The 105,999-nt window shown below is 66.5% G+C and carries 128 protein-coding genes, 1 tRNA gene and 1 pseudogene (2 of these 130 only partly in view); 61 read left to right on the top strand and 69 right to left on the bottom strand.

The annotated features are described in order from the left end of the window. Nucleotides 1-662 carry the 5' portion of an alpha/beta fold hydrolase gene (locus H8F24_RS12405; protein WP_197169834.1) on the bottom strand. It extends 58 nt beyond the left edge of the window, so 662 of the gene's 720 nt are visible here — the first part of the coding sequence; it begins with the start codon at nucleotides 660-662; its stop codon lies off the left edge, out of view. A gap of 1,126 nt (nucleotides 663-1,788) precedes the next feature. Here H8F24_RS12405 and H8F24_RS12400 point away from each other — a divergent pair. Continuing rightward, entirely contained in the window at nucleotides 1,789-2,868 is a 1,080-nt protein-coding gene (locus H8F24_RS12400) for an alpha/beta hydrolase (protein WP_197169833.1), read from the top strand. Here H8F24_RS12400 and H8F24_RS20210 read toward each other — a convergent pair. Next, nucleotides 2,820-3,128 carry an Arm DNA-binding domain-containing protein gene (locus H8F24_RS20210; RefSeq protein WP_370594827.1) on the bottom strand — a complete coding sequence of 103 codons (309 nt, stop codon included), beginning with the start codon at nucleotides 3,126-3,128 and terminating at the stop codon, nucleotides 2,820-2,822. The two genes, H8F24_RS12400 and H8F24_RS20210, sit on opposite strands and share 49 nt — an antisense overlap. Before the next feature lie 564 nt (nucleotides 3,129-3,692). On the opposite strand from H8F24_RS20210, the gene H8F24_RS12395 reads away from it, so the two are divergent. The 9 genes from H8F24_RS12395 (at nucleotide 3,693) to H8F24_RS12355 (ending at nucleotide 8,124) form a co-directional block, all read left to right on the top strand. Beyond that, nucleotides 3,693-4,079, top strand: coding sequence for a hypothetical protein (locus H8F24_RS12395; protein WP_197169832.1), 387 nt, complete (start codon nucleotides 3,693-3,695; stop codon nucleotides 4,077-4,079). Nucleotides 4,080-4,125: 46 nt separating this feature from the next. Continuing rightward, nucleotides 4,126-4,341, top strand: a complete 216-nt coding sequence (locus H8F24_RS12390; RefSeq protein ID WP_197169831.1) for a hypothetical protein — start codon at nucleotides 4,126-4,128, stop codon at nucleotides 4,339-4,341. 200 nt (nucleotides 4,342-4,541) lie between these two features. Continuing rightward, nucleotides 4,542-5,063: an SLOG family protein gene (locus H8F24_RS12385; RefSeq protein WP_197169830.1), complete on the top strand. Its 522-nt coding sequence runs from the start codon at nucleotides 4,542-4,544 to the stop codon at nucleotides 5,061-5,063. Nucleotides 5,064-5,114: 51 nt separating this feature from the next. Next, complete coding sequence (locus tag H8F24_RS12380; protein ID WP_197169829.1) at nucleotides 5,115-5,735, top strand: siphovirus Gp157 family protein; 621 nt, start codon at nucleotides 5,115-5,117, stop codon at nucleotides 5,733-5,735. Nucleotides 5,736-5,821: 86 nt separating this feature from the next. Beyond that, on the top strand, nucleotides 5,822-6,829 hold the full coding sequence (locus H8F24_RS12375) for an RAD52 family DNA repair protein (protein WP_197169828.1): 1,008 nt from the start codon (nucleotides 5,822-5,824) through the stop codon (nucleotides 6,827-6,829). 58 nt (nucleotides 6,830-6,887) lie between these two features. After that, a complete protein-coding gene (locus H8F24_RS12370; protein WP_197169827.1) occupies nucleotides 6,888-7,115 on the top strand; it encodes a DUF433 domain-containing protein in 228 nt (75 codons plus the stop codon). After that, entirely contained in the window at nucleotides 7,115-7,492 is a 378-nt protein-coding gene (locus H8F24_RS12365) for a DUF5615 family PIN-like protein (RefSeq protein WP_197169826.1), read from the top strand. Before H8F24_RS12370 ends, H8F24_RS12365 begins: the two co-directional genes overlap by 1 nt. 55 nt (nucleotides 7,493-7,547) lie before the next feature. Next, the gene (locus H8F24_RS12360; protein WP_197169825.1) at nucleotides 7,548-7,832 is read left to right on the top strand and encodes a galactose oxidase; all 285 of its coding nucleotides are present in this window, start codon (nucleotides 7,548-7,550) and stop codon (nucleotides 7,830-7,832) included. A gap of 7 nt (nucleotides 7,833-7,839) precedes the next feature. Further along, nucleotides 7,840-8,124: a DUF1651 domain-containing protein gene (locus H8F24_RS12355; RefSeq protein WP_197169824.1), complete on the top strand. Its 285-nt coding sequence runs from the start codon at nucleotides 7,840-7,842 to the stop codon at nucleotides 8,122-8,124. A gap of 6 nt (nucleotides 8,125-8,130) precedes the next feature. Here the strand turns inward: H8F24_RS12355 and H8F24_RS20205 are convergent, their stop codons facing one another. The 4 genes and pseudogenes from H8F24_RS20205 to H8F24_RS12340 form a co-directional block, all read right to left on the bottom strand. Beyond that, nucleotides 8,131-8,292: a DUF924 family protein gene (locus H8F24_RS20205; RefSeq protein ID WP_370594826.1), complete on the bottom strand. Its 162-nt coding sequence runs from the start codon at nucleotides 8,290-8,292 to the stop codon at nucleotides 8,131-8,133. A gap of 67 nt (nucleotides 8,293-8,359) precedes the next feature. Continuing rightward, a pseudogene (locus tag H8F24_RS20200) lies at nucleotides 8,360-8,689 on the bottom strand (DUF924 family protein); the annotation flags it as partial. Between the two features lie 308 nt (nucleotides 8,690-8,997). Further along, nucleotides 8,998-10,287 (bottom strand): Nramp family divalent metal transporter, encoded by a 1,290-nt coding sequence (locus tag H8F24_RS12345; RefSeq protein WP_231596984.1) that lies wholly within the window; start codon nucleotides 10,285-10,287, stop codon nucleotides 8,998-9,000. A gap of 122 nt (nucleotides 10,288-10,409) precedes the next feature. Then, nucleotides 10,410-11,333, bottom strand: coding sequence for a vitamin K epoxide reductase family protein (locus H8F24_RS12340; protein ID WP_231596985.1), 924 nt, complete (start codon nucleotides 11,331-11,333; stop codon nucleotides 10,410-10,412). A 121-nt stretch (nucleotides 11,334-11,454) separates the two neighbouring features. Between H8F24_RS12340 and cadR the strand changes: the two genes are divergently transcribed. Further along, nucleotides 11,455-11,871 (top strand): Cd(II)/Pb(II)-responsive transcriptional regulator, encoded by a 417-nt coding sequence (gene cadR / locus H8F24_RS12335; protein ID WP_197169821.1) that lies wholly within the window; start codon nucleotides 11,455-11,457, stop codon nucleotides 11,869-11,871. A gap of 16 nt (nucleotides 11,872-11,887) precedes the next feature. Here cadR and H8F24_RS12330 read toward each other — a convergent pair whose 3' ends face one another. The 4 genes from H8F24_RS12330 to H8F24_RS12315 all read right to left on the bottom strand — a co-directional run bounded on the left by H8F24_RS12330 (nucleotide 11,888) and on the right by H8F24_RS12315 (nucleotide 16,665). Continuing rightward, on the bottom strand, nucleotides 11,888-14,101 hold the full coding sequence (locus H8F24_RS12330; protein WP_231596986.1) for a cation-translocating P-type ATPase: 2,214 nt from the start codon (nucleotides 14,099-14,101) through the stop codon (nucleotides 11,888-11,890). A gap of 87 nt (nucleotides 14,102-14,188) precedes the next feature. After that, entirely contained in the window at nucleotides 14,189-14,599 is a 411-nt protein-coding gene (locus H8F24_RS12325) for a hypothetical protein (RefSeq protein ID WP_197169820.1), read from the bottom strand. A 73-nt stretch (nucleotides 14,600-14,672) separates the two neighbouring features. Beyond that, entirely contained in the window at nucleotides 14,673-16,157 is a 1,485-nt protein-coding gene (locus tag H8F24_RS12320; RefSeq protein WP_197169819.1) for a multicopper oxidase family protein, read from the bottom strand. 10 nt (nucleotides 16,158-16,167) lie between these two features. Continuing rightward, entirely contained in the window at nucleotides 16,168-16,665 is a 498-nt protein-coding gene (locus tag H8F24_RS12315; RefSeq protein WP_231596987.1) for a DUF411 domain-containing protein, read from the bottom strand. A 170-nt stretch (nucleotides 16,666-16,835) separates the two neighbouring features. Between H8F24_RS12315 and H8F24_RS12310 the strand changes: the two genes are divergently transcribed. The 5 genes from H8F24_RS12310 to H8F24_RS12290 all read left to right on the top strand — a co-directional run bounded on the left by H8F24_RS12310 (nucleotide 16,836) and on the right by H8F24_RS12290 (nucleotide 21,447). Further along, the gene (locus H8F24_RS12310) at nucleotides 16,836-17,573 is read left to right on the top strand and encodes a DUF305 domain-containing protein (protein ID WP_197169818.1); all 738 of its coding nucleotides are present in this window, start codon (nucleotides 16,836-16,838) and stop codon (nucleotides 17,571-17,573) included. 55 nt (nucleotides 17,574-17,628) lie between these two features. After that, the gene (locus H8F24_RS12305; RefSeq protein ID WP_197169817.1) at nucleotides 17,629-19,827 is read left to right on the top strand and encodes a heavy metal translocating P-type ATPase; all 2,199 of its coding nucleotides are present in this window, start codon (nucleotides 17,629-17,631) and stop codon (nucleotides 19,825-19,827) included. A 44-nt stretch (nucleotides 19,828-19,871) separates the two neighbouring features. After that, the gene (locus H8F24_RS12300) at nucleotides 19,872-20,123 is read left to right on the top strand and encodes a DUF2933 domain-containing protein (RefSeq protein ID WP_197169816.1); all 252 of its coding nucleotides are present in this window, start codon (nucleotides 19,872-19,874) and stop codon (nucleotides 20,121-20,123) included. Then, nucleotides 20,123-20,761, top strand: coding sequence for an isoprenylcysteine carboxylmethyltransferase family protein (locus H8F24_RS12295; RefSeq protein WP_197169815.1), 639 nt, complete (start codon nucleotides 20,123-20,125; stop codon nucleotides 20,759-20,761). The genes H8F24_RS12300 and H8F24_RS12295 overlap by 1 nt, the downstream gene beginning before the upstream one ends. Before the next feature lie 191 nt (nucleotides 20,762-20,952). Further along, nucleotides 20,953-21,447, top strand: coding sequence for a hypothetical protein (locus H8F24_RS12290; RefSeq protein WP_231596989.1), 495 nt, complete (start codon nucleotides 20,953-20,955; stop codon nucleotides 21,445-21,447). Between the two features lie 300 nt (nucleotides 21,448-21,747). On the opposite strand, the gene H8F24_RS12285 is transcribed toward H8F24_RS12290, so the two are convergent. The 3 genes from H8F24_RS12285 to H8F24_RS12275 are packed head-to-tail and all read right to left on the bottom strand — an operon-like array spanning nucleotide 21,748 to nucleotide 22,575. Continuing rightward, entirely contained in the window at nucleotides 21,748-22,017 is a 270-nt protein-coding gene (locus H8F24_RS12285) for a hypothetical protein (RefSeq protein ID WP_197172286.1), read from the bottom strand. A gap of 14 nt (nucleotides 22,018-22,031) precedes the next feature. Then, complete coding sequence (locus H8F24_RS12280) at nucleotides 22,032-22,286, bottom strand: DUF3721 domain-containing protein (RefSeq protein WP_197169814.1); 255 nt, start codon at nucleotides 22,284-22,286, stop codon at nucleotides 22,032-22,034. A gap of 46 nt (nucleotides 22,287-22,332) precedes the next feature. Further along, complete coding sequence (locus tag H8F24_RS12275; RefSeq protein WP_231596990.1) at nucleotides 22,333-22,575, bottom strand: DUF3721 domain-containing protein; 243 nt, start codon at nucleotides 22,573-22,575, stop codon at nucleotides 22,333-22,335. Between the two features lie 37 nt (nucleotides 22,576-22,612). On the opposite strand from H8F24_RS12275, the gene H8F24_RS12270 reads away from it, so the two are divergent. The 4 genes from H8F24_RS12270 to H8F24_RS19490 all read left to right on the top strand — a co-directional run bounded on the left by H8F24_RS12270 (nucleotide 22,613) and on the right by H8F24_RS19490 (nucleotide 26,018). Next, nucleotides 22,613-23,029, top strand: a complete 417-nt coding sequence (locus tag H8F24_RS12270) for a heavy metal-responsive transcriptional regulator (protein ID WP_197169812.1) — start codon at nucleotides 22,613-22,615, stop codon at nucleotides 23,027-23,029. Between the two features lie 132 nt (nucleotides 23,030-23,161). Next, entirely contained in the window at nucleotides 23,162-23,896 is a 735-nt protein-coding gene (locus H8F24_RS12265) for a DUF305 domain-containing protein (RefSeq protein ID WP_197169811.1), read from the top strand. A gap of 8 nt (nucleotides 23,897-23,904) precedes the next feature. Beyond that, nucleotides 23,905-24,297, top strand: a complete 393-nt coding sequence (locus H8F24_RS12260; protein ID WP_197169810.1) for a DUF302 domain-containing protein — start codon at nucleotides 23,905-23,907, stop codon at nucleotides 24,295-24,297. Nucleotides 24,298-25,148: 851 nt separating this feature from the next. Further along, a complete protein-coding gene (locus H8F24_RS19490) occupies nucleotides 25,149-26,018 on the top strand; it encodes a GNAT family N-acetyltransferase (protein WP_231596992.1) in 870 nt (289 codons plus the stop codon). Here the strand turns inward: H8F24_RS19490 and H8F24_RS12245 are convergent. The 4 genes from H8F24_RS12245 to H8F24_RS12230 all read right to left on the bottom strand — a co-directional run bounded on the left by H8F24_RS12245 (nucleotide 25,996) and on the right by H8F24_RS12230 (nucleotide 28,404). Next, entirely contained in the window at nucleotides 25,996-26,706 is a 711-nt protein-coding gene (locus H8F24_RS12245; RefSeq protein ID WP_197169808.1) for a hypothetical protein, read from the bottom strand. The genes H8F24_RS19490 and H8F24_RS12245 overlap by 23 nt on opposite strands. Next, on the bottom strand, nucleotides 26,703-27,248 hold the full coding sequence (locus tag H8F24_RS12240; protein ID WP_197169807.1) for a hypothetical protein: 546 nt from the start codon (nucleotides 27,246-27,248) through the stop codon (nucleotides 26,703-26,705). Before H8F24_RS12240 ends, H8F24_RS12245 begins: the two co-directional genes overlap by 4 nt. A 72-nt stretch (nucleotides 27,249-27,320) precedes the next feature. Next, nucleotides 27,321-27,818, bottom strand: a complete 498-nt coding sequence (locus H8F24_RS12235) for a hypothetical protein (RefSeq protein ID WP_197169806.1) — start codon at nucleotides 27,816-27,818, stop codon at nucleotides 27,321-27,323. Further along, a complete protein-coding gene (locus H8F24_RS12230; RefSeq protein ID WP_231597798.1) occupies nucleotides 27,802-28,404 on the bottom strand; it encodes a hypothetical protein in 603 nt (200 codons plus the stop codon). Before H8F24_RS12230 ends, H8F24_RS12235 begins: the two co-directional genes overlap by 17 nt. A gap of 359 nt (nucleotides 28,405-28,763) precedes the next feature. Between H8F24_RS12230 and H8F24_RS12225 the strand changes: the two genes are divergently transcribed. Together H8F24_RS12225 and H8F24_RS12220 are read left to right on the top strand one after the other, a co-directional pair. Next, complete coding sequence (locus H8F24_RS12225; RefSeq protein WP_197169805.1) at nucleotides 28,764-29,084, top strand: hypothetical protein; 321 nt, start codon at nucleotides 28,764-28,766, stop codon at nucleotides 29,082-29,084. 242 nt (nucleotides 29,085-29,326) lie between these two features. Further along, nucleotides 29,327-30,010, top strand: coding sequence for a sigma-70 family RNA polymerase sigma factor (locus tag H8F24_RS12220; RefSeq protein ID WP_231597797.1), 684 nt, complete (start codon nucleotides 29,327-29,329; stop codon nucleotides 30,008-30,010). Nucleotides 30,011-30,021: 11 nt separating this feature from the next. On the opposite strand, the gene H8F24_RS12215 is transcribed toward H8F24_RS12220, so the two are convergent. From H8F24_RS12215 to H8F24_RS12185, 7 genes are all read right to left on the bottom strand, one after another. After that, nucleotides 30,022-30,216: a hypothetical protein gene (locus H8F24_RS12215; RefSeq protein WP_197169804.1), complete on the bottom strand. Its 195-nt coding sequence runs from the start codon at nucleotides 30,214-30,216 to the stop codon at nucleotides 30,022-30,024. Nucleotides 30,217-30,219: 3 nt separating this feature from the next. Further along, nucleotides 30,220-31,269: a hypothetical protein gene (locus H8F24_RS12210; protein ID WP_197169803.1), complete on the bottom strand. Its 1,050-nt coding sequence runs from the start codon at nucleotides 31,267-31,269 to the stop codon at nucleotides 30,220-30,222. A gap of 12 nt (nucleotides 31,270-31,281) precedes the next feature. Then, nucleotides 31,282-31,959, bottom strand: a complete 678-nt coding sequence (locus H8F24_RS12205; RefSeq protein WP_197169802.1) for a hypothetical protein — start codon at nucleotides 31,957-31,959, stop codon at nucleotides 31,282-31,284. Nucleotides 31,960-31,999: 40 nt separating this feature from the next. Then, nucleotides 32,000-32,242 carry a hypothetical protein gene (locus H8F24_RS12200; protein ID WP_197169801.1) on the bottom strand — a complete coding sequence of 81 codons (243 nt, stop codon included), beginning with the start codon at nucleotides 32,240-32,242 and terminating at the stop codon, nucleotides 32,000-32,002. An 80-nt stretch (nucleotides 32,243-32,322) separates the two neighbouring features. Beyond that, nucleotides 32,323-33,027 (bottom strand): hypothetical protein, encoded by a 705-nt coding sequence (locus H8F24_RS12195; protein WP_197169800.1) that lies wholly within the window; start codon nucleotides 33,025-33,027, stop codon nucleotides 32,323-32,325. A gap of 10 nt (nucleotides 33,028-33,037) precedes the next feature. Then, nucleotides 33,038-33,472, bottom strand: a complete 435-nt coding sequence (locus tag H8F24_RS12190) for a hypothetical protein (RefSeq protein WP_197169799.1) — start codon at nucleotides 33,470-33,472, stop codon at nucleotides 33,038-33,040. Between the two features lie 66 nt (nucleotides 33,473-33,538). Continuing rightward, nucleotides 33,539-34,510 (bottom strand): major capsid protein, encoded by a 972-nt coding sequence (locus H8F24_RS12185; RefSeq protein ID WP_231597796.1) that lies wholly within the window; start codon nucleotides 34,508-34,510, stop codon nucleotides 33,539-33,541. 134 nt (nucleotides 34,511-34,644) lie between these two features. Between H8F24_RS12185 and H8F24_RS12180 the strand changes: the two genes are divergently transcribed. The 8 genes from H8F24_RS12180 (at nucleotide 34,645) to H8F24_RS12145 (ending at nucleotide 39,652) form a co-directional block, all read left to right on the top strand. Beyond that, a complete protein-coding gene (locus tag H8F24_RS12180) occupies nucleotides 34,645-35,043 on the top strand; it encodes a hypothetical protein (protein ID WP_197169798.1) in 399 nt (132 codons plus the stop codon). After that, entirely contained in the window at nucleotides 35,040-35,375 is a 336-nt protein-coding gene (locus H8F24_RS12175) for a hypothetical protein (protein ID WP_197169797.1), read from the top strand. Before H8F24_RS12180 ends, H8F24_RS12175 begins: the two co-directional genes overlap by 4 nt. 74 nt (nucleotides 35,376-35,449) lie before the next feature. Continuing rightward, on the top strand, nucleotides 35,450-35,737 hold the full coding sequence (locus tag H8F24_RS12170; protein WP_197169796.1) for a galactose oxidase: 288 nt from the start codon (nucleotides 35,450-35,452) through the stop codon (nucleotides 35,735-35,737). A gap of 10 nt (nucleotides 35,738-35,747) precedes the next feature. Then, the gene (locus H8F24_RS12165; RefSeq protein ID WP_197169795.1) at nucleotides 35,748-36,023 is read left to right on the top strand and encodes a DUF1651 domain-containing protein; all 276 of its coding nucleotides are present in this window, start codon (nucleotides 35,748-35,750) and stop codon (nucleotides 36,021-36,023) included. 247 nt (nucleotides 36,024-36,270) lie between these two features. Further along, nucleotides 36,271-36,918, top strand: coding sequence for a TetR/AcrR family transcriptional regulator (locus H8F24_RS12160; protein WP_197169794.1), 648 nt, complete (start codon nucleotides 36,271-36,273; stop codon nucleotides 36,916-36,918). Beyond that, nucleotides 36,915-38,189 (top strand): reductive dehalogenase domain-containing protein, encoded by a 1,275-nt coding sequence (locus H8F24_RS12155; protein ID WP_197169793.1) that lies wholly within the window; start codon nucleotides 36,915-36,917, stop codon nucleotides 38,187-38,189. Before H8F24_RS12160 ends, H8F24_RS12155 begins: the two co-directional genes overlap by 4 nt. Nucleotides 38,190-39,086: 897 nt before the next feature. Then, complete coding sequence (locus H8F24_RS12150) at nucleotides 39,087-39,305, top strand: hypothetical protein (RefSeq protein WP_197169792.1); 219 nt, start codon at nucleotides 39,087-39,089, stop codon at nucleotides 39,303-39,305. Beyond that, entirely contained in the window at nucleotides 39,305-39,652 is a 348-nt protein-coding gene (locus H8F24_RS12145) for a type II toxin-antitoxin system PemK/MazF family toxin (RefSeq protein ID WP_197169791.1), read from the top strand. Before H8F24_RS12150 ends, H8F24_RS12145 begins: the two co-directional genes overlap by 1 nt. A 182-nt stretch (nucleotides 39,653-39,834) precedes the next feature. Here H8F24_RS12145 and H8F24_RS12140 read toward each other — a convergent pair whose 3' ends face one another. Next, complete coding sequence (locus H8F24_RS12140; protein ID WP_231596995.1) at nucleotides 39,835-40,074, bottom strand: hypothetical protein; 240 nt, start codon at nucleotides 40,072-40,074, stop codon at nucleotides 39,835-39,837. A 59-nt stretch (nucleotides 40,075-40,133) separates the two neighbouring features. Here H8F24_RS12140 and H8F24_RS12135 point away from each other — a divergent pair, with 59 nt between their 5' ends. Both H8F24_RS12135 and H8F24_RS12130 read left to right on the top strand, forming a co-directional pair. Further along, a complete protein-coding gene (locus H8F24_RS12135) occupies nucleotides 40,134-40,415 on the top strand; it encodes a galactose oxidase (protein ID WP_231597795.1) in 282 nt (93 codons plus the stop codon). A gap of 212 nt (nucleotides 40,416-40,627) precedes the next feature. Beyond that, nucleotides 40,628-40,885 carry a hypothetical protein gene (locus tag H8F24_RS12130; protein WP_197169789.1) on the top strand — a complete coding sequence of 86 codons (258 nt, stop codon included), beginning with the start codon at nucleotides 40,628-40,630 and terminating at the stop codon, nucleotides 40,883-40,885. Between the two features lie 16 nt (nucleotides 40,886-40,901). Here H8F24_RS12130 and H8F24_RS12125 read toward each other — a convergent pair whose 3' ends face one another. From H8F24_RS12125 to H8F24_RS12110, 4 genes are read right to left on the bottom strand one after another with little or no spacing between them, the layout of a single operon-like run. Next, the gene (locus tag H8F24_RS12125) at nucleotides 40,902-41,978 is read right to left on the bottom strand and encodes a DMT family transporter (RefSeq protein ID WP_197169788.1); all 1,077 of its coding nucleotides are present in this window, start codon (nucleotides 41,976-41,978) and stop codon (nucleotides 40,902-40,904) included. Beyond that, entirely contained in the window at nucleotides 41,978-43,111 is a 1,134-nt protein-coding gene (locus H8F24_RS12120; protein ID WP_197169787.1) for an efflux RND transporter periplasmic adaptor subunit, read from the bottom strand. Before H8F24_RS12120 ends, H8F24_RS12125 begins: the two co-directional genes overlap by 1 nt. Beyond that, nucleotides 43,108-46,239, bottom strand: a complete 3,132-nt coding sequence (locus H8F24_RS12115) for an efflux RND transporter permease subunit (protein ID WP_197169786.1) — start codon at nucleotides 46,237-46,239, stop codon at nucleotides 43,108-43,110. The genes H8F24_RS12120 and H8F24_RS12115 overlap by 4 nt, the downstream gene beginning before the upstream one ends. Then, nucleotides 46,232-46,825, bottom strand: coding sequence for a hypothetical protein (locus H8F24_RS12110; RefSeq protein ID WP_231596997.1), 594 nt, complete (start codon nucleotides 46,823-46,825; stop codon nucleotides 46,232-46,234). Before H8F24_RS12110 ends, H8F24_RS12115 begins: the two co-directional genes overlap by 8 nt. A gap of 109 nt (nucleotides 46,826-46,934) precedes the next feature. On the opposite strand from H8F24_RS12110, the gene rppA reads away from it, so the two are divergent. Further along, nucleotides 46,935-47,639, top strand: coding sequence for a two-component system response regulator RppA (gene rppA / locus H8F24_RS12105; RefSeq protein ID WP_231597293.1), 705 nt, complete (start codon nucleotides 46,935-46,937; stop codon nucleotides 47,637-47,639). Nucleotides 47,640-47,644: 5 nt separating this feature from the next. Further along, on the top strand, nucleotides 47,645-49,024 hold the full coding sequence (gene rppB / locus H8F24_RS12100; RefSeq protein ID WP_197169784.1) for a two-component system sensor histidine kinase RppB: 1,380 nt from the start codon (nucleotides 47,645-47,647) through the stop codon (nucleotides 49,022-49,024). A 121-nt stretch (nucleotides 49,025-49,145) separates the two neighbouring features. Here rppB and H8F24_RS20195 read toward each other — a convergent pair whose 3' ends face one another. Both H8F24_RS20195 and H8F24_RS19950 read right to left on the bottom strand, forming a co-directional pair. After that, nucleotides 49,146-49,316 carry a hypothetical protein gene (locus tag H8F24_RS20195; RefSeq protein ID WP_370525791.1) on the bottom strand — a complete coding sequence of 57 codons (171 nt, stop codon included), beginning with the start codon at nucleotides 49,314-49,316 and terminating at the stop codon, nucleotides 49,146-49,148. After that, complete coding sequence (locus H8F24_RS19950) at nucleotides 49,265-49,396, bottom strand: hypothetical protein (RefSeq protein WP_255376846.1); 132 nt, start codon at nucleotides 49,394-49,396, stop codon at nucleotides 49,265-49,267. Before H8F24_RS19950 ends, H8F24_RS20195 begins: the two co-directional genes overlap by 52 nt. Before the next feature lie 251 nt (nucleotides 49,397-49,647). Here H8F24_RS19950 and H8F24_RS12090 point away from each other — a divergent pair, with 251 nt between their 5' ends. The 5 genes from H8F24_RS12090 (at nucleotide 49,648) to H8F24_RS12070 (ending at nucleotide 51,937) form a co-directional block, all read left to right on the top strand. Next, a complete protein-coding gene (locus H8F24_RS12090; protein ID WP_197169783.1) occupies nucleotides 49,648-49,845 on the top strand; it encodes a hypothetical protein in 198 nt (65 codons plus the stop codon). Nucleotides 49,846-49,983: 138 nt separating this feature from the next. Next, nucleotides 49,984-50,715 (top strand): L,D-transpeptidase, encoded by a 732-nt coding sequence (locus tag H8F24_RS12085; protein ID WP_231597794.1) that lies wholly within the window; start codon nucleotides 49,984-49,986, stop codon nucleotides 50,713-50,715. Beyond that, nucleotides 50,712-50,993: a hypothetical protein gene (locus H8F24_RS12080; RefSeq protein ID WP_197169781.1), complete on the top strand. Its 282-nt coding sequence runs from the start codon at nucleotides 50,712-50,714 to the stop codon at nucleotides 50,991-50,993. Before H8F24_RS12085 ends, H8F24_RS12080 begins: the two co-directional genes overlap by 4 nt. Before the next feature lie 115 nt (nucleotides 50,994-51,108). Next, nucleotides 51,109-51,444: a hypothetical protein gene (locus H8F24_RS12075; RefSeq protein ID WP_197169780.1), complete on the top strand. Its 336-nt coding sequence runs from the start codon at nucleotides 51,109-51,111 to the stop codon at nucleotides 51,442-51,444. Between the two features lie 127 nt (nucleotides 51,445-51,571). Next, nucleotides 51,572-51,937, top strand: a complete 366-nt coding sequence (locus H8F24_RS12070) for a hypothetical protein (protein ID WP_231597793.1) — start codon at nucleotides 51,572-51,574, stop codon at nucleotides 51,935-51,937. A 41-nt stretch (nucleotides 51,938-51,978) separates the two neighbouring features. On the opposite strand, the gene H8F24_RS12065 is transcribed toward H8F24_RS12070, so the two are convergent. The 5 genes from H8F24_RS12065 to H8F24_RS12045 all read right to left on the bottom strand — a co-directional run bounded on the left by H8F24_RS12065 (nucleotide 51,979) and on the right by H8F24_RS12045 (nucleotide 56,569). Continuing rightward, nucleotides 51,979-52,254, bottom strand: a complete 276-nt coding sequence (locus H8F24_RS12065) for a hypothetical protein (RefSeq protein ID WP_197169779.1) — start codon at nucleotides 52,252-52,254, stop codon at nucleotides 51,979-51,981. A 21-nt stretch (nucleotides 52,255-52,275) separates the two neighbouring features. Next, nucleotides 52,276-53,223, bottom strand: coding sequence for a hypothetical protein (locus tag H8F24_RS12060; protein ID WP_197169778.1), 948 nt, complete (start codon nucleotides 53,221-53,223; stop codon nucleotides 52,276-52,278). 69 nt (nucleotides 53,224-53,292) lie between these two features. After that, nucleotides 53,293-54,462, bottom strand: coding sequence for a LysM peptidoglycan-binding domain-containing protein (locus H8F24_RS12055; RefSeq protein ID WP_197169777.1), 1,170 nt, complete (start codon nucleotides 54,460-54,462; stop codon nucleotides 53,293-53,295). Between the two features lie 3 nt (nucleotides 54,463-54,465). Further along, entirely contained in the window at nucleotides 54,466-54,963 is a 498-nt protein-coding gene (locus H8F24_RS12050; protein ID WP_197169776.1) for a hypothetical protein, read from the bottom strand. Between the two features lie 16 nt (nucleotides 54,964-54,979). Further along, a complete protein-coding gene (locus tag H8F24_RS12045; protein ID WP_197169775.1) occupies nucleotides 54,980-56,569 on the bottom strand; it encodes a DUF4055 domain-containing protein in 1,590 nt (529 codons plus the stop codon). 325 nt (nucleotides 56,570-56,894) lie between these two features. Between H8F24_RS12045 and H8F24_RS12040 the strand changes: the two genes are divergently transcribed. Then, nucleotides 56,895-58,199, top strand: coding sequence for a hypothetical protein (locus H8F24_RS12040; protein ID WP_197169774.1), 1,305 nt, complete (start codon nucleotides 56,895-56,897; stop codon nucleotides 58,197-58,199). A 26-nt stretch (nucleotides 58,200-58,225) separates the two neighbouring features. Here the strand turns inward: H8F24_RS12040 and H8F24_RS12035 are convergent, their stop codons facing one another. From H8F24_RS12035 to H8F24_RS19945, 7 genes are all read right to left on the bottom strand, one after another. After that, nucleotides 58,226-58,927 (bottom strand): sigma-70 family RNA polymerase sigma factor, encoded by a 702-nt coding sequence (locus H8F24_RS12035; protein WP_197169773.1) that lies wholly within the window; start codon nucleotides 58,925-58,927, stop codon nucleotides 58,226-58,228. Then, the gene (locus H8F24_RS12030) at nucleotides 58,924-60,567 is read right to left on the bottom strand and encodes a terminase (RefSeq protein WP_197169772.1); all 1,644 of its coding nucleotides are present in this window, start codon (nucleotides 60,565-60,567) and stop codon (nucleotides 58,924-58,926) included. Before H8F24_RS12030 ends, H8F24_RS12035 begins: the two co-directional genes overlap by 4 nt. Next, nucleotides 60,564-61,112 (bottom strand): hypothetical protein, encoded by a 549-nt coding sequence (locus H8F24_RS12025; protein WP_231597792.1) that lies wholly within the window; start codon nucleotides 61,110-61,112, stop codon nucleotides 60,564-60,566. The genes H8F24_RS12030 and H8F24_RS12025 overlap by 4 nt, the downstream gene beginning before the upstream one ends. Beyond that, nucleotides 61,109-61,468, bottom strand: a complete 360-nt coding sequence (locus H8F24_RS12020; protein WP_190546166.1) for a hypothetical protein — start codon at nucleotides 61,466-61,468, stop codon at nucleotides 61,109-61,111. The genes H8F24_RS12025 and H8F24_RS12020 overlap by 4 nt, the downstream gene beginning before the upstream one ends. 3 nt (nucleotides 61,469-61,471) lie before the next feature. Then, the gene (locus H8F24_RS12015; protein ID WP_231597791.1) at nucleotides 61,472-61,789 is read right to left on the bottom strand and encodes a hypothetical protein; all 318 of its coding nucleotides are present in this window, start codon (nucleotides 61,787-61,789) and stop codon (nucleotides 61,472-61,474) included. Between the two features lie 126 nt (nucleotides 61,790-61,915). Further along, nucleotides 61,916-62,626 carry a hypothetical protein gene (locus H8F24_RS12010; RefSeq protein ID WP_197169770.1) on the bottom strand — a complete coding sequence of 237 codons (711 nt, stop codon included), beginning with the start codon at nucleotides 62,624-62,626 and terminating at the stop codon, nucleotides 61,916-61,918. A 403-nt stretch (nucleotides 62,627-63,029) separates the two neighbouring features. Then, nucleotides 63,030-63,164: a hypothetical protein gene (locus tag H8F24_RS19945; protein WP_255518207.1), complete on the bottom strand. Its 135-nt coding sequence runs from the start codon at nucleotides 63,162-63,164 to the stop codon at nucleotides 63,030-63,032. Nucleotides 63,165-63,383: 219 nt separating this feature from the next. Between H8F24_RS19945 and H8F24_RS12005 the strand changes: the two genes are divergently transcribed. Further along, nucleotides 63,384-64,466 (top strand): IS110 family transposase, encoded by a 1,083-nt coding sequence (locus H8F24_RS12005; RefSeq protein WP_197169769.1) that lies wholly within the window; start codon nucleotides 63,384-63,386, stop codon nucleotides 64,464-64,466. A 102-nt stretch (nucleotides 64,467-64,568) separates the two neighbouring features. On the opposite strand, the gene H8F24_RS12000 is transcribed toward H8F24_RS12005, so the two are convergent. From H8F24_RS12000 to H8F24_RS11990, 3 genes are read right to left on the bottom strand one after another with little or no spacing between them, the layout of a single operon-like run. Next, nucleotides 64,569-65,105 carry a hypothetical protein gene (locus H8F24_RS12000; protein ID WP_197169768.1) on the bottom strand — a complete coding sequence of 179 codons (537 nt, stop codon included), beginning with the start codon at nucleotides 65,103-65,105 and terminating at the stop codon, nucleotides 64,569-64,571. Then, entirely contained in the window at nucleotides 65,105-67,699 is a 2,595-nt protein-coding gene (locus tag H8F24_RS11995; protein WP_231597790.1) for an AAA family ATPase, read from the bottom strand. Before H8F24_RS11995 ends, H8F24_RS12000 begins: the two co-directional genes overlap by 1 nt. Next, nucleotides 67,686-67,862, bottom strand: a complete 177-nt coding sequence (locus H8F24_RS11990; protein WP_231597789.1) for a hypothetical protein — start codon at nucleotides 67,860-67,862, stop codon at nucleotides 67,686-67,688. The genes H8F24_RS11995 and H8F24_RS11990 overlap by 14 nt, the downstream gene beginning before the upstream one ends. Nucleotides 67,863-67,950: 88 nt before the next feature. Here H8F24_RS11990 and H8F24_RS11985 point away from each other — a divergent pair, with 88 nt between their 5' ends. The 9 genes from H8F24_RS11985 (at nucleotide 67,951) to H8F24_RS11945 (ending at nucleotide 72,625) form a co-directional block, all read left to right on the top strand. Then, nucleotides 67,951-68,301, top strand: a complete 351-nt coding sequence (locus H8F24_RS11985; protein WP_197169766.1) for a DUF2786 domain-containing protein — start codon at nucleotides 67,951-67,953, stop codon at nucleotides 68,299-68,301. Continuing rightward, entirely contained in the window at nucleotides 68,247-68,801 is a 555-nt protein-coding gene (locus tag H8F24_RS11980; protein ID WP_231597788.1) for a hypothetical protein, read from the top strand. Before H8F24_RS11985 ends, H8F24_RS11980 begins: the two co-directional genes overlap by 55 nt. Nucleotides 68,802-68,875: 74 nt before the next feature. After that, nucleotides 68,876-69,559: a helix-turn-helix domain-containing protein gene (locus tag H8F24_RS11975; RefSeq protein WP_197169765.1), complete on the top strand. Its 684-nt coding sequence runs from the start codon at nucleotides 68,876-68,878 to the stop codon at nucleotides 69,557-69,559. Nucleotides 69,560-69,685: 126 nt separating this feature from the next. Further along, nucleotides 69,686-70,456: a hypothetical protein gene (locus tag H8F24_RS11970; protein WP_231597787.1), complete on the top strand. Its 771-nt coding sequence runs from the start codon at nucleotides 69,686-69,688 to the stop codon at nucleotides 70,454-70,456. After that, nucleotides 70,453-70,692 carry a hypothetical protein gene (locus tag H8F24_RS11965; protein WP_197169764.1) on the top strand — a complete coding sequence of 80 codons (240 nt, stop codon included), beginning with the start codon at nucleotides 70,453-70,455 and terminating at the stop codon, nucleotides 70,690-70,692. Before H8F24_RS11970 ends, H8F24_RS11965 begins: the two co-directional genes overlap by 4 nt. Next, entirely contained in the window at nucleotides 70,682-71,335 is a 654-nt protein-coding gene (locus tag H8F24_RS11960; RefSeq protein ID WP_197169763.1) for a hypothetical protein, read from the top strand. Before H8F24_RS11965 ends, H8F24_RS11960 begins: the two co-directional genes overlap by 11 nt. Further along, nucleotides 71,335-71,619, top strand: a complete 285-nt coding sequence (locus H8F24_RS11955) for a hypothetical protein (RefSeq protein ID WP_197169762.1) — start codon at nucleotides 71,335-71,337, stop codon at nucleotides 71,617-71,619. Before H8F24_RS11960 ends, H8F24_RS11955 begins: the two co-directional genes overlap by 1 nt. Continuing rightward, entirely contained in the window at nucleotides 71,616-72,368 is a 753-nt protein-coding gene (locus tag H8F24_RS11950; RefSeq protein ID WP_197169761.1) for a BRO family protein, read from the top strand. The genes H8F24_RS11955 and H8F24_RS11950 overlap by 4 nt, the downstream gene beginning before the upstream one ends. 50 nt (nucleotides 72,369-72,418) lie before the next feature. Then, on the top strand, nucleotides 72,419-72,625 hold the full coding sequence (locus tag H8F24_RS11945; RefSeq protein ID WP_197165875.1) for an AlpA family transcriptional regulator: 207 nt from the start codon (nucleotides 72,419-72,421) through the stop codon (nucleotides 72,623-72,625). On the opposite strand, the gene H8F24_RS11940 is transcribed toward H8F24_RS11945, so the two are convergent. The 8 genes from H8F24_RS11940 to hisF all read right to left on the bottom strand — a co-directional run bounded on the left by H8F24_RS11940 (nucleotide 72,598) and on the right by hisF (nucleotide 79,842). Beyond that, nucleotides 72,598-73,878 carry an integrase arm-type DNA-binding domain-containing protein gene (locus tag H8F24_RS11940; protein WP_197169760.1) on the bottom strand — a complete coding sequence of 427 codons (1,281 nt, stop codon included), beginning with the start codon at nucleotides 73,876-73,878 and terminating at the stop codon, nucleotides 72,598-72,600. The two genes, H8F24_RS11945 and H8F24_RS11940, sit on opposite strands and share 28 nt — an antisense overlap. A 223-nt stretch (nucleotides 73,879-74,101) precedes the next feature. Beyond that, nucleotides 74,102-74,186, bottom strand: a tRNA-Ser gene (locus H8F24_RS11935). 93 nt (nucleotides 74,187-74,279) lie between these two features. Further along, on the bottom strand, nucleotides 74,280-76,328 hold the full coding sequence (locus H8F24_RS11930; RefSeq protein ID WP_197169759.1) for a ComEC/Rec2 family competence protein: 2,049 nt from the start codon (nucleotides 76,326-76,328) through the stop codon (nucleotides 74,280-74,282). A 51-nt stretch (nucleotides 76,329-76,379) separates the two neighbouring features. Then, nucleotides 76,380-76,571, bottom strand: a complete 192-nt coding sequence (locus H8F24_RS11925) for a hypothetical protein (RefSeq protein ID WP_231597786.1) — start codon at nucleotides 76,569-76,571, stop codon at nucleotides 76,380-76,382. Between the two features lie 10 nt (nucleotides 76,572-76,581). Then, nucleotides 76,582-77,517: a glycine--tRNA ligase subunit alpha gene (gene glyQ, locus H8F24_RS11920; RefSeq protein ID WP_197169758.1), complete on the bottom strand. Its 936-nt coding sequence runs from the start codon at nucleotides 77,515-77,517 to the stop codon at nucleotides 76,582-76,584. Nucleotides 77,518-77,964: 447 nt separating this feature from the next. Further along, on the bottom strand, nucleotides 77,965-78,663 hold the full coding sequence (ubiE, locus tag H8F24_RS11915) for a bifunctional demethylmenaquinone methyltransferase/2-methoxy-6-polyprenyl-1,4-benzoquinol methylase UbiE (protein ID WP_197169757.1): 699 nt from the start codon (nucleotides 78,661-78,663) through the stop codon (nucleotides 77,965-77,967). A gap of 8 nt (nucleotides 78,664-78,671) precedes the next feature. Beyond that, on the bottom strand, nucleotides 78,672-78,983 hold the full coding sequence (locus tag H8F24_RS11910) for a hypothetical protein (RefSeq protein WP_231597785.1): 312 nt from the start codon (nucleotides 78,981-78,983) through the stop codon (nucleotides 78,672-78,674). A gap of 52 nt (nucleotides 78,984-79,035) precedes the next feature. Next, the gene (gene hisF, locus H8F24_RS11905; RefSeq protein ID WP_197154048.1) at nucleotides 79,036-79,842 is read right to left on the bottom strand and encodes an imidazole glycerol phosphate synthase subunit HisF; all 807 of its coding nucleotides are present in this window, start codon (nucleotides 79,840-79,842) and stop codon (nucleotides 79,036-79,038) included. A 90-nt stretch (nucleotides 79,843-79,932) separates the two neighbouring features. On the opposite strand from hisF, the gene H8F24_RS11900 reads away from it, so the two are divergent. The 3 genes from H8F24_RS11900 to H8F24_RS11890 all read left to right on the top strand — a co-directional run bounded on the left by H8F24_RS11900 (nucleotide 79,933) and on the right by H8F24_RS11890 (nucleotide 83,387). Next, nucleotides 79,933-80,145, top strand: coding sequence for a DUF2862 domain-containing protein (locus H8F24_RS11900; RefSeq protein WP_197154047.1), 213 nt, complete (start codon nucleotides 79,933-79,935; stop codon nucleotides 80,143-80,145). A gap of 136 nt (nucleotides 80,146-80,281) precedes the next feature. Next, nucleotides 80,282-81,214: a chlorophyll synthase ChlG gene (gene chlG, locus H8F24_RS11895; protein ID WP_231598285.1), complete on the top strand. Its 933-nt coding sequence runs from the start codon at nucleotides 80,282-80,284 to the stop codon at nucleotides 81,212-81,214. A gap of 22 nt (nucleotides 81,215-81,236) precedes the next feature. After that, nucleotides 81,237-83,387, top strand: a complete 2,151-nt coding sequence (locus H8F24_RS11890) for a transglycosylase domain-containing protein (RefSeq protein ID WP_231597784.1) — start codon at nucleotides 81,237-81,239, stop codon at nucleotides 83,385-83,387. Between the two features lie 40 nt (nucleotides 83,388-83,427). Here H8F24_RS11890 and H8F24_RS11885 read toward each other — a convergent pair whose 3' ends face one another. Both H8F24_RS11885 and H8F24_RS11880 read right to left on the bottom strand, forming a co-directional pair. Continuing rightward, nucleotides 83,428-84,822: a 16S rRNA (cytosine(967)-C(5))-methyltransferase gene (locus H8F24_RS11885; RefSeq protein WP_231597783.1), complete on the bottom strand. Its 1,395-nt coding sequence runs from the start codon at nucleotides 84,820-84,822 to the stop codon at nucleotides 83,428-83,430. Beyond that, the gene (locus H8F24_RS11880; protein ID WP_197172271.1) at nucleotides 84,815-85,150 is read right to left on the bottom strand and encodes an MGMT family protein; all 336 of its coding nucleotides are present in this window, start codon (nucleotides 85,148-85,150) and stop codon (nucleotides 84,815-84,817) included. The genes H8F24_RS11885 and H8F24_RS11880 overlap by 8 nt, the downstream gene beginning before the upstream one ends. 55 nt (nucleotides 85,151-85,205) lie before the next feature. Between H8F24_RS11880 and trmH the strand changes: the two genes are divergently transcribed. Beyond that, nucleotides 85,206-85,895 carry a tRNA (guanosine(18)-2'-O)-methyltransferase TrmH gene (gene trmH, locus H8F24_RS11875; RefSeq protein ID WP_197169754.1) on the top strand — a complete coding sequence of 230 codons (690 nt, stop codon included), beginning with the start codon at nucleotides 85,206-85,208 and terminating at the stop codon, nucleotides 85,893-85,895. A 37-nt stretch (nucleotides 85,896-85,932) separates the two neighbouring features. Here trmH and H8F24_RS11870 read toward each other — a convergent pair whose 3' ends face one another. Next, nucleotides 85,933-86,160 (bottom strand): hypothetical protein, encoded by a 228-nt coding sequence (locus H8F24_RS11870; RefSeq protein WP_197154042.1) that lies wholly within the window; start codon nucleotides 86,158-86,160, stop codon nucleotides 85,933-85,935. An 87-nt stretch (nucleotides 86,161-86,247) separates the two neighbouring features. Beyond that, complete coding sequence (locus H8F24_RS11865; protein WP_197172269.1) at nucleotides 86,248-87,069, bottom strand: ABC transporter permease; 822 nt, start codon at nucleotides 87,067-87,069, stop codon at nucleotides 86,248-86,250. A gap of 206 nt (nucleotides 87,070-87,275) precedes the next feature. Between H8F24_RS11865 and H8F24_RS11860 the strand changes: the two genes are divergently transcribed. Beyond that, entirely contained in the window at nucleotides 87,276-87,971 is a 696-nt protein-coding gene (locus H8F24_RS11860) for a response regulator transcription factor (RefSeq protein WP_197169753.1), read from the top strand. Here the strand turns inward: H8F24_RS11860 and H8F24_RS11855 are convergent. From H8F24_RS11855 to recR, 3 genes are all read right to left on the bottom strand, one after another. Continuing rightward, complete coding sequence (locus H8F24_RS11855) at nucleotides 87,917-89,347, bottom strand: sensor histidine kinase KdpD (protein ID WP_197169752.1); 1,431 nt, start codon at nucleotides 89,345-89,347, stop codon at nucleotides 87,917-87,919. The two genes, H8F24_RS11860 and H8F24_RS11855, sit on opposite strands and share 55 nt — an antisense overlap. Nucleotides 89,348-89,369: 22 nt before the next feature. Then, nucleotides 89,370-90,281 carry a lipoyl synthase gene (gene lipA, locus H8F24_RS11850; protein ID WP_197169751.1) on the bottom strand — a complete coding sequence of 304 codons (912 nt, stop codon included), beginning with the start codon at nucleotides 90,279-90,281 and terminating at the stop codon, nucleotides 89,370-89,372. A 141-nt stretch (nucleotides 90,282-90,422) separates the two neighbouring features. Beyond that, on the bottom strand, nucleotides 90,423-90,992 hold the full coding sequence (gene recR, locus H8F24_RS11845) for a recombination mediator RecR (RefSeq protein ID WP_231598284.1): 570 nt from the start codon (nucleotides 90,990-90,992) through the stop codon (nucleotides 90,423-90,425). A 141-nt stretch (nucleotides 90,993-91,133) separates the two neighbouring features. Here recR and psbP point away from each other — a divergent pair, with 141 nt between their 5' ends. The 4 genes from psbP to H8F24_RS11825 are packed head-to-tail and all read left to right on the top strand — an operon-like array spanning nucleotide 91,134 to nucleotide 94,355. Next, nucleotides 91,134-91,697, top strand: a complete 564-nt coding sequence (psbP, locus tag H8F24_RS11840) for a photosystem II reaction center PsbP (protein ID WP_197172263.1) — start codon at nucleotides 91,134-91,136, stop codon at nucleotides 91,695-91,697. Between the two features lie 2 nt (nucleotides 91,698-91,699). Further along, nucleotides 91,700-92,767, top strand: a complete 1,068-nt coding sequence (locus tag H8F24_RS11835; protein ID WP_197169750.1) for an FAD-dependent oxidoreductase — start codon at nucleotides 91,700-91,702, stop codon at nucleotides 92,765-92,767. 32 nt (nucleotides 92,768-92,799) lie between these two features. Further along, nucleotides 92,800-94,158 carry an NHLP bacteriocin system secretion protein gene (locus tag H8F24_RS11830; RefSeq protein WP_197169749.1) on the top strand — a complete coding sequence of 453 codons (1,359 nt, stop codon included), beginning with the start codon at nucleotides 92,800-92,802 and terminating at the stop codon, nucleotides 94,156-94,158. Beyond that, nucleotides 94,155-94,355 carry a hypothetical protein gene (locus tag H8F24_RS11825; RefSeq protein WP_197154036.1) on the top strand — a complete coding sequence of 67 codons (201 nt, stop codon included), beginning with the start codon at nucleotides 94,155-94,157 and terminating at the stop codon, nucleotides 94,353-94,355. The genes H8F24_RS11830 and H8F24_RS11825 overlap by 4 nt, the downstream gene beginning before the upstream one ends. A gap of 14 nt (nucleotides 94,356-94,369) precedes the next feature. On the opposite strand, the gene H8F24_RS11820 is transcribed toward H8F24_RS11825, so the two are convergent. From H8F24_RS11820 to H8F24_RS11785, 8 genes are all read right to left on the bottom strand, one after another. After that, the gene (locus H8F24_RS11820) at nucleotides 94,370-95,083 is read right to left on the bottom strand and encodes a hypothetical protein (protein ID WP_197169748.1); all 714 of its coding nucleotides are present in this window, start codon (nucleotides 95,081-95,083) and stop codon (nucleotides 94,370-94,372) included. 11 nt (nucleotides 95,084-95,094) lie between these two features. After that, complete coding sequence (locus tag H8F24_RS11815; RefSeq protein WP_231597782.1) at nucleotides 95,095-96,954, bottom strand: TolC family protein; 1,860 nt, start codon at nucleotides 96,952-96,954, stop codon at nucleotides 95,095-95,097. Nucleotides 96,955-97,062: 108 nt separating this feature from the next. Next, on the bottom strand, nucleotides 97,063-98,322 hold the full coding sequence (locus H8F24_RS11810) for a carbohydrate porin (protein WP_197169747.1): 1,260 nt from the start codon (nucleotides 98,320-98,322) through the stop codon (nucleotides 97,063-97,065). Then, the gene (locus H8F24_RS11805) at nucleotides 98,319-99,413 is read right to left on the bottom strand and encodes an FUSC family protein (RefSeq protein WP_197169746.1); all 1,095 of its coding nucleotides are present in this window, start codon (nucleotides 99,411-99,413) and stop codon (nucleotides 98,319-98,321) included. Before H8F24_RS11805 ends, H8F24_RS11810 begins: the two co-directional genes overlap by 4 nt. Continuing rightward, complete coding sequence (locus H8F24_RS11800; protein ID WP_197169745.1) at nucleotides 99,407-100,408, bottom strand: aromatic acid exporter family protein; 1,002 nt, start codon at nucleotides 100,406-100,408, stop codon at nucleotides 99,407-99,409. Before H8F24_RS11800 ends, H8F24_RS11805 begins: the two co-directional genes overlap by 7 nt. Nucleotides 100,409-100,485: 77 nt before the next feature. Continuing rightward, on the bottom strand, nucleotides 100,486-101,427 hold the full coding sequence (locus H8F24_RS11795) for an LCP family protein (protein WP_197154031.1): 942 nt from the start codon (nucleotides 101,425-101,427) through the stop codon (nucleotides 100,486-100,488). 15 nt (nucleotides 101,428-101,442) lie between these two features. Beyond that, nucleotides 101,443-103,248 (bottom strand): ABC transporter ATP-binding protein, encoded by a 1,806-nt coding sequence (locus H8F24_RS11790; RefSeq protein WP_197169744.1) that lies wholly within the window; start codon nucleotides 103,246-103,248, stop codon nucleotides 101,443-101,445. A 99-nt stretch (nucleotides 103,249-103,347) separates the two neighbouring features. After that, nucleotides 103,348-103,668 carry a hypothetical protein gene (locus H8F24_RS11785; RefSeq protein WP_197169743.1) on the bottom strand — a complete coding sequence of 107 codons (321 nt, stop codon included), beginning with the start codon at nucleotides 103,666-103,668 and terminating at the stop codon, nucleotides 103,348-103,350. Nucleotides 103,669-104,095: 427 nt separating this feature from the next. On the opposite strand from H8F24_RS11785, the gene H8F24_RS11780 reads away from it, so the two are divergent. After that, on the top strand, nucleotides 104,096-105,439 hold the full coding sequence (locus tag H8F24_RS11780; RefSeq protein ID WP_231597702.1) for an IS110 family transposase: 1,344 nt from the start codon (nucleotides 104,096-104,098) through the stop codon (nucleotides 105,437-105,439). A 99-nt stretch (nucleotides 105,440-105,538) separates the two neighbouring features. Next, a protein-coding gene (locus H8F24_RS19485) for a transposase (protein WP_197157219.1) crosses the window boundary here: on the top strand, nucleotides 105,539-105,999 show its 5' portion. 49 nt of this gene lie beyond the right edge of the window; 461 of the gene's 510 nt are visible here — the first part of the coding sequence; the start codon lies at nucleotides 105,539-105,541; the stop codon falls past the right edge of the window.

Raw genomic sequence — 105,999 nt, 5'->3', positions numbered from 1 at the left:
ACACCATGGCCGCTTTCGGGAATCACACTCAGCTCGGCCCCTGGGATTTCCCTGCAGAGGAATTCAGAGCCAGCCATCGGGGTGAGCAGGTCATGCTCCGCAGCGATGATCCGCGTAGGGCAACGGATCTCCTTCAGGAGGGCTCGTGTGTCGAAGACGCGCAGGGCCTCGGTCTGGGCAACATAGCCCTGTTGAGTCATTGGATAAGGATGACTGACAACAGATCGGATGTAGCTTTCGACCCTCTCGCTGTCTTTGAGGAAGGGCATGTAGAACAGCACTGGGAGATAGTTTCTAGCCCTCACCTCGAGCGGTACTCCCCAGTCGTAAAGGGCGATCTGCTGGCTTGTCGCTAACCGTGAGATCACGGAGAATGTTGGCTCGCTACAAGCAATCACAAGTCGGTCAACAAAATCGGGAGCCGTCGCCGCAATGATCTGAGCAATGTGCCCACCCATCGAGTGGCCCACGAGATGGGTCTTGTGGATACCGAGTTTTGCGCACAAGTCGAGCGTGTCCCGGGCCAGCATCTCCAGTCGATAGGGCCCCTCGGGAATGCTGCTTTGCCCACAACCTCGGTTGTCAAAGACGGTGACGCGAAAATCAGTCGCCAATCGCGCTGTCTCCCACATTTGGTGATCGGCGCTGAGCCCAGAGATCATCACCACATCGGGCCCACTGCCGATTTGCCGGTAGTAGAAATCAAGGTCTCCAATCCTCTAGTACGGCATGGTTTGCCTATCGTGCCTGTCTCCAAAGTGTATGCAGTCAGGGTCGTTGCTGAGGCTTCCCTGCACCATCGCTTCGGATCGCGCAGATCAGCAAGCCTGTTGCCACGGCCGGACAGACCAGCATCCAGCGGATTACCTGAGGATTGCGCATCCCGTGTCCGACGAGCTCAGACGCGTGGGTCAGGTGGCAGACGGTGTCATCAATGCTCTGCCATGGCCAGATGCACGCGCGCGAATCCAAGCCAAGCAAGATCCCATTGCAACAGTGTTGTGCTCGTGAATTGCGGGCCACCAGCCCTCCACGATCGGGGCTGGCAGACCAACCCCTCCGTCTATGGGTCTAGGCTGTGATCAGGTGAGCAGCCATCAGTACCAACAGCAGAATGAGCGGCGGGCACGACTCGGCTAATGAAATAGAAACGGTATAAGTCTAAATGGATGACAACAGGAGCTAAGCATGACTGAGTCGCGAGACCTTCCGCGACTTGAGCTCCTGTCACTTCTTAGAGATCGTCTGCAGATCCAAATCGTGCTGCCTGTGAATGTTGTTCTTCTCTCTTGAATGGACAAAGCTTACCGAGGGGCTTTGATTTCGCCTTCTTTGTGGGCGAACGATGCTCATGCTCTCAGGCACAAGGCGACGATTCAGGGGCTAGATCAGGGCGCATCGCGGGATGGTCGTCATCAGATGCTACCGAGTCGAGCTGCTGCGGAAGAATGATTGCGTGCCTTGCATCTCCCATCGTGCCTACGATGACCGACTCAATACGAGTGCGTTCATCTTGCCTCGGTCGTGAGGAGAGAGCTGCCGGTCATCTGCCGAGCTCGTCCTGCTCCCCCTCCAACCGACTGGCCGGTTGAGTGGACCATCCTCAGTGGTGATTCTCTGGCTCAACATGGAGACTGCGGCCAGTTGGATCTCCACGCAGTCACAGCCAGCGAACCCTGGTCGTCGGTAATCCCCGAACGCAACCGAAAACCACAACTTTCTCCTGCTCGTACTCCTGCAATGACTACGTTCGCTCGTAGCCCTGATTCATGATGAGTCGGTTTAAACTTGGCACCATTCAGCCTCTGGTATCAATTGGCAGCAGACGATCCCCTCATGCACCAGTGCAACATCACTGTCGACAAACGCACCGATGGCCCCGGCATGTCAGTGATCGATTCCGATGACCCGGCGGCACCCTTGTATCACCTGCTCGCCGCGATGCGCACCCCAGTCGCGTTGCGCGATCTCATGATCCAGCCGGTGCGTACCGGTTATGTCGGCCAAGATCATTCAATCGATCCCACACTGTTACCACCAGCAGCCGGAGAGCTCTATCCAAAAATTGAGGTCGGGGAGATCTTCCTCCCGTCACCCGACGGTTCGATCCGCTGTCAGACTTACAAGAGTGCCGCCACGCATGGTCGCCAAGCGATGTTGCTCTACATCCACGGTGGCGGCTTCACGGTCGGCCAGTCAGAGGATACCGCCTACATCACAAGTCGAATTGCCTCGGAAAACGGGCTTGTGGTCTTGAGCGTCAACTACCGCCTTGCCCCTGAATGGCCGTTCCCTTCTGGCCTCAACGACTGCCTCGAAGTCCTGAAGTGGATGCGCACCCACGGCGAGGAGATTGGCGGTGATCCGAATCGCATCGCCGTTGTTGGGGATTCAGCTGGCGGCAATTTCGCCGCTGCTCTTCCGCTTGCTGCACGGAACAGAGGCGTCGAGCCACCCGAGGCAGCGCTATTACTGTGCCCCATCACCGACTTCTTCTTCGAGCAATACCCATCATTCCAGAAGCTTGCCCCTCGAGGCATTGTCTACGATACGGCGTTTATGGGATATATTCGTGGCGCTTATGCGGTGAGCTACGAAAACTGGTCCCACCCCGAAGTCAGTCCAATCAGGGGCGATCTCTCCGCGTTCCCGCCTACCCTGGTGCTCTCGGGCACTGCTGATCCTCTCGTGGACGACAATTGTGCGTTCGTCGCAAAGCTCAGGGAAGCCGGCAATCCAAATGTCGAACATCTCGTCTGCGAAGACATGCCACATGGCTTCTATTTCTTCCACGGCATGTTCGTGGACAGCGAGGTGGCTTATGCAGCGATATCCCGATTCTTCAAGCAATATCTTCTTGAAGCGTAGTTGCGTGACGAGTGGTCGGACCGACATCTGTCCCATTGCTGCAGCCTACGGCCACTCCTTGAGTGAATGAACGAGGAGTGTGGCCCTGGCTCGATGAGATGGAGACGATATGTCTGCTCATTGCGGATGTCGCGGGCGGCCTTGAGCGAAATCCTGGGATAGGGCCCAATGCGCAGATCCTGCCGTCGGCCGTCCTTGGTGGGCGGGAAGCGGTGCCACCAGAACAAGTACTTCCCCCCCCCGGCGGGGTCGACCTCCAGGAGCAGCCCAGCGCCGTTCGAGACTCGGCAGCGCCGAGATCGCTGTGGTATTCAGCGAAGCTCCTTGTCGGTTAGAGGCAAGACTCCACTTACACCACCACACCGGTTTTACACCACCAATTACACCACCACAATTTTTTGCTTGCCTGGGTTTTGCCGGGATGCCATGGGACGCCCAGATAGCGGAAAACCCACGGCGGCGCAGTGGGTCTCGGGAATCAGTGGGACATCACGGGAACCCTGGGGAATCCCTGTTTTGGACCCTGAAACGGAGAGGGTGTCCGTGTGCAACGGACCGGATCGACTGCTATAGGACGACTTGGGACGATGGGTGCCCCCGTCTGTACCGTCTTTTATACCGTCATTCACGGTCTGTGATGGATGGACGGAATTCGAGGGCCGTGGGACCTGCTTGAGACCCGGATCAGAGGGTTCAGGGGAGATGGCTGAGCCGGCGCTGGTTGGGGCTGAGAGCTGATCCGCAGCCAGACTGACGAGCACCATCGCTGGATTGACCCATGCGGCGTGATCACGCGACAGGAAGGGGCTGAGGAGAACCCTTTCATGGGCGACCGATTGATCATCTCTGACAACCGTGAGGACCCGGGCAACCCGCTGGTGCTTGACGGTGAGGCCATTGACGCAGCGGCACGGGACCCACTGGCGATCGGGAAGCTGATGGTGGATCAGGTCTGGGCAGAGGGAACCGACCCCACCGGTGGAGGCCTGTACTACGAGCGCAACAGCAACCAGCACCGCCGGCTGCAGGTCTTTGAAACAGGCAGCGAGGACTTCATGACCGGCGGCTGGGTGCGGGTGCTGGCTACCGCCGAACAGGTCCGCAAGGAGCGTCCTGGCATGGAGCTTGCTGCCAAGGCGGGACTGGTCACGATCCATGGCACCCACCGAGGCGTGCTGCTGGTGGAGTTCCTGGACGTTCCCTGGGGCTGAGCAACCGCCACTGGGCTCCGGTCGGATTCGTTGAGCGCACCTCCCGGTGCGACAGCGGCCGTCCTTCAGCGTGCCACGGCTGCGCCGTGGCGTGCATCGGCCAGCCGCCGCCGCCCTCCGCTCCGGGGCCGGTGTGGGGGTGGGCAGGCATGGCTACTCTCCCGCGGCTGCGGTGCCCGGGAAGTTGCCCCGTGCACGGGGCTGGGGTGATGCCTCTGATTTCCTCGCGCGGCTGCGCGGCCAGCTGGGCATTCAGGGCTGAATCTGGTGGCCTTGCTTATCAGCTCGCCGATCCATCAGCGGCTAGCTCTGCTTTGCGTAGATCCATTGCCCCGCAGCCACTCTGCCCGCTGCTCAGTGCGTTTGTACTGGTAGAATAAGAGCTGCGCCAAAGGCCACGAGCCCATCGCCTGCGGCAACGAAATCCTCGGACAACTTGTCCCGTTCGTTTGCTCTGTAGCCATGAGCTTGTCCTCTGCTGCAGTGGCCCAGGCCGCTGCATTGCCTTCCCTTGGCCTCCTGTCGCCGCCGGCGTTGGCCCATCGCTCGGTCGTCATCGTTGCCGCTGGTGGCCGTGATCTCGTCTGGCCCCAGGAGCGCATCGCCTCTGCTCTCCTCCAGCGCTCTGGCGGCCGGCCTGTCCATCTGTTGCTGCATGGCGGTGCCCGTGGTGCTGATCGCGCCATCGGCCGTGCCGCCCAGCAGCTCGGCTGGCGGGTCCAGGCCCTCGCCGCTGATTGGCGCCGTCATGGCCGCGCTGCCGGGCCCATCCGCAATCGCCTTCTGCTGGAGCAGGCCCTGGTCGAGGCCCAGGCCCACACCTCCCCTGCCTTCAGCGCCTCGGTGCTGGTGATCGCCTTCCCCGGTGGGCCGGGCACGGCTTCGCTCGTCCAGCAGGCCCGCCGCTGCTCCTCCCGCTCGCCGGTGCCGGTGGTGGTGATGGAAGTGCCGCCGCCCTTCTCGCCGGAGCCGCTCGCCGCCTGAGCGGCAGTCGCCGCGCCGTTCTTCCCGTTCCCTCCTCACATCCCCATCCCCATGGCCGTTCTCACCGCCCCCGCCGTACCTCTCGCCCCAGCTCTCCCGCAGACCGCCGGGCCTTCCTGCTCCCTGCAGCGGTCCGGCTCGCTCTGGCAGCTGGGCATCGAGGCCCAGGAGCTCACCACCGCCATCGGTCAGCTCGCCGAGCAGCTGGAAGCCGATGACGACGACAGCCGCGCCCAGGCCCTCGCCGAGCTGGAGGCTGCCCTGCTGGCGGAAGAAGGCAACAAGCAGGCCCTCGCCGCCAAAGCCGATGCCACCTGCTGGGTGATCGAGCACCTGCGCGGCCAGGCCGCCTACCGCCAGCAGCAGGCCAAGCGGCTCACCGAGCTTTCCCGGTCTGATGCCTCTCGGGCGGATGCCCTCGAGGACTCGCTGGTTCTGGTGCTCACCAGGCTGCAGCCCACGGCCACCCGCTTCTCGTTTCCCAACCACGAGCTCAGCAGCCGCAAGTCACAGGCGGTCGAGATCGAGAACGAGGCCCTGCTCGATCCCGAGTGGCTCAGCGTCAAAACCACCTTCTCGGCCGACAAGACCGCCATCAAGGCGGCTCTCAAGGCAGGCCAGCAGATCACCGGCGCCCAGCTGATCTCCCGCCGCTCCTGGCGCATCCACTGAGGAGCCACAGGCCTCATGCAACTGGGGTTCCGGCCAGGCAGCCGGGGCTCCTTCTCCTTCCTCCTCACACCATTGCTTCCATCGCCATGACCGTCGCCGCTCCTTCCACCAACGGGGCCAGCCGGCCCGCTGCTCCACGTCCCGTCCAGAGGCCCCCCTCAGCCCTGGAGCTGATCCGCTCCGCTGATCGACGCGAGGCGCTCCCTCCATCCGTGCCGGAATCCGCGTCGGCCGCCGTCTCGGTCCAGCCCCCTGGCTTCTCCCCCGAGCAGCTCGCCGCTCTTTCCGCCCCCCTCGATCGGGCCAACGTCCGCCAGCGGGAGCAAGGCCGCAGCCGCGTGAGCTATCTGGAGGGGTGGCAGGTGATCGCGGAAGCCAACCGCATCTTTGGCTTCGATGGCTGGCAGCGCCAGACCGTGGCCGTCCGCTGCGTCGCCCAGGCCGAACGCTTGATCGGTGCCAGAGGCACGAGCCGAGACCAGAAGCCCGGTTGGGGCGTCACCTACACCGCCCGCGTCCGCGTCACCGTCACCGCCGGTGGCCTGACACCCCTGATCCGTGAGGGCAGCGGTGCCGGCCACGGCATCGACGTGGACCTGGGCCAGGCCCATGAATCCGCCCTCAAGGAAGCCGAGACCGATGCCATGAAGCGGGCCCTGATGACCTTCGGGAACCCGTTTGGCCTTGCCCTCTATGACAAGCGCCAGCGGGAGGTCAGCAGTGCAGCGGGCCAGGGTGATGGGGCCCAGCGGCCTGGTGGGCAGCGGTCTTGTCTGAGCCGGCCGGAGGCTGGTTCTCCCGCCGCCGCCGCTGCCTCCGCTGCTCAGCGCCGCACCCAAGCCACGGACCCGACGCCACCGCCATCAGCCCACGCCGACTGCGGCCAGATCCCCCTCGATGCCGAGACGATCCAGCACCTCCACAGCACGCTGCGGGCTCTCCCCCGCCCCCAGCTGGAGAGCCTCACCCGGGCCTTCCGCAAGCGGTTCCAGGTGCCCGAGGAGGCGGTGACGATCGCCGATCGGATCAACCAGAAGTGCCACCACGACTGGATTGAGACGTTCCTGGTGCAACACCAGCTTCAGTCCGGCTGAGCTGCCCAGCCCCTCTCCTGAAGGGGGCAAGTTGGCGGCTTCTGCCTACGCTTGGCCCATGGCGTTTCCCCGCATCAGCCACGATCCCGCCGTGATGGGTGGCAAGCCCTGCATCCGCGGGCTGCGCATCACGGTGGGCACGGTCGTGGGGTTGATCGCCAGCGGCAGCAGCCGCGAGCGGATCCTGCAGGCCTACCCGCAGCTGGAAGCGGCAGACATCGATGAGGCTTTGGCGTACGCCGCCTGGCGCATGGAAGAGCGAGAAGAGGCGCTGGTCCTGAGCTGATGGCCAGGCTCCTGGTCGACATGAACCTCTCGACCGAATGGATCCCCCTGTTGCGGGCCGCAGGTCATGAAGCCGTGCACTGGTCGGAGGTGGGCGATCCAAGGGCACCGGATACGGTCCTGATGCAGTGGGCGATCGCCAACAGCTACGCCGTCTTCACGCACGACCTGGACTTCGGCACGATGCTGGCCCTCAGCGGTGCCGATGGGCCGAGCGTGCTTCAGGTGCGCTGCTTGAATGTCCTGCCCGAGGCGATCGGCACGCTGGTGCTGTCACTGCTCAAGACCTATGGCGCCGAGATCGAGCAAGGGGCGCTGGTGGTCGCCGATGAACGCCGGCGGCGGGTGCGCATCCTGCCCCTGAAGCGGACGAGCTGAGCAAGCCAGACCAAGACAACCGCGCTAGTACAGGTGTACGCATCTTGAGTGGTTCATGGGCGTCTCCTTGTCCCGGCCGGCAGCCCTGGCAGCCAGGCTTGAAGCCCCGATCGAGGAGTGGCCCTACCTCGACAGCGAGGTGCTGCTCAAAACCCGCAGCCGCAAGGTCTGCATGACCTGCCACTGGTTTCGCCACCACGCGGGAGTGAACTGCATCCCGGTGCTCACTTGCCAGCTGCATCAGGGTCTGATCGCCCATGGTGAGCACCTCACCAGCCGCTGTCAGGGCTGGACCGACGACATGACCCGGAGCCAGGGCTGGGCGCCGGAGGTGGCCTGAGCGGCCCATGCACGTCGGTGACCGGAAGCGACCGCCGCTCTCGCCCCAGGAAGGCTGGCTGAGCGACGGTCGCCAGGTGCTGCACTTCAGGCCAATGCGTTACGACCGCTGGAGTCAGAGCCTGGAGGTGACCTTCGGGGAGGTGATGACCGGCGGTGAGCCGCCGCTGCTCAAAAAGCGCAGGGAGCTGACGCGAGAGCAGGCGATCAAGCTCTGGGCCCAGAAGCGCCAGCAGGGCTGGCAGCCTTGCGCGCCCCAGTGGCTGCCACCGCCTTCCCCGGCTGAACGCTGAGCCGGTTCAGAAGCGGGAGCCCGGCGTCTGCAGGAAGGCCAGCTCCTCCGCGCTCGACACCCGCCCCAGAGCAGCATTGCGGTGGGGGAAGCGGCCAAAGCGGGCGATCACATCCCGGTGCTGGCGGGCGAAGTCGGCGGTGCGGGGATCGCTGAACCGCTCGAACAGCGGCAGGTGCCGCCTCCTGCTCTGCCAGGTCTTCCGAATGCATCAGCGGCATCAGCCAGAACTGCCGCCTTGCCTGCTCGTCTTCGGCCTCCAGCCGGCCGCGCTCCACAGCCATCAGGCTCAGCGCCAGGGCCTGGAGATCGCCCGCGAAGGCCATGGCGGTGTCGCGCCAGAACTGGCGCGGGAACTGATCCAGCAGCAGCACCAGCGCCAGGCCTCGGGACGGCTCTTCATTCCAGGCATCGAGCTCACCGGCGATCGCCCGCCGTGTCAGGCCCAGGAATCGTTCCCGCAGGAGGGCATCAAAGGCCGGGTCCTTGGCGAACCACTGGCGCAGCCGGCTTTGCACGAACCAGAAGTCCAGCACCTCGCTGACCTGGTGTCGCTGACCAGCCATCAGAGCAGGCCCAAATGGGGAAAACACTGGCCAGCTCGATGCCCTTGCAGTCTTCCTGATCTTCATGTCGCTGACCCTGCTGCTGCGCTTCCCCTGGGGCGTGTTGCCCCTGATCGGTGTCTCCGCACTCGTGGGATTGGAGCGCGGTTTGCTGCAGCTTGTGGTGGGAAATGCTCCAGGCATCCAGTCGCTTGGTCACCGTGGTGCCTCTGGCATCAGCTCAACGACTCAGTGGCCTTGGATGCTCAGATCGTGTCCCAGTGTTTTTTGCTCGTCATGGGACTAAAGAGGCTGCCGTTGTCAACGGTTCAGACGCCCCGCAGCACCGCGCTCAGCATCGAGAGGTTGATCAGCACAATCACGCTGGCGCAGATCCAGCCCGCGGCCTGCAGCCAGAGCGGTGCTTTCAGATCGCCCATCAGGCCCTGGCGGCCGCAGAACCACACCAGCGGGATCACCGCGAAGGGCAACTGCAGCGAAAGCACCACCTGGCTCAGCACCAGCAGATTCGTGGTGGCTCGCTCGCCGAACAGGATCACCGTGGCCATCGCCGGGATCAGGGCGAGGCCGCGGGTGAGCAGCCGCCGCTTCCAGTCCGGCAGCCGGATCTGCAGGAACCCCTCCATCACGATCTGGCCGGCCATGGTGGCGGTGAGCGTCGAGCTCTGTCCCGCCGCCAGCAGGGCCACCCCGAACAGCACGCTGGCGAGAGAGGTGCCCAGCATCGGCGTCAGCAGCCGGTAGGCCTCGCTCAGGTCCGTCACCGGCTGCGGTAGCCGTCCGTAGAAGCTGCCGGCGGCGAGCACCAGGATCGAGACATTGATCAGAAAGGCAAGGCTGAGGGCGATCAGGGTGTCCCAGGTGCTGAAAGCCAGGGCCCTGCGCCTCGTCCCCTGGCCCTCCGCCCAGAGGCGGGTCTGCACCAGCGAGGAATGGAGGTAGAGGTTGTGGGGCATCACCGTGGCACCGAGAATGCCGGCCGCCAGAAACAGCTGCTGCCCGTCCCTAAGGCTGGCGGCCTGGGGAAGGAAGCCCTGGCCCACCTGGCCCCAGTTGGGCTGCAGCAAGAACATTTCCACCGCGAAGCAACCCCCGACCAGGGCGACCAGGGCGATCACCAGGGCCTCCAGCCGCCGGATCCCGAAGCGCTGCAGTGCCAGCAGCAACAGGGTGTCGGCGGCCGTGAGGCCCACCCCCCAGGGCAATGGAAGACCGAAGAGCAGCTGCAGGGCAATGGCGCTGCCTACCAGCTCGGCCAGGTCGCAGGCAATGATCGCCACTTCGGCCAGCAGCCAGAGGGGGATCCGCCAGAACCGCGGCAGCAGACGGCTGCAGGCCTGGGCCAAGTCCAGCCTTGTGGCGATACCCAACCGGCAGCAGAGCGACTGGAGCACCATCGCCATCAGGCTGGAGAGCCCGATCACCCAGAGCAGGCGGTACCCGAACTGGGAGCCGGCCGCCAGATCCGTGGCCCAATTGCCCGGATCCATGTAGCCCACGGCCACCAGATAGCCGGGGCCCAGCACCCGCATGAAGGTGCGCAGCATGCCCAGGCCGGCAGGCACCTCCACCGTCTGGGCATTGGTGCGCGCGGCCATGTCCAGCGGTGCATCAGGCATGAAGCGACGCCAGCGGAGTTGGAGGGTAAGGCGAGGGTGGCTGCGATCCTGCTGGGGCATCGCCGGCATGAGCCCACCCTGGGGAAGGGATCACCGCTAGCTCAGAAGTCGCGAGGACCTGTGTAGCCACTGAGATCAGCGAGAGTTTTCAGCGGCTTGACGCCCGAATCCACGACGCCCTTGATCTGCCAGCTGGGATAGCCCTGAACCCCCTGCTGCTTGCACAGCTGCGCCTGGCTGTTGGCGCCGTCTTCGGCGCATTCGATCACCTGGAGCTTGGCGGCGGCCTCCTTGCCGAAGGCCTCCTTCTGGTCATGGCAGTGGGGGCACCAGTACGCCGTGAACACCCGGGCGCCGACGCTGCTCAGATGCTCCGCCAGGGCAATCTTGGCCGGCGAACTGGCGCTGATGACAGCTGGAGCCGCCCGTCCGCTTTGGGCGACAGGCTGGTCCGCCGATGCTGCCCAGCCCAGCCCCAGCAGACCAACAAGAAGGACTGTCATCACTCCGCGAAAGATCAGTTGGCTGCGGTCGATCCAGCCACCTCCAACAAGACTCAACAGGAACAGCGCGAGGCTGAGGGCGGCTGAGACCACACAGAAGGTGCAGAAGGCCTTGATCTCGAAGACCAGGAGCCCCATCAGCACCAAACTGAAGACGGCCATGCCGCAGCTGACGAGGAACAGAGCCCAGCGATTGCCCTCCGAGGCTGGGGCGCGCAGACCTCCTCGCAGCAACGGCATCAGGGCCAGCAGGAGCACCGTGGCGTAGGCCAGGAACCCAAAGAGAGAAAGTGGCTGGCCCAGCAGCGTGCCCCAGGCGCTGCCGAGCACCTTGTCGCAGCCATCGCTACCGCCCGGACAGGACAGGCTGCCGATCCAACCCCAGCGCTTGGCGGTGATCGAGCCGGTATCGATCATGCCGATCGTGGCGAGCACGGCCATGGTGAGGCGCACCCAGGGCCGGCCTGGCTCCTGGCCGACCCGACGGCTGGAGAGAGGCTTGGTTCGCGTAGCGCTGCTCACAGGGGGAGAGAACGGCTGAGATACGGCCATTGAAAAGCCTGAAGTGGCTTCAGGGTCAAGAGCCTAGCGTTGCGCCAGGGAGGCTTGTCCGCCCGACTTACCTACCCAAGGGGATGAATCCATGCAGATTGGCGAGTTGGCACGGTCTACCGGAGTGACGATCGAAACCATCCGCTATTACGAACGCGAGCACTTGTTGCCGGTGCCGCAGCGCACGGATGGCAACTATCGCCTCTATTCTCCGCAGCATGTGGAGCAGTTGCGCTTCATCCGCTACTGCCGCAGCCTGGACATGAGCCTGGAGGAGGTCCGCATCCTGATCGGGGTGCTCGACACACCGTCCGGAAGCTGTCTGACGGTGAATGCCCTGCTGGACGAGAAGATCGCCGAGGTCGATGCCCGCGTGAATGAGTTGCACAAACTCCAGGATCAGCTACGGCAGCTCAGAGGGCTTTGTCAGCAACCGGATGAGGTGAAGACCTGCGGCATCCTCATGGAATTGAACCGTTCGGCACGAATCGACAAGGCTCAGATCTGATCATTTCCGACCAGGCTCAGCCCCTGATATTGCCAAGCGTGGGAGTGCGGAGCAGCCGCAGGCCATTGGCGATCACGATCAAGCTGGTGCCCATGTCCGCGAAGACCGCCATCCACATCGTGGCGTTCCCGGCCACGGTTAGCACCAGAAACAGGGCCTTGATTCCCAGCGCCAGGCCAATGTTCTGGCGCAGGATGGAGAAGGTGCGGCGCGAGAGGGCGATCGTTTCCGGTACACGCATCAGATCGTCGTTCATGATCACCACATCGGCCGCTTCGATGGCGATTTGGGTGCCCGCGGCCCCCATCGCAAAACCGATGTCAGCCTGGGCCAGGGCCGGCGCATCGTTGATGCCATCGCCGACCATGGCCGTGAATCCGTAGCGGGCCTGCAGAGCGGCCACCGCATCGAGCTTGTCCTGGGGCAACAGGTTGCTTTTCACCTGCTCGATGCCGGCCAGGGCCGCAATCGCGCCGGCGGTGGCTGCGTTGTCACCCGTGAGCATCACCGGTTTGACGCCCAGGGCTCTCAGGGCCGCCATGGCGGCCGCGGAGCTGGGCCGAACGGTGTCGGCAACAGCGATCAAGGCGAGTACGCCGCTGTCATCCGCGAGCAGGCTGAGCGAGCGACCTTGGCGCTCGTGGACCTGCATCGATGCTTCCAGTGAGCTGGAGCAGAGCCCCAGCTCCTCGATCCAGCGGTGGTTGGCCAGCATCAGCGGCCGCCCCGCAATCACGCCGCGCACCCCCCTTCCGGGGAGGGCCTCGAAGGCCTCCACGGCCAGCCGCTCGCCATCAAGGCCTGCGGCCATGGCCCGCGACACGGGATGGTCGGAGCGCTCCGCCAGGCTGCTAGCCCACTGTTTGAGAACGCCAGCGTCTGCCGTTTCTTGCTGAGGGGAAAAGGCCACCAGCTGGGGCTGGCCCAGGGTGATCGTGCCGGTCTTGTCGAGCGCCAGCACCTTGATCTTGCGGGCCTCCTCGATGTAGAGGCCGCCTTTGATGATGATGCCGCGACGGGCGGCGGTGGCCAGGCCGCTCACCACCGTGACCGGTGTGGCGATCACCAGCGCGCAGGGGCAGGCGATCACCAGCAGCACCAGTGCCTTGTAGATGGCCTGCAGGGGGGTGAACCCCAGCAAGGGCGGCGCCAGCAGGGCAACAGCCAGTGCCACCACGAACACCGCCGGGGTGTAGCGGGCCGCGAAGCGATCGACGAAGCGCTGGATCGGAGCACGGGAGGCCTGGGCTTCCTCCACGGCCTGGATGATGCGCGCCAGGGTGCTCAGCGAGGCAGGTGCCGTCACCTGGATCTCCAGGGCGCCGCCCTGGTTGATCGTGCCCGCAAACACTTCATCACCAGGGCCTTTGTCGACCGGCAGGCTTTCGCCGGTGATCGGGGCCTGGTTGATCGCACTCTCGCCGGAAAGCACCGTGCCATCAAGCGGCAGGCGCTCGCCCGGGCGGACACGCACCACATCTCCGATGGCCACAGCACTGGCGGAGACGCGTTGCCAGCGGCCATCGCTCTGGCGGATCTCCGCCTCGTCGGGAGCCAGGGCCATCAGGCTGGTGATCGCCTGGCGGGCCCGCTGCACCGCCCGCGCTTCGATCGCCTCGGCCACGGCATAGAGCGCCATCACCATGGCGGCTTCCGGGAAGCGGCCGATCAGGAAGGCGCCCGTGACCGCCACGCTCATCAGCGCATTGATGTTGAGCCGGCCCTGGCGCAGGGCCGCGAGGCCCTTGCGAAACACGGAGAAGCCCGCCAGGGCGATGGCGGCGATGGCGATCCCGATCTCAAGCAGCTCATGACCCGGGAAGGCGGGAACGACCAGATGCAGCAGCTCCGCTGTGATCGCCAGCGCCAGGGAGCCCGCCAGGCGGAGCCGTTCAAGGCGCCGTTCGGCGCGGGTCTGGGCGGCGGACGGCCGCTGATCGGGGCTGATCGGCTCCGGGGTGAATCCCAGCCGGCGGATTGCGGCAAGGGCGGAGTTGAGCGCTGCTGCTTCGGCATCGATCGCCAGAACGCGCTCGGCCAGCAGGAACCGCAGGCTGCGGATGCCGTCAACACCTGAGAGGGCATGCCGGATCTCGCCTTCCTCCGTGGCGCAATCCATCGCGCTGATCCGAAACAGCGCTTCTCTGCCGCTTGCCGGCTCCGGCTGCGGCGCCGTGGTGGCTCCGGCCTTCTGCCCGCTGGTTCTACTGCTGCAGCAATGTTCCGCCATGGTCCTGTCATCCAGACCCCAGCAAACAGCCTGTAGTCACTTCAGGGTCAAGGGTCTTGGCGGCACCTAGTGCCCGCAGGCTGTTGATCAACGCAGCTGGGGACACTCCTGATCCTGCATCTGCTGCATCAGCCCATCGGCTTGCCGGGCCAGCTTGGCTCCAGCCGCCGTGTAGAACCTGAACTGCTGGATGTTGACGTAGAAAACCCGCCGGCTGCGCAGCAGCTGTTCTTCCGCCTTGCGGCGGCACTCGATCAGGGCCTGGTAGTCGATGGTCGTCTCGTTGTGGTCGTTGGCATTGGCCCCATCGGCCTGCTGGCTGAGGACAGGGCAGATCCGTTCGCGGGTGGTGCGAACCAGGGCGATTTCGGCCTTCATGGCCTGCTCGGCCAGGGCATTGCGTTGCTCCAGCAGGTTCCGGCACGCCTCCACTTCAGCCGCCATCACCGGAGCTGTCAGCCAGCAGCAGGCCAGCGAGAGGGTCAGGACGTGGCGCATTCACGGATCAATTCGAGTCCTGTGTCTTTGGCGGCTATGGGCGTGATCATCATGGGCAGCGTCAGACCATCCACTACTCGATCTGCAGCACCCCCATCAGCCCCAGATCCTCGTGGTCGAGGTTGTGACAGTGATAGACGGTGCGCCCCGGGAAATCCCTGAATGTGACGCGGATCCGCACCTCTTCGCCCGCTTTCACCAGCACGGTGTCTTTCCAGCGTCGCTGAGATTCAGGACGACCCGCGCGGCTGATCACCTGGAAGGGATTGACGTGCAAGTGGAAGGGGTGATCCATCACGTCGTCGTTGACGATCAGCCAGTCTTCCGTGCTCCCGAGGGCAACCCGAGTGTCGATGCGATCGGGTTCGAAGGCCTGGCCATTGATCTGAAATCCCATGCCCATGCCGCCCATGGCCATGCCGCCTCCGCCCATGGCGCCCATGTCGTGCTTCATCCCACCCATGCCCGTTCCCATGGCATGGGCCATGACGAAACGGCGGGTGCGCTCCGGCTTCGGCAGGGCCGGCACAGGGATCAGGGCCTTCGGCAGAGGTAGTGGTGGCACCGTTCCGGCGTAGCTGAGGGTGGCCAGGGTCCGGGGAGCGTCCTCAGCGGCGGCCATCCCCATGTGGCCACTGCGCTGGTAGGGCAGGTTGAGCAGCCTGTAGCTGCCTGGGGTCTGGTTGCCTTGCACCAGCACATCGGCCCGCTCGCCGGGGGCCAGAAGCAGCTCATCGAGAGGCTCTGGGGTGGCGATCGCGCCGCCATCGGTGGCGATCAGAACCAGTGAGTGGCCCTCGAGGGCCAGGCGGTACATCCGTGCATTGGAGGCATTGAGCAGGCGCAGCCGCAGCAGGCCGCCGCTGGGAATTGCCAGGCCTGGGTTGATCGCCCCGTTGACCGTCAGCAGGGGGCCTTCCCGGCCGAGCATGCGCCCCACGCCCATGGCGGCTTCCTGACCGGAGGCGCTGGCGAAATCCTTGAGCACCAGCACGGTTTCTTTGGCGGCCGCCACTTCCGGAATCCTGTCCAGATCGCCGCGTACCACCAGGGCGCTGCTGAGGCCGCCAAACACCTGATCGGCCGAGAGTCCGTGCTGGTGGGGGTGGACGTAGAACAGGCCGGCCGGGTGGTCTTTGGCGAGCGTGAACTCATAGTCGAAGGAGCCACCGGGCGGCACGCTCAAGAAGACGTTGTCGGCCGTGCCGGTGGGGGGGATGTGGAGCCCGTGGAAGTGGAGATTGGTGGGTTGCTTGAGTTCATTGCGCAGTCGCAGCCGCACCCGATCGCCGGCGTTCACCTCCAGCAGCGGACCGGGTGAGCGGCCGTTGTAGGTGAGCAGCTCGGCGGGGCCACCCGGAAGGCTTCCCCGCGTGGCCTGGGCCACCAGCTCCAGATCGGCCACGCCGCCACGGGAGGCCAGCCGCGCCGCACCGGCCGGCTGGGCCCGGGCGGCGGAGCGCTGCAGCCGGTCCCAGAGAAGTGGGCCGACCACGGCCGTGCCGAGGCCGGCGAGCCCAAGTCCGAGTACCTGCCGTCGCCGAAGTGGAGTGGTCATGGTTGGGTTCTCATTTGGCGTGCTGGGAGAAGCTGCTGATGGCTCCGGTCCGCGTGAAGGCCATCACCGTGAACGCCTCTTTGCCGTAGGCCGATTCCATGCCTGGGGAGCCCAGGGGCATCCCCGGAAGGGCGAGGCCCGCCAGGGGCGGCCGTTTCTGCAGCAGCCGTTTCACATCAGCAGCAGGGACGTGACCCTCAAGGGCAAAACCGGCCACTTCGGCGGTGTGGCACGAGGCCAGGCGGGCGGGGACCCCCAGGCGTCGCTTGATCACGGCGACATCGGCCACCACGACATCGCGCACGGCGAAGCCATTGGCGCGCATGTGCTGCACCCAGCCCTTGCAGCACCCGCAGCTGGCGGATCGATAGGAGGTGACCGGCATCAGGGCTGGAGCACTGGCGCGTGCCGCGAGCGACCCGCCCCCTGAGACAACGGCAGCAACAGCGCCGACCCCCAGCAGCAGGTCCAGGAACCGCGAATGACCGCGGCTTGATGTCGAGTTCATGGCCTCTGATGCGGGGATGTCTCAACCGTAGAGCCTCCACTCAGGTGGAGAGTCAAGCCCGTGATGACCGGCATCAACCGGCATCGACCGGCTCAGATTTGCTGCGCCCTTGGCCCTTGACTCTCCTGTCAAGGGGAGACCATACCGTTAGGAGGTCTCACCTTGCCGCCATGTACCCATTCCGCTTCACCGCCACCCTGATCGGTCTGGCCTCTGCCCTCACCGTTGCGGCTCCTGCCCTGGCCCAGATGCCCGGTGGCATGAATCACGAAGGGCACCAGGGCATGCCAGGGATGATGAACATGCCTGGGATGTCTGCTCCGGCCGGATCCGCCCCGGCCCATGCCGCCCACGCCCACGACGTGGGCCCGGCCGGTGCCACCTACGACCTGCGCTTCATCGACGGCATGGTGCAGCACCACACCGGCGCCCTTCGGATGAGCGAATTCGTCTTCAACATCGGCCAGCCCGGCGTGGGAGCGCTCGGCAAAACGATCTGGCGCGACCAGGCCAACGAGATCCGGGCCATGGGCCTCTGGCGCAAGGCCTGGTACCCCCAGGCACCCGTTTACCCCGTGTCCCTGGCCTCCGGAGGCGATCCCAACAGCCTCAGCGGCCTCACCCGCATGAGCCAGGCCCAGATCGATGGCATGCGGATGATGGGCGAACTCCCCACCAAGGACAACCGGGTGGTGTGGTTCTTGGAGGGCATGCTCGAGCACCACGGCGGGGCGCTGATGATGGCCCACGACGCCCTGGCCAAGAGCACCAACCCCACGATCCGACGCTTCGCGCGAGGGGTGATCGTGGCCCAGCGCGCCGAGATCATCGAACTGCGCAGGATGCTGGCGGTGGAGGGCTTGCGCAAGCCGGAGTACAGCAAATACGACGCTCTTTTTCGTCTTTGAGCGAAAACCTGGGTAGATCTTTCCTAACTAGCCCCACCGATCAGGAGCAGCCATGATGAACGCGGCGACAATCACCCAGACCCCTGGCCATTCCCACGGGAAGCCCGGAAGCCACGGCCCGCCGCCCACCGGCGGCGGCAAGGGAATGGCCAAGGATCCGATCTGCGGCATGGTGGTTCCCAAGGCCACAGCCCTCAGCGCCCAGCGCGGCGGCCGCGACTACTACTTCTGCAGCCAGACCTGCCTGCAGACCTTCCAGAATCCCGACCGCGAATTGCGCGTCATGCGCCGCCGGGTGGGCTTCGTGATCGGCGGGGTGCTGGCGCTGGCGCTGTTCCGGGCCGGAGCCTTCATCGCCCTGGCGGCCGGCATCAGCCTGGTGTCCTGGGTGCCGCTGCCGGCACTGCCCTGGATGAGCTGGGGGAAGTGGCTGTTCGTGCTTGCCACTCCGGTGCAGTTCATCGGTGGCTGGTCGTTCTACACCGGCGCCTGGGCGGCCCTCAAGCGCCGCGCCCTCAACATGGATGTGCTGATCGCCCTGGGCACCTCCGTCGCCTACTTCTACAGCGTGGTGGTGGTCTTCGCGCCCACCTGGCTTCCGGTTGGCGTCAATGAACGGGACGTCTATTTCGAAGTCTCGGCGGTGGTGATCGCCTTCGTGCTGATGGGCAAATACATGGAGGAGATCATCAAGAAACGCTCCTCTGCCGCCGTGCGCAAGTTGCTCGATCTTCAGCCCGCCACGGCCACGGTGATCCGCGACGGCATGGAGATGACCGTGCCCGCCGATGCCATCGACACCGGCGAGACGGTGCTGGTGCGCCCGGGCGAGAAGATCCCCGCCGATGGGGTGGTGCTGGAGGGCAGCTCCTCGGTGGACGAATCCTTGCTCACCGGTGAATCCCTGCCAGTGGCCAAACAGGCCGGTGCCGAACTCATCGGCGGCACCGTGAATGGCAATGGCCTGCTCCGTTTTCAGGCCAGCCGGGTGGGATCCGACACCGCCCTGGCCCAGATCGTTCGCATCGTGGAGGAGGCCCAGGCCAGCACGGCCAGCGTGCAGCGCCTGGCCGATCAGGTCACGGGCTGGTTTGTTCCAGCCGCGGTGCTGATCGCCTTCGCGGCGTTTGCCCTCTGGACCCTGGCGGGCCAGTTCAGCAGTGGTCTGCTGGCCTTCATCGCCGTGCTGGTGATTTCCTGCCCCTGTGCCCTGGGCATCGCCACCCCAGCGGCCCTGATGGTGGGGGTGGGCAAGGGCGCGGAGCAGGGCATCCTGATCCGCAGCGGCGAGGTGCTGGAGCGGGCTGAGAAGCTCACCACCGTGGTCTTCGACAAGACAGGCACGCTCACCTTGGGCAAGCCGGTGCTCACCGATCTGGAGCCCCTGGCAAGCCAGTCGGAGCAGGAGGTGCTTCAGCTCGCAGGGTCCCTGGAGCACGGCTCCGAACATCCCCTGGCAGCGGCAATTGCCGAGGCCGTTGCAGCGCGCCATCTGGAGCTGCTGCCGCTGAAGCAGTTTGAGGCCCAGGTGGGCGAGGGCATCACCGCCAAAGAGGGCGGGGACGTCGTCTGGTTCGGCAACCGTTCCCTGGCAAGCCGCTTCCTGCCTCGGCTTCCCGAGCCTGTGGAAGGCCAGCTCGCTGGGCTCGAGGCCCAGGGGAAAACGGCCATGTTGCTGGGGCGCGCCGATCAGATCCTGGGGGTGATCGCCGTCGCTGACACGGTCAGGCCCGAGGCCGAGCAGGCCGTGGCCCTGCTGCGGCGCCGTGGGGTGCGGGTGATCATGCTCAGCGGCGACAACCGCACCACCGCAGAGGCGATTGCCGCCCAGGTGGGGATCACCGAGGTGATCGCCGAGGTCCGGCCTGCCGACAAGGCCGGAACGATCAAGTCCCTGCAGTTGGATGGGCAGAACGTGGCCATGGTGGGTGATGGCGTCAATGACGCCCCGGCCCTGGCCACGGCCAACATCGGCATCGCCATCGGCTCGGGATCGGATGTGGCCAAGGAAGCCGGTGACATCATCTTGATGGGCAACGACGTGCGGCTGGTCGTGACCGCCATCGGCCTGTCGCGGGCCACCATGCGCAAGATCCGCCAGAACCTCTTCTGGGCCTTCATCTACAACGGGATCGGCATCCCGATTGCTGCCCTCGGCTGGCTGAACCCGATGATCGCCGGGGCGGCCATGGCCCTGAGTTCGCTCTCGGTGATCGTCAACTCGTCGCTGTTGCGTCGCTACCGGGCCGCTTGATCACCAGTGCTTTCGTCCGAGTCCGTCCCCTTTAGCGAGATTCGATGGCTGATCCCAACTTCCTGTCCAGCTGGTCACCACGCCGCCGATCCCGGTGGGTGCTCTATGGCTTTCTCCTGGTGGCGGCCTTCTACCTGCTGCTGGAGCACACAGCGCACACCATTCCCTTCCTTCCCTTCCTGGTGTTCCTGGCCTGCCCGCTGATGCACCTCTTCATGCATGGCGGCCATGGTCATGGCCATCACAGCGCCCCGGAGGGAACGGACTCGCGATCGACCCCTACCCCCAAGTCGTGATGAACCAAAGTGACGCCCCGGCCTATGGCCTCTGGGGACTGGCGGTGGTGAATGCCGCTGTTTTCATCTTCTTTGCCTTCAGTTTCTTCAAGCCAAAGACGCCGCGTGACTGGCGCAGCTTTGGGGCATTCAGCGCCTTCCTGGTGGCCTTGTTTGCCGAGATGTATGGATTTCCACTGACGATTTACCTCCTCTCCGGCTGGCTTGGGAGTCGCTATCCATCCGTGAACTGGCTCTCCCATGATGCGGGACACCTATTGGAAACGCTGTTTGGCTGGCGGGTGAATCCGCATTTCGGCCCCTTCCATATCGCCAGTTTCGTGCTGATCGCTGGCGGCTTCATGCTCATCGCCAGGGGCTGGGACATGCTTTATGCCGCCCAGCAAAAGCATGAACTGGCGACCACCGGCATCTACGCGCGTCTGCGTCACCCCCAGTACCTGGGCCTCATTCTGGTGATGACAGGATTCCTTCTGCAATGGCCCACGTTGCTCACCCTGGCGATGTATCCAGTGCTTGTGGTGATGTACCTGCGCCTTGCAAAGCAAGAGGAGCGGGAGGCTGTGCGCGAGTTTGGAGATCGCTATCGGGACTATCTTTCGGCTGTGCCGGGCTTTCTTCCCTGGCGGCATCGGTAAAGGAACTTCACAGAGAAGGATTCATTTCGGCCTGCCCCCGGCTGCCACGGAGATCCAGATGACCAGCCGCAAAGACACAAGCATTCGGTGGCCAAGTGACACCTGCCATAGAAGAAGCATTGATGCGTGCCTCGACGATCAATGCTGCATGGAATGGCATATCGTTGTCTCGTATACATTTTAATGGTTAAATGAATAGCCTGGTGAAGCAAAGGCTTGTGGTCAAGAAAAGTGCACGAATTCTCGCTGCACCAGAAACAAATCTGTTTCTCTTTGCCTTTCTGCTCAACTTCGTTTACGAGGTTTGGCAGTCTCCATTTTACGAGTTCTACGCAAGTCCATCCCTGGGCGACAAAGTTATTGACTTGACCCACTGCGCCTTTGGCGATGGGGTCATCATTCTCTTCAGCAGTTGGACTGTGAGCGCGTTGATGCGTTCGCGGTACTGGGTGCTGACCCCAACCTGGAAGCTGACGCTCCTGTTTACCGGTATCGGCCTTCTGATCACGCTTGCGATCGAAACCTATCGAGTTAATGTTTCCAAGGCCTACGGAGTGCCGATGCTGGCAGTGCCCCTACTAGGCATGAGTGCACTTGCCGTCATTCAATGGATCGTCTTGCCTGTCATCATCCTCTACATGGCTCGCCGGCACATGTTGGGATATTCGGGGCAAAACTTTCACTAACCCGTGGCATCATTCGCGGCTCCTGCTTCTTCTTTTGATACTCAATGTGGCATTGCCTTTGATGGCATAGATGATGCGTGCTCCCCATCAGTCGTTCAGTGTCTACGAAAGCTGTTGGCATCACTTCATTTCCATCGACCCTGTGGCCTGATTACCAGAAGATCATCCGCCGCATTCCTGGCGGAGATGAGTTCAAACCGAGTCCATGCATTTCGAAGTGGTTGTGGAGGTTGAGCTTTTTGTTGTCGTTGCGTGTCAGGCTCAGAATCCTCATTAATACCCTCCTCCTGAGCGGCCTGATCAGGCCGCTGGCGGCGGTTGCTTCATCCCCCTGCGGCGGCCCAGCAGCAGTCCCATGCCGGAGCCGATCACGAACAGGGTGAGCAGCGCCAGGACCGAGGAGTACCAGGGCTGCAGATTGAGGAGGCCGAAGTTGCCCGTGTGCAGCTTCATCAGCCAGAAGGCCTCGATTCCCTGGGCCGATAGGGCGCCGTACAGGGAGCCGGAGAGCGCCGTGAGCAGCAGTGGCAGGGCTGCCAGGGGCACGAGGCTGCGGTGCACCCGGCGCATCAGGTGATGGTGCCTCACTCCTTATCCATTGCCTTGTGCAGATCCTGCATGTTGGCGCAGGGCATCCAGAGGGAGCCCATCGCAAAAGCCCCCTTGCACTTGAGTTCGGCGGCGCGTTTCTCCGCCTCCTGCTTGGTCTTGAACATGCCCTTCATGTGCGCCGCAGCGGGTGCGCTGACGAGCAGCGGAGCGAAGGTCGCCGCTACGAGGGCCGCCAGCAGAGCCCAACGGTTGGTCTGCTGGAAGGGGCCGGTGGAGTGCTGGGTCATTGAGATTGCGAGGGGATGGTCAGTGACAGAAAAGGGACTGCTGGTGTCACTTCTCCTTGGAGACGGCTTTCTCATAGACATCGAAGTTCTGGCAGGGCATCCAGTCCTTGCCCATTGCAAAGGCGCCGCTGCACTTGAGTTCCTTGGCTCGCTTTTCCGCAGCGGCCTTGCTCGGGAACATGTCGTTGGCCTGAGCGCGGGCGGCGCCGGGTGCCAGGGCAACGCCTGCCGAGAAGAGGAGAGCCAGAGCGAAGGGGTTCACGGAATACCAGGAGGAAGAGGTGGACACCAGCTTAGAGTCTCCCCATAGCAGGAGAGTCAAGCCCATGGCAGCTGTTGGCATCAAGACCGGCATGAAGATCGGGGCGCTGGCCGGCCGCAGCGGCTTGCCGGTCAAGACCCTGCGCTACTACGAAGACTTGGGTCTGCTGCCGGCGATCGGCCGCAGCGAAGGCGGGTACCGCCTCTTCGCCGAGGAGAGCCTGCAACGCCTGGAGTTCATCCGCCGGCTCAAGACCCTCGGGCTCAGCCTGGAGGAGATCCAGGACTGCCTGGCGGTGCACGATGCCGGTGAGCTGCCCTGCGGCGACATCCAGGTCCAGCTGGGGCGCCAGATCGAGCGGATCGATGGCCAGATCAAGGAGCTGCGGCAGCTCCGCAAGGAACTGCAGGGCCTGCTGGCGGGCTGGCAGAGCGATCCAGCCAAGGATGACGCGGTGATCTGCCCCAATCTTCACGTCTGAAGGCTGATCGTGACGTTCGGCCCATACGCAGCGAATGGGCACACCGATTCGATGAAGCCATGACCCGAATCCGTGTCCGACTCCCTGCTAAGTGCCCATGCTGAAGAAAGGCACAAGCAAGGGAGAGAACTGATGGGCCATCACCATGCCGCGTTGGACCAGAAACGTTCGGCGGCGCTCAGGCTCGCGGCCGCTGCAGGGCTGGGAGCGCTCGTTCTGTCGCTGGAGGCTCCAGCGCGCTCGGTGCCGCCCCAGGTGGTGGCCCAAGCCGGAAGCGGGATGGGAAGGGGACTAAGCGGTCCGGGGCGGATGGCGGCCCAGTCGATGGATCAGCACTTCATCGTGATGATGATTCCTCACCATGACGGGGCGATCGCCATGGCAGATCTTGCCCTCTCCCGCGCGCGCAGGCCCGAGATCAAGGAGCTGGCCCGCAGCATCAAGGCCAGCCAGAGCCAGGAGAACGCCCAGATGCGGACCTGGTACCGGCAGTGGTTTGGCGGCGATGTTCCCAGCTGGACGACCGGAGGAGCCATGGGTATGGGCGGCATGGGGATGGGCATGGGTGGTGGCATGAAGATGGGCGGCATGGGCATGGGGATGGGCGGCATGGGCATGGGGATGGGCGGCATGGGCATGGGGATGGGCACAAGCCTGGCCGCCCTGAAGAATGCCGCCGACTTCGATCGTGCCTTCATCGAGCAGATGATTCCGCACCACCGCATGGGCGTGATGATGGCCTCGATGGCCCAATCCAACAGCCAGCATCCGCAGCTGCGGGAGCTGCAGCAGACCATGGTTCGGGTGCAGAGCCAGGAGATCGAACAGATGGCGCAGTGGTATCGCAGCTGGTACGGAACGTCCTGATGCCAGCCATGGATCCGTTCTTCATCCTCGACACTCCGAAATCCTTCGAGGAGGCCAGTGCCGCCCTCCAGGAGGCGGTGGTGAACCAGGGCTTCGGCGTGCTGGCCGTCCATGATCTGGGCAACACTCTGCGCAGCAAGGGCCTGCCGTTCCCGGAGCAGTGCCGCATCTTCGAGGTGTGCAACCCCCAGCAGGCCGCCGCGGTGCTCAGCACCACGATGGCGCTCAACATGGCTCTGCCCTGCCGGATCTCCGTCTACACCGAAGCCGGCCAGACCCGCCTCGGGATGATCCGCCCCGAGGCGATGCTTGCTGGCCTCTCGGCCGATCCCTCCCTGAAGGAGCTGGCACGAGCGGTGGAGGCCTCCACAACGGCGATCATCGAGGCCGCTGCGGCTTAGCTAGCGGCAGTATCTGAGCGGCTGCGAGACCAAGGAGTCTCTGGACGCTGAATTTCGGGCCAGCCGGCTGCGCTACAGGGTCTGGCAGGTGCCGGGTGGGATCACCCGCCCCTGGGACTACCGCCGGGGCCGCAGAGGCGCCGTGATCCCCGATGGCACCACAGGGGTGGTCACCGCTACCGCTGTAGGGAGATCGGCTCCTATGCCCGCGCCCAGGAACTGCTGCGCCAGGGGCACACCGATCTCGATGGCAACGGCAATGAGGAAGCCTGTGAATCATTGCGCTCACTGGGTTTCTGCAGGTACGGGAACAGGCACTCCAGCAGGCCACCGCCAGCTGAAAAGGGGCGTACTTTGAACTTGAGGGGAGGCCCGGAAGCCAACCAAGGTCCCACCCTCCAACAGAGTCCGGCCAGGGAGCACCCGAGCCGGTGCGCACAGCGGAGGTGCGCCAACGATGCGACACACAACAGGTGAACTCGATGACGCAGCGCGAGCGTCATCCCGTAGCCGCAGAGAGCGATACGCCAATTCTGATTCCCGCGTGTTGACACCCCGGGCAGCAGTACCCGGGTCGAGATCACAACCGAGAAGGTCAAGCCTTGAGCATCTCTTCTCCCAGACGTGATCTCCTTCCCTTCCCTGCCAGGCCCAAGACAGGTCATGCGTGAACCACAGACACCCGACCGGCAGTCCTTGGTGTGAGGAGGTGACCGCCGCAACCGGTGCTAAGGCGCCCCCCACGGGGCGCCTTCCTGTTGGCGAGACAATCACCAGACCACACCAGCGCTCCTCTAACCTCCCCCCGATCGCACCTGCAGATCCGCCCCTTTGAGGCAACAGACTGGCCGTTGCTGTGGGCGCTGCTGGAGCCGGTGTTCCGAGCTGGTGAAACCTTCCCCCACGACCCGGCCATCAGCGAGGCCGAGGCCCAGCTGGCCTGGGTGGAGCAGAGCCAGGCGGTGATGGTGGGTGTGGATGCGGCCGGGGCCGTGGTGGGCACCTACTACCTGAGGCCCAACTCCCTCGCGCTCGGCGCCCATGTGGTCAATGCCGGCTATGTGGTTGCCGAGCAGACGCGGCGGCTGGGGATCGGCAGCCGCCTCTGCCAGCACTCCCTGCAGGCGGCCAGGCGGCTGGGGTTCCGGGCGATGCAGTTCAACCTGGTCGTGAGCACCAACACCGCCGGCATCCGCTGCTGGCAGCGCAACGGCTTTCAGGTGGTCGGCACCCTGCCGGGGGGCATTCCGCCACAGGCGGCTGGGTTACGTCGATGCCCTAGTGATGGTCCAGGGCCTGGTGGAGGGGCCGAAGCCATGAAGGTGGTGCCGCTGCGGCTGCCCCCTGGCGCCGACCTGCGTCGGGCGCTGGAGGCCTGGATGGCCGAGCAGCAGGAGCAGGCCGGCTGTGTGATCAGCGCCGTCGGCAGCCTGTCGGTGGCCCAGCTGCGCTTCGCGGGGGCGACTGAGGAAATGACAATCCACGGCGATCTGGAGATCCTCAGCCTCTCCGGCACCCTGTCGCCCGATGGCGTCCACCTGCACATCGCCATCTCAGGCAGCAGCGGCGCTGTGATCGGCGGCCACCTCTGTGTGGGCTCGCTGGTGCGCACCACCGCGGAGCTGGTGATCGGTCTTCTGCCGGAGTGGCAGTTCAGCCGGAAGCTGGATCTGGACACCGGCTACGCCGAGCTGCAGATCAAGGCTCAGCCAGAGCGGTGATCGCCCGCAGGGTCCCCAGCAAATCCGGTAGTCGCTGCTGGCTGGCTTGATCCGGCGGCAGGAACGCAGGCAGTGCCTCCAGGAAGGCAGAGGTTTTCAACAGCTCAAGGAACTGAGCCGCCAGATCATTCCTCAACTCAAGCGGGCTGAGCCTGCATTCCTCCAGCAGCGAGGCACGTCCGTCGACGACGGCCATGAGGTCCTCCAGGTCGTGACTGAAGAGAAAATTGCCCTGACCGCGACCGCGAAAGGCCTCCAGCTTGGTGGCCAGGAACACAGGTGCGGTCACGATCCGAATCGCGCAGCCACTTGGCAGCTCTTGAAGCTGGGCGGTCTCCAGGGCGAGGGGATACCAACGGTTGGAGAAGCCCAGGATCTCGCCCTGGGTAGGCATCAGATCGAGAATGAGATCGTCTGTGCACCAGCGGCACAGGGGTGCCCCTTGTCGGCTGTCTTCCTGGAAGCCCCGCTGCCGCAACTGCCTCCCCAGCTGGTGGTAGTCAGACCTGGCGATCACGCTGCAGATCACATCCACATCCTGGGTGGGCCGGATCTCTGGCATCGCCGGATCCGTGATCAACACTCCGGCCACGGCGCCGCCGACAAACACCAGTTGCTCAAGCAGCGCCTCGCCCAACTGCTCAGCCGCCCGCTCCAGCAGGGAGACGTTGGGGTCGTTGGGGTTCATGGCTGCAGCCGCTCCTCCAGCAGGGCCAGCGCCAGGGCCTGTTCCCGGGCGCTGCCGCCGCGCACCGCATCGAACAGGGCCAGCAGTTCCCCCAGGGCCGGGTTGCGCTCTGCCGCCTCAGGGACGCTGGGATACAGCGGATGGAAGGAAATGCCGCGGGCCGTTCCCTTCTTCCACGGCCATACCGGCGGTGGGTCATGGCCCGGGCGGACCTGCTCGCTAAGGGGGGAGGCGGCGTAGCCGGTGGGAACACCGCGGCTGAGCCCGCCCTGGGTGGCCGGGAAGCAGTAGCGGGCCCCGTGCTGCACGAAGGATTTCAGGGCAGCGCGAACCACGGAGGGCTTGCCAGCCTCATCCTTGATCGCCAGCCTGGCGGCCACGGCACGCTCCACCGCCGCATGGGCCTCTGAGGCCGTCAGGCCCAGCTCGGCGCCGAGGGCCGCATAGGTGGGCGCCGGGCCTGACTCCAGGGCCAGACGCAAGAGCACCACCAGATCCTGCGGGCGCAGGACGAGCTGGGGATTGGAGGGTGAGCGGGCCACGGTCGCACCAGGTCATTCGGCATTCGCGAATAGCGAATATAGAGCGTCCAGCCTGTCTGTCTCTGCGCGGCTTCAGCTTGGCGGAGCAGCCGGCGGCAGCAACCGCTCGATTGCTACCGCAGGTACACCCACCTGCTGAGCGATCAGCAGCACCAGCTGCTCCAGCCGCTCGAGACGCTGTTCAAGGGCCTGGAGCTCAGCAGTGCCTGCCTTGGACGCGGTCTTGCCAGCACCGATAGGGCTCTTGCTGCCCTTGGTGGCCTTGCTGGGCAGGGCGCTGCGCAGCGGTGGGCCATCCGGGTGGCTGAGCAGGGCATCCACCTGTTTCGCCGCCGGGCCCTTGCTGAGGCCCTTGATGCCGCGTGCCTTGCAGAGGCTCCAGAGGACAGCGACGGACAAGCGCTCCAGCTCCTCGCGGCTGGCCGGGGCGTCACCAGCCAGCAGCACGGCGGGCTGGTCGCTGGCTGGCCTGGGGTCACCAAGCTCCTCCTGCAGTCCGCGGTAGAGGCGGGCATCGGACTGGGCCAGGTCCCGCAACGTGGCCCGCAGGGTGTCAGTGAGTTGTCCCATCGGCCTTAACCTCCTGGGCCTGCTGGGCCGCTGGGCTGTCCACGATCTCCACCTTGGCGGGCACAGACAGTTCTGGCTGGTTCACGGGGCCGCCATGGCCATTGCCTCCCAGGTTGAGCGGCGGCAGATCCTTCGTCTTTTCGATGAACTCCTGACGCTTCTGATCCAGCTGCACCACACGCTCTTTGGTGTGGGTCCAGCGGTTGATGAAACGGATCACCGCCTGCACCAATCCACCAAGAAAGGAGCCACCCTGATAGGTCTTGCGGCCGAGTTTGTAGCGCCCAAACTCGTTGACAATGTCATCGCCAGCATCTTCCAGATCACCTGCAATCGCGGTGACGATTTCCAGCATCTGATAAATGTCAGTGCGCACAGAAGCCTCCCGTGCCGCAAGATCGAGCAGTCGCTGCTTGAGCTGTGCCGTTTCTTCCCGGGCCTTGGTGGCCAGGCTGCGATGCTGGCCGCGACTGCGCATGGAGCTCTTGTAGCAGTTGCGCAGCTCGAGGTAGACGCTGTTGAGATCTTCCCGACTCAGGGGCTCGGGATCAGGCGGAAAATCGGTTGTGGGGGGTAGAAAAACCATGCGGCTGGCCATTCAGAGACAATCCTGCCTCGTGCCGCACCCTGCCCCAGACCACATCGGCTCAGAGAACAATGCAGAAATTGCATACGCCTGCGGCGATGCCTTGCAGCACTGGGGGTTTTGGCGCTGACGCAAGGAGCTACGACGGCCAACGGAGGTTCACAGACCCTCACAGCAACAACGCCAGCCCATACCGAATCCGCCTTGGTGCAGCCTGGGCGAGGCCCGGTGCACCTGGCGGCCGCTGCCGATAGGTACAACCTCCACCAGCCAGTCCCTTTTGTAGAGCTGATCCCCCGGGAAGCGAACGGGGAGGCGCCCCTGAGGTCTGGCGATCACGCCACCCGGCCTGCCCCGGCTTGCGCGCCGCGCAAGGGCTGACGCGAGTCGCTGCGCTGCGCTCCGCGCCCCTTGCGCGGCGCTGGCGGCGCTGGGGCTTGACGGCGGTGTCGTTCGCCAGCACAGCCATGGCCGCCACCCCTCTCAGCCGCACCTGCCCGATCCGCATCGTCTCGGTGCATCTGCTTGATGCCGCTGGCCGGCTTCTCAGAGTTCTGTTCCTCGATCGCGAGGGGCACATCTCGGCTGAGCCGCACTACGTGCCCCGCGATGAGGCGCTGATCCTGGCCTCCAATGAACAGCGGGTGCTCGGCCCTCAGGCCAGGGTCCAGGTGCTCTGAGCGCCCGCGGCCGGAGGCCCTCCGCCTCCGGCTTTCGGCTGTCGCCGCATCGCCCGTGGGCTTGGGCTTCCTGGAGCCATGGCCTGACGGTTCGACTGGGCGGTCCCTGGGCTGGGCACCCTGCAGGACCGGCAGTGGGGGGGAGGGGTTGGCCCCAGGTCGGCGCACACCCACCGCATCCCTCGGGCAGTCCTCACGCCGCGTCAAGGATCGGGCCAGGCGCCCTCCAGTGTCGGGCGTCCTTGCCGCGGCGCTGCGGCCGGCCGGTGGGGGTGGGGTTCTCCGCCGTCCCTCAGGTGGCTTCCCCCGCTTCCTCCTCCCGTCGCCAGCAGCAGTCCACGCCTCTCAGCCGTTCTGCCCTGCGTGCCCGCAATGCCCTGGTGCTGGAGCACCTGCCCCTGGCTGATGCCCTCGCTTCCGCCGCCGCCCGCCGCCTCTTCCCGCTGGTGGAGCGGGAGGATCTGATCCAGGTGGCCCGTGAGGCCCTGGTTCGCTCCGCTCCCCGCTGCAGAGCGGGCGAGCCGCCAGCGCCCTATCTGCGCCGCTGCATCCAAGGGGCGCTGCAGCACCACCTGTGCGATCGGGTGCGGCTGGTGCGCGTGCCACGCCGGCTGCATGAGCAGGGCCAGTGCCCACTGGGGCACCTCAGCCTCGATGCCACAGCCGATAGCGAGCACTGCCTGCTCGATCAGCTGGCCTCCCCTGAGCCCGAGCCGGCATCCAGCGAGGCCATGAATGGCCTGGGGCTGGAGCAGCTGGTCGAGCAGCTGCCCGCAGCCCAGGCCACAGCCCTGCGGCTCACCGTCCTCGAGGGGCTGTCCTTGCGGGCCGCCGCGGCGCAGCTGCAGATCAGCCCGATGGCCGTTCAGCGGGCCCAGAAAAAGGCCCTCGCCGCCCTGCGCCAGCAGCTGGCAGGTGGGGGCTGAGGCCCCTTCACTCAGCTCTGTTCAAACACCAGCGTGGAGAGTGGCCACCAGCCGCTGCCGCCCTCGTCGTAGGTCAGCTCCACCATCGGATCGGCGTCACTGCTGTCTGCCGCCAGGTTGAGCACTGTGGCGCCGGTCTCTGGGCTGATCAGGTCGCGCCAGCAGCGCGAGCCAGTCGCTGGCAGGGGTGTCGTGGTGTCAGGCATGGGTCAGGGGCTCACCATCACCCGGTTGCCAGCACCGCTGTTGCTCACAGCCACGAACTGGCGCCGCTGGGGCGACCAACAAAGCGAGCGCCAGCCCAGATCTGCCGGGGAGCTCCGCACCGTCCAACTGAGGCCATCGCCGCTGGTCATGATCCTGTTGCCGGTGCCGCTGCTGGCCGCCGCCACCAGCAGCTCCCGCTCCGGAGCCCAGCAGAGGGAGGACCAGGCGTTGTCGGCCACCGAGCTGCGGCTGCTCCAGCTGATCCCATCCGGGGAAGTCATCACTCGGTTGCCCCGGCCGCTGCTGCTCAGCGCCACCAGTAAACCGAGCTCCGCCGCCCAACAGAGTCCTATCCAGTTGTTGGTTGCAGCGGCCGTCCGCAGCGTCCAGTTGCGGCCATCGCTTGAGGTCATCACCCGCTGGTTGCTGCCGGTGCTGCTCACCGCCACCAACAACCCCAGTTGAGGCGCCCAGCAGATGGAGCGCCATTCCTGATCCGCGGCAGCAGGGCCGGCCGTCCAGGTGAGGCCATTGGAGCTGATCATCACGCGGTTGCCCGTGCCGCTGCTGGCCACGGCCACCAGCAGGCCTAGCTCGGGCGCCCAGCAGATCGAGGTCCAGTTGTTGTCGGCCGGCGTCTGGCGCAGGTTCCAGCTGCGGCCATCCTGAGAGGTCATCACCCGCTGGCCCGTGCCGCTGTCGCTGACGGCGACAAACAGCCCCAGCGCAGCGGCCCAGCAGAGCGCCACCCAGTTCTGATCAGCGGCCGCCGGTTGGGGGCTCCAGCGAATGCCATCGCTGGAGGTCATCACCCGATTGCCGCTACCGCTGTTGGCCACGCAGACGTAGAGCTGCAACTCCGGCGACCAGCAGATCGCCTGCCAGCTGTTGTCCGCCGCCGAGCGCACGGTCGACCAGAGCACGCCGCTGATGCCCAGCACCGGTATCGGGCCAGCCAGCTCTGCCAGCGCCGCTGCCGGCAGCTGGTAGGTGCCGGCCTGGGGCCCAGCGGGACGGGTGATCGCCAGCAGGTCGCCTGGTTGGAGGGTCATCTGCTGCGGCGCTCAGGGCAGAGCCGGCAGGGTGCTCAGGTCCAGCGGCATGTAGTCGCCGGCCGGCTGGGCAGTGGCCATCGCCGCCTGCAGCTGGGCCGCATCCACCACCCGCCCGGGCGTGCCGTCTGCCAGCGCCAATGGGTCGGCCAGCTGCACTACCCCCGACGCCTCGGCCGTGGCCAGGACCACGCTGAGCAGCGGTTGGGCGGGATCGCTCTCATCGACGGCCAGCGGAACGGCCACCTGGATGCGGATCACCCCGGCGCCATCGGGCCCCAGGGCGGCGTTGGCGCTCCAGCTCGTGCCGTCAAACAGCAACAGATCCCCCTGGGCGATCTCCGCTCCGGCGATGCCGCTCCAGCTCGCCAGGGCAGGGCCGGCGCTGCTGGCCAGGTACACATCTCCGGCCACAGCCCCAGCCGGGGCCTCGGTGGTGGTGGGGTCGATCGCGCCCCTGTAGGTGAGCGCGCCGGGGATGGCGGCATGGAGGGTGCCGTCGGCATCCACCGAGAGGTTGGTACCGGGCCTGATCGCCCCGATCGCCGCCGCGGTGGCCGGGCTGAGCATGAACGCCTTGACCTCATCAGCAGTGGCCCGGTAGGGCGTGCTGCCGCGCTGCACCAGCAGCAGATCGGTCGGCTGGGGCAGGGAACGGCCGGCGGTGCGGCTCTCGGTGGTGGTGGCCATGGTGATCCGTGCAGAAGGGGAGAGAGGTGGAGGGGAGAAATCAGTGCGGCAAGGGGCTGAGCAGGCGCAGGTCCAGCGCGATCACCACCACCCCATCGCCGGCAGTGGCACTGATGAGCGGCGCCAGTGCCTGCATTGCCGTGATGCCGCCGGTGGGCGGCGGTTCAGGGGTGCCGCCGTCCTGCAGCTGGGCCTGGCCCAGGAAGATCACCCCCTGGGGCCGGCTGCTGCTGCGGCACTGGGCCGTCAGCTCGGCCAGCACAGCCGGATCGGGAGTGGCCATCGACGCCAGGGCAGTGCTGCTGAGCTGTTGCCAGCCCCCAGCCAGGAATGCGCTGGCCGGGGCAGCGCAGGCTGCAGGGATCAGAGCAGGGCATCCCCCAGCTCCAGGGCCGCGAGATCGGCGGCATCGTTGCTGCTCTCATTCGTGGCATCGCTGCTGCCGCTGGCAGTGCCCGATGCACTGGCCTTGGCCTCCAGCGCCATGGCCTGCTCCACCAGCTCGGCCTTGGTCTGGCTGCTATCGAGCTCCACGCCGTAGACGGTGGAGCAGAACTCGACGATCTGGGCCTTGGTCATGGCCTGGAAGTCAGTGGGCTGTGAGGCAAGCAGGGCCTCGCCACCATCGGTGGTGGTCTCTAACCGGTCGTCGGTAGGAGTGGGCTCATCGGGTGTCGGGGCGGGATCCGGCGCTTCCGGTTGCTCGGGCTCGAGGTCCAGCGCATCCGCCAGCTCCGGTTCCGGCGCGTTGTCCCCGGAGTCCACCGGGACCGGCTCATCGCCGCCACCGGCGGGGCTGAGCAGCTGCCAGCCCAGGGCCTGCCAGCCGGCCAGGTGCACCGGCCAGATCGAGCGGGTCACACCGTCCTTGCTGATCAGCACCTGGCTGGGCGGCAACAACGCCGCATCGCCCACACCTGGATCCGGGGTGATGGTGAGGCGCTGCTCCGGACCTGAGAGACGGACCGGCGTGGCGGAGGGGTTGTTGCTGTCGAGGGGCTGCAGCAGCTCCAGGGGCAGGGCCTCGGCTCCGGCCGCGAGGTTGAGGGTCTCGAGGGGGGTGCTCATGGCGCTCACCTCACAGCCCCTGGTTGGCGGTGAGCGCCACAGTCATCCCCACCGGCGTGGCGGGAGACACCGTCGCCCGCGCCAGCCGCAGGCAGGGCGGCGTGATCAGCGCGCTGTCGGCTGGATTGATCAGCAGGGCAGCGCCGCTGATGATTGCCTCCACCTTGCCGCCAGCGGCGGGGATGGCGACGGCCGCCGCGGTGATCCAGCTGCCGGCGGTGCCATCGGCCAGCAGAGGAGCGAGCTCGAGGGTCACCGTCACCGCCTCGCTGTGGCCGGAGTGGGAGGCCACGAGCACAAAGGAGCTGGCGGCATCGAGGTCGGTGCCGAGGTTCACCACATCACCGCTGCTGCGGGTGTGCTCGTAGCAGTCGGTGGCGGAGTGGTTGATCCAGCCGACGAGCACCGTCTGGGCGTCGAGAAGCCGGGTGGCGTGAGAAGTCATGGAAGGGTCTCCTGTGGGGCAATTGATGGGTGGTTCAGCGCAGTCCTCCGGGGCGGGTGCTGGCGTTCAGGGCAGCACCAGCGGCATGGGCGCCACGTTGAACAGGCGCGCTGCCGCCTTGCGGTTGCAGACGGCAAAGCCGACGTACCAATCGACCCGCGTGCGGAACACCGGTGCGTCGTGCACCTCGCCGAAGTCCCGCACCGAGATGCCGTAGCGACCCTCGAACGGCCCCTGCAGGCCGCAGACCGCCGCATCACCCAGCACGCAGCAGTAGATCGAGGTGGTGTCCCCCGGTTCGTCGTAGCCGAGTACCGCGTTGCCCTCGGCGTCCTCTTCCACCAGCAGGATCTCCACCCCCTCGAAGTAGTGCCGGCTGTCGATCACCTCATAGAGGTCGCCGCCGGCCTGGCGGGAGGCGGTGCTGATCTGGCGGCGGGCCGCCTTGCTGGCGATCAGCACCTTGTCGCCGCCGTAGCCGATCACGCTGTCGGTGAGCGCCTCCAGCGCCAGCAGGTTCAGCGTGCTGCCGCCGTTGTCGATCGTCTGGTCGTCTCCAGGTGTCAGCCGCTTGCTCAGCCCGTTGAACGCCCGCGGATCGAAGGTGTCATCGCCGTTGATGATCGCCGCCTCAAGCGTCAGCCGCATCGAGCGCACCTTCATCTCGGTCTGGGCAGCGCGGGCCTCAGGACCCTGCAGGTCCACGATCGAGCGGTCCACATCCAGGTCTCCCCCGAACAGGTGCACGAACTCCGAATCGGAGTTGATGACGCCGTAGCTCTGGCGGTAGCCCTCGTTGACGGCCCGGAAACCGACGCGGGGCAGCTTGGTCTCTGCCGGGAAGCTCAGGGAGCCGCCCACGAGGTTGCGGAAGGGCAGGCGGCGCAGCAGCTCCCCTTCCGCGAAGGTCTTGAGCACCGCCAACTGTTCAGCGCGGCGGGCGTATTTCTGCGCCTCGATCAAGGTCAGGCCCAAGGGCACGCTCCAGGGGCCTGGCCCCAGTGACAACACCACCTGTTGCCAGGTCCTGCAGGCCATCCGGTTCTGCGCCACTCTGCGGAGGGGTGTCTGCTGATCACGCCACATCGGCCCGTCCCCTCGGCGAGCACCGCATCGAAACCAGTGCCCGTCACGGTCCACCGCCTCCATCCTGTGGGTAGTGCAAGCGGTGGATGGTGGTGCTGATGCGTGAGCGGCTGCGGTGCCTGCCTTCCGCGCTTGGCCGGTGCCACGGTGCCCGGTCGGTCTGGGGGATCGCCGCGATGGCGGCCCTGCTGATCGGCAGCGCCCCCAGCCGCGCCGAACCCTGGAAGGACTGCGCCTACAACGACCGGCCGATCCCCTGCCGCGACAGCCACAGCAGCGACGGCACCGTGCGGATCGTCTGGAAGGACGGCAAGGCGATGACCTACCGGCTGATCCAGGAAGGCTTCCCCCTCTCCACCCTGCGAGACAGTCTGGGCGGCCTCTGGGAGAGGGAGATCTACGTGCAGGGCAATGCCGTCTTCACCAACAAGGCCAACGGCAATCGGATCTTTGTGCCGTTGCGCCCAGAGATCAGCCGGCCATGAGCGACCTCGACGCGTTCCTCCGTTGGAACTCCGGCCATCTGCTGGAGAACCGCACCCGAGGTGCCTATGCCGAGTGGCTGGTCCACCGGGCGTTGGGCCTCGATTCCGGAGAGCACCGGGTTGCCAGCGCCTACGTCTTCTGCCTGCTGGCAGAGCCGGACCCCGAGCTGGCGGATCCCCAGGACCTCAGCCAGTGGCGGTTTTGGGTGGTCCCCACGGGAAAGCTGCATGGAGGACGGAAATCGATCGGACTGCAACCGCTGATCCGGGCCTTTGGCCCAGGCATCAGCTACGAGGAGCTGCCGGACTCCATTGAGGCCCTGCGCGCTTGAAGCCTGCGGCCGTCCAGAGCCGCCGCCAACCCAGACCTTTCGTGCTAGTACAGGCGTACGCATCGAGTGGTTGCATGGGAGTGGCTGCGAGTCGGGGGGCTTCTCCGCTGGAACAACGGCTTGATGCACCGATCGAGGAGTGGCCCTACCTGGGACAGGAGGTGCTGGTGCCAGCCCGCAGCCGCAAGGTCTGCATGACCTGCCACTGGTTCAGGCATCACGCCGGAGCGAACTGCATCCCACTGCTCACCTGCCAGCTGCACCAGGGCCTGATCGCCCAGGGCGAGCACCTCACCAACCGCTGCCAGGGCTGGACCGACGACATGGTGCGCCAGACGGGCTGGGCACCGGAGGTGGCCTGAGCAGAGCTCAATGAACGTCGTCGACCGGCCCGGTCGCCCGCCACTTTCGCCCCGGGAGGGCTGGATCAGCGACGGTCGCAACGTGCTCCACTTCAAGCCGCTCCGCTACGACCGCTGGAGCCAGTCGCTGGAGGTGACGCTGGGAGAGGTGATGCCTGCCGGGGAGCCGGCGCTGCTCAAGCGCCGCAAGGAGCTCACCCGCGGGGAAGCGATCAAGCTTTGGACCCAAAAGCTGCAGGCCGGCTGGAAGGTTTGTGCGCCGCAGTGGGAGCCACCGAGGAACTGAGCGCCGACGGGCAGAGGCGTACCGGGTCTTCGAGTCGCGCTCGACAGCGAGCCCTGGCTGAGGAGCTGCTGCAAGAAGCACAGCCCTCCCTCGATTCCCCCCTGCAGCAAGCGACCACCAACACCAGCCGTAGCAGCCAAGCCAGCCGGAGCGTCGGAAGCGAGCCACAGTGTGAACATGAGTACGGTACGGTACTGTTTGGCCTGATTGATGCTGGTGCCAAGTCGTCCTTCGATTGCTTTGTCCGATGGTCCGCGCCGCAAGCCCTCCCCGGTCTCGAATCCTCCTGGCGGCCAAAGAGCTGTTTTTCAGCCAAGGTTTCGCCAGGGTCTCGACTGATGACCTTGCCCAGGCTGCGTCGGTTTCCAAGGCGACGCTGTACCGGCACTTCGAGGGACTCAATGGGGTCCTTCGAGCAGTCGTGGAAGCTGAGGTTGAAAGCTTTGAGCAGGGTGTTCCTACTGATGTTGAGACAGAGGAAGAATTCGTTGAAGCCCTGATCAGTTTTGGTTCGAAGCTTCTGAGATTTCTCAATCAACCTGAGATCATCAGATTCTCACAGCTGATGTTTGAAGAGGCGCGTTCACACCGCGATCTCGCCGGAGACTTTTACTCCTGCGCCTATGGTCGAACACAAGATGATCTATCACGCTTGATCCAGCAAGGCGTTGATCTTGGCTATCTGAAGTCTAAACACAGTGCCAATGATCTTGCTGAACAGCTTCTCGGGCTTTTGGAGGGTTTTGGATTTGTGCGCGCACTTCTTGGCTTGACCAGCCAACCATTTGAAAATCCCGAAGAAAGAAGCCGATCCTGTGTGCGCATCTTGTTGCACGGGCATACAGGAAGCCCGAACCTTCTCGATCACACTTTCATTCATGAACGAAAGCCATGAGCATTCACAAATTCGCGCCTCCGGCGTCGCTTGGCGACCGGTTGAACGACTACAGCAAGCTTCTGATGGTACATTTCAAAAGCAAGTCTTTCACCATTGCTGTCGGGATCGCCACCCACTCAATATTCCCGCTCCTTCGCTGGCTGCAGCAGCGGAAGATCGACAAAGGCGAGACAATCTGGCTGGAAGACATGCCTGGGCCGCCACAAAGTCAGGCTTTCCCTCACCTGTCATTTCAACCGGCTGATCTGACTCCTAATGCCGGGCTACTTCGAAGGCGTGCTCGCCACATGAAAGTCGATTACCCAGCAACGGATTATCCATTTGCTTACCGTAAGACGCCACTTTCAGGCAATGTGATCAATGGCTTGGGCGAGGAGGCTGCCCGCCAGCCTGACCATGTATTTTTCGGTGACTCCTACAAGCGCGCCTGGGGAAAGCTGGACTGGTATTTCCAGGTTATGGAGCCCACCTCAATTCACCGACAGATTGCACAAATCTTTTGGCAGGACGGTGGTCGCGTTGGAATTGTGGCACGCAGAAATACCGCCCCTCCAGACCCTTCAGATGCCGCCCTCCTGATCAAAGAGGCGGCGAGGCGCTTCGGCGCGAGCCTGGCGGGCATCACCAAGATGGATGCAAGTTTTTGCTACCGGGACTCATCGCCCGATTTTCAGTATGCGATCTCAGTGGCATGGCCTATGGATCGAGAAGAGATGCTGCATACGCCGAGCCAGCGCTCCAATCGGGAGATCATGGATGCCTACCGGCAGGTCAATCGAGTAGCCATCAAGCTTGCGAACTTCATTCGATCCCTGGGCCACCCAGCTCAGGCGTCCACCAATCTAGCCCCAGGCTCCAGCACTGAAGTGCTTCATGTTCCCATTGCCATTGAGGCTGGTCTTGGCCAGCTCGGCAAACATGGATCCTTGATCACTGCTGAATTCGGCTCCAACGTGCGCTTGGCCACGGTGCTGACCGATTTGCCCCTTGCGATCGATCAGCCGCGCGACCTGGGTGTTGACGACCTTTGCCGTAACTGCCGGATTTGCGAAACCAATTGCCCGCCTCACGCGATTTTTTCCGAAAAGCAGACTGTGAGAGGCCAGAAGAGATGGTATGTCAACTTTGACAAGTGCGCGCCCTATTTTGCTGAAACACGTGGCTGCGGAATCTGTATTGAAGTGTGCCCCTGGAGTGAGCCCGGAAAAGGTATGGAGCTCACAAAGACCCTGCTTGGTCGCCGCCACCCTGTTACGGGCAGCGAGTGAGCAGCTTTGTCGGAATGAGGCCCCACCTGGGTGCAGAGAACAACAAAGCCCGGAGTGCTGGCCCCGGGCGTTTGTCTGCTCAGCCGTGGTGCCGTCCCAAGGGGGACGGGCGCAGCTGCGCGGTCGGTTGATCGTTTGCAGATCAGGGTGTCTTCGGTTGTGGTCGGAGTTGCCGGCGCTGGCACCTGGGGCCAGGTGTCAATCGGGACGTTCCGTTGGGTCCGGGGCACCTCAGGCGGTGCAATGGACGGCGACTTGGCTACACGCCAGGAACGTCAGAAATCCGTCGAGAGTGTTGGAGCAGGGGCCGGATCGTCAGCGCACTCCTGGCTGCTGCTCAGGGGGGGTGTCTTCCATCGATGGAGCCTCCGAATCCCGTTGCAGCCAGAATGGATCCGGCGGCTGGAGACAGCAAGAGCAGCGGCGGGATCCACATCCCTCGTTACCAGCTGCAACGCATCGTCATGCGGGCCTTCTCGCCGCAGGTGCTAAGTGCCGGACAGGGCTGATCCAGTCCCTGCCCCACCGGCGCTCTGTGGATCGGCTACGCGCAGCCCTCCTCATGGTCCGGGCGGCCTCAAGGGCTGACGCGAGTCAGCCGACTTGTTCGATGGCTGCGCTGCGCTCCGCATCTCAGCGGGGGCTGCCCCTTGACCCCGCCCGGCCTGCTTCGGGGTCTCCGCTACGCCTGCCATGGCTTCCGCATCCCGCATCCGCGCCTTCCAGCTCCTCAGCTCCCGCACCCTGGAGCTGCTCTGCGGGCGTATTTCTGCGCCTCGATCAAGGTCAGGCCCAAGGGCACGCTCCAGGGGCCTGGCCCCAGTGACAACAGCAGCTGTTGCCAGGTCGCTTGTGGGCAGGGTGAACCCTGAGGTTCAGGCTGTTTAGCCTGGGGCGATGACCAATCCCCAGCTCACCGAGAACCTGCTTGCGGTGATCCGCAGCCTGCCGGCTGACGATCGCCGCTGGCTGCTCAGGCAGCTGGAGCAGGACAGCAGCGACCTGAGTCACGGGGCCCTGGCTGAGATGGCGATGGCCGGGGGTGCCTTTGACGACCTGGCGGCTGAGCCTGACCTCTACAGCTTCTCGGACGGAGAAGCGATCGGCGCCGGCTGATGCTGAGCCGCTACGACATCGTGCTGGTCGCCTTCCCATTCACGGATGGGCCTGCGGCCAAGCCTCGGCCGGCCTTGGTGATCACCACCAGTGAGCGCCATGGGGATGTGTTGCTGGCCTTCATCAGCTCCAACGTCAGCGGGCCGCCGGGCCGCGATGAGCTCGACATCCCTGCCGATCATCCAGGCTTCTCAGATACCGGCCTGAAGGTGAGCTCGATGATCCGGCTCAGCCGCATGACAACCTTGGCGATGCCACTGGTGAAACGGCGCATCGGGGTGCTGCCGCTGGCCTTGCAGACGGAATTCCAGCAGGTGCTGCAGCAGGTGATCTGCGGCCAAGGCTGAGCGTTCCCCTGTTGGCCAGTTCGCCGTCGTGATGGCAGTGGCCAGGACCGGTTGCCATGGCCGGGTCCTGCGGCGACCGGGGCCCCACCGGCACTCTGTGGATCGGATTCGCGCAGCCCTCCTCATGGTCCGGGGTCTCCGCTACGCCTGCCATGGCTTCTGCGCCGCTGCGCCGAGGGGTGTCAGCGCTGCAGCAGCCAGCGCAGCAGCGACAGGCCGATGATCAGCCCGACCCCTGCGTTCCACAGCCAGGATGGCCGCTCAGCGAATCGCTGCAGCCAGGGCGGCAGCCGATCACGCCACTGCCGGAGCGCCAGCACAGCCAGGAGCAGTAGTGCCAACGGAATGCCGACGGCCAGCACCAACTCCCGCAGCATCGACCCTTCCCCCGTGCCTGCACCGTATCCAGCGATCAGGGGCATGGCAGCCGCCCCTAGAGCCGCTAGTACAGACGTACGAATCATGGAGTGGTGGCATGGGCATGGCTGCGAGTCGAGGGTCTTCTCCGTTGGGGCAACGGCTCGATGCCCCGATCGAGGAATGGCCCTATCTGGACGGTGAGGTGCTGGTCCCGGCCCGCAGCCGCAAGGTCTGCATGACCTGCCATTGGTTTCGCCACCACGCCGGGGTGAACTGCATCCCGCTGCTCACCTGCCAGCTGCACCAGGGCCTGATCGCCCAGGGTGAGCACCTCACCAGCCGCTGCCAGGGCTGGACCGATGACATGGTGCGCCAGCAGGGCTGGGCACCCGAGGTGACCTGAGCCGGGCATGGCGACCAGCGAGCGCCCACTCCTCTCCCCCAAGGAAGGCTGGCTGAGCGATTGGCGCAGCGGCTGGAGCTGATCACGCTCAGGCGCCAGCAGTAACAGAAGGGGTTGCGAACCTGCCCGCACCAATGGTCGCCACCTGCTCCGCTGCGGTGCTGAAGGGCCAGGCCCCATCCAGGCATCCTGGAAGAAGGTGATGGATCCCCATGAGCGATCACGACGCACAACAGCTCACGGCTCGAGAGATGGTGCGGGCCCATGCCTACCCCGTGCTGGCAGCGATCAGCACGCTGAGCCTGCTGGCCATTGCCCTGCTCCAGATCCCTGGTGCCGTCAAAGCCCACCGCTACAACCAGTGCATTGATACGCAGGTGCGGTTGCGGCAAGCCAGCAACCTGGCGGGGCAGGAGGGCCCTGGGAAGTTGATCTACCTCAAAGCCGTGCAGCACTGCGAAGGCCTCTGAGGCCGGGCCGCCACGCTTAGTGCCGATGGCGGTGATGGGCGTCGCTCACATGGGGGTGAGCATGGGCTGTGTGCGTGTGCTGATGGCCGTGGGCATGCCAGAAAGGTTGATCGTCGGGCATCCCCCTGAGGTCGTCTTCTGTATGGGGATGGTCGTGATGGGGATCTCTGTTGCTGGGGTCGTGGCGATGGCGGTGGGAGTGCTCCAGAGGCTCGTGCCGATGCCAGTGGCTGTGCCGCTCGTTCAACAGCAGGGCTACCCCGCCTGCCATCAGGCCTGCCGCCACTGCGAGCTGGGCGGTGAGTGCCTCTCTCAGCACCACTAGCGCAAACAAGGCCCCCACGAACGGGGCCGTGGCAAAGATCAGGGCTTCCCGAGCGGCACCCAGACCCCGCAGCGCCAGCAGATCCAGCCAGATCGAGATGCCATAGCCAAGGGCGCCGATGACAAGCAACCCCAGGGTCGTTGGCAGCGATGGAAAGCGTTCCCCCAGCAGCAGGGCCAGGCCCAGCATGGGCAGGGAAGCTCCAGCGGCCTTGAGGGTGGCGATCTGAATCGGGTTGCGCAGGCTGAGGCGCTGGCTGAGGTTGTTGTCGATCCCCCAGGCCAGGGTTGCCGCCGCGATCAGCAGAGCCCCTGGGCCGTTGACACCATGGAGTGAGCCGCCGGAGAGCACCACGGCTCCGGCTGTGGTGAGAGCCGCTGCTGTCATGCCGCGACGCCCCAGGTGCTCACGGCCCACCAGCACCGCGATCGCGAGGGTGAACGGTGTTTCCAGATTGAGCAACAGCGAACCGGAGGCTGCCGGCAGACGAGCCAGACCCAGCACCAGCGCCACAGGGCCCACCATGCCCCCGAGCACGGTGAGCCCGGCCAGAGCCGGCCAATCACTGGCTTGCACCGGCGCTTCCGACTGGGAGCCGCCCAGCACCAGCCGCAGCAGCAGCAAGGCCATGGCCGCCCCGGCATAGAGCAGGGCCGCGATGCTGACTGCCGAGCCCTGGCCTGTGAGGGTGCTGATCAGGGGGGCGCTGCAACCGAACAGCACCGCTGCGGCGAGTCCGGCGAGCTGACCGCGGCGCTGTAGGGACATCAACGGAGCATCTGCGTGGGTCCAGCCAACAAGCTCTCTCCAGCGCGCACGCCCTGGAGGATCACCACCCGATCGGCCGACTGTTGCCCCACCACAACGGGCACAGGTTCCACTGCACCACGTTGGTAGCGGAACACCGTCGGTGAGCCGTTCACCACCTGGACGGCATCGGCGGGCACCGTGAATCGCTGCTCGGAGGCGGGCACCATCACAAAGGCCGTCACCGCCGTACCGGCAGGCGGCATCGGTGCGTCGACGGTCTGAGCGCGCACGACGCTCACCCGATTGCCGCTGCCGCTGTCTGGTGCCACCGCCAGCACCCGGGCTCGCAGATCCCTGGCACCGGCCTTCACCCGCAGCAGCTGGCCGGGTTCCAGATTGGCGGCCAGCAAAGGAGAAACCAGGAAGCGCAATTCACTACCCCGCGCATCGCTGATCTGGGCAACCTCATCTCCCGCCTGCAGCACAGCACCAGGGGATGCCTTGACGGCGGCGATCTGTCCGCTGATCGGACTTCTGATGGGCAGACGCCCCATGGCGTCGGGCTCTCCCATCACCAGGGCCTTGGCCGTTGCTGCCCGCGCGGTGCTGGCCGCGGTCACGCTGGCAATCCGCCGGCTTTCCAGCTCCTGCGCCGAGAGGGCGCCTTGCTTGGCCATCGGGGCAGCGAGCCGGTACTGGTAGGCCAGCGATTGCGCCGTGGCCTGGGCGGCGTCGGCGTCGGCACGCACCACGGCGGCTTCCGGGCTCTGCACCTTGGCGATCACCTCGCCGCTGCGCACGGCGGTGCCCGGGGCCACCAGCAGGTGCACGATGCGGCCAGCCACGGGCATGCCCACGCTGGAGCGTGCGCCCACGGCCGCTTCCACAAAGCCTGAGATCGGCCGTTCCGTGCCGGTGCTGGCTTCCGGGCGAATGATGTGGAGACCCGAGCGCCGCAGTTGCTCCGCGCTCAGGCTGATCGTGTTGCGGGCGGCGGTTGCTTCTGTGCTCGCCTTGGGCGTGGATGTGGCAGGCCCACCGCTGTGGCGGCCCACGGCGATCCCCAGCAGCAGCGACCCGGCGATCGCGATGGGCAGGAGGGTGCGGGGCTCGCGCAACCGAGCGGTGATGGCCTGGAGGCTTGAGCTCATGGCTGAGACAGCGCGAGAGAAGGCATGGAGGTGTGGATCGGCGGCAACAGCCAACGGCCAAAGCGCACATACAGCGCGGGTAGCACCAGCAATGTCAGCGCCGTGGAGGTGATCAGGCCGCCCAGCACCACAACGGCCAGGGGCTGCAGGATTTCGTTGCCGGCCCCGAACGCCAGCGCCAACGGCAAGGCACCCAGCGCGGACGAGAGCGCAGTCATCAAGATGGCGTTGAGGCGCTCCAGGCTTCCCTCACGGATCACCTCGCTCAGGGGTTGCCCATCGGCATGGCGGCGGTTGTAGTTGTCCACCAGCAACAACCCATTGCGCACGGCGATGCCAAACAGCGTGATGAAGCCGATCAGCGAGGCGATTGATAGCACTCCTCCCGTGAGCAACACGGCCACCACACCGCCAATCAGGGCCAGGGGCAGATTGAGCATGATCGCCACCGTGGCCGGCAGAGATTTCACCGAGATCACCATCAGCACACTGATCACCACTGCGGCAACAGCGCTGTAGAAGATCAGAGACGCGGTTGCCCGTTCTTCTGATTCGAACTGGCCGCCGTAGCGGATCGTGTAGCCCTGAGGCAGTGGCACCTCGCGGGCAATGGTGCGCTGGATGTCTTTGACGACAGTGCCGAGCGGCCGGCCGCTGACGTTGGCGGAGACCACGATCATCCGGGACACGTCCTCCCGGTTGACGACGTTGGAGCCCAGGCCTTCGTCGATCCAGGCGACGCTGCCCAGCGGCACCGTCATGCCATTGGAGAAAGCCACCGGCACCGAGCGGATCGCCTCCAGGCTTGCGCGCGCGTCTGGCTGGAGCTGCACCAGCACATCGCTGCGCAGACCGCTTTCCACTACGTGGCCCACCACCTTGCCGTTAAGGGCAATCTCCACGGCCTGCGACAGCTCTTCAATGCTGAGGCCCAGGGCCGAGGCCAGGGGGCGGTCGTAGTGGATCTGGACCTGGGGGATGGGCAGTTGGGGCTCCAGCTGCAGATCCACCACTCCGGTGATCGGCTTGATCGCTGTCTCCACGGCCTCGCCGATGCGGCGCAGCTCGCCCAGATCGGTGCCGTAGATCTTGATCGCGATGGCACTGCGGACCCCGGAGAGCACCTCATCCATTCGGTGGGAGATGAAGCCGCCGATGTTGGAAGCCACGCCCGGCAGCTTCTGAAACGCCTGCCGCAGTTCGGCAATGGCGGCTGGGCGGTTGGCCATCGCCCGATCACTGAGTTCCACATCCACATGGGCCAGGTTCACACCCGCACCATCGGCATCACCAGGCGCGCGGCCGGTGCGCACCTGCACCCACTCGAACAGAGGGTTGTTCTGCAGCGAACGGGTCAGGGCCAGGCCGGCCCGATTGGTCATCTCCAGTGACACCCCCGGGTAGAGCACCATCGAATTCACCAGCGACTTTTCACGGAACTCAGGCAGAAACACCCGCCCCAGTGCCGGCAGGATGAGGGTGGTGGCGATCACAAGAGCCAGGGCCATGGCCAGCACCCGCTGCGGTGAGGTCAGGGCCAGATCCAGCACAGGGCGATAGAGGCGCTGGGCCTGGTTGGCGATCCAGGTGTTCTCCTCGTGCAGCTGAACCGGCGCCAGCAGGATGGCGCAGAGGGCCGGTGACAGGGTCACCGCCACCAGGGTGGAGGCGCCGATGCAGAGCAGGTAGGCCAGGCCCATGGGCGCAAAGATCCGTCCTTCCACGCCGGTGAGCGAGAAGATCGGCGCGAACACCACCGCAATGATCACGGTGGAGAACAGCACGGGCTGGCGCACCTCCAGCGAGGTGTCAAACACCACTTGCAACGGTGATTTGGGCGTGCTGCTCGCCTGGTTGCGGCGCAGGCCCCGGTAGCAGTTCTCCATGTCGACGATCGAGTCGTCGACCACCGAACCGATCGCCACCACCAGCCCGCCCAGGGTCATGGTGTTGATGCCGAGGCCGAGGGCCTTCATCAGCATCAGGCCGATCAGCAGCGAAAGCGGAATGGCGCTGAGGCTGATCACGGCAGCGCGCCAGTTCATCAGGAACAGCACGATCACCACCGAAACGATCACCACCCCCTGCAGCAGCGACTCGCTCACATTGCGGATAGCGCTGTCGATGAAGTTGCTCTGACGAAATGTGACGTGGGTCTGCACATCCGCCGGCAGGGTTCGGTTCAGTTCGGCCAGGCGTCGCTCCACCGCGCCGGTCACGGTGGGTGTGTCCACGTCGGGCTGCTTGGTCACCATCAGCACGACGGCGGGCTTGCCGTTGAAGCTGGCGTCACCCCGTTTGAGCGCTGCGTCGCGTTTGACCTCCGCCAAGGTGGAAAGCAGCACCGGTTGCCCCTGCTCGTTGCGCACCGCCGCCTCCGCCAGGTCGCTGACTTGCTCGATCTGCCCCATCGGGCGGATCAGCCGCTCCTGGCCGCCGGCAATCAGGAAGCCTCCGGGGCTGGTGGCCATGGCCTTGGAGACCCCCTCCATCACCGCTTGGAGCGAGACGTTCTGCACCTGCAGTTCGTGGGGGTCGATCAGCACCTGAAACTGCTGCTCATCACCGCCGTAGATCGTCACCTGGGCCACACCAGGGACCGCCAGGATGGCCTGGCGATAGGAGCGCAGCACCAGCTGCTGCAGATCCATCAAGGATGTGGCGCCATCGCCTGCCGCCGTGAAGGCCACCTGCAGGATCGTGCCGAGCGGGGACACAAGCGGCGACAGCTCCGGTGCGGTGGCATTGGCGGGAAGCTGGGTGCTCACCTGCTGCAACCGCTCCGCCACCGACTGGCGAGCGCGGAAGATATCGGCGTTCTGGTGGAACACCACCTGCACCATCGACAGGCCCGCCTTGGAGGAGGAGCGCACCGTCTCCACCCCGGGGATGCCGTTCACGGCCGACTCGATCGGCAGGGTGATCCGGGTTTCCACCTCCTCGGGCGAGAGGCCATCGGCGCTGGTCTGCACATCCACCTGCGGCGGCGCAAAGGGCGGAAACACATCCAGCGGCATCTGGCTCACGGCCAGCAGGCCCCAGAGACTGATAACCACCGCAGCGGCCACGATCAGCCAGCGGCGAGCGATCGAAAACCGCAGCGTGGCGTTGAGCAGCCGCTCAAGCATCCGTCTTCTTGCGACGGCTCAGCCAGATCCCACCGCCGATGACCAGCACAGCGGCGCCGGCGCCCACGGCCAGCCCAGGAATCGGCAACCCAGAGCTGGCTGAAACCGATTCAGGGGCAGAAGCCGTTGTTTCATCCGGCTTGTCGTTCGCCGACGCAGGTTCTGCCTGCTGGGTCTTCCTCGATTCGGCATAGAGCGAAAGCGCCCCCGTGGTCACCACGTCGTCGGTGGGATCGATGCCTTCCGTCACCACCACCCGATCGCCCTGGTTGGCACCGGTCACCACGTAGACCGGGTCGTAGGTCTTCTCCGTCTGCACGAACAGCAGGGGTTTGCCATTGGCATCCACCAGCGCCGTGGTTGGCACGCTGAGGCCATCCGGCCCTGACTCTGGCTTCTTGGTGGCAATGCCCAGGAGGGCGTCACCATCGGCATTGCGCTGCACCTGGCGGGCATCGCCCGTCTGCTGGAACTCGTCTCCATGGCCCACATGCGCCACCGCGACAGGAGTGGCGACAGGAACGGTGAGCAGGGCAGCGGCCGCGAGACTGGCACCGGCGGTCAGCGGCAGGAGTCGGTTGAGCAAGGCCCACGAAAGCAACAGGTGGACGGAGCTTGGCGCAACCGCGATGAAAATCAGGTGAAATCGCTTGTGCTCACTAGCATCTGCCAGCTCAAGCCCCCTGCCGATGCCGCTGCGGATCCTGCTGGTGGAAGACGAGGCGGATCTGGCCGGCGCGATTCAGGCGGTGTTGCAGCAGCAAGGCCATGTGGTGGATCACTGCGGCGATGGCCTTGAGGGCTGGACCCTGTTGGGCGCCCAGCTGGCTCGCTACGACCTGGCCATCCTGGATTGGATGCTGCCGGCCTTGAGCGGTGTGGAGCTCTGCCGCCGGGCCCGCTCGGCCGGCTACGAGTTGCCGGTTCTGTTGCTGACCGCTCGCAGCGACACGGCCGATCGAGTGGAGGGACTCGATGCCGGCGCCGACGACTACCTCAGCAAACCCTTTGCGATGGAGGAATTGCTGGCCCGGATCCGGGCCTTGCAGCGCCGTCAGCCTGCCTACCGGGAACCGCTGTTGGAGGTGGGCTGCTTTCGCCTCGATCCGGCCAAGGCTGAGTTGCTGGTGAGCACGCCAGGCGGGGAGGTGGCCGTCGAGCTGTCGGCCAAGGAGCAGCAGTTGATGGCCTATTTCATGGAACATCCCGGCCAGATCATTCCCGGCTCGCGGCTGCGCCATCAGCTCTGGGATCTGCACCAGGACCCGGTGAGCAATGTGGTGGCGGCCCAGGTGCGGCTGCTGCGGCGCAAGCTGGCGACCCATGGCCTGCCGTCACCGATCGAAACGGTGCCCAGCAAGGGCTACCGCTTCCAGCCTCAGCTCGATCGGCCGGCATGAGCCCGATGCGTTCCCCGGCGCCTGGGCTGCTCTGGCGTGCGCGTCTGCGTCTGGCAGGCCTGTCCCTGGTGGTGATGGGAGCGCTCCTCTATGCCGCGGGTTTGACCATGGGCCGGCTGCTGCTGCAGACCCAGGAAACGGCGATCCGACGGGAGCTGCAGACCCTGGCCGGCACCATGCACGACAGCCTCAAGCCCGTGCTGCCGCGGGATGCCGTGCCCTCCACCAGCCTCGCAGCGGTGCTGCCGGGGCTTTGCCTGGCTGGTGAGGTCTGCCGCCCAGCGCCGGATCTGCTCCATCGCCATGCGATCAGCGCCACGGATCCCAGTCGCTACAAGCTGCGGGTGCTGGACCACCAGGGGGCCCTGATCGCCCGATCCCCTGGCGACGTACCGGTGGAATCAACACCAGAAACCCTGGGCTGGTCACTCAGCAACCCCCACGGAAGGGAGCGGTGGGGCACCTATGCGATCCACCTTCATCACTCCAATGGTTCTGGCGAACCGATCTGGGGCTACCTCCAGATTTCACGCAGCCTGGCGGATCTCGATGCGGAGGCCGAGCGGTTGTGGTGGCTGGGCCATGGGGTGTTCCTACTGGCCATGGTGGCGATGGCACTGGCCAGCTGGTGGCTGGCGGGTTTGGCGATGGCTCCCTTGCTGGAGGCCTATCGCCGACAGGAGCAATTCAGCGCCGATGTGGCCCATGAGCTGCGCACGCCCCTGGCCAACCTGCTGGCGCTGGTGGAGGCAGAACAGGGCGCCAGTGCTGCAACGCCAAACGGCAAGGCCGCCCCCAGCCTGGATCGGGTCCTTGCCCAGGGCCGGCGCCTGCAGCAGCTGATCGCCGATCTGCTGTTGCTGGCCAGCCTGGAGCGACCCTGCCTCCAGAGCCAGAAACAGAGCTGTGATCTCGCGGAGATCACAGCCGATGTGCTGGAGGACTTCGGCGAGACGGCCGCTGCAGCCCAGGTGAGCCTGGAGCAGGCTCCCTGGATCGCCTCCGCCTGGGTGTTGGGGGTCGAGTCGGAGCTCAGCCGGCTGGTGATCAACCTGCTGAGCAACGCGATTCAGCACAGCCCTGCGGACACGTCCGTCGTGGTGGGCCTGGAGCAGCGCGGCCGCGAGATCCGGCTGACGGTCCGTGACCGCGGGCCCGGCATCCCTGCTGCCGAGCAGGAGTGCATCTTTGACCGCTTCACGCGCCTGGATCCTGCCCGCACCCGCCAGCAGGGAGGCACGGGATTGGGCCTGGCGATCGCCCAGGCCATCGCCCGCCGCCATGGGGGTGTGATCAGCCTCCAATCCACCCCTGGAGCTGGCAGTTGCTTCTGCCTGGCCGTCCCTCTGGCGGATTCAACCCATCACGGAGAGCAAAGAGCCTGATCCCTGACTGGATTGCGGCAGAGGGGCGCCCCTCTCAGCCCATCAGGATCGTCATTCCGGTGAGGATCACAGCCACCCCGGTGAGATCAAGGGCCGTGAGCGGCACCCCATCCACCAGCCGTCACCACGCCAGGGCAATCGCCACAACCATCGCGCCAAAGGAGGCGTACACCCGGCGAGCTGCGGTGGGGTGGAAGGTGGGCAGCCATACGTAGATCGCCAGGGAGATGGCGGCGGAGATCAGGAGCAGATCGGCCGCTGCTGACGCAGCACCAGGTCGGCTTGGTAACACCCCAGGCTCTCGGCGGCCGCCGTCAGCAGAAACAGGCTGGTGGTGCGGAACACGGCATGAGCCTCGGGCGAGGACAGCATCACTGAGTAGGCGGGCGCCTCTGGGAGTTGGAGCGCTGCACCAAGCGACCACAGCCGGACAGGGCTGATCCAGTCCCTGCCCCACCGGCGCTCTGTGGATCGGCTACGCGCAGCCCTCCTCATGGTCCGGGCGGCCTCAAGGGCTGCGCAAGTCAGCCGACTTGTTCGATGGCTGCGCTGCGCTCCGCATTGCAGAGGGGGCTGCCCCTTGACCCCGCCCGGCCTGCTTCGGGGTCTCCGCTACGCCTGCCATGGCTACCGCATCCCGCATCCGCGCCTTCCAGCTCCTCAGCTCCCGCACCCTGGAGCTGCTCTGCGAGGAGGCCTCCGCCCATCTCCCCACCCCCCTGGAGCGGCTGGAGCGCCTCTGCGCCGATGTCCTCTTTGATCGCCAGCGGCTCAATCTGCCGCTGGTGAGCTCCTTCCCCGAAAGCGAGCTGCCCTTCTGAGGGGGCGAATCCCTCGGGCCCTTGGTCTTCGGGCCCTTGGCCCCGGCTGCGGCCGGGGCTCTCTTTTTGCCCGCAGCCGGCGGCCCCAAGCCAGCACTGGCAACAGGGCTCAGCAGCACCACGCCTATGGCTAGCCCCATGACCGCCGAGCGGTTCCAGGACCGCTTTGAAGCCTTTCGCGGTGAACCCCAGCAGGTCTCCGGCGTCTGGACCCTTCATGCCGCGATCGCTGCCCTGCCCGGCAGCGAGGCCGTCCTCGAGGAGCAGGCCCCCTGGGCGCTCACCTTCAGCCAGAAACCCGCTGCGCCCCCGGCACCAGCAGTCCCCAGCGGCGGCCTCGATCCGCGCGGCTCAGAGGAAGCCGGGATGGCGGGCCCGCAGCTGGCAGCACCCGTCCAGCCCGGCGACACCTACCTGCTGGTGAATGACCGGGACCAGGACATGGAGGCCTACGACCACACCGGGGCCTTCCTCTGGAAGATCCCCTGCCTGGCCCGCGGCCAGGGGAGCGACACCGACTGGACCCAGAACAGCACCGACACCCCGCCAGGGCTCTACAGGCTTGGCCAGCTCTACGCCGATTACGAGCAGAACCCCAACCCGCCCTGCTCCGATACCGCCATGGCCTACGGCTGGTACAGCTTCGACATGGAAGAGCTGGAGGGCCAGGAGGCCGCTCACGGCCGGGCCGGGATCATGCTCCACGGCGGCGGCTCAGCCTGCGGCTGGCCCGGCGCCTGGGCAGCGCAGCAACCCCTGCACCCCACCCTCGGTTGCGTTCGCCTGCACAACGCCGATCTGCGCGACAAGGTGCTGCCCCTCTACCGCCAGGGCACCGTCTATGTGGGGGTGTTCCAGGAAAAACAGTGACCCCGGGGCTGGTGCTGCCACCGGCTGGGGGCCGACCGCCCAAGCCGCCGTTCGACCGCGAGCGGTTTGTGTTCAAGATCCTGGCGGTGGTGATCGGCACCCAGCTGCTGATCTATTCCCTCGCCGCTGGGGTCTGCGGCCAGCGGGCGATGGAGGGCAGGCCGATAGGGCAGATCTGCCCCGGCACGCTGGAGCGGCTGCAGGGCGGCTTTGATTCCACCCTCAAGCTGTTGCTGGCGCTGCTGGGTGGAGCAGCGCTGACGCGCATGGACCGGTAACGCCTGGGAGCGGGAGAAGGGCTTGCTCCGGGCCTCTCCAGTCTGAGGCCCGTCCTGCCGGCCGCGCCTCCGCTGGGATCGGTCCCGTCGCTGCGCCGTTTCGGCGCCGATCGTCATGGCCACGCTCTCTGCAGGCAATTCCGCTGCCACCTCCCCGTTCTGCAGGCCTGAGGAGGATCCGTTCCTGCTGCTCGAGTCCACCCTCCGTGGGGTGCAGGAGATCCTGCTGCGTCGTCGTGGGCTGCCGCTGCGCCGCACCTGGATCGAGCAGCCCTATGGAGAAGAGGAAATCACCCTGCTGGAGGAGGAGGTGATCCCCGCGATCCAGCAGTGTCTGGCACGGGTCGATGAGCTGGATGAGCGGCTGTTGGCCCAGCAGGAGCTGATTCAGCGCTGTGAGCTCGAGTCCCAGCGCCAGCCACTGTCGGTGCAGAAGCTGCAGATGGCCTGAGCGCCATGGTTTGGGGGCTGCAGCTGCGGCCCCCTTGCCTGTGCCTCGATCCCAGAGTTGGCGGAGCAGCTCCACTGCTGGGGCGCGGTGGGCGTTCAGCACGGAGTGGCATCCATGCCCGTGGGACGTGGCTGGCTGGGCGGAGCGAAACCCCTCCGCAGCATGCCCCTCCGGCTTGCGCTGGCCAGGGCTGACGCGAGGCTCGCGCTGCTCGCCCCTGGCCAGCACTGCGCCTGCGGGGCGTCTGGTCGGGGTTCTCCGCTCCACCCCAGCCACGGCCACCCCCCAAGGCCCCGTCTGCGAAGTCCGCCTGCTTCTGGTTCACCGCTATCAGCCAGGAGTCCAGAAGCTCGGCACTGCCCCCTGTGAGGTCGAGTTCCTGGGCCGCCGCGGTAAGCCCGTCAAGAAGATGCGGCTGATCCCTGCCGAGAAGGCGTTCGCCTTTGCTCGCAAGCTGCAGGGCACCCCCGGCTGCACCGTCTCGGTCTGCTGAGCCAGGGGGCTCAGGCCCGGCTGCCGGTTGGTGGCCGGGCCTCACAGCCAATGGCGGTAGGCACTCCGCTGCCGCCGGGCCCTGGCTTTGGCGCGAGCATTGCCGAACTGGGGGCTGCTGCCGTCACGGCGACGGCGCACCCAGACACCACGGCGAATGAGCTGGCTGTCCTGGGGATTGGCCCGACGGGCGGCCACGATCACCCCATAGCCCTCCTTGTGTCGGCGCTGGGCGCGGGAGCGGGCCTGGTTGGCGCTGGCGGCCGGCACCACCGTGGCGGTGGATCGGTTGCGCCAGAACACCAGGTACCAGGCCATTGCTCCCTCCCGGCGGGTTGATCAGCGCCGCGGTGCAGCCGCCCTGGGGGTGGTGCCCTTGACGGCCTCCAGGTAGAGCTCGGCGGTGCTCAGGGTCTGCAGGTTCACGGCTCCGCCGTGCTCGTGACCGCTCTCCGGCACAGCCGCCGAGTACAGCCCGCTGCGCTGCTGGAACAGGAAGCTGTACACCGGGTGGCGGCGCAGCTCCTCCATGTAGTCGCCATCGCTGAGGGCGACACCGTCGGCTGTGAGGGGCTGGCCCTTGCCGTCCACCGGCAGCAGCCGCTCGCGGCCGTCCACCTCGCCCAGCTGGAAGTGGCCGCCGCACAGCGTCACGAAGGTGTCAAAGAACGTCCCCCGTTCATCACCGCCCACCCGGCCTTCCGCTTCTGAAAACAGCCGTTCCATCAAGCGCTCCTTGCGCAGGTTCTGCACCTGTGAGCGGGCCTCGTCCCGTTCCTTTTCCACGCTGCGCACGCGGCGCAGGTTGGCCTCATTGAGCTGGCGTTCGCGCTCGCCCACCTGGCGTTCGAACTCCTCGCGCTTGCGCTCGGCGTCCTGCAGGCGGGCGTACTCGTCCGGGTTGATCTCGGAGAAGCGGGACAGCTGGGCTCGGGCCTTGCGCAGCTCTTTCTCGAGTTGGTTACTGCGGCGCCGCTCGGCCCGCAGGGGATCAGCACTGCTGGGAGCAGCGGCAGGGGGGTCGTCGTTGTCGCTGGGGCTGGAGTCCTGTGGCAGGGAGAGATCGAGGGTGTCGTCGCCGTCGGCAGCATCCAGACCCGCGTCAGCAGCGCCGTCGCTGTTGAGCAGGTCGGGGTCGGCGGCAGGTTGGACAGAGCCAGCAGAGCCCTGGTTGGGTTGTTGCTGCTGTTGGCGGTAGGTCTGCCATCGGCCAGGAGGGACCATGGGACCTGGAGCAGCGCCGCTGTTGGCGACGCTGGAGTCAGAGGAGAAGAAGGAGGAGGGCATCACCCATCACGGCTGTGGTGCTGCGGGCGCCCCGTCCGGGCTGCGCTCGCTCTCCCTGTTGCCAGCTCCTCAAAAGCCCTGCTCAGGCAGCTCATCCAGCACGGGAGCAGAGCGCCGGGCCGGCAGGTAGATCCACTCCCCCGCCGGCAGCGGGGTTGAGGGCATGTAGCCAGGCACCAGCAACTGCATCCCCGCCGGGATGGAAGTGGTGGAGCGGTAGACGGGCAGGAGCAGGGTGGTGCCAGCCGGCAGCGGTTCCTCGCTGGGCCAGCTGCTCAGCTCCGGGTTGAACTGGCGCAGCAGAGTGAGGCTGAGGTTCTGCTCGGCCGCCACGCTGCTGAGCGTTTCGCCTTCGGCGCTGATGTAGGTCTCGCTCTGCTGCAGCACCGGGTTGAGGCTGCGCAGCTTGCTTTCGGTGGTGCCATAGCGACCGGCCAGCACCGCCAGGGAGTCGCCCTCGACGGCGATGATCGTCTGGGTGCTCTCCAGCTGGGGGTTGATCCGCCGCAGGGTGGCCACGGTGGTGCCGTAGCGCTCAGCGATCAGGTTCAAGGTGTCGCCATCGCGCAGCACCAGCACGCTGTGGGGTCTGAGCACCAGCTGGATCGCTTCCCCCAGCAACGGCTGCAGCAGCAGGCCGATGCCGCCCGGGCCGTAGTCCGCCCCGAAGTGCATCACCTGGCAACCGGCGAACTGGGCCCGTCCCCCCGAGGGAAGTCCGCCCTGGGGCTGGAGCAGGGCCAGGTCCCCCAGCCACATCACACCCTGACAAGGAGCCTGCACAGTTCCCAGCAACGACGGGTCCCAGGGCAGCGGCGCCTCGTCGCGGAAGCCTGGGGTGGCCCAGTCCTGCTCAGCCGCCAGCCAATCGAAGGTGTTGCTGGTGCTCACCGGCAGGATCGCCGCCCGGCAGAGGTAGCCGCGCAGCAACACGTCCCCAGGGTCGGTGAGGGCGGTGTCGTTGTAGCCGCTGACGATGCCGCTCTGCTCGAGGAAGCAATCGATCACATGCCGGCGGATTGGAACCGGATTGCGGCTGTCAGGCCGGTCCACCTCGAACAGGCAGAGGCGGGCATTGGCGTAGGGCTGCAGCGCCAGCCACAGGGGCAGAGCCGCGGGCTGAGCTATCCGGCTGTCAATCGCTGAAGCGGCTGCAGGCAGGGAGACCAACTGGCCCCACAGCGGCGCACCCCGCAGGGGGTTGAGGCCCTGGTTGAGTGGCGAGAGGGGTAGCTCCATCGCTCAGCCCCGTACCAGCGATCCCCGGAAGGGGTCGGGGTTGCACTGGCGCCAGTTCTGCAGCCGCGGCAGCAGCAGCGCCAGCTGGCCGATGTGCTGGCTGCGCTGCCGGTTCAGCACCACCGCCGGTGAGGGGCCCGCAGGGTTCCACTCGCTCTCGGTTTCCTCCAGCAGCAGCTCGGTGGCGTACTCCACCACCGCCAACTTTCTCAGCGGCAGTGGGTTGGGCACCACGCCACCGGCCACGCCCTTGCGCCGGCTGCGCACCGGGCTGTTCACCTCTGCCGGTGTCAGTGCGGCCAGCTGCTCATTCAGCGCCGCAATGGCATCGAGGTGGCCCTGGGCGGTGCAGACCCCTGTGGGGTAGTGGGTCTGCAGCTGGGCCATCTCCCGGTTCAGGGCCGCAAGGGCGGCACTGGTCACCGGGATGGACAGGGCGATGCGCAAGGCCTCGGCATCACCGGGACGCCAGGTGCAGGTGGGTGGGGAGGACTGGGTCATGCCCTCCCTTGCCAGATCAGCTGCCTCTGCCCCCGTTGGGCTCGCCCAGCCCCAGCTGCTGGCGCAGCTCGGCCCCATCGATCACACCCCGTTCATGCAGCACCAGCCACTCCTGCACCGAGGGCTGGGGCTTGCGCGGTGGCTGGGGCGGCGCCAGTGGGCAGATCTCCACGCTGCAGGCCGGTGTGTCGGAGAGCTTCTCGCCGGTGAGGCGGGTCCACTGGCGCAGCAGGGTGCTGAGCATCGAGCGCTTCTGACCCGCCAGCGACTGCAGCACCGCAAAGCTCTGGCCAGCAGTCAGGGAAATCTCCAGCTCGGTGCGGGCCGGGCCCTGGCCGCCGGCCGGGATCAGGGCATCGCGACGCATGGCGTCTTCCAGCTGCTGCAGGTAGGCCCGATGCTCCGCCAGCGACCGGGCCTCGATTTCGACCCACTGGAACGTGGCCCCCTCGGGCAGGTCCATGAAGGAGGAGGTGGAGAGCACCAGCCGCTGGGGGCGTTGAGCATCAGTTCCGCCGGCAGCCGCACCAGAGCCGAGTGCCCCATCACTGCGGCGGAAGCCGTAGGCATCCACCAGGCCCGTGCGCACACCCACCGGCAGGGCAGTGCGCGAGAGAAGGTCCTCGTATTCGCTGCGGCAGCGGTAGTGGTTGAGGTACTGGTGCGCCAGCCCCAGGTGGGGCAGATCGCCCTCACCAAAGGCGGTGCCATCCACCGAGTACCAGAGGGCGGGCAGGTCAAAGCGCTGGGGCAGCAGCGAAGGCTCCCCCACCGGCACCACGTCGTAGCCATCGGCGGCGCCGGGGTTGGGGTTGGCCTGCCAGCTGCGCAGCAGCAGGCCGTCATCGCCCACCGCCAGGCTGCGGTAGAGCCAGGCCTGTGGATCGGGCACCAGCCCGCCGTGGGCGTCGAGCACCACCGTGGGCACGGCGGCATGGTCGCTGGAGTAGCGGGGCGGCAGGGCCTGGCGGCGCGGTTCCCGCCAGACGATCTCCACCGGCCCCGACGCCGGAGCACCGGTGGAGCCGTCGGTGGGCAGGCGCCAGTTGAGCAGGTCGCCCCGGGGCACCAGCTGCAGCCGCGGCAGGGAGAGCCGATCGCCTTTGGCCAGGGCCTCCAGCCGGTCCCCTTCTGAGGGCCAGCGGTGCTGGGGCGGCAGCTGCAGGATCAGGCAGCCGCCATCGCGCAGGGTGAGCAGGTCGGCCAGGAACAGGAACACCCCCAGGTCCGTGCCCTGGCCGTCCACATCGGTGGCCACCCTGGTCAGCGAGTCGGGCAGCTCCTGCCAGACAAGTCGCGACAGCATCCCCGCGTAGGTGCGCAGGGCATCGCGGTAGAAGCCGGTGGGGCGGGCAGCTTCCAGCCGCTTGAGGTAGCAGGTCTCGGGCTCCTCGATGCCGCGGGGCAAATACACCGGCCGGCGGCTGGTGCCGTCGGGGAGCTCCAGCAGGGTCCAGCAGTCGTAGACCAGCTGCAGGCGGTCTCTCAGGCCCGAGAGGATGGGGTGTTCCAGCCAGGGGGGCTGGGCAGGTGGCTGAGCCTGCGGCGCTGGTGGCGAGGAGGAGCTGCAGGGGGTAGTTGTCCTGCGGCGCCGGGTAGTGGGCACGGGCTGCTTGCTGGGTAAACGCCTTTGCCAGCAACAGCAATTGGCCGCGGGGGCATTCCATACAGAATCTGCATTCTTTTGGCCATAGCGTCAGGGCAGACGGGTCGACCAGCCCGAAACCCTAGGTTGATGCGTGGGTTCGCCGAGGTGTCAGACGCGATGAATTTCCTGCCAAGGATTCGCAGTCAAGCGACAGACAGACATCTGCATTAAGCGACCTAGAATTATCACGCGAGTCACGAAGGGGCTGGTCACTCAATGCTGAGGGTTCGTCCACCTTTAACCATGCCTCGTAAACCTCTCTCATGTTCAAGTGGATTGCACAATGACTACCCTCAACCAGGTATTCGGCGTCAGCGCAGACCCAGTGCTGTCATACATCGTTCGCGACAACATTGACGGACTCTTCACTGCCGTATTAAACGAGGATAAGCATGTGGTTGTGTACGGAGCGTCGAAGCAGGGCAAAACAGCGCTGGTTTCACGGTATCTGCCATACGACCAGAATGTTGTTGTACGCCTCTCGCCGAATAGCAACGTGGAGGACATTTACTCGAGCATCCTCCGCCAATGCGGAGTAGATATTGAGATAGGCAAGGTGGAGGAGAAGGATTCAGAGGCTTCGGCAACTCTGGGGATCAGGGCAAAGGCGACAATTTGGTTCTTTGGCGAGGGCGAGGCGAATGCGTCAAGCGGACTCAAGACTGTGGATAAGAGCCAAAAAAACCTCAAAACGATTCCTTTTAACCTGGCCGTTGCTCAAGATATCGCCGAGCTCTTAAAAAGCGTGAACTTTAAGAAGAAGATCGTCCTAGAGAACTTCCATTACCTTACAGAGGAGAAGCAGCGCCAGCTATCCTTCGATCTGCGCTCTTTTCAGGAAATGGGCGTCATCTTTGTAGTGCTGGGAGTGTGGCGCCAAAAAGACAAGCTCCGAATCTATTGCCCCGACCTCACTGACCGAGTCGTTGATGTTGCCGTAGAGCCTTGGACTGAAGATGAGTTTCACAGAGTTGCCACGGACGGGGCAAAGCACCTGAATGTCGATTTCGCGCCTGATGTGATTCAGCATTGCATTGAAAATTCTTTCGGAAGTATTGGCGTTTTCCAGGAGTTGTTGAAGCACACATGCATCGCTGCAGGAGTATCAGAGTGGAGGCAGTTGTCGCAACAGATCTCTAGCATTGACTTCTCCAACACGGCGATTCAAGAGAAAGCGGAGCAATACGGAGCCACGCATCTTCAAGCGCTTGAGCTTATCTCCTCTGGCAATGTTACTCACTCAAAAGATAAAGAAAAGACCCCACTTCACTTGCCGTACTATCTCGTCTGCGCAATCCTGGAAATGGGATTCGCCGGCCTCGAGCATGGAATCAGTCGCTCCGACATTGCGGATAGGATCAAGCAGCATCATCATCGCAAGGATGATGTGCGCCCATCTGACATGAGCAATCTGCTTCACAATCTCTCGACTCTTCAGCACAAGAAGGGCATCAATCCGCCCTTGATTGACTACGATATTGGCAAGCGTCGGCTATACGCGATTGATTCTACCTTCTTTTTCTTCCTCCGAAACTGTGATCTGGGCTTAGTCAAGGATGAGCTTCCCTGTCCGGTAAGCGCCGGGTAGGAATGAGATGTCAGCCACACGCACGCTTAATCAACAGGGAATGCAACCACCCGCACTGAGCAGGCCTCAGCAATCTGAACCCACTGCTCGCGACTGATCTCCAATCGCTGCAGCATCTCCATCACTCCCACCCCTGAGGTCAGCAACCGCTGCCCCCGCGCATGCAGCTCCCGCCATGTCGGCGGCACCTTCAGCAGGAAGCCGTTGTCCCGCAAAAAGTGCGTGATCTCCCCATTGGCATAGGTGCGCCCGTAAGGCCGGAATAGGCCACGTGACGGGTCGTAGCGCCGCGCCGCCTTGATCAGCCCGATCATCGCCAGCTGCAGCAGATCCTCCTTGGGATGGATGGTGCGCCGCGCGAAGTTGCCAGCGATCTTCTCCGCCAGATCCATGTGCTCCAGAGCCAGGGCATCGGCCGCGGCATGGGGCCGCATCGGGCGCTGGCGACGGGGTCTGCAGCGCCGTGGCCGCTGACCCTGGGCTCTGGGGTGGTGACGCTCCGGTTCCTGGAGGTTGATCTCCAGCTGCTGCGCTCGGGCGTGGCAGGCCGGCCTGCGGTAGCGCCGTTGCCGCAGCATTCGCTCCACCTCGGTGGCATCGCCGATGAGCACCACCGTGATCGGCAGCACCAGCTGCACCACGGCCGGCGCCAGCACAGCAGCCCCTGGGCTCGCCACAAGCGATGGCCTGGGATTTTCCCGCACCGCGGACACCATTGGCTCGCTCACCGACTTACCAGCAGCGGCGTCACCACCGGCTGGATGCCCTGGGCCTTCCAGTAGCGACCCTCCAGCCACAGGGCACCGTGGCAGAAGGCATCCACCAGGTCTTTGCTGCCCTTGGGGAAGCGTATGGCTTCCTCCACCAGCGGCTGAGCACGGTGGTGAAAGCGGATCTGCCCGGCCTCCACCAGGGGGGCGACGGCATGGGCGCGGGTTTCCTTACTGCCTCTCGCAGTGATCGGCAGCATCCCCGGCACCCGCCGCCGCAGGGACTGCAGCACCGCCGGCCCGTTGGCGGCGTCCTCGATCAGCACGGCATTGGGGCGCAGCCCCTGCTGCTCCAGCGCCTCCAGACAGCCCAGCAGGAAACGGATCACCTCCGGCAGGCCAAAGCGGTGCCGAGCGGCCCAGAGCACCTCGATCTCCAGTGCCGCCGTGGTCATTTGCCCCTGCGGTTCACCCGTTCGGGGGATGGCATTCCGGACCGGTGGTGCCAGCAAGCCGGCCAGGCAGAAGCCGCAGTAGTCGCTCTCCGCCTCCCCCTTGAAGCTGAGGTCACAGGAGAGCGCCAGCAGCGCGTACTGGCGCTGGCTGCCCTCCTCACGGGGGAGGGGCGGCCGAATCCACTGCCGCAGGAAGATCGATCCGCTCGCCGGGCTCGGCCGCTGCTGGTACAGCGCCGCCCACCAGTAGGCCCCCAGGCGAGCGCGGATCTTGAGCAGTTCCGGCAGGGGGAACCGCTCAGGACACAGCGCCTCTCCCGCCGGCCGCCAGTCGGGGATCAGGGTGCAGGTGGGCGGCAGCTTGGCCCGCTCGGTTGGCTCCTCAGCGATGGCCGGCAGGTCCAGCACGGTCCAGTGCTGCGGCGCCTCCCCCAGCTCCTGCTCCAGCAGCCAGCCGATCACATCCTGGTGGTCCCAGCGCGTGAGCACCACCACCTGGGCCGAGAGGTTTGGCTGCTCCCTGCCGTCCGGGCCCAGCACCGACGCAGGTTCGGCGCGGGTGAGCCACACCGAGCGCAGCCAGTCGATCAGCTTCTGCCGCAGCGCCGGGCTGGCGGCATCGCCAGGGCCCTTGTAGGGGTCGTCGATGACCCCCAGGCTGTAGCCCTTGCCGGTGAACGGGCCATCGACGCCGGCAGCAATGCAGCCGCCCCGCTGCCGCGTCAGCCAGTTGCCCACCGCCGCCGAGTCGCGGGCCAGCAGGTGGCCGGTCACCCGGTAAAAGTGGCGGGCTTCTCGGGAGTGGGCGTAGGCCAGCTCGGCCGAGTACGAGGCAATCGCCGCGAAGAGATGCGGGTAGCGCTGCAGGAAGTAAGCCGGGAACAGCTTGGAGACCAGGAGGCTCTTCCCCAGCCGCGGCGGACAGGTGACGATCAGCCGGCTCAGCTGGCCATCGGCCACCTGCTGGAGCAGTTCGATCAACACCTCGGCCCAGCGGTGGAAGCCGTAGCGGGGGTAGGCCTCAGCGATGAAACTGCGCAGGGTTTGGGGTTCCGAAGGCTCGACCTTGGCGGACGTGGGGAGGAGCAGCAGGCCGCCATCGCCCCAGGGGTCAAGCTCCGGCAGCAGCAACCCACCTTCGGTGGGGGTGGCAGCCTGAAGCCCCACGGCTGGCGTCGCGGTGGCGGGGGTGCTTGCACTCACGCCCTGGGCTCCGGCGGCTTGATCGGTGCCCGCAGAAGCCCGCCGATCTCAGCAATCACCCGGAAGGCGCCCACAGCCGCGTTGAACTGCTCGGCGTCCATCGCACGCCTGGCGCAGTCATTGAGGGCAAAGATCTGCTCGGCCTGATGCCTGCGGCGGTCGGTGATCAGCTCCTCCACCATCCGCTGCCGCGCCAGAGCCAGGTAGCGGCTGATCGTTTTGATGTTGGTGATTCCCCAGTTCTGGGCTGCTTTTTCCCTGATCTTTGCCAGTGGCAGCCGCTGGGCGATCCACAGCTGCGCCTCGGCAATGCGCGTCTCCACCTCCATGTGGGTGGCGCGCGGTTTGTGGTTCTGGCTGCGGCGGCCCCGTGGCGGGTTGCCCTTGCCCACCGGTCGGCTGGGATCCGCCGCCGGCCAGACGGGCTGGCCATCGGCATCCTGTTGGGCCGGCGCCTGGCGCAGCTCGTTCAGCAACGCCTGATCGGCATCCGGGGTCTGGGGTTCTCCGCTGCCGGCTGGCTTGGCTGAGGCACGGCGGCTCACAGCAGGCCCTCCCGCAGGATCAGCCGCACATAGGCGGCCCACTGCTCGGGGGTGAGCACCACCCGCCAGGTGCCGCCGCGAAAGCGCACCAATGTCGCCGCGAACGGCACGGCGGCGTGCTCGGCCTGCAGGGCGGCCTCATCAGGCTTGAGACGGGCCGCGGCGGCGGTGTTGGCCCAACTGGCCACCTGGATCACATGGGCCGGCACGCCATCGAGGTCGCCGGTGTCACCACCGGCCGTGGTGGTGCGGCCGGCGCCGAGCTTGCGGCGCACCACCAGGCCCAGCAGATCGCTCAGCAGCTGGGCCGCTTCCCGCTCGGCCGCATCCCCCTTGCGCTTCTGGGGATTGGCCATCGTTCAGCTCCGGCCCGGCTTGATCGTCCAGAACGCCTTGCCGTGCTTCTCCCTGGCGGCGCCGGTGGCGACCGCCAGCCGCTGGGCCTCCTTGAGGGCCTGCTCCTGCTGTTGCAGCGGCTCGGGGTAGGCGTAGCTGGTGCGCCCGGCCGACCAGCAGAAGCTGCAGCCGTTGTGGGAGAAGGAGGCATCCAGCTCGCCGGCCTCCAGGGCCCCGCTGAGTTGCTCCAGCAGCGGGGAGAGCTCGGCGTCGATGCTTTTTTGCTGCAGCTTGAGGACCGTGATGCGATCGAGCAGCGCGTCGAGGGCGGCGCCAGCCATTCGAGCAGAGCTGGCGGTGGTGGCAGCCATCAGCAGAGCCAGCGAAGGAGCAAAGAGGCGCGAGCAAGCGACCTGCAACAAACCATAGCGGCTCGATAGTCCGAATACATCGGTTCGGAGAGTCCATCACCAGGGCCGGAACCTGCTCACGTAGCCCGCCCACGCCGCTGCCCAGGCGGCCAGGCATTCCTCGCGGGAATACAGCGGCGAGAAGCGGGTCTCCCCCGGCCGGGCCCAGATCGTCTGGCCTGCGTCGTAGTGCACGCCCCAGGTGGCTTCCAGTGCCATGTAGCCACCCAGCTGGGCGCGGGTGCAGTAGCTGCCCGATCCGGGCCTGGAGAGGGTCTTGAGGTCAGCGAGCACCCGCAGGCCATCGGCCTGCTGGATGTAGCCGGTGTCGTAGGTGCCGGCCAGGTTCCGGATCAGGCAGCAGGTGGGGCGCTCGGAAGCGATCACCGTCACCTGCTGCCAGTGGGGGTGGGCCAGCAACGGCTCGATCCAGTCCCGGTAGTCGCCAGAGCGCAGGTGCTGCAGCAGTCGGCTGGCCTGCTGGCGTTGCTGGGGCAGGGGATGGAAGCGGCTGTGCAGCAGGGCCTCCAGCGCCAGGTGCACGGTGTGGCCCCGCGGCTCCCAGACGTGGCGGGTGGCCTCGATGCGGGCCATCGCCCATTCGCTCTTGGTTGAGCCGATCACGCCGGTGACGGACACCGCGAACAGGTGCTCCCCCAGCCAGTAGCGGTGCTCCGGGTCGGTGCGCCGCAGGCCTGGGATCGGCCTGAGCCAGGGACCGGCAGCGATCTGGCGATCGAAGACATGCGCGGAGGTTGTCGTCGGCATCACCAGAACCTCACGAGATACACCAAATTGGTTGGATTCTTTGGACCCCGTTGCAGCGCAGGGGATCTGGGCAGAAGATCGAACGTGAGATTCTTTGGATACTTTGGATTCTTTGATCCCCAGGGACTGTCTGCTGCAGGGAGTGAGGTCCCCCAAAGAATCCCAAGAATCCAGAACGGATCCAGCCCGCTTGGCGCTCCAAAGTGGCTGCGCTGGTGAGGGGGCCAAAGAATCCAACGAATCCAGCTCCTTCTCCAGCGGTTGTGGTTCAGTCGCCCGTGAGCAGCGTCGGACTGGCGGTGGCCAGCAAAGAATCCAGAGAATCCTGAGAGAGTCCGCTCTGCCAGAAGCGTCAGATCAATTGCGCTGCAGGAAGATCCAAAGAATCGCAAGAATCCACCCCCTATAGATCAAACTCACGCGCCAGCCACTCCGCGCCGGCGTCACTGAGCCCATAGCGGAGGTAGTAACTGGCGCCGCTGGTGCCCACCCTGGTGGCTGTAACCAAGCCGTCCAGGCTGCCGAGGAAGCGGCCCATGGCCATTGATGATTTCGGGACCCCACCAGCGCGGGCCTGACCCTGCTCATGGCGGACCTTCTCCAGTTTGGGGTGGTGTCTTTCACAAGACCTGTCGGTCCGTGCGGTGGGGCAACCAGCCGGGAAGTCCCGTGACCTCATAGGAGTCCGACGTTCCCGTCCCGTCAATGGCCTGTCCGTCTGCCCGGTTGGTTGCACCCCCTCCCGTCCCCAGCAGTCATGAGCGCAGCGACAGCACATGCCCCCGAGATCAGCACTGGCCACGATGTGGTGGTCGGCATTGACACCCACAAACTCACGCACATGGCGGTGGCCCTGGGCGCCAATGGCGGCTGGCTGGGCAGCCTCAAGCTGGATGCCAAACGCAGTGGCTACCAGGAGCTGATCCGCTGGGCCGCAGCATTCGGCTCCAACCCGGTATTCGCCGTGGAGGGAACCGGTTGCTACGGCGCCGGGCTCTGCCGCGCCCTGCAGGCCGCAGGGATGGCAGTGGTAGAAGTGAACCGGCCGGATCGCTCCACGCGGCGGCGCATCGGTAAGGACGACACCATCGATGCGGAGGCCGCAGCACGGGCCTGTATCGCCGGAACGGCCAGCGTCATCCCCAAGGCGGGCGACGCTTTGGTGGAGATGATCCGCATGCTCAAGGTGGCCAAGGATTCGGCCACCGCGAACCGCACCGCAGCCCTCAATCAGCTGCACGCCATCGTGGTGACGGCGCCGGCAGCGTTGCGGGAACGGCTGCAGCGGCTCAAGAGAAAGGAGCTGCTCGAAAGCTGCACAGGCCTGCGTTCTGGCGAGATCACCACCCCTCAGGCGGCCGCCAAGATGACCCTGCGCATCCTGGCGCGCCGCATCCAGCAGCTGGATGAGGAGCTCAAGGAAACCGTCACGCAGCTGGATCGACTGACCATGCAGCTGTGCCCCGAGCTGCGGAACACCTACGGCGTGGGTGTGGACATCAGTGCCACCCTCGTTGTGGCAGTTGGCGACAACCAGGAACGGATGAAATCCGAGGCGTCATTCGCTGCCCTCTGTGGCGTCAATCCACTGCCCGCCAGTTCGGGCAAGGTGGTGCGGCACCGGCTGAACCGCAGCGGCAACCGCCAGGCCAACTGCGCCCTGCACCGCATCGTGATCTGCCGGCTGCAGCGGCATCAGCAGACCCGGGAGTACGTCGAACGACGCACGGCAGAAGGACGCTCGATGAAGGAGATCATCCGCTGCCTCAAGCGGTTCGTCGCCCGCGAGGTGTTCGGCATCCTGCGCGGCGGTCCCGCCGTTCGCACCGCAACGGCCTGATCGCCAGCAGGATTGCTCCAGTAGCCCAGGCTCCTGGCAGATCCGTTGCCTGCCGTGGGGCGGCAGGCAACGGATCTGCCAGAACGAGAGCCGGCCGGTGGTTCACTCCTCCACGGGGATCAGCACGTCGAGCACCTCGGACAGCAACGCCTGGCCAGGCTTCTCCGGCACGACCAGCACGACGGCTTTGGCCTCGCTCACGTCGCTGTCGTCGGCCATGGCCTCGCCATCGGCCTCCCAGGTCTCCAGTGCCGCATCCAGCCAGCGGGCCTTTGTCTCCAGGAAGGCGATGGCATCGTCGGGGCTCCAGCGGGCATCGTTGCCGCGACAGGGATAGCGCTGCAGGAGCTCGAGGATGCCGATCTCCTGCAGCTCCGGAGTGGCGGAGGGATCGCGCACGAGCACGGTGTCGGGATCGGTGGCGTTGTCGATCAGCTTCTGGTTGTCGCTGCGATCGTCGCCATCCTCCAGCTCCTGCCAATCCAAGAGATTCAGCGCCCTCTCCTGCACGGCCTGCACATCGACCACAGGAACCTGCCGTGCGGCGCTCCCTTGGCTGGGATCGTCGGCCAGGTGCAGCAAGCCATCAGCCGCTCTGCAGATCTGCTGCAGCGACAGCGATGAACCCAGGGCGGCCATCACACACTCAGCCAGCTCATCGAGGGAGAGATCAGGACCGTCCTCTGCCCTACGGACCTGGTCGATGGCCTCCCACAGCAGCAGCTCGCTGGAGGTGGTGACGGGTTCCACGGCGTGGCCAGCGCTGGTTCACGGCCATCGTGGCTGAGCTGGTCAGCACTGCCACCTCGATGGCGCTCAGCCGGAGCGTCCGGGGGCTTGACAGTCCATAGGAGTGTCTTGTAGGTGGTCAGCGCTTCCCCCTCCAGGTCCCGCTTGAGCCGCGCCTCCGCCGGCGCCATGCCGATCGCCTGCTGCAGCTCCAGCAGGCCCACCCCGGCCAGACCGTTGGTGTGCAGCGCCTGGAGATAACGCAGGGCCTCCTTCTGCTTTTCGCTGGCCTTGCGCACCCGCTGAGCGGCGCGATCGAGATCGCTCTCCTGCTCCTGCTGCTCCTGCAGGTCGTCGTAGGTGCCCAGCCGGGCAAAGGCCCCGGTGTTGCCGTCGATCGCCACCACCAGATCGGCGGGTGGGCCGGAGCGGGCCTCGCGCACCAGGCGGCGCTGGGGTGAATCCTTGATCAACCGATTGCCCTTGGCCAGGTAGTGGAGGGTGAGGATCGTGTTGGCCGCCCCGGCAATGGCGTTGTGGCCCGAGAGGGCCTCGGTGCCGGTGGTGTCGTTGGCCTTATTGCAGTGGTGGATCAGCAGCAACGTGCCGCCGGCATCGGTGATCTGGTGCTTGAGGTCATAGATCAGCGACCCCATCTCCGGATCGTTCTCGCCAAAGCAGCAGCTGCGGGTGATCGAGCGCAGCGAATCGAGGATCACCACCGCCCCAGGGTGGGCGGCCAGACAGGCCAGCAGGGCATCGAGGTTGGCCTCCGTGGCCCGGAACCGGCGCGACCAGAGCAGCAACGGGTGATCCCAGATCCCGAGCTGCTGCAGCATCTGGGCGGTGTCGCCGTCGCCCTGGTCATCGGTCACCAGGATCACCGGCCGCGGTTCCTCCGGCGCCCCGAACCCGAGAAAGTCCTCGGCGCAGAGCAGGCAGCGGGCCAGGGCATGCACCAGCCGCGTCTTGCCCACCTTGGCCCGGCCGCCCACGATCGAGAGGTCGCGGCGTGGGATGCAGCCGGGGATCTCCCACGCCACAACCGGTTGCGGCATTGCCAGCCGCTCGGCCTGATCGAGGCCGCGGAAGCGGTTGCCATTGCGTAGGTCGTGGGCCTCGAGGATCAGCTGACCGATCTCCTGCAGCCGCAGGGCGGTTTTGAGTTGCAGGGCGGCATGGGACTCGCGCACGCGGGCCGAGCGGCGCAGGCTGTTGCGCTCACGGCCCACTAGGGATCGGATGCAGTGCTCCAAGGCGTTCAGGCGGCGGTTGATCGGCAGGTGCACCTTTCCCCAGCGCACCCGGGTGTCGGGCCGAGGCGAGAAGCGCTGCGGGCCTGCGCCAGAGCCAGCTCCTTTGGTGCCCCTGGCATTGCTGGTGTGGTCGGTGCCCTTGCCACCGGGATGGCGCCCACCGGTGTCGCCCTGGTGTCGGCGGCTGCCTGTGGCGTGCGCACCAGGAGGCCTCGGGGTGTGGGCAGGCTCCGGCGGCAGCCAGCCGTGCTGACGCGCGTGGAACCAGAAAGTCGCCGCGCTGATCTGCTCGCCTCCAGAGCTGGCCACCTGGCGGATGTCCCAGCCGCAGCTGGCCGAGGGGCTGTGGGCTTCCATCAGGGCGATCGCCAGCTCCCGGTCGTGGCCGGCCTGCTCGCAGGCCTGAATCAAACCCCAGAGGAGATTGCGGTAGTCGGAGTAGGTGTTGCTGCCGGCCACCCGGCGGGGGATGGCGGCCAGGGCGGTGCGGATCTGCTCCAGCGGCCGCGGCGGCCCGAAGTCCTCATCGCCCAGCTCAGGCAGCGGAATTCCAGTGCCGGAGGCTTCACAGGGGGCCTCCAGGGGGATTGCTTGCTGGGCTGAAGGGTCTGCAGCGGGTTCGGCGAACTCATCGGGCAGCAGCGCCAGGGAGATGTCATCAGGGGCGTAGCGCTGGCCGCTCACATGCACCAGCTCCACCAGGGCGGTGGGCTCGCCGGCCGCATCCACGTACCAGCAGCCCGGCAGCCGCATCACCCGTGAGGCGTCCTTGCAGTGGGGATCACCGCTGGCATAGGCGATCAGCTCGGCCTGCAGCGGCGCCCACTCCTTTGGCGGGATGGGCTGCTCCAGCAGCCAGTAGCAATGGGCAGATTTGCCTCCGCTGAGCACGATCAGCGAGGGCTCGGGCAGCCCCAGCTCCTTCCAGGCGTTCAGCTGCCAGGCGATAGGCCGGTCGTCCCATTCCACAAAGAACGCCCGGCAGGCCGTGATCTCGCTCTTGCGGTCGCCGCCGTCGTTGATCACCAGGTAAATGCCGCGGCCTTCCCGCTGCCACTGCTCCGCCACCGCCAGCTCGAAAGGACCCTTGCGGGCGCCGATTGCTCCCTTGGCGGGGTTGCCGCGATGGGGGAAGGCACGCAGCCGGGCGCTGGCAGGGTCCTTGCCCAGCAGGGAGAGGAACTGCTCGGCTGCGCCGCGGTCGATGCAGGCCTTTGCGGGACTGGTGGCCGCTTCAGGGCTGGCCATCGAGCACCTGGCGCTGGCGGGGCTTGCTGGCGAGCTGCTCGCGTTCCATGGCCTCGGCCACGATGAGCCGAATCACCGAGGAACGCGAGAGCACGCCGCCGCGGGTGCGCGCATCCAGCCAGTCCCGCTGCTCAAGCGTGAACTGCACGGAGAGCGGAGTCATCATCGAGGACATGGAAACCTCGGCATGCCGAATCAGTTTATCCATGCTGGCACAGGCTCGCTAAGCTGATCCAATTGGCGAATAGGGCATGGTCGACAGCGCAGCGGCGGATCGGGCAGCGGAGAAGGTCCGCAAGCTGGTGGCGATGACCGCCTCACCCCACCTGGAGGAGGCGCGCACCAGCGCCTATCTGGCATGCCGCCTGATCCGTGAGCACGGCCTGCAGGTCAGCGGGCAGCCTCCCTCTGCAGCGTCCGCGCCCGGGTTTCCCACGGCAGGAGTGCCCCACAGGCAGCCCACAGCCGACCCCCATGGCTTTCGCCGCATCCGCGTCCGCCATCCCGGCCATTGCCGCTGTTGCGGCAAGCCGATCGCCCTCGGGGAGTGGGCGCTCTGGTGCCGTGGCAATGGCTTGCGTCACCCGCTCTGCACCCCCTGAGCCGTTGCAGCGCCGCCGAGATCCAACAGGCCTTGCGGGCGCTGCTGGCGGGTGAGGCCTTCCTGGCAGACAGGCCCTGGAGTGAGATCTGGTGGGGCCGGATGCGGCTGGATCTGGCCAGCGGCTGGCAGCTGGAGATCGCGATCGAGCGCGACCAACTTGGGGCGCTGCTCTGGGCGCAGGCGCCAGGCGGCCGTGATTGGGTCTACGGCTGCCAACGCGACGACTGGACCCTTGGCCCGGACAGCCGCATCGTCGAGCCCGTGGCGTTGCTGGAGCCGGAGCAGCGCCAGCAGCTGGAGCAGCTGCTCCGCGAGGCCATCTGCTGGCCTGTGCCCGTGGTCACCGGCGGTTGGGTGGTGCCGATGGGCAAGGTGAAACCGTCGCCATACGCCCGGCGTGGAGGGCGGCGCCAAGCCCATCGCCCCGTCACCAGCGCTGGTCGAGGCAAGTCAGGCCGACCGTCCAGGACAGGATCGTCAGCGCCCACACCGCCCTGAAACAGACAGGTCACCTGTTCATGGTCATGATTGGGATGCCTTAGCCTTTCGCTAATGGCCAGATCCAAGCCCTGATGAGCTCTGAGTACCGGTACATCGAGGCCAAGCAGCTCGAGGCCGGCCAGCAGTTCGGGCGCATGCTCAGGCGCTGGCGGGAGCTCAACAACTGGACGCAGTACACGGCCTACAAGTGGGCCCGCGAGGCGGGCTTTGAGGTGATGGCACCGAGCACGCTGAGCGTGTTCGAGAACGGCAAGGCGCCCAAGCCCAGGCCGGAGAGCTTCTTTGCCCTTGCCGAGGTCAACCGCCGGCTGGCCGCCAAAGAATTCAGCGGCGTGCGCACCCGGGCCCTCAAGGATCTGATCAGCCAGGCCAAACCCCTGGTGGATGACGAGGAGCGGGTGTGGGGGCCAGCAGAGTTCTGGAGCTGCCACCTGGGTCTGTTGCCGGTGCCGAGCGCCTACCAGGCGCCTGTCGTGCCGGCCCAGCCTGAGGTCGATGCCGCAGAAGCGGCGAGGCTGAGCGAACAGTGGCGCGGCCAGCTGGTGCAGACCGCCAAGCTGCACGGCATCGGCGTGATGGAGGCCCTGAGTTCTGCCGCCAAGGTGGCCCCAGCCAAGCAGCGGCAGGCCTTTCAGGCGATGCTTGCCGGCTTTGAGCCCTACTCCGCCGAGCAGCTGCAGGGCATGTGGGACGGAGAGGCGTGGCTGCCCCAGCGCTGGCTGGAGGAGTGGTCCACCAAGACGGGCCCCAGCTGAGGCATGCACGAACACCTCCCGGACAGGTTCGGAGTAGGCCATGCCTTGCGTCGCGCAAGCTACAGATTCGGATTAGCGAGCCGCTAATATCCGAGGCAAGCGGGCGCCGGTCCCGCAGTGCCTTCGATGACCACCACCCCCTGCGGGCGGATGGAGCCGACGCCAGGTCCCACCGCCGCCTTTGATCTCAGCCAGGCTCTGCTGCAGAGCCGCGAGCGGGCCCGCGCCCAGTGGGCCGAGGGCCTGGCCCAGTTCCAGTCCCAGATGGCTGCCATCGCCGACACCTCCATGCAGGAGGTCGTGCAGGCGGCTGCGCCGGCCTTTGCCCTGGGCTTCTCGTTCAGCGCCCAGAAGCTGATCAACGAGGAGCACGAGGTGCTGCGGGTGACCCTGCGGCACCGCGGCGGCGCCGAGGAGTTCAGCGAAGCTCAGGCGCCCCAGGAGGGCAGTGCGGCCTGGCATGCGCTCACCGCTTCCCTGTTGGCGGGCCTGCTGGGCATTCCTGTGGGCAAACCTCCTCGGACTATCGAGCCGAATCAGGTGCGACCGCAGTCTTCGGTTTCCGCTTCCGGTACTGAGGCCGCGGCAACTTCTGCAGCCCCTGCCCCCGCTGCGGACGACCCTGAGGCCGCAGACGACGAGTGGGACACCGGCGCTCCGGATGGGCCGGAAGTCGGCGACTCCGGCCTGGAGCCGTTGTCGGCCGAGGAGATCACCACCCTGCACAAGTTCCTCGGGGCGATGCCTCAGGAGGCGCGCAAGCGCTTCACGATCGAGTTCCGCCACCACTTCCAGGTGCCCCGGGAGGTGCGGACGATCAAGGACCGCATCACCCAGCGACGCCACAAGGACTTCATCGACGTGTTCGAGCGCGAGCTGGCGGGGGGAACGCCATGAGTGTCTGCCGCCGCGCCTACGCCAGGCCCCAGCCGCGGTCGCAGCACGGCCGTCACTACCTGTGCGTCTGCGTGCACAGCGATGTCTACCGGCAGGTCAGGCAGCTGTCGGCCGAGCACCAGCTGAGTCTCTCCGGCGCCGCCCATCACCTGCTGCGGCTGGGTGCCGGACTGGAGCCCCTGCTTCCCCTGTCTTCTCCCTCTTCCACTCTGAACAGCAAGTCCCATGGCGATTGAACTCAACGACGGCAGCCGCATCGCGGCGCCGGTGATCCGTCAACAGCGCCTCGGTGAGGTGGCCTATCTGGCGATCGTGCGTCCGGAGCAACGCGACCGCTTGCGCAAGAACCTCAGCAGCGGCGCGATGGAGCCGATCCCCAACGGCACCGACCGCCAGGGCCGGCCCAAGGTCAAGCAGGAAATGGTGGTCCATGCCATCGCCATGCCCGGCACGACGATGGAGGCCCGCATCGGTGATGAGGGCGGGGTGCCGGCCCCGGGGGATCGGGTGCGGCTGATCCTCAAGGCGAAGGGCTTTGGCGAGTGGATCGAGGCTCGCCGTCAGCACCGCCGCGGCCGGCTGAACGTGGGGGACGTGCTGGTGCTGGAGACCCGCTGGGCGCAGCAGTACGACCAGGACGGCAACCCCAAGGGCCCCAAGATCGAAGACCAGGCGGCGGCCGATGCGGTGCCGCGCAACGTCACGATCGGCTTCTACGGCCCGCTGAGCATCCGCGAGGGCACGGACCCCGCCTGGATCGAGGCGGCGGAGCAGGCCTACCGCTCCGATGAAGCCGCTGCCCGCCAGCAGCAGGCGATCCCGCTGGCGGATGGGGAGGACTACGGCGACGAGTTCGCCGATGAGGAGGTGCCGTTCTGATGGCCTACCCCCAACACCCCGGCCGCACGCCGCGGCCGATGGCGCAGCCGCAGCTGCCGGCCTTCTGCCGCACACGCCGGCCCATCACCACCACCGTCCGGCTGGGCGACCTGCGGCAGCTGCAGTGGTTGCTGTGGCTGGTGCTGGCCCTGCAGCTGAGCACGGTGCTGCTGGTCCTGGCGGGTCCGGTGCCAGCTCCACTGGCCGCGACCCCTGGGGGATTCACCCCCGCAGTGTTCGCGTCGCGGCATGACTCACCTGTCCTCTCAACTTCCCAGCCATGAGCAACACGTCCGCTCTGGTGCCCTACCTGTTCGAGGGGCACCGCATCCGAGTGAGCACCGATCAGCAGGGCGAGGCCTGGATCGTCGTCGCCGATGCCTGCAATGCGCTGGCGGAGAGCCCGATGGCCTGGGCCATGGCGAACCGACGCGATGAGGAGCATTGCCTCCATTCAGAGGAGGGTCCCGGCGCCGGTGGTTTCACCCTGGCGCTGATCAATGAGGCCACGCTGCTGCGCAGGCTGCTCAACAGCGACAACCCCAGCGCACCGCGGATGCGGCGCTGGCTCACCCACGAACTGCTGCCCGCCCTGCAGCGCCGACAAGAGGGCAAAGGAGAGCTGCCGCGACGCAGCATCGAGGCGATCCGCAGGCAGACCGCAGCGGAGGTGCTGCGCGGGGCCGACGAGATCATCCACCTCACCGGGGTGTCCCATGCCGAGGCCCTGCTCAGCGTCTTGGAGGAGATCCAGGCCCACAGCAGTCCTGCCGGCGTTGACGTGAAGCAGCGCGCCGGAGTGGCCTGGCTGACCGCTGATCAGCTGGCGGACCGACTGGATGGCACGCTCCGCCACACCAACCAGCGGCTCGCTGCCGCCGGATTGCAGCAGCGCAACGAGGACGACGACTGGCAGCTCACAGAAGCCGGCCTGGACTGGGGCGTCGCCCTGCCGCTCTGCAGTCGGGGAGAGCGCCGCCAGCAGATCCTCTGGGATCCGGCCGTGGTGGCGTTGCTGCACCAGACCAACTGAAAGGCACCAAACCAATCCAAGACACACACCTGAGATTCAGACCATCAGCCATGACATCCGCAACCGATCGACTGCTGCGGCTCCCAGAGGTGATCCACCGGGTCGGCCTCTCACGCACCACGATCTACAGCCTGATCGCCACAGGCGAGTTCCCCAGGCAGATCGTGATTGGCCCACGGGCGGTGGCCTGGTCCCAGCAGGAGCTGGAGGACTGGATCACCTCCAAGCGTCAGGCCGCATGCAGCGCTGATGGTTGACCAGCCAGTTGTGCGCTCAGCTCTGAGACCGGCGCCAGACCGGCAGCGACGGCCACCTGATCGAGCAGATCGGCCCAGCGCTGCAGCATGTCGGAGCGCTCCTCGAGATATTCGGCCCAGTCGTAGGCGCGGCTGACGCTGTTGCCATCGGCATGGGCCAGCTGCTTTTCGGTCACCACCCTGGGGATCTTGAGCTGCTCGATGCAGTTGGTCTGCCCGAAGCCCCTGAAGCCATGGGGTGTCTGCCGCCCCTGGAAGCCCATGCGCCGCAGCAGCATCGAGAGGCAGCCATTGCTCATGACCCGCAGCTCGCCGCTGCCGCGGTGGTTGGGGGTGTGAAAGACCAGATCGGTGTGGCCGGTGATCGGCCGCTGCAGATCGAATAGGTGCCGCGCCTGCGAGGAAAGCGGCACGATGTGGCGAACGCGAGTCTTCATGCGTTCAGCGGGAATGATCCACTGACGACCCTCGGTATCCACTTCGCTCCAACGGGCTTCCCGGAGTTCACTGGGCCGCACCAGGGTGAGCATCATCAGGCGCAGAGCGATGAGGCTGCTGCGCTCGGCGAGGCGTTGCCGCTCAAAGCGATCGATCACCTCCAAGAGATCGGGAAGCTCCACCCAGCTGATGCGGTGGTAGTGGGTTACGCGGGTGGCGGCGATGACCTTGCGGGCTTTGACGGCGGGGTTGTCCTGCCGAAGTTCGAGATCAACGGCGTGCTCAATCACGCGACGGGTGACGTCATTGCAGCGGCGGGCTTGTTCATTGGCACCTCTGGCGAGGATGGGCGCGAGCAGCTGGGTTTCAATGTCGCTGCGAGTGATCGCCTCGATATCAAGTTGCCCCAGTGCCGGTATCACGAAGTGATCAAGTTTCTCCCGCATATCTCTGCAATAGCGGGGGCTCCAGCTGGCGCTGTGGTGCTCGAACCAGGCCTGGGCGATCTGGACGAAAGGTCGGCTGCTGCTTTCGACCTGCTTGCGCTGCTGAGTTGGGGCCTGGGTGCGCGGATCGATGCCAGCTTTGATCCAGGTGTTCAGCTCCAGGGCCTGCTTGCGGGCATCGGCGAGCCGCACGGCCGGGTAAGGGCCGATGGTGAAGGTGCGGCGTAATCCCTGCCAGCGGTAGTCCTTGCGCCAGGTCTTGGAGCCGGAGCGCGCCACCCAGAGGTAGAGGCCGTCCCGGTCGTGGTGCTTGCTGCCCGGGCGTTCCGGGTCGGGCCGCAGGGCCTGGATCGCCTTGTCACTGAGCATGGCGGACAGCGCCGGAACGCTGGCGCGGGAGGGGATGTCGGCAGTTCAGCAAGGCAGGTGACGGTATAGACCCGGACCCGGCTGGCTATACCGTCAAAAATACCGTCATCCGCAGCGGCAGTAGCCGGTTTTCCCCGGATCTACCCGGACGAGCCAAAAGGGCAGATCGACTGCGCTGGAACAGTTTTGGGATATCCGCGGATCCTTTCGGATTTTGTGGAAACGGAGAGGGTGGGATTCGAACCCACGGAAGGTTTCCCTTCAAACGATTTCGAGTCGTTCGCTTTCGACCACTCAGCCACCTCTCCACGCACACCCCATCCCGAAAGCCTGAGGCCAGAGGATGCAAGGGCGACACGGCCAGCAGGCCATGACTGCTGCACTCTAAGGATCAGCCCGCCTCAACCCGTCTGCAGGGAGCCGCTGAGGCCGCTGGCCCTCCAGCCTGGGGGCAGGGTTTGCCTGCGGGAGGCGAAGTTGCCACTCCACCAGACCCGCTCAATGTTGCCGTCCGCCAGGCTGTGCTGATCGCCCTGGCTGGGCCTGAAGCCGAGCCAGATATTGGCGGGCCAGCTTGCCGGGGTGCTTCGCTCCCAGCTCCACAGGGCCTGGCGATCCGGCAGCAGCAACCAGCGCTGCCGGCCCACCCGGAGCTGAAGGGCGCGGCTGTCCACCGCGACGGCGGAGGCCTCCAGCCCCTCACTGCTGAGGGTCTGGCCCGGCAGCAGCGGCGGGCCGGCCTCGCCGGTGCTCTGGACCAGCTGGGCCAGGTCCTGCCAGCAGGTCGGCCCGTCGCTGGCCACGGGATCGAGCAGCAGCAGCCAGTCGTAGCGCCGGATTCCCAGGCCGGTGGCGAGGCTGCGGGCCTGATGACAGCTCAACCCATCGCTGCGGCTGCTCACCAGGGCCGCCCTGCCTCCATGGCGGGCCACCAGCAGGTCGCGCGGCCCCTGGTGCACCAGCAGCATCCGATCGGCCGCCAACCAGGCCAGATGCAGAGTCACGGCGATGGTGATCAGCGCAGCTCCCAGCTGGCGCCAGCGCCGCGCCAGTTGCGGCAACAGCAGGGCCAGGCTGCCGAGGGCGAGCAACAGCACCAGAACCGGCTGCGGACGGCCGGTCTGCCACTGCGCCATCGGCAGCCGGGAGATCTGCTGACAGATCAGCAGCAGCAGCTGAGCCAGCAGCAGCAACGGTTGGACCAGCACCGGCAGCACCGCAGGCAGCAGCACCGCCACCAGGGCGAGGGCCATCGCGCCGAGGGTGAGCGGCGAGAGCAGGGGTGCCGCCAGCAGATTCGCCGGCACGGCGTAGAGCGGCACCACACCGAAGTGGAGCACCTGCAGGGGCAGGGTCCAGGCGGTGGCGGCCAGGGGGATCGCCAGGGCTCCGGCCAGCCAGGTGGCGGCCCGTCCCGTTCCCCAGCCTTCCGGCAGAGCAGCGCCAAGGCAGCCCTTCAGCCAGCTTTCCAGTGGACCTGCGGTGAGGATCAGACCGGCGGTGGCGCCCACGCTCAGCTGAAACCCCACATCCGCGAGCCAGCCAGGTCGCAGCAGCAGCATCGCCACCACCGTGCACAGCAGGATCGCCACCGGCCGGCCGCGGCGGCCGCTCTCCAGCAGCAGCAGGGCGCCGCCTCCCATCAGAACGGCCCGCACCACCGAAGGCTGCGGGCCCGCCAGCAGCAGGAACAGGGCCAGGGCGCCAGCGGCCAGGGTCAACCTGGGCAGCCTTGGCAGGCGGCGTGCCAGGGGCAGGACAGCTCCCAGCAGCACACTGAGGTGAAAGCCCGAGGCAGCCAGGGCGTGGGAGAGCCCGGCCACCCGAAAGGCTTCGCGCAGATCAGCGGGCAGCGGCACCACGGCGCTGCCCAGCACCAGGGCCGCCAGCAGGCCGCCCCGCTCCGGGCCGCCGACCGCAGTGAGTTGCCGCGCGATCCGGCGGCGCAGGTCAGCGATCGGCGTGGCCGGCCGGCTGAGCACTTGCCAGCGCTCCACCTGCAACTGAGACCAGATGCCCTGGCGGGCCAGGCGTTCGGCGGCGCTGCTGAGCAGGGGGTGGGGCGCGCTGGAGGGGCGCCGCAGCCGGCCGGACACGGTCAGGCGCCAGCCCTGTTGCAGGGCTGGGCAGGCGTTGAACAGCAGTTCGCTGCGGCCTGCGGCCGTCTGGAGAGGAACGCGGCAGGGTCTGCTGGCGTCACTGTTGCCTGCGCCGCCGTTGCTCCCTGTGCCGCTGGTTTCAGTGGCGCTGGCGGTGCTGAAACGGGGATCACTCAGCAGCCAACCGCTGAGCTCCACCTCCAGGCTTGGCTGCGTGGCCGAGAGCCGCAGGGAGGGATCCCCTGCGGCAGGCCCGGTCGGTTCCAGGGCAGATCGACCGGCGAGCAGCAGGACCAGGGCGAGGCAGGCCAGCGGCAACCCCAGGCCGGGCCGGTTGTGGGTGGCTTGCATCGATCGCGCTGCACTGGGATGCAGCGTTCCCCAGGGCCGCCACAGCGCGATTCAGAACTGGGGAATCTGCAGCAGCAGCTCGCATAGCTGCGGACTGGGAACGGACTGACCGACCAACGGGGCCACAATCGCAGCCACCGGCCGCAGCCGACAGGGCCAGACCGCCCGTTCACTGAGGCGTCCCACCTGGAAGCTGCCGAGGATCAGCACGGCCATCAACAACGAACGGCGCAGGGGCGGCATGGCGCGCTGCTCAGGCGGGCACCATGGCGTCCTCCCGCTGCTCCTGCGGGTGCAGCGCCAGCCACTCCTGCCGCTTGTCGGGGCTGAGCAGCGGGAAGCCGAGGCTGCGGCGCTCCTCCAGCCAGGCCTCCGCCACCTGCCGGGCCAGGGTGCGGATCCGGCCGATGGTGGCGGTGCGCTCGGTCACCGAGATCACGCCGCGGGCCTCCAGCAGGTTGAAGGTGTGGCTGCACTTGAGCACGTAGTCGAGCGCCGGGGCCGGCAGCTTCTGAGCCACCAGATCGGTGGCTTCGGCTTCGTAGAGGGCGAAGAGCTGCTTGAGCCGCTCGGGATTGGAGGCCTCGAAGTTGTAGGTGCACTGGCCCTTCTCGAAGGGCAGCCAGATGTCGCCGTAGCTGCGGTTCCCATCCCAGCTCAGCTCCCAGATGCTCTCCACATCCTGCAGATACATGGCGAGGCGTTCGAGGCCGTAGGTGATCTCGATCGACACGGGCCGGCAGTCAATGCCGCCGCACTGCTGGAAATAGGTGAACTGGGTCACCTCCATGCCGTCGAGCCACACCTCCCAGCCCACGCCCCAGGCGCCGAGGGTTGGCGATTCCCAGTTGTCTTCCACGAAGCGGATGTCGTGATCAGCGGGGCGGATGCCGAGGGCCTCGAGGGAGGCGAGGTAGGTCTCCTGGATCGCATCCGGTGAGGGCTTGATCAGCACCTGGTACTGGAAATAGTGCTGCGCCCGGTTGGGGTTGTCGCCATAGCGGCCATCGGTGGGGCGCCGGCAGGGCTCCGGATAGGCCACAGCCCAGGGCTCGGGGCCGATCGCCCGCAGCACCGTGTGGGGACTCATCGTGCCGGCTCCCTTTTCGGTGTCGTAGGGCTGAAGGATCAGGCAGCCCCGTTCGGCCCAGAAGCGGTTGAGGGTCTGGATGATGTCCTGGAAGTGCATGGGGGGAGATCTGCCCAAGGGCGGTGAGGGCATTGTCTCCCTTGGATCGGGCCAGGAGCCCCTGCAGGGAGCTGGGACCACGGAGATTGCCTCAGCGCGAGGCTCTGCCTCAGCCAGGGGCGGCTGCGTCAGGGTGGAGAGGTCTCGAGCAGGCGGCTCAGCGACTGGTTCACCGACTCGCGTGGGTGGCTGAGGTCTTCGAACTGTTCCGGTGGCAGGGCCTTGCTCCACAACCAGCCCTGGCCATGCTGCACTCCGAGGTAGCGCAGACATCGCCCTCGGCGCAGACATCGATGCTCATGCCCCGGCAGCCTCCCAGCAGCCAGTGCAGGAAACCCTGGCGGTAGAGATCGGAACGACGTGAGACACGATGCCGCGATCCACCTTCACCTTGCTGTCGTTGACGATCGAGATTCAATCGGGGAGCCGTCAAGGGCTGGTCTTCGGTCACGCCACCAGTTGCAGCAGGCCCATCTGCCCGCCTGCAAGTGTCCGATGCCGCGCCAGGGAAAACCCGGCGCTCTGCGCCAGATATTCCTGATCCGGGCCGCTGGGGAAGCGGGCCAGACTCGTTTCGAGGTAGGCGTATTGCTCCTCCAGTCCGACCTGGCGGGCGAGGGGCACCACCAGGCGGCGCAGATACAACCTCTGAAAACCCTTCTGGAACCTGTCTTCAGGCCGGTTGAAATCCAGTACGGCAGCACGACATCCCGATCGCATGACTCTTCGCAGTTCCTTGAGGCCGGCGGCGGGGTCGGCCAGGTTGCGCAGGCCATAGGCCATCACGGCGCCGTCGGCCCAGCCATCCTCCAGGCCCGTTGCCAGGGCGTCGCCCTGGCTCCAGCGCAGCCGCAGCCAGGGCGAGGCCTGGCTGCGCTGCTCCGCCAGCCGTAACGGGGCCGCGGCTGCATCAAGACCAAGCACAAGTCCTCCTGGCCTCACCTTCTCGGCCAGAACCAGCGCCAGATCACCGGTGCCGCAGCACAGGTCAAGCAGGCGCTGGCCGGGCTGTGGCTGCAGCCAGGCCACGGCCTGTCGCTTCCAGATCCTGTGCAGACCGAGGCTCAAGGCGTCGTTGAGCCGGTCGTAGGCGGGGGCAATGCTCTCGAACAGATCACGCACTGCGGTGGGATCGCCCGGCATCACGGAGGTTTTCAGGAGGTCGTCTCGTCCCAGGGGAGCACAATCGCATCGAGGCTGATTCCGCTCTCGATCCCAGGGGTCTGAGGGGCTGGTCCCTGGGCCTGCAGGCCACTCGGTCCCGTGAGGGTGAGCAGCATCACGGTGGCCAGGCCCACGGCGGCCGAGCAGACCATGCAGCCGGCCAGCATCAGCGAGAATTCCTGACGGTCGTTGGCCGCCTGCATCAGCTGCAGGGCCCAGGCCACCAGCGCCACCACCGCGGCCACCATCACCAGGGCCAGCAAAGTGGTAACGGCAGGTGAGAGGGCGAGCAGGGAGGTCAAGGGAGTGGGAGGCGCACTGTGCGGTTCGGCACCGACTCAATGTAACGAGGGTTTACAGAGCTTCGCGGCTGTTGATCTCGTTCGGAGGCTCCTGAACAGGGCGGATCGGCAAGTGCCGGTCCAGCAGGTCCCGCTTGATCTCCTCCACCGTCAGCACGCCGTCGTGCAGCAGGGAGGCCAGCAGGGCCGCCGAGGCCTCGCCCTGCTCCAGCGCCGCGGCGATGTGGTCGATGCAGCCGGCACCGCCGGAGGCGATCACCGGGACTTCCACAGCGGAGGCCACGGCGTGGGTGAGCTCCAGGTCATAGCCGCTCTGGGTGCCGTCCCCATCCATGGAGGTCAGCAGGATCTCGCCGGCGCCGAGTTCCACCACCCGTCGCGCCCAGCTCACGGCATCGAGTCCGGTGTTCTCCCGCCCCCCCTTGACGTACACGTCCCAACCGCCGTCGGTTCCGGCGCGCCGGCGAGCATCAATCGCCACCACAATGCACTGCGCCCCGAAGCGTTCAGCACCGGCGGCCACCAGATCCGGCTGGCGCACCGCCGCCGAGTTGAGGCTGATCTTGTCGGCACCGGCCCGCAGCAGTTCGGTGATGCCGTCCACGCTGCTGATCCCGCCCCCCACCGTGAACGGAATGGTCACGGCTTCGGCGGTGCGGCGCACCAGGTCCACCAGGGTGGCCCGCCCCTGGTGGCTGGCGGCGATGTCGAGAAAAACCAGTTCATCGGCGCCGGAGGCGCTGTAGCGGCAGGCCAGCTCGACCGGATCGCCGGCATCGCGGAGCCCCACGAAATTGACCCCCTTGACGACACGGCCCTCGGCCACGTCCAGGCAGGGAATGATGCGCTTGGCAACCACGGGTGGCAGGCAGGGGAGGAGGGGGAGGTCGGGCCTGAGGTGAATGGAGCGGCGCTGTTAAGGTTGCGCCACTTTTCCACCGCGCCGGACATGTCCCAGGCTGCCATCACCATCGGGTCGAAGGTGCGGGTCACCCGGGTTCGCGACCGTATTCCGGCCGATCTGGTGGCCATGCTCAAGGCGGATGCCACCGGTACCGTCCGCGATTTCAAGGTGACAGACGGCAAGGGCATCGGCGTGGTGGTCGAGCTTGCCGGTGGTGCCACCTCCTGGTTCTTCGACGACGAGATCGTGCCGCTCTGAGCAGCGGCATCTCTGTTCGGTCTTCATCGACGTCCTCCCTGCATCCACCGTGAGCGAGAGTCCACAACCCAGCGGGTCTCCGGACATCGCGTCTCCGGCACCGGCCGCTGGAGGGGCTGCTCGCCAGTTGCTGGGCATGAAGGGCGCCAGCAGCACCAGCAGCATCTGGAAGATCCGGTTGCAGCTGATGAAGCCTGTCACCTGGATTCCCCTGATCTGGGGAGTGCTCTGCGGCGCAGCTGCGTCCGGCAACTTTCACTGGACCCTGCCGCAGGTGGGTGCCTCGTTCGCCTGCATGCTGATGAGCGGGCCCCTGCTGGCCGGCTACACCCAGACGATCAACGACTACTACGACCGCGAGATCGACGCAATCAACGAGCCCTATCGGCCGATTCCCTCCGGCGCCATTCCCCTGGGCCAGGTGAAGGCCCAGATCTGGATCCTCTTGTTGGCTGGACTCGCCGTGGCCTGGGGGCTCGATCTCTGGGCCGGCCACACCACGCCGGTGCTGCTGCTCCTGGCCCTGGGGGGCTCGTTCGTGAGCTTCATCTACTCGGCACCGCCCCTGAAGCTGAAGCAGAACGGCTGGCTGGGCAACTACGCCCTCGGAGCCAGCTATATCGCCCTGCCCTGGTGGGCTGGCCAGGCTCTTTTCGGGCAGCTCACCTGGACCACGGCCCTGCTCACCCTCGCCTATTCCCTTGCCGGTCTCGGTATTGCCGTGGTCAACGACTTCAAAAGCGTTGAAGGCGACCGTGCCCTCGGTCTGCAGAGCCTGCCGGTGGTTTTCGGCGTTGAGAAGGCCAGCTGGATCAGTGCCGGCATGATCGACATCTTCCAGCTGGCGATGGTGGCTGTTCTGATCGCCATCGGCCAGCATTTCGCCGCCGTGTTGCTGGTGCTGCTGGTGATCCCCCAGATCACCTTCCAGGACATCTGGCTGTTGCGGGATCCCATCGCTTTCGATGTCAAGTATCAGGCCAGCGCCCAACCCTTCCTGGTCCTCGGCATGTTGGTCACGGCTCTCGCCATCGGTCACAGCGATCTGGTCGGCGCCGCCCTCGGCTGATGTGAACCCACGCACTTTCCAGTTGCTTCGCGCCGGCCTTGTGGCCGCTGTTCTCGGCTCCGGGCTGGCACTTGGCCAGTCCGCCCTGGTCGCCGCGGTGGATCGGCAGCTTCCCGATGCGCGCCGCATCAGCAGCTTCAATCGTCCAGGGACGTTCACCATCTTTTCGGCCGATGGACAGGTGATCCAGAAGCTGGGTCCGGCCACCCGGGAGAAGTTGGTGGGGGGCCGCATGCCCGAGCTGGTGCGGCAGGCCTTCATCGCGGCCGAAGACCGTCGCTTTTATCAGCACAACGGCATCGATCCACTTGGGATCGGCCGGGCTGCGCTGCGTAACCTGAGCCGGGGATCGGTGGAGGAAGGCGCCAGCACCATCACCCAGCAGCTGGCCCGCACCGTCTTTCTCAGTCAGGACCGCACCCTGCTGCGCAAGCTCAAGGAAGCTGCTCTGGCCGGCAAGCTCGAGCGCCAACTGACCAAGCAGCAGATCCTTGAGCAATACCTCAACTTCGTCTATCTCGGTTCCAGCGCCTATGGCGTCGCCGATGCGGCCTGGATTTACTTCTCCAAGACTCCCGATCAGCTCACCCTGCCGGAGGCGGCCCTGATCGCTGGGTTGCCGCCGGCACCCTCGGTCTATTCACCGCTGGTGAATCCCGACCTGGCCCTGCAGCGGCGCGCCATTGTGCTGCGCCGGATGCGGGAAGCTGGTTTCCTGGATGCGGCTCAGGAGGCGGAGGCTCAGGGTGCACCGCTGGCCCTCAAGCCCGCCGAGCCCAAGTACTGGGTCAGCAAGGCGCCGTATTTCACCAGCTGGGTGTCTCAGGAGCTCACCAAGGTGCTCACCCCCGAGCAACTTGAGGTGGGTGGGCTGACGATTCGGACCGGCCTCAACCTGGCCTGGAATGACCAGGCCCAGAAGACGATCGACACCTACGCCACCGGCGCCATGGAAGGGGCTCTGGTGGCGATGGAGCCGGGCACCGGCCTGGTGCGAGCCATGGTGGGGGGGAACGATTTCGAATCCAGCCAGTTCAACCGCGCTGTTCAGGCGCTGCGCTCACCCGGTTCCACCTTCAAGCTGTTCGTTTATCTCAGCGCTCTTCAGGAGGGCATGCGGCCGGAGACTCTGGTGCTCGACAAAGCCCGTTGCTTTGCCGGTTACTGCCCAAAGAACTTCGGCAATCGCTACATGGGCCGGGTGCCGATGGTGGTGGCCCTCCAGAACTCGCTCAATATCGTGGCGGTGGGACTGCTGCAGCAGCTGGGTTTCGACAAAGTGATCGCCACGGCCAAGAGCCTCGGCATCACCCGCGAGTTGGGACGCTTCTACCCGATGGCGATCGGGGCCTACGAACAGACGGTGCTCGACATGACTGCCGCCTACGCCGCAATCAATAACCGTGGGGTGTATGTGAGTCCCACCCCCTTCGAGGAGATCTATGGCCCCGATGGGGAATTGCTCTGGAGCCGCCGCCACGATGGTGATCGGGGTCATCGCGCCGTCGACAGCGACATCGCCGACGCGATGACCTGGATGCTGCAGCAGGCGGTCCGCTCCGGTACCGGTGGGGGCGCCGCCCTGGCGGATCGACCGGTTGCCGGCAAGACCGGCACCTCGGAGGGAGGACGGGATCTCTGGTTCATCGGCTCGATCCCCCAGCTCACCACCGGTGTGTGGCTGGGGTATGACAACAGCCGCGAGACCCGCAACACCAGTGTGGTGGCCACCTACGCCTGGAACCACTTCATGAAGCCGGTGGTGAAGGGGCTGCCGGTGCGGCAGTTCCCGCCCAAGCCGGTGCTCACCGGTCGTTACAAGCCCACCAAGCCGGCTCCCGCCAAGGGGCCGGCAAAGGGGCGGCCAGGATCTGCCGCGCAGGAGGCCCCCGATCCGGCATTGCCGCGCGCCGATTCGGCCGACTCCCGCCAAGATCCTGCCCCGCGTCCTGCAGCGCCGTCACGCCAGGCCTCTCCTGATCCCCCCCCCTCGCGTCCAGCTCCCGATCGTCCGCCAGGCTCTGTTCGCCAACCGTCGGAGCCTGATGGTGGATCCCAGCCCTCTCTGAATCGGATTCTCGACGACGTGCGTCAACAGCCAATCGCCCCGCCACCGGTTGCTCCGCCACCGCCACCACCACCGCCACCAGTGGAGCCGCCGCCCCAACCCTGACTTTCACCATGGGCAGGACATCGCAACGCAACAGCTTCAATCAGGCTGCAGTGGTCAATGCTGCGGCGTAGAAGCCATCGCCTCCCATGGCCGAAGGCCAGCGTTGCCACTGCTCGATCAGCACCAGCTCGGGGTGCCGTTGGCTCAGGGAGGCGATCTGCTCGCTGTTTTCGCTTGGATGAACCGTGCAGGTGGCGTAGACCAGCCGTCCGCCGGGCTTGAGCAGCGGCAGCAGCGCCTCAAGCAACTGCCGCTGCAACTCCACCAGCTCGTCGATGGCGGCTGGAGACATCCGCCAGCGCGCATCGGCATGGCGCGCCAGGGTGCCCAGGCCCGAACAGGGGGCGTCGACCAGGAGCCGGTCAAAGCTGCCGATCCAGTCGGGTCGGGCCGCTGCCAGGCTGAGTGCATCGGCGGCCAGGGTGTGGATCGAGCCGAGACCCAGCCGCTGGGCGCTGTGCACCAGTCGCTGCAGCCGGCCTTCGGAGCGGTCCACGGCCCAGATCTCGCCCGTGTCGTTCTGGCGCTCGGCAATCTGGATGCTCTTGCCCCCGGGGGCGGCACAGGCATCAAGGATGCGCTCGCCCGGCAGGGGGGCGAGCAGCGGCACCACCTGCTGGGCCTGGCGGTCCTGCACGCACCACCACCCCTCAGTGTAGCCGGGCAGCTGGCGCAGGTCGCCGGGATGTCCCCCCAAGCAGAGGGCTTCGGGGAATCCCGCAAGGGGCTGGGCCGTGACGGCCGCTGCAGCCAGACGCTCGCGCAGAGCCTCGGGGCTGGAGCGCAGGGGATTGACCCGGATGTCGAGATGGGGAGGGGTGTTGCAGGCCTGGCCGAACGCTTCGGCGGCCTCCGGCGTCAGCCATGAGGGGATCAGCTCAGCCAGCCAGTCCGGCAGGGAATGGCGCACGCCCCAGGCCTGAGCTGGATCGGCCGGCAGGCTGAGGCCGCTCCAGGGCACAGGGGGCTGCGGCTCCTGGGCTTCCCTGGAACGGCTGCGCAGCAGGGCGCGCAACATCCCGTTCACAACGGGGGCCAGGCGACCCAGCTGGGCCCGCTTGGCCAGTTCCACCGTGGTGCTCACCGTCGCCGAAGCTGGAATTCTCTGGCTGAACAGCAGCTGGTAGAGGCCCAGGTGCAGCAGCCAGCGCAATTTCGGCGGCTGCCGGAGGGCCGGAACGCGGCCGAGCCGGTCGATCCAGGCATCCAGCAGCCGCCGCTGCCGGATCGCTCCATAGGAGAGCTCGGTTGCCAGGCCCCGGTCGGAGCCTTGCAGGGGGCGGCGTGCCAGTTCCCGTTCCAGCGCCACATCGGCGTAGGCCCCGGCCGCCACGGCCTGCAGCACCTGCCAGGCCACCTGGCGCGGTGCCAGGCCAATGCCGGGATCCGCTGCTGGGCGGCCGGCGGCGGCGACGTCGGTGCGGGGATCAGCCAAGCGGCGGTTGCGGAGCCTTCCAGAGATAGCGCCGCAGCGGCAGCCGCCCCTCGGCATCCACGGCGATCCCCTCGGCCAGCAGCAGTTGCCGTTGCATCCAGTCCGAACCTTCGCGGCTGGGGCTCATGCTGATGCGCCCCTGGGCGTTCACCACCCGATGCCAGGGGACGGGGGTGGGCAGCGGCAGGCGACGCAGTGCCCAGCCCACCTGACGAGCACAGCCGTAGGCGCCGATCAGCTCGGCGATCTGGCCGTAGGTGGCCAGCCGCCCAGCCGGAATCTGGGCCACGGCGTACCAGACCCGTTGATCGAAGGTCGCTTCCGCCATCGGCGGCCCGCGGTAGAGGATGCTCCCAGCCTGCCGTGCTGTGGCACCCGCCTTCATGCCCCTGCTACCCCGCCGTTTCGAGCGCCTCAAGGCCGTGCTCGATTGCCGCATGGGTGATCTCACGGTGCTGCTCGAGCAGGTGGAGAAGCCCCACAACCTCTCGGCGATCCTGCGCAGCTGTGATGCGGTGGGCGTGTTGGAGGCCCACGCCGTCTGCCTGCAGGGTCGCCTGCCCACCTTCAACAGCACCGCCCAGGGCAGCCAGAAATGGGTGCCGCTGCAGCTGGAGACAGACGTGAACGTGGCGATCCACCGCCTCAAGCAGCGGGGCTTCCGTCTCTATGGCACCCACCTTGGTGTGGAGGCCGTCGACTACCGCCGCTGTGATTTCACCGGCCCCACGGCGTTCGTGCTGGGCGCCGAGAAGTGGGGCCTCAGTACCGCCGCCGCCGCCCAGATCGATCAGGCCGTGATCATTCCGATGCGTGGCATGGTCCAGTCGCTCAACGTGTCGGTGGCCACGGCCACCCTGCTGTTCGAGGCCCTGCGCCAGCGCCAGGCCGCTGGAACGGTTCCCACGGCAGGCGAAGGAGTGGCGCCGGAGCGCTACCAGCGGCTGCTGTTCGAGTGGGCCTATCCCCAGGTGGCCGCCTGGTGCCGCAGCCAGAGGCGGGCGTATCCGGCATTGTCGGAGGCCGGCGAGATTGCAGAGGAGCTGCCGCGGACAGTGCGGTTGCGGTGCTGATGCTTCTCAGCAGCGCTGCCATGGGTTGCCGCAGAGCTCAGCCCCGTCCCTCTTCCTCGAAGCGGTTGGCGCTGGGCAGCCAGACGGCCACGGCCAGGGCGGCGAGCTCCAGGGGGATCTGCCGGCCGCCCAGCAGCACCACCATCACGCAGGTCACCGCGAAGATCTTTTCGAGCATGCCGATCACGTCATCGGTGTGACGACTGCCTTCGCTCCAGAGCACCACGCCGGACAACAGCAGCACCACATCCAGCCACCAGGGCATGGCCGCACCATCTTCTTGAGGATTCCACTATGGCGAGGTCGTCGCGCGGCTGCACAAGGGATGAACAGGCCCTGCAGTGGGGCTGTTTCAGAGGGCGTTGCGCCCGGTGTCGTTGCCGCTCAACCAGCTCTCCAGGCCCTCCCCCAGGAACGAGAGGCCCAGCACCAGCACGAACATGGCCAGGCCGGGATAGAGGGCCGTCCACCAGATCCCGGTGGGTAAGGCCGTGAGGGCCTGCTGCAGATCACTGCCCCACTCCGGAATGGTTTCCGGCAGGCCCAGGCCGAGGAAGCCCAGGCCGCCCAGCACCAGCACCGCATCAGCGGCATTGAGGGTGAGCAGCACCGGCACCGAGGTGATCACATTGCGCAGCAGGTAGCGCCGCAGGATCCAGATCGGTCCGGCGCCGAGGGATCGGGCCGCCTCCACGAACAGCTCCGCCTTCACCTGGGCGCTCTGATTGCGCACCACGCGGAAGTACTGGGGCACGTACACCACACAGAGCGCCGCGGCGGCATTGGGCAGGCCGCGGCCGAGCAGAAAGGCCAGCACCACTGAGAGCAGCAGCACCGGCAGGGTGTACATCGTGTCCATCAGCAGCACCAGCAGCCGGTCCACCCATCCCCCCAGGTAGCCGCTGATCATCCCAAGAGGCACCCCCACCACCAGAGCCAGCAGCAGGGCGATCAGCACCACCTGCAGGGCCACACCGCTGCCGGCCAGGGTGCGCACACAGACATCCCGGCCGAGGCGGTCGGTGCCGCACCAGTGCCCCCAGGAGGGGGCGGCATAGATGGGGTTGTCGAGGCCGGCGTTGGGATCGGCCAGAACGCCCAGATGGATGGCCAGCGGGGTGAGCAGGGCCACCAAGGCGTAGGCGAGCACGATCCCCACACCCCAGCGGGCCATCCGGCCGGAGAGGGTTCGGGGCTGCCAGCGATGGATCACGGCCGCGGCGGACGCGCGGGCGCATCCGGGAAACTCGCTCCATTCAACCGGTCATCGCCTGGAACCGGTCGCTGCAGGCAACGGGGCCGGCAGAGATGACTGAACAGAAGGCACTTAGGCTGGCTTCGATTGCCGTGCAGGCCTGGTTCTGCCGCTCCGGTTGCCCCATGCCCCCGCGCCTGCTGATTGTCGACGACGACCCGGAACTGCGTCATTTCCTGGTGGCCGAACTGCTGGCGGATGGCTACATCTGCGATGAGGCGGCCACCGGCCAGCAGGCCCTGGGACAGATCCGCAGAGAGCCTTTCGATCTGGTGCTTCTCGACTGGAGCCTGCCCGATTTCAGCGGCGTTGAAGTGTGCCGGCGGATGCGCCGCAGCGCCATCACCACGCCGGTGTTGATGCTCACGGCCCGCGACGATGTACGCGAACGGGTCGAGGCCCTCGATTCCGGAGCCGACGACTATCTCACCAAGCCCTTCTCGATCGAGGAGTTGCTGGCCCGCATCCGTGCCAGGCTGCGTCGCACCGGCCTGGATGAACCGGACGATGGCTGGTTACGGCTGGCCGATCTGGCGGTGCATCCCGCCAGCCGGGAGGTGAGACGAGGGGAGAAACAGGTTCAGCTCACGGCCCGCGAGTTTGATCTGCTCCATCACCTGATCCGTCACCCCAACGAGGTGCAGGAGCGGCGCCTCATCCTCGACACCCTGTGGGGCGCGAACTGGGTGGGTGACGACAACCTGCTGGATGTGTATGTGCGCTATCTGCGCAAGAAGCTCGAGCCGGTGGGCCGCCCCACCCTGATTCAGACCGTGCGCGGCGTCGGCTTCATGCTCAAGGAGGGTCCGGTCCGCACCTGAGGGTCCGGTCCTGGGCGGCTGGCGGCAGACCGTGCGGATGGCAGCTCCAGGCGGAAGTCAGCGCCGCCGCATGGAGCTGACCGCACGGTGACGGCTCCGCCCATCGCCTCCATCAGCAGCCGCACCACCGAGAGACCCAGGCCGCTGCCGCGGGTATCCACAGAGGCTGAGCCCCTGAAGAACCGCTCGAAGATCGTGTCCTGCTCCTGCGGCGTCACTCCCGGTCCCTGATCCAGCACGTGCAGCACCAGCAGGCCTCTGGGCGGGCCAGCTTCATAGTCGGCCCGCAGGGTGATCAATCCGCTGCTGTATCGCAGTGCGTTGTCGATCAGGGCTGCCAGGCACTGCTGCAATCGCTCCGGATCGCCGTTTGCCTCAGGAAGGGTCATGGCTTCGGGGGAAGCGAGCTGCAGGCGACCGCCGGCCTGCTGCTCCAGCCGTCCAAACGCTTCCAGCAACATGTCTTCCACGGAAAGGGGCTGGAGCTGCAGTTGCAGCCGGCCAGCGTCCAGGCGAGCCAGATCGAGCAGGTCGCTCACCAGCAGGCCCATGCGGCGGGCCTCCGTGCAGATCACCTCCAGGGAGGTGCTGAAGGATTCCGGGGCATTCAACGCGGTGGGTTGGGCGGCGGCGGGGTCGGCACCGGCCAGCTGGCGCCGCAGGCTCTGGGCGTGGCCCGAGATCAGGGTGATCGGGGTGCGCAGCTCATGGGCGACACCATCCACGAAGGAGCGCTGCTGCAGCCATGTTGCGGCCAGACGCTCCTGCAGGGCATTGAAGGAGCTGGCAATCGGGCGGAGTTCCTGCGGCTCCGCCTCCACATCGAGCAGTTCGGCCTGCTGGGGCGGGGTGGGAATTGCCGCCACCTCCCGGCTGAGCTGGGCCAGGGGTTCGACAAGGCCGCGGCGCAGCACCGGTCGCAGCAGGGCGCCGGTGAACAGGGACGACAGTCCGGCGGCCGCAATCAGCAACAGCTGCGAAAGCCGTTCCCGTTCCACCGAGTCCGTCACGTCCTGTCGCAGCTCCAGCAGGGGGCGATCTCCGGCGATCGGGCCGATTCGGGTGCGGCTCACCAGCAGCACCTGGCGCTCGCCATGCAGCAGCAATGGCGCGCTGGAGGTGCCGCCGGCCGGCAGCAGGCGCACCGTCAGACCCGGTAGCTCCAGCATGGAGTGGATCAGCTGCTCCAGCTGGGCCGTGCTGGAGACGCGCTCCAGCAACTTGCTGCTCAGGTGCTCAATCAGCTGAGCATGGCTCTGGCGGCGCTGCAGGGAGGTGAGGGTGTGGTTCAGCGCCAGCAGCAGGCAATAACCGGCCAGCACCGCCAGCAGGGTGGTGGATTGCAGCCACAGCCGCAGGGATGGCTGCGCACGCATCACGTCGTGGCGGAGGTCGGGGTCATTGTGCGGCGTGATAACTGCTGCGCACCAGTGGCCCGCTGCGCACCTGCGCGAAGCCGAGGCTGCGGGCGATGGCGCCGAGCTCCTCGAAGGCGGCCGGGCTCCAGTAGCGGGCCACGGGGATGTGGGCCAGGGAGGGGCGCAGGTACTGGCCCAGGGTGAGTCGCTGGCAGTCGGCCCGGCGTAGATCGTGCAGCGCTGCGATCACTTCGTCCATGCTCTCGCCCAGTCCGAGCATCAGCCCGGATTTGGTGGGAATGGCGGGAGCCAGTTGCCGCGCCGCCGCCAGCAGAGCCAGGGAGCGGCTGTAGGTGGCGCCACGCCGCACCTCGCCCTGCAGCCGCTCGACGGTCTCGAGGTTGTGGTTGAAACAGGCGGGTCGGGCGGCCAGCACGGTGGCCAGGCGCTGCCTCTGGGCGGCTTCACCGGCTGCCGGATCAGGGTGGCCGCCCCAGAAGTCAGGGGTGAGCACCTCGATGCCAACTGTGGTGTCACGGCGCCGGATCGCCGCCATGGTGGCGGTGAACAGGCTGGCGCCGTGGTCGGGCCTGTCGTCGCGGGCGACGGCGGTGAGCACCACGTAGCGCAGGCCCAGGCTGTGCACGGCCTCCGCCACCCGCTCGGCTTCCCCGGGGTCGAAGGGGGCCGGCGCCTGGCCCTTGTCCACCTGGCAGAAGGCACAGCTGCGGGTGCAGATGGGTCCGCCCAGCAGGAAGGTGGCGGTGCCGGCGGCGTAGCACTCGCCCCGGTTGGGGCATCGCCCCTCCTCGCAGATGGTGTGCAGACGCTGCTGCTTCACCACCGCCTGCACCGCCTCCAGGTTGCTGGCTGAACCCACGGGGCGCCGCAGCCAGCTCGGCAGCCGTTCCCGGGGGGGGATCGCGGCATAGCGGCTGGTGGGTGAGCTCATGGCGGCGGCAGATGGTTAGGGCAGTGGCCTGGATGGCAGGGAGAGGGCGGGGAGTGGGCTCTCAGGCAGTGGGCTGTCAGGCAATGAGCCGATTGGAGGGGGGATGGCCCTGGGCGGCGGGCTGAGCGGCGGTGGATGCACTCAGCCCATCGGCCTGCGCCCCTCCAGGGCCCGGGCCAGGGTCACCTCATCGGCGTACTCCAGCTCGCTGCCCACGGGCAGTCCATAGGCGATACGGGTCACGCTGGTGAACGGCCGCAGCAGGCGCGCCAGATAGAGGCTGGTGGTATCGCCCTCGACGCTGGGGGTGAGCGCCAGGATCACCTCGCTGATGCTTTCGCGATCGACCCGTTCCACCAACGGCTGGATGCGCAGGGCCTCCGGGCCGATGCCATCCATCGGGGAGATCAGGCCGCCGAGCACGTGATAAGTGCCGCGGTATTCGCGGGTGCGTTCCATGGCCAGCAGATCGCGCGAATCCGCCACCACGCAGATCAGGCCGTTGTGGCGTTCCTCCTGCAGGCAGATCTCGCATTCGGGATCGGCGGAGAGGTGGAAGCAGCGCCGGCAACTGCCCACCTGGCTGCGGGCGGCCAGCAGGGCATCGGCGAAGGCGCGGATCTGCTCCTCAGGCTGGCGCAGCAGGTGCAGGGCCAGGCGCTGGGCGGTGCGGGGGCCGATCCCGGGCAGGCGTTCGAACTGATCAATCAGCCGGGCCAGGGGGCGGGTGAAGCCGCTCAGGGATCCGCTGCAGGTGGCCGGAATCTAGGCCCGTCGCCCCGGGCTGTGGCCCGGCGGCTCTGGGTGCCTGGGGCGGTTGGAGAATGGAGCGCGATCCGCCGCGCCCGTGTCATGCCCTTCCTCGCCTTCAGCTGGTCCCGCCTGCGGCCGGCCCTGACCGCCCTGCTGCTGGGGGTGGTGCTGGTGGGCTGCAGCGCCGCGGCAGCGGGGCTCAACTCCTTCCAGAGCCCGGATGGTCGCTATGCCTTCCTCTATCCCACCGGCTGGACCCGGGTGCAGGTCAGTGGCGGCCCGCAGGTGGTGTTCCATGACCTGATCAACAGCGACGAGACCCTCAGCCTGGTGATCGGTGAGGTGAACCCCACCAACGACCTCGAAGCGCTCGGCAGTGCCGTGGCGGTGGGCGAGACCCTGCGCCGCACCGTGATTGCTCCAGCGGGCAGTGGCCGCGAGGCGGATCTGGTGCAGGCCGATGAGCGACAGGTGGGCGGCCGCACCTTCTACGACCTGGAGTACGCCGTGCACCTGCAGGACCGGGACCGCCACGAACTGGCGACGGTGGTGATCGACCGCGGCCGCCTCTACACCTTTGCGGCCAGCACCAACGAGGTGCGCTGGCCGCGGGTGAAGGGCCTGTTCCAGCAGGTGATCACCTCCTTCACCCTTCAGATCTGACCATGTCGGCGGTGCCACAACCAGAGGATCCGGGTCAGCGTCCGGTGCTGGTGGTGGGCGGCGGCATTGCCGGCGGCTTGCTCGCCCTAGCCCTGGCCGATGCGGGCCTGGCGGTGACCCTCGTGGATGAGGGCTTTTCCCGTGCCACTGCCCTCAGCTACGGCGGCGTCGCCTGGTGGGCCGGGGCTCCGGGTGCGCTGGGGGCCCTGATCCGCCAGGCGCCGCAGGCCTGGCGTGCCCTGGAGCATCGTCATGGTCCGATCGGCTGGCATCCCTGCGGCCTGCGCCTGCATGGCGGCAGCGTGCTGGAAGGGTTGTGGCGCCCACCCTTCGCCCGGGTGGATGCGGTGGCGTTCCGCCAGGCCCTGGCCCGGATGCTGCCGCGAGCCGGCATCACCGTGCTGGCGGATCGGGTGCTCGGTCCTCTGGAGCGGGTGTCTGGAGGGTGGCGGTTGCGGTTGCAAGCCCAGGCGGATCTGGAGGCTGATCAGGTGGTGCTGGCCGCCGGTGCGGGCTGCCTGGCGCTCTGGCCGGCGCTGGGCCAGCGGCTCCGGCTCAGCTGGGCCGGGGTGCTGGCCCTCGAGGCGATGCCCGCTGGCCGCCCCCCTGCCGGCAGTCGTTGGTTGGAGCAAGGACGGCGCGGGCGGCTGGTGCAGCCGCGGCACTGGCGCCGCCGGAGCCTGGAGCAGCAGGCGGCGACGTTGCAGCAGGAGGCCTGGATCGTCGATGCCGGGCTGGCGCCCTGGGGGAAGGGGGTGCTGGTGGGGCAGATCAGCCTGGTTCGCCCGCCGGCACGCCAGGCGGAGCCGCCCGATCCGGCCTGGATGGAGGAGCGCCTGCGCCAGGGCCTCAGCCAGCTGGAGAAGAGTCTGGGGAGCCTCGCCGGGCCGTACCGGCAGGTGCCGGTGACCTTCTGCGCCGGCGGAATCCCCCTGGCGGGCCCGATCGATGCGGCACCGGGACTCTGGGCCTTCACCGGGTTCAGCGGTGCCTTCGCCCAGGTGCCGGTGCTGGCGCCGCGGCTGGCCCAGGCCATGGCCCTGGCAGCCTCCAGGCCGAAGCCCGGCTGACAGAGCTGCCCGGATCCAGCAAGCTGGCCGCCATGACGATCACCAGCCCCGACTCCGGTGCGCCCCCGCCGGGCCCCGAGCCGTCCGCCGGCCGGGGGGCGCGCTCGCTGCCCCACCGCTGGGCGGGCCTGAGCGATCACGACCAGGTGGGGGTGTGCCTGGCGGCCGTGGCTGGCGCGCTGGGGTGCTGGGCCCTGTTCTGGCCGGTGCCCACCGAGGTGACGGGGCAGGGGGTGCTCGTCTATCCGAACAACGCCGGCCTGCTCAATGCCCGCTCTGGCGGCCAGGTGCGGCAGGTCTTCGTGCAGGTGGGGGATCGGGTGAGCCGGGGCCAGGTGCTGATGGAGCTCTACCTGCCGGTGCTGGAGAAGGAACTGCAGCAGCAGAAGGGCAACCTGGCCCAGCTCGAGCTGCAGAACCGTGAACTCGATCAACGGGACCGGCTGCGGCTGGCCACCGAGCGGCTCAGTGTCGACACGGCCCTGGCCAAGCTCGCCGACGACCGCGATCGCTTCGAGGCCCTGCAGGCCACCTATGCCGACAAGCTGCGCAACCTGCGCTGGCTCAGCCAGCGGCAGGTGGTGGCGCCGCTCTCGAGTGAGGTGGTGGGTGCCGAACAGGGCTTCACCACCACCAGCGTCAATCTCGATGCCACCCGCACCCAGGAGAAGGAGGTGCTCACCAGCTATGAGCAGGTGAAGCTCACGATCGACACCCAGGCACTGCAGCGTCGCTACCAGATCGACGATCTGAAGCGCCAGGTGCGGGTCACCGAGGCCCGCATCGCCTTCGACGGCAAGGTGGTGGCCCAGCGCGACGGCAGGCTGCTGGATCTGCAGGTGATCGAGGGCCAGACCGTGAGCACCGGCCAGCGGCTGGGCACCCTGGGGCGAGCCGCCGCCCCCACCGCCCACGAGGCCCCCCTGCGGGCCGTGGCCTTCTTCGCACCGGCCGATGCCCGGCGGCTCCCTCCAGGACTGCCGGTGGAGGTGGTGCCCCTCTGGAACCAGCGCGGTCGCTTCGGCGGGATCGTGGGCAAAGTCAGCCAGGTGCTCACCCTGCCCGCCACCGAGGAGGACATCTCCACCACGATCGGCAACCCCCAGCTGGCCCAGGAGCTGGTCAGCAAAGGACCCGTGATGCGGGCCGAGATCACCCTGGAGCGCGATGCCACCAGCCTCGACGGCTACCGCTGGACCCTCTCGCGCGGCAGTGGCGTGTTTCCGGTGCGAGACGGACTCACCATTGCCAGCCACGCCTACGTGGAGTGGCGATCACCGATCAGCTACCTGATCCCCGGCCTGCGCTCGATCACCGGTGGCTACCGCAGCCAGGGGATGGACCGGCGCTGGAACCTGCCCTTCCTGCGCCAGCCCGACACCCTGCCATGACTCCCTCCCCCCGCCGCCCTCTTCTGCGCAACGGGCTGCTCCAGCAGGAACTGCCCTGGCTGACCAGCGAGGTGGTGCTGCTGGTGGTGCTCTTCAACGCCAACCCGCCGGAACTCTGGTTCTGGCTGGTGGTGCTGCTGGTGATCCTGGGGTACCGGATCGAGCGCTGGTGGTCATCCCGATCGGGTCGGGACTGAGCCAGGTCCGTGACTCAGCCTGGCCGTCTGTGGAAGCGGCCCAGGATCAGGGCGATCAGGATGGCGATGTAGAGCTGGCCCGCGATGGTGATCACCACGGTGATCACCTGCCCGGTCACGCTGGCGCTGCGGAGCACACCCGATCCCACAGTGGTGAGGATCTCGAAGGCGGCCGCCATCAGGGCCGGTGCCATCGCCACAGCGTCGGCGTTGTGCTGGTTCAGCACCGGCAGGGCGGAGATGGCGAAGGCGCCCGGATGCAGCACCCTCAGGGCGACCAGCATCACGCCGCCGGCGATGCCGACCAGCAGATAGCCGGAGGTGGCTCCCATCACCACGGCCAGGGTCACGAAGGGCTCGCGCACCAGGGTCTTCACCTTGCGCATCAGCGCCAGCAGAAAGAACAGCAGCCAGGCGATCACATGCGGCACTGTGACGATGCGCCCCAGCGGTGGATCGAAGGCCAGGGCCAGATGCCACACCCCCTCCAGAGCGATCGCCAGGCCGCCGAGCCCATAGACCAGCGGCCGCGTGCTGACCAGGGGCGAATACCGCGTCACCGTCGTGATCAGCACCACCGCCAGGCTGATCAGCAGCAGCGAGAGCAGCCAGACCTGCGACTGACAGAGCGGCAGCAGCAGAATCAGCAGCACTTCGGTGGCAAGGGTGAGGATGTAGCCCCGATGGCGGTGCCGCAGCCTCTGGATCTGCTCGTGGGTGAAGGGCATGGCGGCTCCGGTCAGGGCCCGGGGGGCGAGGGTCGCTGCTCGCTCAGGTGCAGCTCAGTGAGCTGCAGCTCAGGGGCATAGGGCGCCTCGGGATCACGGGAGACCGGCAGCAGTTCCCGCAGCAGCCTGGCGTAGGTGAGGTTCACGTTCACGGTGGCATTGAGCCGCTGCACCAGGCTGTTGATCAGTCGCTCCTGGGTGATCGACAGATCCACCTCGTTGGAGAGGCCGGTGCGGTAGCGCAACCGCACATCGCGGAAGGCCTCCATGGCGGCCGCCACGCCGCGGCGGGCGGAGCTCAGCTTGGCGAGGCTGGCCTCGTGGTTGAAGAAGGCCTGCTCCAGCCGCAGGCGGATGTCATTGCGGCGGGCGGCGAACTGCTGGGCCGCGGCGGCTTCCCGGCGGGCCAGGCTCCGCACCCGCGCGGCGGTGGTGCCGCCATCAAAGAGCAGCCAGCGCAGGGTGAGTCCGATCGACCAGTCGTAGCCGTTGGTGTTCAGCACGGGGATGACCGTGCCACCGCAGCAGCCGCCGCCACTGACGCTGATGTCGAACTGATTGGTGTTGGCGCCGTAGCCGCCGGCGGCGGCGAACAGCGAGAGGGTCGGCAGCAGGGCGGCGGCGGCCGCGTCCTTCTCCCGGGCCAGGGCCTCGCGGGTGGCCAGCACCGCCTCCAGTTCCGGGTTGTCGCGGTACGCGGCCAGCAGGCTGGCCTCCAGGTCGAGGGGCCAGCGGGGTTGCACCTGGATCGGATCGGAAGCGCTGGGGGTCACCTCCGGCGGCAGGTTGAGCACCACGCCGAGCTGGCGCCGGGCCACGGCCCGGTCGGCCAACGCCTGGATCAGCAGCTCCTGGTCGCTGGCCTCGATGGCGCGGCGGCGCAACACATCCAGCCGCGGCACCAGGCCCGCCTGCTTGAGATCAAGGGCGTCCTGAAGGATCACCAGGTCGTTGCGCACCGTGGCGTCGCGGATGCGCACCAGCTGGTCGGCCTGCTGCAGCTGGTAGTAGGCCTCACTCACCTGCAGCTGCAACCGGCGCAGGTCGTTCGCGTAAGCCTGGCGGCTCTGCTGCAGGCGGGCCCGGGCGGCTCTCACCTGCGGCGTGCGGGCGAAATCGAGCAGCGCGTACTGCAGTTCCAGGCCTGCCTGAACGCTGTTCACAGATTCATTCAGGTAGGCGCCGCCGCCGGTGGGCACCGTCAGGGCACCGCCGGTCGGCTGGCCCGTCGCCGTGGCCAGACCATTGGTCGAGAACTGCGGCCCGAAACCCAGCCTGGTGTTGCCCACGGGGGAATAGAAGCTGGTCCCGCTCTGGCTGCTGCCGCCGCTGGCCACCGCACTGATCCGGGGCCAGTAGGTGCCCAGGGCCGCCTGCAGCTCCGCCAGGGCCGCTGCCACCTGCTCGCGCTGGCCCTGCAGTTCGGCGCTGCCCCGAAAGGCCATCGCCAGGGCCTGCTCCAGGCTCAGGCCCTGGATCGAACCCCGCCCCAGCTGCTCAGCCGTGGGCAGGCTCAGGGGCGCGGGCACGTCCAGTTCCGCCGGCAGGGGCCCGGAGGCCTCGCGGTTGGGTGCCAGCAGGGTCTGCGGCAGGGGCGGGGTGGCGTTATCTGCGGCGGATGGTGCCTCTTGCTCTTGCGGCAGCAAGGTATCGAGGGTGCGGAGCTGCTGGTCGAGTTCCCGCCAGCTGCGCTCCAGCGGCTCGGTGGACCCCTCGGGCAGCGACGTCGACCGGTTGGCCTGGGCCTGGCTGGGGGCGAGCAGCCCCGGCTGGCCCGGCCCCACGGCCATCGCCGGCAGCAGCAGCAGGCCGAGCAGCGGCACGTGGTTCAGGTTGCGGTTGCCCTGCCGGCCACCTCGGCTCCTGCCCATCCGCTCCGATTCGTCCCGTCTGATCGGCGCCAGTCTCATCGGCGTCAGTCTGAACGCTGCAAGCCTGATGGATGCAAGTCTGATGGCAGCCAATCTGGTGGACCCGGCTCAGAAGGTCAGGGTGACCTGCAGGCCGCTGGAGAGGATGCCTGGCCAGGCCCCGCGAGCGCCCGGATTGACGATCCACTGCAGGGTGGGCTGGAGATTGAGGTTGTCATTCAGGCGAAGCTGATAGCCCAGCTCCACCACCCCCTCCTGGCCCAGCGGCGGCTGGAGTCCGGGGCTGAAGCCGGTGCGGGCCATCCCCAGGGCCAGCAGATCCCGGGGGCGCCCCGGGGAGGGGCCCAGCACCACCACGCCGGTGCTGAGGTTGGTGCGGATGGAATTGAAGGCCGGATCCAGACCGAGGGTGGCCGCGAACCAGAGCCGTCGATCGCTGCCGGGCCCGCTGCCCACCGGCAGGCTGAGGCTGCTGTAGAGGCCGCGGTTGGGGCCGCTGCCGAGGTAGCCGCCCAGTTGCAGTGACCCCGGCGGCAGCTGCAGCGGCGCGGATGGGGGCACCGATGGGGGCTGGCTGCTTGGCTGCAGCCAGTCGGGCGTGAGTTCCAGCTGCACCATCTGCAGCCAGCCCCCCGGCCCTGCCATGGATCCTTCGATCCCGAACCGACGCACCTGGGCGGCCATGGCTGTCAGATCGAAGCCGGCCACGTCCAGTCGCAGCTCCTCGGAGGGGCGGAGGCTCAGCACGGCGCCCGGGGCATGCAGGGGGGCCACGGGGAAGTCGGCGGTGCCGAGACCGGGGGCCGTGTTCAGGGCCCCATGGACGTAGTAGCTGGCCAGCGGTGCGGTGAAGAACTCTGGATCGAGCGAGAGCAGGCCGGCCCGCAGGCCCCAGGAGCCTGGGAGGGTCTCGCGCCGGATCTCGGCGGCGCTGAGCCAGAACCCCGGCGGATCGGCGAGCTGCTGCAGGGGAATCACCGCGCCGATGGATTCGGCGTAGTTGGGGTTACAGTTGATGAAGGTCAGATCTGTCCGCATCGACCAGCGGCTCGCCTCGGAGCCGGACTGCCGCCAGGGAAGGATGACGATCTGCAGGGTGGATTGCTGGATCCAGCTGGCCCGGGAGGCCTTGCCCCCGACGGGATTAGCCATGGGTTCGGCCTGGATCTCCAGCTGCAGCTGCAGCCATTCCGGCAGCCCCAGCCACTCCTGCAGGCTGCCCCAGCCCGTTGGTTCAGGCGTGGCTTCCGTGGATCCAGGACTGGGGGCCGCAGGATCATGAGCTTCGGGCAACGGTTCCGCCAGGGTCGGCGCCATCAGCAGCGCCATCGCCGCGCCCAGGGCTCCCCAGGGGCGGACTCGCTTCATGGCACCAGCTGCCGCCAGCGGGATTCGCAGTGCAGCAGGCAGGAGAGCACCTGCTGGCAGGCCATCAGCCGCCGGGCGATCCGCTGCAGCCGGCCCAGATCCATGGCGGCGAAGCTGGGATCGCGCAGCCAGTGATCGGCCACGCTCCAGCTGGCCGGAGCCTGGAAGGGAGGCGGGGGCTTGAGCGATTCCCCCGGCTGGAGCACGATCCGGCACCATTGCCCCAGCTGGGCGGCGGCGGCCTCGAGCAGTTCCGCCTCCGCCAGGCGCAGGGCCGCCAGGGAGGCCACCTGGCCAAGGGGAGGGGGCTGGCGCTCAAGGGTGTCGAGGGCGCCGATCAGGCTGGAGCAGGCGTCCTCCAGCAGGGAGAACCCCCGCAGCAGGGGATGGCGGCTGGGATGGTCGCCCAGCTCGGCCTCCACCATGGGGCGGCCGCGGCGCAGCAGCCCCAGCTGGCGGCGCAGCTCCACCGTGCGTCGATGCTGTGGATCGGCTTGGGTGGTGGGTGTGGCTGCGCTGGTTGGCTTCGCGGCGTGGCCTTGCTTCGCCGTGGCCCCGCTCAGATACAGCTGTGCAGCCGCCGCCTCCAGACCCTCCGCCAGAGATCCCAGCAGGACGTTCCACTGACTGCGGGTCTGCGTCACCGCCTGGCTGGGCCAGAACAACCGCAGGCTCAGCAGGGCCATGAGGATGCCGACACAGGTCCAGAACAGCCGCAGCGGGATCCACCAGTCGAGATCATCGCCGTGGACCAGCCAGCCCATCACCAGCACCAGGCCGCCTACCTTGTAGCCCACCCGCAGCCCCAGCCACTCCCCCAGGGCGCGCAACAGGCCCAGGGCCAGGCCGAGGGCGAGAGCGAGGGGCAGCTCCCGGAGGCACTCCTTGGTCACCACCAGCAAGGCCGCTCCCAGCAGGGTGCCGAGCAGCCGCTGGCGGCCGAGCCGCAGGGAGTTGCCATAGGTGCCGGTGCCCACCGCCAGCACCGCCAGGGTGGCGTAGAACCCGAAGCCCAGGGGTGCCAGAAGTCCGAGGGCGTTGGTCAGCCCGGTGGTCACCACCAGACGCAGCTCGTCGCGGCGGATCAGCATGGAACGGTGGGGGGGTCGAGCCGGCGCAGCCGCGCCAGGGTCTCAACGGTGGAGAGCAGTCGTTGCTGTTCTTCCGCCAGGGCCAGCAACTGCAGCAGGGGCCGCCCGTCGCGCAGGGCCGCCTCCTGCCAGAGCTCGGGGCGGGGGGGCACAGGGTGCGCCCTGCTCCCCTCCAGGGCGGCGGCCAGGTCGGCCAGCACCTGGCGCAGGGGATAGGGGCCTGTGATGGCCGGGTCCGTCTCGGGAGGCGGCGTTGCTGGCGGCAGGTTGGAGAGCAGACGCTCCCACTGAACCCAGTGGTGGCCGAGGGTCTGCCAGAGGTTGAGCCGTTGGCGCCAGCGCCGGCGCAGCAGCCAGCGACGCCGGGGACCGCGCATCTGCTCCTGGGTGAGCTGACTCATGCGCAGCCAGGTCTCGGTGAAGTCGGCCGGCGGCAGGGGCGGTGGCGCTGGGGCGAGCTCGATCAGCCAGCGGCGATGCTCCTCCAGCTGGCACCTCAACTGCTCCCAGAGCCTGTCTTCGATCTCCTGCAGTTCCCTGAGGCCCTGGCGGGGCCAGAACAGCAATCCCACCAGAATGGCAATCACGCAGCCCAGGGCCGTGTCAAGGGCGCGGTTGAACACGTAGTTCCAGTTGAGGAGCACGTGGTCGGGAATCATCAGGAACATCACGCTCACCAGGCCGGCAGTGCCGAGGGAGCTCTGCCAGCCCAGCATCCGCAGCACCGGCACCATCAGCAGCAGCGACACCAGCACCCCGATCCAGCCCGACAGGATCGTGTGCACCAGAAAGGTGATCAGCCCTCCGGTGACGGTGCCGAGAATGCGGGACGTGGCCGCGTTCACGGTCTGGTCGTCGTTGTCGTCGACCACGACGATCACCGCCATCAGCGGATACCAGACGAACTCGATCCGCTCCCACCACAGGGCTGCGGCAGCGGTGATCGTGGCCGAGATCCCCAGCTTGAGGCTGTTGTGCAGCAGCGGGGAAGACACGGGGGCGCGCAGCTGCCGCAGCAGGGATGACCGGCTCAGCCTATGGCCCGCGCTCAGGCCTCAGAAGTGGTCAGGTCTCAGAACAGGAAGCGGTAGCGATCGTCCTGCGGATTGGTCTCGCCATTGTCAGCGGCCTTGCTTCCCTCGGCGCCGGGCTCGGCCTGCGGCCAGGTGGCATCCCAGTAGCTGATGCCGTCCCGGTAGAAGGGGCGGCCGTCCAGCCGTTCGGTTTCCAGGCTGGTCATGCCCATCGCCGTGATCAGTCCACCCATCTCCATGGGCCCCAGATCGGTATGGAGATCCTTGCCGGCGGCAGCCAGGATGGCCGGCAGCCGCACCAGGTTCTCCGGTCGGGTGAGCTTGCGGAACAGGGCTTTGAGGGCCAGCTGCTGACGCTCCAGCCGGCCGATGTCGCCCATCTCATCGTGGCGCCAGCGCAGGAATCCCTCCAGGTCCCGACCCTTGAGGGTCTGCAGGCCGGGCTGGAGGTCGATATGAAGCCCCTGGCTGTTGTCCACGTAGTACAGCCTCTTGGGCACGTCCACTTCGATGCCGCCGAGCACATCGGCCATGCGCCGGATCGAGGAGAGATTCACCTTGACCAGATGGCTGATCGGCCGTCCCATGCGGCTGGAGAGTTCCTGTTTCACCAGATCGGCGCCCCCCAGGCTGTAAAGGGCGTTGGCCTTGACGCCGCCGTACTCCACCGTCTCGATGTAGCTGTCACGTGGCACCTGGATGATGCGGGTCACACCGTTCTCCACCCGCAGAACCGCCATCACGTCGGTGTTGCCACCACCGACATCCGTACCCAGCAACAGCACATCCTGATGACCGAAATTGGCCCAGCCCGCAAAGGGGTTGGTGATGCGCTTGTCCTCGATGTGATTCTCGATGGACAGCCAGCGACTCAGGGGACCGGCGAGCAGCAGACCGCCACTGAGGCCCAGCACCACGGCCACAGTGACGGGCCCGCGCTGACCTCTCTTGGGACGGCGCTGCGCCGCAGATGTCTTCATGTTGGAAAACTTATGTCAGGCATCGAACCGCAGGGGCTCGTCCGGCAGGAGACCGGCCTGGACACGCCAGAGGCCGGCGTAGGCACCGGCGGCGGCGATCAGGTGCTCATGGGTGCCGCTTTCCACGATCTGGCCCTGCTCCAGCACCACGATGCGATCGGCATGGCGCACCGTGCTGAGGCGGTGGGCGATCACCAGAGTGGTGCGATCCGCCGTGAGCCGCACAAGCGAGCGCTGGATGGCCGCTTCGGTGTCGTTGTCCACGGCGGCGGTGGCCTCATCGAGGATCAGCACCGGAGGATTCTTGAGGATGGCGCGGGCCAGGGCGATGCGCTGGCGCTGGCCTCCGGAGAGCCGCTGGCCCCGCTCCCCCACCACCGTGTCGTAGCCGTGGGGCAGGGCGGCGATGAAGGGCGCGGCCTCGGCCAGGGCAGCGGCGCGTTCGATGGCGCTGCGGGATGCGTCGAAGCTGCCGTAGGCGATGTTCTCGGCCACCGAGCCATGGAAGAGGAACACCTCCTGGCTGACCAAACCGATGGCGTGACGCAGGTCATCGAGCCGCAGGGTCTGGATCGGGATCCCATCGAGCAGGATCTGGCCCTGCTGTTGTTCGTAGAGACGCAGCAGCAGCTTCACGATGGTGCTCTTGCCTGAGCCGGTGGCGCCCACGATGCCCAGGGTGGATCCTGCCGGTACCTGCAGGTTGAAGTTCTGCAAAATCGGCGGGCGATCGTGGTAAGCGAAGCCCACCGCCTCGAAGCGGATCTCGCCCCGCACCCGGGAGCGTGGCAAGTGGCCATCACCACCGGGGATGGCGATCGGCGTGTCGAGCAGATCCAGCACCCGGTTGGTCGACGCCATGCCTCGCTGATAATCGTCGAGGGTGCGGCCCAGGGTGGTGAGGGGCCACAGCAGACGCTGGGTGATGTACACCAGGAAGGTGTAGGGCGCCACTCCGAGGGTTCCGCGCCACACCTGCAGCCCGCCGACCACCAGGATCGCCAGGAAGGCGAACAGGATGGCGAAACGGATCAGCGGCACGAAGCCGGCCGAGAAGCGAATGGCGCGGCGGTTGCTCTGGCGGTAGGCCTCGCTCTGCTGAAACAGGCGATCGTTCTCCCAGCCCTCGGCCACGTAGCTCTTGATCGTGAGCATGCCGCCCAGATTGGTGGCCAGGCGGCTGGCCAGATCGCCGGCCCGCTCGCGCACCTCCTGGTAGCGGGGAGCGAGGCGATGCTGATACCCCAGGGAGCCCCAGAGGATCACCGGCACCGGCAGAAACGACACCCCAGCCACACCCGGTGAGATCCACACCATCGCCCCGCCCACGGCCAGCACGGTGGTGATCAGCTGCAGGATCTCATTGGCACCGTGATCGAGGAAGCGCTCCAGCTGGTTGATGTCGTCGTTGAGGATCGTCAGCAACCGTCCGCTACTGCCCGCCTCGAAAAAGGCCATCTCGAGGCGCTGGAGATGGTCGTAGGCCTCCAGGCGCAGTTCGTGCTGCACGGTCTGGGCCAGGTTGCGCCAGAGCAGACCGTAGAGGTATTCGAACAGGGATTCGGCGGTCCAGATCAGGAATGACAGCACGGCCAGCACGGCCAGCTGGCCCGGAACCGAGACCACGCCCAGATCGGCCAGCCAGGAGTTCTGCTGTTTCACCACCACATCGACCGCCAGGGCGATCAGCACCGGTGGAGCCAGGTCAAAGAGTTTATTGAGCACCGAGCAGGTCGCCGCCAGCCAGACCTGCCGCCGATGGGGACGCAGGGTGCGCAGCAGGCGCTTCAGGGCAGGGGTGGAGCCGGTGGCTGGCCGCATGCGACGGGTTGGCGGTGAAGATGTTTGCCAGGAACGGTTTGTAGCGGTGCACCGGGGGTAGAACGACGACATCCCAGAAGGGAGATGTTCATGACCCGTTCACGCGCTTTCAATCGATTCCATCGTTGGACAGCCAAGGTTCGTCGCCATCATCTGCGGGCGGCACTTCCTGAGAGCCTTGAGGGCCAACCGATTGCACCTTGCCCAGGAGCTGAGTTGCGTCGCCGTGCCTGGCAGGTCGATCAACTCGATGAGCTTGAGACTGCTCAAACTGAACTCCTGGAAATCTGACGCTGCCACGCTTGTGACGATCAATCCGTGCCTCAAGGCACGATCAGACAACGGAGTCCGTTCCTGAAGCTTGATCGTTGGCCTGATCCACCTGATGGTACCGGGATCATCTTCGTCGTCGTGATCCAACCGATTAGAACCCCTTGGAGCGCAATGCACCAAGGGGTTTTTGTTTGGATCGCAGAGGTGCGAAGGGTGCAGAGCGACTTATCCCATCGTTAGGCGTCAGGAGAGCACCAATGGGCCTGATCCCTTGGGGCCCCCAGTGTCAGCAAACGAACCAGTACGCGCGTACGCCCTCGCGCCCGAAACACCCACGGCCAAGCCAGAGCGCCCTTGCCACTCTGGTCATGAGGACATCGGGCCATGGCCGATGACATCTTTGGAGGCCTGACCCCGAAAGCAAACGTGGCCTGGGATTCGAATTGCGCTCCCTGCCCTGGCGACGGCTCGACTGACCAATGAGTTAGTCGGCCGATCCCGATTAGGAATTTGCTGATTTTAGTGCGCGAATCCTGCCTGATGCCCTCCCGATCACCTAGTGAGTCCTTAAGCCATGGGAGAACCAATTTCAGCAGGCAAGCGCCGAGCTCGTCTGAAAGTCATTAACCCTCGTTCCGCTGGAATTGATGTCGGCAGTAGATTCCACGTTGTTGCTGTTCCTGTCGAGCTTGATCCGAATCCCGTCCGCAAGTTTTCAAGCTTCACAAAGGATCTAATCGCACTCGCCGAATGGCTGCTGGCAGTTGGAATTAGCACCATTGCCATGGAGTCCACTGGAATCTACTGGGTTCCGCTTTACGAGATTCTCTCTGGCAAAGGCATTGACGTCTTTCTTGTTAATGCCAGGCACGCCAAGAATGTTCCGGGCCGCAAGACGGATATCAACGATGCACAATGGCTTCAGCAGCTCCACAGCTACGGCCTGGTGAGAGCAAGCTTTCGTCCAGACCAAAAAATCACAGAACTACGCTCATATCTGCGGCAGCGTGATCAACTTGTTCGATACCGCTCGTCTCATCAGCAACACATCCAGAAGGCGCTGATGCTTATGAATCTTCAGCTTCATCATGTTGTCAGAGATATCAGCGGACTAACCGGTAGGCGAATCATCGATGCCATACTTTCAGGTGAGAGGGACCCCGAAAGACTCGCTTCTCTCCGAGACAGACGCTGCAAGGAGAGCGCGGCAACAATTGCGGCTGCTCTTGAGGGGAACTACCAAGACGATCACTTGTTCTCTTTGAAGATCGCAGTTGAGCTCTTTGACACCTATTCAGAGAAGATCAGGGCCTGCGAGCTTGCGGCACAATCATTGATGACAGAGCTTGCCGGCTCGGACTATCAAGATCCAGGCAGTCAACCTGGGGATTGGAAGATATGCGGACATGGCTTTGCATTTAACCCAACCCACCTAATTCAAGCCTTGTCAGGCCACAATCTTCTAAGGCTTCCGGGATTAGGACCAACAACAGTTCTCACGCTCATTAGTGAGTGTGGGTTGGACATGAAGCGCTGGCCCAGTGCCCAGCATTTTGTGTCATGGCTGGGACTCAGTCCTCAGAACAGGATCTCAGGGGGAAAGGTACTTTCTTCACGAACACGACAGGGCACTACGCGAGCAGGTAGTGCCTTTTGGATGGCTGCCGTACCGCTGGGAAGAACGAATACTGCACTGGGTGCTTTTCAACGTCGTCTGGCAGCACGTGCCGGAAAGAGTAAAGCATTAATTGCTACTGCCCGAAAGCTTGCCATTCTTTACTACAAGACGCTCCGTGATGGTTTGGTATATCAGGATCCCGGTGCTGCCGCATATCAGGAGGAATCAAGGGATCGTCAGATTCGTGGTCTCCAGCGACGCGCCATTGCCCTTGGTTTTCAACTTGTTGCCTCTGCTTGAGGTGTGGTCAGTCAGCCGAGATCCCTGTTGGCCGTTGGTGTTTCTTAGGAAGAAGTCCGCTCGGTTTGACCCGTCCACCTGGGGGCCCAACCGACGACTATGCAACCGCCCTATGACGCCGCTCTGCGGGAAGCCGTCCGCCTGCGGATGAGCCCTCCGAACCTTGAGAGCGTGGCTGAGATCGCCCGCGACACCGGGATCACGGCGCAGACCATCTACAACTGGCGGAGCCAGTGGCAGAAGCAGGGCCAGCTGGTGCCTGCCACGAACCGGCCGCCGGAGCAGTGGAGCGCTGCCGACAAGCTGGCAGCCGTGATCCAGGCCGCAGGACTGAACGGAAGCGAGCTCGGGTCGTTCTGCAGGGAGCGGGGGCTGTACCCCAAGCAGGTTGCCCGTTGGCGCCAGGCCGCCGAGGATGCCAATGGCCCCAGCGCGCCGAGCATGGCTGATCAGCGGGAACTGCAACGCAAGAATCAGGAACTGGTCCGGCGGAATCGCCAGCTGGAGCGTGAATTGCAGAAGAAAGAAAAAGCACTGACAGAAGCGGCGACGTTGTTGAT

It is taken from the genome of Synechococcus sp. CBW1002 (assembly GCF_015840915.1).
Classification (GTDB): domain Bacteria; phylum Cyanobacteriota; class Cyanobacteriia; order PCC-6307; family Cyanobiaceae; genus CBW1002.
This window is presented reverse-complemented; position numbering and strand designations above follow the sequence as displayed.

Bases quoted from the DNA above. Each gene is read 5' to 3' on its own strand.
- H8F24_RS12395 (WP_197169832.1), top strand. From the start codon at position 3,693: ATGGGCGACCGATTGATCATCTCTGACAACCGTGAGGACCCGGGCAAC.
- H8F24_RS12385 (WP_197169830.1), top strand. From the start codon at position 4,542: ATGAGCTTGTCCTCTGCTGCAGTGGCCCAGGCCGCTGCATTGCCTTCC.
- H8F24_RS12380 (WP_197169829.1), top strand. From the start codon at position 5,115: ATGGCCGTTCTCACCGCCCCCGCCGTACCTCTCGCCCCAGCTCTCCCG.
- H8F24_RS12375 (WP_197169828.1), top strand. From the start codon at position 5,822: ATGACCGTCGCCGCTCCTTCCACCAACGGGGCCAGCCGGCCCGCTGCT.
- H8F24_RS12370 (WP_197169827.1), top strand. From the start codon at position 6,888: ATGGCGTTTCCCCGCATCAGCCACGATCCCGCCGTGATGGGTGGCAAG.
- H8F24_RS12365 (WP_197169826.1), top strand. From the start codon at position 7,115: ATGGCCAGGCTCCTGGTCGACATGAACCTCTCGACCGAATGGATCCCC.
- H8F24_RS12360 (WP_197169825.1), top strand. From the start codon at position 7,548: ATGGGCGTCTCCTTGTCCCGGCCGGCAGCCCTGGCAGCCAGGCTTGAA.
- H8F24_RS12355 (WP_197169824.1), top strand. From the start codon at position 7,840: ATGCACGTCGGTGACCGGAAGCGACCGCCGCTCTCGCCCCAGGAAGGC.
- H8F24_RS12345 (WP_231596984.1), bottom strand. From the start codon at position 10,287: ATGGCCGCGCGCACCAATGCCCAGACGGTGGAGGTGCCTGCCGGCCTG.
- cadR (WP_197169821.1), top strand. From the start codon at position 11,455: ATGCAGATTGGCGAGTTGGCACGGTCTACCGGAGTGACGATCGAAACC.
- H8F24_RS12330 (WP_231596986.1), bottom strand. From the start codon at position 14,101: ATGGCGGAACATTGCTGCAGCAGTAGAACCAGCGGGCAGAAGGCCGGA.
- H8F24_RS12325 (WP_197169820.1), bottom strand. From the start codon at position 14,599: ATGCGCCACGTCCTGACCCTCTCGCTGGCCTGCTGCTGGCTGACAGCT.
- H8F24_RS12320 (WP_197169819.1), bottom strand. From the start codon at position 16,157: ATGACCACTCCACTTCGGCGACGGCAGGTACTCGGACTTGGGCTCGCC.
- H8F24_RS12315 (WP_231596987.1), bottom strand. From the start codon at position 16,665: ATGAACTCGACATCAAGCCGCGGTCATTCGCGGTTCCTGGACCTGCTG.
- H8F24_RS12310 (WP_197169818.1), top strand. From the start codon at position 16,836: ATGTACCCATTCCGCTTCACCGCCACCCTGATCGGTCTGGCCTCTGCC.
- H8F24_RS12305 (WP_197169817.1), top strand. From the start codon at position 17,629: ATGAACGCGGCGACAATCACCCAGACCCCTGGCCATTCCCACGGGAAG.
- H8F24_RS12300 (WP_197169816.1), top strand. From the start codon at position 19,872: ATGGCTGATCCCAACTTCCTGTCCAGCTGGTCACCACGCCGCCGATCC.
- H8F24_RS12295 (WP_197169815.1), top strand. From the start codon at position 20,123: ATGAACCAAAGTGACGCCCCGGCCTATGGCCTCTGGGGACTGGCGGTG.
- H8F24_RS12290 (WP_231596989.1), top strand. From the start codon at position 20,953: ATGAATAGCCTGGTGAAGCAAAGGCTTGTGGTCAAGAAAAGTGCACGA.
- H8F24_RS12285 (WP_197172286.1), bottom strand. From the start codon at position 22,017: ATGCGCCGGGTGCACCGCAGCCTCGTGCCCCTGGCAGCCCTGCCACTG.
- H8F24_RS12280 (WP_197169814.1), bottom strand. From the start codon at position 22,286: ATGACCCAGCACTCCACCGGCCCCTTCCAGCAGACCAACCGTTGGGCT.
- H8F24_RS12270 (WP_197169812.1), top strand. From the start codon at position 22,613: ATGGCAGCTGTTGGCATCAAGACCGGCATGAAGATCGGGGCGCTGGCC.
- H8F24_RS12265 (WP_197169811.1), top strand. From the start codon at position 23,162: ATGGGCCATCACCATGCCGCGTTGGACCAGAAACGTTCGGCGGCGCTC.
- H8F24_RS12260 (WP_197169810.1), top strand. From the start codon at position 23,905: ATGGATCCGTTCTTCATCCTCGACACTCCGAAATCCTTCGAGGAGGCC.
- H8F24_RS12245 (WP_197169808.1), bottom strand. From the start codon at position 26,706: ATGAACCCCAACGACCCCAACGTCTCCCTGCTGGAGCGGGCGGCTGAG.
- H8F24_RS12235 (WP_197169806.1), bottom strand. From the start codon at position 27,818: ATGGGACAACTCACTGACACCCTGCGGGCCACGTTGCGGGACCTGGCC.
- H8F24_RS12230 (WP_231597798.1), bottom strand. From the start codon at position 28,404: ATGGTTTTTCTACCCCCCACAACCGATTTTCCGCCTGATCCCGAGCCC.
- H8F24_RS12215 (WP_197169804.1), bottom strand. From the start codon at position 30,216: ATGCCTGACACCACGACACCCCTGCCAGCGACTGGCTCGCGCTGCTGG.
- H8F24_RS12210 (WP_197169803.1), bottom strand. From the start codon at position 31,269: ATGACCCTCCAACCAGGCGACCTGCTGGCGATCACCCGTCCCGCTGGG.
- H8F24_RS12205 (WP_197169802.1), bottom strand. From the start codon at position 31,959: ATGGCCACCACCACCGAGAGCCGCACCGCCGGCCGTTCCCTGCCCCAG.
- H8F24_RS12200 (WP_197169801.1), bottom strand. From the start codon at position 32,242: ATGGCCACTCCCGATCCGGCTGTGCTGGCCGAGCTGACGGCCCAGTGC.
- H8F24_RS12195 (WP_197169800.1), bottom strand. From the start codon at position 33,027: ATGAGCACCCCCCTCGAGACCCTCAACCTCGCGGCCGGAGCCGAGGCC.
- H8F24_RS12190 (WP_197169799.1), bottom strand. From the start codon at position 33,472: ATGACTTCTCACGCCACCCGGCTTCTCGACGCCCAGACGGTGCTCGTC.
- H8F24_RS12185 (WP_231597796.1), bottom strand. From the start codon at position 34,510: ATGGCCTGCAGGACCTGGCAACAGGTGGTGTTGTCACTGGGGCCAGGC.
- H8F24_RS12180 (WP_197169798.1), top strand. From the start codon at position 34,645: ATGGTGGTGCTGATGCGTGAGCGGCTGCGGTGCCTGCCTTCCGCGCTT.
- H8F24_RS12175 (WP_197169797.1), top strand. From the start codon at position 35,040: ATGAGCGACCTCGACGCGTTCCTCCGTTGGAACTCCGGCCATCTGCTG.
- H8F24_RS12170 (WP_197169796.1), top strand. From the start codon at position 35,450: ATGGGAGTGGCTGCGAGTCGGGGGGCTTCTCCGCTGGAACAACGGCTT.
- H8F24_RS12165 (WP_197169795.1), top strand. From the start codon at position 35,748: ATGAACGTCGTCGACCGGCCCGGTCGCCCGCCACTTTCGCCCCGGGAG.
- H8F24_RS12160 (WP_197169794.1), top strand. From the start codon at position 36,271: ATGGTCCGCGCCGCAAGCCCTCCCCGGTCTCGAATCCTCCTGGCGGCC.
- H8F24_RS12155 (WP_197169793.1), top strand. From the start codon at position 36,915: ATGAGCATTCACAAATTCGCGCCTCCGGCGTCGCTTGGCGACCGGTTG.
- H8F24_RS12150 (WP_197169792.1), top strand. From the start codon at position 39,087: ATGACCAATCCCCAGCTCACCGAGAACCTGCTTGCGGTGATCCGCAGC.
- H8F24_RS12145 (WP_197169791.1), top strand. From the start codon at position 39,305: ATGCTGAGCCGCTACGACATCGTGCTGGTCGCCTTCCCATTCACGGAT.
- H8F24_RS12140 (WP_231596995.1), bottom strand. From the start codon at position 40,074: ATGCCCCTGATCGCTGGATACGGTGCAGGCACGGGGGAAGGGTCGATG.
- H8F24_RS12135 (WP_231597795.1), top strand. From the start codon at position 40,134: ATGGCTGCGAGTCGAGGGTCTTCTCCGTTGGGGCAACGGCTCGATGCC.
- H8F24_RS12130 (WP_197169789.1), top strand. From the start codon at position 40,628: ATGAGCGATCACGACGCACAACAGCTCACGGCTCGAGAGATGGTGCGG.
- H8F24_RS12125 (WP_197169788.1), bottom strand. From the start codon at position 41,978: ATGTCCCTACAGCGCCGCGGTCAGCTCGCCGGACTCGCCGCAGCGGTG.
- H8F24_RS12120 (WP_197169787.1), bottom strand. From the start codon at position 43,111: ATGAGCTCAAGCCTCCAGGCCATCACCGCTCGGTTGCGCGAGCCCCGC.
- H8F24_RS12115 (WP_197169786.1), bottom strand. From the start codon at position 46,239: ATGCTTGAGCGGCTGCTCAACGCCACGCTGCGGTTTTCGATCGCTCGC.
- rppB (WP_197169784.1), top strand. From the start codon at position 47,645: ATGCGTTCCCCGGCGCCTGGGCTGCTCTGGCGTGCGCGTCTGCGTCTG.
- H8F24_RS19950 (WP_255376846.1), bottom strand. From the start codon at position 49,396: ATGCTGTCCTCGCCCGAGGCTCATGCCGTGTTCCGCACCACCAGCCTG.
- H8F24_RS12090 (WP_197169783.1), top strand. From the start codon at position 49,648: ATGGCTACCGCATCCCGCATCCGCGCCTTCCAGCTCCTCAGCTCCCGC.
- H8F24_RS12085 (WP_231597794.1), top strand. From the start codon at position 49,984: ATGACCGCCGAGCGGTTCCAGGACCGCTTTGAAGCCTTTCGCGGTGAA.
- H8F24_RS12075 (WP_197169780.1), top strand. From the start codon at position 51,109: ATGGCCACGCTCTCTGCAGGCAATTCCGCTGCCACCTCCCCGTTCTGC.
- H8F24_RS12065 (WP_197169779.1), bottom strand. From the start codon at position 52,254: ATGGCCTGGTACCTGGTGTTCTGGCGCAACCGATCCACCGCCACGGTG.
- H8F24_RS12060 (WP_197169778.1), bottom strand. From the start codon at position 53,223: ATGCCCTCCTCCTTCTTCTCCTCTGACTCCAGCGTCGCCAACAGCGGC.
- H8F24_RS12055 (WP_197169777.1), bottom strand. From the start codon at position 54,462: ATGGAGCTACCCCTCTCGCCACTCAACCAGGGCCTCAACCCCCTGCGG.
- H8F24_RS12050 (WP_197169776.1), bottom strand. From the start codon at position 54,963: ATGACCCAGTCCTCCCCACCCACCTGCACCTGGCGTCCCGGTGATGCC.
- H8F24_RS12040 (WP_197169774.1), top strand. From the start codon at position 56,895: ATGACTACCCTCAACCAGGTATTCGGCGTCAGCGCAGACCCAGTGCTG.
- H8F24_RS12020 (WP_190546166.1), bottom strand. From the start codon at position 61,468: ATGGCCAATCCCCAGAAGCGCAAGGGGGATGCGGCCGAGCGGGAAGCG.
- H8F24_RS12015 (WP_231597791.1), bottom strand. From the start codon at position 61,789: ATGGCTGGCGCCGCCCTCGACGCGCTGCTCGATCGCATCACGGTCCTC.
- H8F24_RS12010 (WP_197169770.1), bottom strand. From the start codon at position 62,626: ATGCCGACGACAACCTCCGCGCATGTCTTCGATCGCCAGATCGCTGCC.
- H8F24_RS19945 (WP_255518207.1), bottom strand. From the start codon at position 63,164: ATGGGCCGCTTCCTCGGCAGCCTGGACGGCTTGGTTACAGCCACCAGG.
- H8F24_RS12005 (WP_197169769.1), top strand. From the start codon at position 63,384: ATGAGCGCAGCGACAGCACATGCCCCCGAGATCAGCACTGGCCACGAT.
- H8F24_RS12000 (WP_197169768.1), bottom strand. From the start codon at position 65,105: ATGGCCGCCCTGGGTTCATCGCTGTCGCTGCAGCAGATCTGCAGAGCG.
- H8F24_RS11995 (WP_231597790.1), bottom strand. From the start codon at position 67,699: ATGGCCAGCCCTGAAGCGGCCACCAGTCCCGCAAAGGCCTGCATCGAC.
- H8F24_RS11990 (WP_231597789.1), bottom strand. From the start codon at position 67,862: ATGACTCCGCTCTCCGTGCAGTTCACGCTTGAGCAGCGGGACTGGCTG.
- H8F24_RS11985 (WP_197169766.1), top strand. From the start codon at position 67,951: ATGGTCGACAGCGCAGCGGCGGATCGGGCAGCGGAGAAGGTCCGCAAG.
- H8F24_RS11975 (WP_197169765.1), top strand. From the start codon at position 68,876: ATGAGCTCTGAGTACCGGTACATCGAGGCCAAGCAGCTCGAGGCCGGC.
- H8F24_RS11970 (WP_231597787.1), top strand. From the start codon at position 69,686: ATGACCACCACCCCCTGCGGGCGGATGGAGCCGACGCCAGGTCCCACC.
- H8F24_RS11965 (WP_197169764.1), top strand. From the start codon at position 70,453: ATGAGTGTCTGCCGCCGCGCCTACGCCAGGCCCCAGCCGCGGTCGCAG.
- H8F24_RS11960 (WP_197169763.1), top strand. From the start codon at position 70,682: ATGGCGATTGAACTCAACGACGGCAGCCGCATCGCGGCGCCGGTGATC.
- H8F24_RS11955 (WP_197169762.1), top strand. From the start codon at position 71,335: ATGGCCTACCCCCAACACCCCGGCCGCACGCCGCGGCCGATGGCGCAG.
- H8F24_RS11950 (WP_197169761.1), top strand. From the start codon at position 71,616: ATGAGCAACACGTCCGCTCTGGTGCCCTACCTGTTCGAGGGGCACCGC.
- H8F24_RS11945 (WP_197165875.1), top strand. From the start codon at position 72,419: ATGACATCCGCAACCGATCGACTGCTGCGGCTCCCAGAGGTGATCCAC.
- H8F24_RS11940 (WP_197169760.1), bottom strand. From the start codon at position 73,878: ATGCTCAGTGACAAGGCGATCCAGGCCCTGCGGCCCGACCCGGAACGC.
- H8F24_RS11930 (WP_197169759.1), bottom strand. From the start codon at position 76,328: ATGCAAGCCACCCACAACCGGCCCGGCCTGGGGTTGCCGCTGGCCTGC.
- H8F24_RS11925 (WP_231597786.1), bottom strand. From the start codon at position 76,571: ATGCCGCCCCTGCGCCGTTCGTTGTTGATGGCCGTGCTGATCCTCGGC.
- glyQ (WP_197169758.1), bottom strand. From the start codon at position 77,517: ATGCACTTCCAGGACATCATCCAGACCCTCAACCGCTTCTGGGCCGAA.
- H8F24_RS11900 (WP_197154047.1), top strand. From the start codon at position 79,933: ATGTCCCAGGCTGCCATCACCATCGGGTCGAAGGTGCGGGTCACCCGG.
- chlG (WP_231598285.1), top strand. From the start codon at position 80,282: ATGAAGGGCGCCAGCAGCACCAGCAGCATCTGGAAGATCCGGTTGCAG.
- H8F24_RS11880 (WP_197172271.1), bottom strand. From the start codon at position 85,150: ATGGCGGAAGCGACCTTCGATCAACGGGTCTGGTACGCCGTGGCCCAG.
- trmH (WP_197169754.1), top strand. From the start codon at position 85,206: ATGCCCCTGCTACCCCGCCGTTTCGAGCGCCTCAAGGCCGTGCTCGAT.
- H8F24_RS11870 (WP_197154042.1), bottom strand. From the start codon at position 86,160: ATGCCCTGGTGGCTGGATGTGGTGCTGCTGTTGTCCGGCGTGGTGCTC.
- H8F24_RS11865 (WP_197172269.1), bottom strand. From the start codon at position 87,069: ATGGCCCGCTGGGGTGTGGGGATCGTGCTCGCCTACGCCTTGGTGGCC.
- H8F24_RS11860 (WP_197169753.1), top strand. From the start codon at position 87,276: ATGCCCCCGCGCCTGCTGATTGTCGACGACGACCCGGAACTGCGTCAT.
- H8F24_RS11855 (WP_197169752.1), bottom strand. From the start codon at position 89,347: ATGCGTGCGCAGCCATCCCTGCGGCTGTGGCTGCAATCCACCACCCTG.
- lipA (WP_197169751.1), bottom strand. From the start codon at position 90,281: ATGAGCTCACCCACCAGCCGCTATGCCGCGATCCCCCCCCGGGAACGG.
- psbP (WP_197172263.1), top strand. From the start codon at position 91,134: ATGCCCTTCCTCGCCTTCAGCTGGTCCCGCCTGCGGCCGGCCCTGACC.
- H8F24_RS11835 (WP_197169750.1), top strand. From the start codon at position 91,700: ATGTCGGCGGTGCCACAACCAGAGGATCCGGGTCAGCGTCCGGTGCTG.
- H8F24_RS11830 (WP_197169749.1), top strand. From the start codon at position 92,800: ATGACGATCACCAGCCCCGACTCCGGTGCGCCCCCGCCGGGCCCCGAG.
- H8F24_RS11825 (WP_197154036.1), top strand. From the start codon at position 94,155: ATGACTCCCTCCCCCCGCCGCCCTCTTCTGCGCAACGGGCTGCTCCAG.
- H8F24_RS11820 (WP_197169748.1), bottom strand. From the start codon at position 95,083: ATGCCCTTCACCCACGAGCAGATCCAGAGGCTGCGGCACCGCCATCGG.
- H8F24_RS11815 (WP_231597782.1), bottom strand. From the start codon at position 96,954: ATGGGCAGGAGCCGAGGTGGCCGGCAGGGCAACCGCAACCTGAACCAC.
- H8F24_RS11810 (WP_197169747.1), bottom strand. From the start codon at position 98,322: ATGAAGCGAGTCCGCCCCTGGGGAGCCCTGGGCGCGGCGATGGCGCTG.
- H8F24_RS11805 (WP_197169746.1), bottom strand. From the start codon at position 99,413: ATGCTGATCCGCCGCGACGAGCTGCGTCTGGTGGTGACCACCGGGCTG.
- H8F24_RS11795 (WP_197154031.1), bottom strand. From the start codon at position 101,427: ATGAAGACATCTGCGGCGCAGCGCCGTCCCAAGAGAGGTCAGCGCGGG.
- H8F24_RS11790 (WP_197169744.1), bottom strand. From the start codon at position 103,248: ATGCGGCCAGCCACCGGCTCCACCCCTGCCCTGAAGCGCCTGCTGCGC.
- H8F24_RS11780 (WP_231597702.1), top strand. From the start codon at position 104,096: ATGGGAGAACCAATTTCAGCAGGCAAGCGCCGAGCTCGTCTGAAAGTC.